Below are 105,225 nucleotides of genomic sequence, written 5' to 3' on the forward strand. Positions count from 1 at the left end.
GGTGAGATCCGCGCCGAAGCCGCGCGGCTGCAACGGATCGAGACCAGGTTCCTCACCGCCTTGCGCGACCCTTCGGTCAAGGCCCGGGTGCGGATCTGGAACCTTGCCGAATTCGTCGAAAGCCCGATGGAGCCGCTGCAGACCATCGTGGACGAGATCAGCCCGCGCGCGCTGCGCCGCCTGACCGAGGTGCCGCGGCTCGCCGATCTGACAGGCTTCGGCCAGTTCCTGCAAAACCTGCGCAATCAGGGCATGAAGCCCGAATTGATGGGCGATTTCCCCGTGGATGGCGATCTGCCGACCCCCGGCGGCCGCCGCCCGCGCCCCTATCTGGTGAAATGACATCTTGGCCCCGACCTTCACCTCTTTCGTGCTGTTTGCCGAGATGCGGACCGGCTCGAATTTCCTCGAAGCCAATCTGAACGCGCTGCCGGGCGTCTCCTGCCTGGGCGAGGTCTTCAATCCCCATTTCATCGGCAAGAAGGACCAGACCGAGATGTTCGGTCTGGATCTCGCGGCGCGAGAGCGTGACCCGCTGGAACTGCTGCGCCGCCTGCGCGCGCAGGTGCCCGGACTGCCGGGCTTTCGCTTCTTCCACGATCACGACCCGCGCGTCCTGCCCGCGCTGCTCGACGATCCGGCCTGCGCCAAGATCATCCTGACCCGCAACCCCGTCGACAGCTATGTCAGCTGGAAGATCGCCCAGGCGACCGGCCAGTGGAAGCTGACCAATATCAAGAATCTCAAGACCGCCCGGGCGCGGTTCGACGCGGCCGAGTTCACGGCGCATCTCGAAGCCTTGCAGGATTTCCAGATCCGGTTGATGCATGGGCTGCAGATCACCGGCCAGACCGCCTTCTACATCGATTACGACGATATCCAGGACCTGGCGGTGCTGAACGGTCTGGCGAGCTTCCTGGGGGTTGAGGCCCGGCTCGACGCCCCAGACGCCACGCTCAAGAAGCAAAACCCCGAGGAGATCGCCGACAAGGTCGAAAACCTCGACGAGATGGCGGCGGCGCTGGCGCGGCTCGACCGTTTCAACCTGTCGCGCAGTCCGAATTTCGAGCCACGCAGGCCACCGGCCATCCCCTCCTTCGTCGCCTCCGGGGCGGGCCTGCTCTACATGCCGGTGCGCTCGGGTCCCGAAAAGCGGGTGCGCGCCTGGCTCGACGCGCTCGGCGCCGCGATCAGCGCGGATTTCACCCAGAAAAGCCTGCGACAATGGAAGCGCGCCCATCCCGGCCATCGCAGCTTCACCGTGATCCGCCATCCGCTGCTGCGCGCCCATGCCGCTTTTCTCGACATGATCGTCTCGGGCCGCCGGGCCGAACATCGCGCGCTTCTGATCCGCGCCCACAAGGCCGATCTGCCGCCGCCGGGCCGGGCGTTTGCCGATGACGACCAGCATCGCGCGGCCTTCCTGACCTTCCTGCGCTACGCCAAGCTTTCCACCGGCGGCCAGACCGGCCAGAAGGTCGATCCGAACTGGGCGAGCCAGGGCGCGGTGCTGCAAGGTTTCGCGGGTTTCCAGGCCCCCGATCTGGTGATCCGCGAGGACAGGCTGGCCGAGGGCCTGGCTTGGCTGGCCGCCGAACGGGGCCTGCCCGCCGTGCCGCCCCCCTCCGACGATGCCGCCGCCCGGGCGCTGGAGGCGATCTGGACCCCGGATCTGGAAGAGGCCGCGCAAGAGGCCTACAGCCGCGACTACATGGCATTTGGCTTCGAAAGCTGGAAGACCTGACCGCCCGTCGCCTCCGGCCGAATCCCCCCCCCCCGACGCCCTCATTTCTTCTTTGCAAAAATATCCCGGGGGTGAGGCCCGCAAGGGCCGAGGGGGCAGCGCCCCCTGACCTAGCCCCCGCCCCGACCGCCCCCCGCGGCCATCAAGCCGCCTGGGTCGCCTTCGATTCGATCAGGATCTCGTAAAGCTTCGCCGGATCGTTGTTGGCCCGCAGCTTCGCCACCATCGCGGCATCGCGCATGGTGCGGCTGACCAGCGCCAGCGCCTTCAGATGGTCCACGCCCGAGTCCTTCGGCGCCAGCAGGCCGAAGACCAGGTCCACCGGCTGGCGGTCGACGCTGTCGTAATCCAGCGGCTTCTCCAGCCGGATGAAGATCCCGGCGATCCGGTCGAGATCTTCAAGCCGGGCATGGGGCAGGGCGATGCCATGCCCCACGCCGGTCGGCCCAAGGGCCTCGCGCTCCTGCAGGCCGTCGAAGGCCAGGGCCGATTCGATGCCATAGGCCTGCTGGGCGATCTCGCCCAACTCCTGGAACAGTCGCTTCTTCGAGGTGAACTGCCCGACGACGCGGACAGCAGAGGGAAGGAGAAGGTTGGAAAGTTCCATGACGGGGGGATCCTGTGGTCGAAGCAGGGCGTGACCGGGCTGATGCCGGTTACCTGCTGTTGCGGGGGTCGATCCAGCCGATGTTGCCGTCTTCGCGACGATACACCACGTTCACGCCCCCATGGCCTTCGTTACGGAAGACGAGCATCCTCTGCCCCGCCAGCTCCATCTGCATCACGGCCTCGCCCACGGTGACGGAGGGGATCTTCGTCTCCATCTCGGCGATGACCACGGGTGCAAGCGTTTCTGGCTCGGCATCCTCGGCCTCCTCGGATGGGGCGAAGATATAGGTCGGCGCGGCGTCGAATTCAACCGGGGCCTTTCGGGTGGTGTTGTGGCTGCGCAGGCGGCGTTTGTAGCGGCGGATCTGCTTGTCGATCCGCTCGCGCGCGCTTTCGAAGGCGGCGTAGATCTCGGTCGCCTGGCCCTTGGCCTGGACGGTCAGCCCGGTCGAGAGGTGAATCGCGGTTTCACAGATGAATTCATGGGCGGATTTCGAGAAGACGACCAGGCATTCGGTCGGGCGTTGCGCGTATTTCTCGACGACTTCGCCGATCTCGGCCTTGACATGGGTGGTCAGGGCATCGCCGATATCGATCTGTTTTCCGCTGATCTGGTAGCGCATGAAACCTCCTCTTTCTGGTCTTGGGTGCCGGAGGCAACGTCACGTCACATCCGACGGGTCGTTACTTCTATCTGGGTGGGACGGGAGAAATCCGCAAGGCGACCGGCCGGGCCGCCACGCCCGCGAGGGGCCGGTTCGACTGTCTGATCCAGGGGGCATTGGATGCGCTCATGCAACCATTTGGTGACAGAGCGGGCGGAGTGTCAACAGAATCGGCGGGGTGTTTCAGATGATGCGGAAATTCTCGCCCAGATAGACCCGGCGCACGGTTTCGTCGCGCACCACCTCGTCCGTGGTCCCCGACATCAGCACCTTGCCGTCGTGCAGGATATAGGCGCGGTCCACGATCTCCAGCGTCTCGCGCACGTTGTGGTCGGTGATCAGCACGCCGATGCCGCGCCCCTTCAGATCATGGACCAGATGGCGGATCTCGCCCACCGCGATCGGGTCCACGCCCGCGAAAGGCTCGTCCAGAAGCAGATATTTCGGATCGGCGGCCAGGCAGCGCGCGATCTCGACCCGCCGCCGCTCGCCCCCCGAAAGCGCAAGCGCGGGGGCCTGGCGCAGATGGGTGATCGAGAATTCGCTGAGCAGCTCCTCCAGCCGCTCGCGCCGCTTGTGGCGGTCGGGGACGGCGATCTCCAGCACGGCGAGGATATTGTCCTCGACCGAGAGGCCGCGAAAGATCGAGACCTCCTGCGGCAGATAGCCGATGCCCAACCGCGCGCGGCGATACATCGGCAGCGCGGTCACGTCGCGCCCGTCGATCAGCACCTGACCGCCCTCGGGCGTGACCAGCCCGGCGATGGAATAGAAACAGGTGGTCTTGCCCGATCCGTTCGGGCCAAGCAGCGCCACCACCTCGCCCCGGTTCAGATCCATCGTCACATCGCGGATCACCGGGCGCTTCTTGTAGCTCTTGCGCAGCCCGCGCACCGAAAGCCCGGTCCGGCCGCCCGCGGTTTGGCCGCCTGCGGTTTCGGGCGCGTCGAGCGGCAGGGAAATCACATCCGCCATCAGTTTCCGCCCGGCACGAAGGTCGTCGAGACCCGCCCCTCCACCACGCCGGTTCCGCTTTTCAGGTCCAGCCGCAGGGTCTGGCCCGCGATGGCGGTGGCGCCCTGGGTCAGCAGGACGTCGCCGGTCATCACCACCTGGCCCGAGGCGATGGTATAGACCGCCTCGCGCGATTGCGCCGCATCCGAGAGGCTGACGATCAGCACCCCGCCCGAGGCATGAAGCCGCTCGATCCCGCTGCGGTCCTCGGCATATTCGACGCGGATCTCCCCGGCGGAAAGCCGCAGGTCGCCCTGCACCACCAGGACATTGCCGGAAAACAGCGCCGTGCCGTCGGCATTGTTCAGGGACAGGCTGTCGGAATCGATGGTGACGGGCTGGCTGGTATCCTGCTCCAGCCCGCCGAACGAGACTTCCGCCTGCTGCGCCGATGCGCCCCATGCGGGGACGAGGGCAAGCAGAAGGCCAAGGCTGAGGGCAGAAAGCGGGGGTCTCATCGAACTATCCGATCTGGGGGCGCGCGTATCAGCTTTCGGGCTGGTATAGCAACTTAACCCGGCCCGAGAAAACCAGAAGATATTCCCCGCCGGTTCCGGCACCCTCCTGTTGCTGCAGCACCATGCCAGTGGCCTCGATCCGTCCGGCGGGGCCGATGGCGATGACATCGCCCGGGGCGGTCAGGCCGGACCGGTCGAGCGTGACGGTCAGCGCGGCGGTCTCGATCCGGTAGCCGGTCGAGGTTTCGACGACCACGCCCTCGGAAAGCTCCAGTTCGCGCGCGGCATTGTCAAGCCGCGCCGCCCCGGCGGCGATCCGGCTTTCGCCGCCGTCCGGCATGGAAAGCAGCGCGGTGACGCCCTCGGCCTCGGCGGTCTCCTCGGCGGTGGCGGGGCGGGCGGCCTCGGCGGTCAGGGTGATCGCCGTGCCGTCCTCGGTGGTGCCCGCATAGGTCGGCGCCGTCATGCGCGGATCGCGGGCCAGGGCCTCGACATCGACCTCGGCATAGGGGATGGCGGCGGAAGGGTCGATCCGGTCGGCCAGCAGGAAAAGCGTGGACAAAAGCGCCAGCGCCGCAAGCGGCAGCACGACCTTCAACCAGCCGACGATACGGGAATGGCGGTCGATCGCGGGCATCGGGTCAGCACCGTCTAATGGTGGAAGATGTCATTCAGGTCGCCCCAGCCCAGCAGGTCCATCTCGGCCCTGACCGGCAGGAAGTCGAACAGCCGGGCGGCAAGCTCCATCCGGCCCTCGCGGATCAGGCGCTCTTCCAGCCCGGCCTTGAGCCGGTGCAGGTAAAGCACGTCCGAGGCGGCATATTCCCTCTGCGCCTCGGTCAGATCGGCCGCACCCCAGTCCGAGGTCTGCTGCTGCTTCGACACGTCGACGCCGACCAGATCGGCCAGAAGATATTTCAGCCCGTGGCGGTCGGTATAGGTGCGCACCAGTTTCGAGGCGATCTTGGTGCACCAGACCGGCGCGCAGGCCACGCCGAAAGCCTGGCGCAGGGCGGCGATGTCGAAGCGCCCGAAGTGGAACAGCTTCACGACGCCGGGATCGGCCAGCAGCGCCTCCAGACGCGGCGCCCGGCTCTGTCCGCGCGCGATCTGCACCAGATGCGCATCGCCGTCCCCGGCCGAAAGCTGGACGAGGCACAGCCGGTCGCGGCGCGGGTCCAGCCCCATGGTCTCGGTGTCGATGGCGACGACGGGGCCAAGGTCCAGCCCCTCGGGCAGGTCGTTGCGATGCAGGTGGATTGCCACGGCGCCTCTCCGAAAATCCGGCCCTCCCGGACCGTCCAGAGGCCGCATTAGCCCCGCCGCCGCCGCCGGTCAACCGCGCGGCCCGCCCGCCCGCTTTGAAATACCCCGGGCCAAGGCCCGAATCGACCCCAGAGCCCAAAAAACCGACTGCCCCCATCGACAACGCCCCCCCCGGCCATGGCCAAAACCCGGCAATCCCCTTTCTTCTTTGCAAAAATATCCCGGGGGAGGCCGAAGGCCCGGGGGCAGCGCCCCCGTCCGCGCTTTCCCCCCCTCGCCCCGCCGCCCTCAGATCGACAGCGCCGCCTGCAGCGCCTCGCGCGACAGCCCGGCCTTGGGATGGCGCAGGTTCACCGCGCCGCGCTTGAGCACATAGAACGCGTCCCCCAGCTCATAGGCGAAGTCGAAATACTGCTCGACCAGGACGATCGCCATATCGCCCTTGGCCTTGAGATACTCGATCACCCGGCCGATCTGCTGGATGATATTGGGCTGGATCCCCTCGGTCGGCTCATCCAGAAGCAGCACCTTGGGCTTCATGATCATCGCCCGCGCGATGGCAAGCTGCTGCTGCTGGCCGCCCGACAGGTCGCCCCCCCGGCGGTGGCCCATATCCTTGAGCACCGGGAACAGCTCGTAGATCTCGTCGGGCACGCGATGTTCGGCCTTCGGCAGCAAGGCATAGCCGGTCTCAAGGTTCTCCTTCACCGTCAGCAGCGGAAAGATCATCCGCCCCTGCGGCACCACCGACAGCCCGCGCCGCGCCATGTCCTGGGCCCGCAGCACCGGCAGTTCCTGCCCGTCCAGCACCACCTTGCCGCCCGAGCGCGGATGCGTCCCCGCCAGCGCCTTGAGAAGCGAGGTCTTGCCCACCCCGTTCGTGCCCATGACGCAGGTCACCATGCCGGGTTTCGCCTCAAGGTCGATGCCGTAAAGGATCTGGCTGCCGCCGTAATGCAGGGTCAGGCTTTCGGTCTTCAGCATCTCAGCGCCCCAGATAGACTTCGATCACTTGCGGATCCCGGGTCACATGGTCGAGGCTGCCCTCGGCCAGGACCGAGCCCTCGTGCAACACCGTCACCCGGCAGTTCAGGCGGCGGATGAATTCCATGTCATGCTCGACCACCACCACGGCGCGGGTCCTGGCCAGGTCCACCAGCAGCGCCGTCGTCTGCTCGCGTTCGGAAAACGACATGCCGGCCGCGGGTTCGTCCACCAGAAGCAGCTTCGGCTCCTGCGCCAGCAGCATGGCGATCTCCAGCCATTGCTTCTGGCCGTGCGACAATTCCCCGGCCTTGCGCGCCAGATGCGCGCCCAGGCCCACCTGCGCCGCCAGTTCGGCGATGCGGTCGTGATCGCCCGGGCTTTCGCGCCAGAACAGCACCCGCCAGGGGCCGCGCGCGGCCTTCAGCGCCAGCATCAGGTTCTCGGTGACGCTCTGGTCCTCGAAGACGGTAGGGCGCTGGAACTTGCGGCCGATCCCGGCGCGGGCGATCTGCGCCTCGCTCATCTTCAGGAGCGAGCGCGACAGCGGCCCGAACAGGACCTTTCCGGTGTCGGGCCGGGTCTTGCCGGTGACGATGTCCATGAAGGTGGTCTTGCCTGCGCCGTTCGGGCCGATGACGGCGCGCAGCTCGGCCGGGCCGATCTCGAAGGAGAGGTTGTTGATGGCGCGGAACCCGTCGAAGGTGACTGAAACGCCCGAGACTTCGAGAAGCGCGCTCATTCCCCGCCCTCCGTCCCGGGTCCGGTCGGTCGGCGGCGCCGGGGGATCTTGTCGAAGAGCCCGCCGATCCCCTTGGGCGCGAAGAGGGTGACAAGGACGAAGGACAGCCCCAGAAGCACCGTCCACCAGTCGACCCAGTTGATGGTGTAGAAGCCGAGCGGGATCGAGGGCGCCATGCCGCCGGTGAACCAGCTTGACAGCAGCGTGACGATGAAGGCACCGATCACCGCGCCGTAAAGCCGCCCGCGCCCGCCGATCGCCACCCAGACCGCCAGGTAGATCGAGGCGATCGGGGCAAGCTCGGCCGGGTTGATGATGCCGGCCTGCGGATAGTAGAGCGCGCCTCCGATGGCGGCGATCACCGCCGTCAGGGTGAAGACGAAAAGCTTGTAGCCCTCGACCGGGTAGCCCATGAAGCGCAGCCGCTGTTCGTCGTCGCGGATGGCGCGCAGGGCGCTGCCGAACTTGCCGCCAGTGATCCAGGCCAGCAGCAGGTAGCCAAGGCCGAGGAGCAGGGCCGAGCCGAGGAAGAACCAGATCGAGATCACCGCCTGCGAGACATGGCCCAGCCCCGGCATGTTCTGAAGCCCGGAAAGCCCGTTGTTGCCGCGCAGCCCGGAATCGTTCTGGAACAGGTAAAGCGCCAGCGCCAGCGTCATCGCCTGGGTCAGGATCGACAGATAGACCCCGTTCACCCGCGCCCGGAAGGCCAGCCAGCCGAAGACCAGCGCCAGGAGCCCCGGCACGACGACGATCATCGGGATCTGCAACCAGGCGGTATGGGCGAAGCTCCAGATCAGCGGCAGATCTGACGTGCCGACCACGCCGAAGATCTGGCTGGTGACGCCCTGGGCGATCTCTTGCGGCGTGGCGGGCAGGGGCGAGCCCGCCAGCGCCTGCACCACGATCTCTTCGGTGCGGGCATACATCAGCCACATGCCGATCATGTAGCCGCCAAGCGCGAAAAAGGCCATGTGGCCGAGCGACAGGATGCCGGTATAGCCCCAGATCAGATCCATCGCGAGCGCGACCAGCGCGAGGCAGAGCGTCTTGCCCAGGACCTTGACGAAGGCGGTGGGGATGACGCCGATGCCCAGCCCCTCGGACAGCAGCGTGATCGCAAGGGTGAAGCCCGACAGGATCAGCAGGAACCACAGGGTGGAGGGGTTTTTCGCGAAGAAACCTCGGGTCATCTGCGGTCTCCGATGGGCTGGATCGGCCGGGCTCCGGGCGGGATGGCGGGCGGGATGGCGAGGGTCGGAGCGGGGGCCAGCCCCCGCACCCCCGGGATATTTCGGCCAAGATGAAGGAGGAAGGTCGTGGTGGGGTGGCGGGGCATGTGGGGCATGGATCAATCCCCCGCCGCGCGGCCCCTGAGGGCGATGATGCCCCGGGGGCGGAACTGGATGAAGAGGATGATGAAGAGGATCATGTAGGTCTGCGCGGCCAGGGTATTGGCGGGGTTCAGCCACTCGATGACCTTCTGCAGCCCGCCGATCAGCGCCGCCCCGGCCAGGGTGCCCCAGATATTGCCCACCCCGCCCACGACCACGGTCATGAAGCTTTGCACGATGTAGTCCGAGCCGAGTTCAGAGGTGACCTTGGCGAAGAGCCCGATGGCCACCCCCGCGATCCCGGCGATGCCGGAGCCCAGGCCGAAGGTCAGCATGTTGATGCGGTCGGGATCGATCCCCATCGACGCCGCCATCGAGGGGTTCTGTGTCACGGCGCGGACCTCCAGCCCCAGGCGGGTGCGCTTCATCAGCCACAGGAAGAAGATCAGGAAGATCATCGCCATGACGAAGATCGCCACCCGGATATAGCTGATCGCCACGATGTCGTTGAAGGCGAGCTGCCCGTCGAGCCAGGCGGGCGCGGTCAGCGGGCGCGCCTGGGTGCCGAAGATGTTCTTCGCGATCTGCTGGAGCGCGATCGAGATCCCGAAGGTGGCGAGCAGGGTTTCGAGCGGGCGCTTGTAGAGATGGCGGATCACCAGCCTTTCCATCGCGACACCGGCCAGGAAGGTCACCGCGAAGGCCAGCGGCAGCGCGATCAGGATCGAGACCGTCCGGTCGGGGATGAACAACTGCACGACATAGCCGGTATAGGCGCCCATCATGATGAATTCGCCATGCGCCATGTTGATCACCCCCATCACGCCGAAGGTGATGGCAAGGCCGATGGCGGCCAGGAAATAGATCGAGGCCAGCGAGACCGCGTCGAGGCCGAGGTCGGCGGCCTGCATCAGCGCGACCTTGGTCTCGATACTGTCGAGCGTGTCGCGCGCGGCGGCGGTGATCTCGGCATTCGGCTGGCGGTATTCGTCGAAGAAGACATGGGCGGAGAGCGCCTCGGCCACCTCGGCATCGGTGGCGGCGGCGGGGACGGAGCCCGCGGCCTCCAGCGCCTCCCAGGCGCGGTCGCGTCCGGCCTGGCTGGCCAGTTCCGCCAGCGGCACGCCGCCGACCGCGCCGTCGACGATATTGGCGGCCAGCGCGGTCTTCTGCTCGGCCGTCGTCATATGGGGCGGGGCGAGTCCGGCGGAAACCAGCAGCGCATAGGCCTCGGCCTCGTCCAGATTCTCGCCCGGGGTCAGGACGGCGGCGATGTTCGTGCCCTCGGGCAGTTCGGTCGCCACCTTGCGGGTGGTCGCCAGAAGCGGGTTCAGCGCCGCGCGCACGTCGAGGGAGATGTCGCCGCGAAAGCCCTCCATCGCTGCGATCCGGTCGGCGATGAGGGGGGCGTGCTGAAGGGTGACAAGGCGTTCCAGCCGCGCGATCCGGGCCTTCAGCACCGGGTCGGTTTCGGTGAGGGCGGCGTCGCGCAGCGGCTCGATATGGGCCTCGGAGGGCGAGCGGGCGATGGAATCGAGCGCCTGCGCGCGGCGCGCGGGATCGGGATCGGTCAGGGTGAATTCGACCAGCGCGGCGGCGATCAACTCGCGCACGCCGGCATTGGGGCGCAGTTCGGTGACGGTGCCGCGCGGCGCAGTCCCGGCGTCGGTGCCGTCGAGCGCGGTCAGCGCCCAGTCGTCGCCCTGGCGCGCGATGATGTAGAACCGCCCGTCCGCCGCGTTCAGGCCAAGGACCCGGTCGCCCCAGGCCTGGAGCATGGCGGCGGCGGCGGGATCGCGGGTCTCGACGATGGCGTCGATCACCGGGCCGATGGTCTGGCGCGAGGGCTTTTCGATCTGGTCGCGGTGTTCGGCCAGCACGGCATCGAGCGGCATTCCGCCCTGGGCCCGCGCAGCCGCGGGCATGACGAGAAGCACCGCCAGGATCAGCGGCAGGAGAAAGCGGAACATGCGGCCCCCGGGAGACGGTCTGGGGACCCCGGGCGACGGAAGCGCGCCCGGGGCCCGAGGTCAGGTCAGTAGTTCGAGGTCAACTGGACGCAGGTCTCGGTCTCGGTGTTGAACATGCCGCATTTGAGGTCTTTCCAATCCGCTTCCAGCACCGCCGATTCCGGCAGGTGGTCGGTCCAGGCGTCGCCCGGAACGGGGTCGGTCTGGCTAATGATGTCGAACTGGCCGTCGGCGCGGATCTCGCCGATCAGGACGGGCTTGGTCAGGTGGTGGTTCGCCAGCATCTCGGCGGTGCCGCCGGTCAGGTTGGGGAAGGTCTGGCCGACCATGGCGTCGATGACGGTATCGACATCGGTGGTCCCGGCCTGGGTCACCGCGTTCACCCACATGTTGAAGCCGATGTAATGGGCCTCCATCGGGTCATTGGTGACGCGGGCGTCGTTCTGGATGAAGCTTTTCCAGGCGGCGATGAAGGTTTCGTTTTCCGGGGTTTCGGCGGATTGGAAGTAGTTCCAGGCCGCGAGATGGCCGACGAGGTTCGAGGTGTCGAGGCCCGAAAGCTCTTCCTCGCCGACCGAGAAGGCGACGACGGGGATGTCGTCGGCCGAGACGCCCGCCGCGGCCAGTTCCTTGTAGAAGCCGATATTGGCGTCGCCGTTGATGGTCGAGATCACGCCGACCTTCTTGCCGTCGGCGCCGAGCGCGACGACATCGGCCACGATCGAGGACCAGTCGCTCTGGCCGAAGGGGGTGTAGTTGACGAAGATGTCCTCGGCGGCGATGCCCTTGGATTTCAGATAGGCCTCGAGGATGTTGTTCGTGGTGCGCGGATAGACGTAATCGGTGCCCAGAAGCGCGAATTTCTCGACGCCCAGTTCCTCAAGGAAATAATCGGTCGCGGGGATGGCTTGCTGATTGGGCGCGGCGCCGGTGTAGAAGACGTTGCGCGAGGATTCCTCGCCCTCGTATTGCACCGGGTAGAACAGAAGGCCGTTCAGCTCCTCGATGACCGGCAGAACCGCTTTGCGCGACACGCTGGTCCAGCAGCCGAACATCACGTCGACGCCCGAGACCGTGATCAGCTCGCGCGCCTTTTCGGTGAAGAGCGGCCAGTCCGAGGCCGGATCGACCACCACCGCCTCAAGCTGGCGGCCCAAGAGGCCGCCCTTGGCGTTCTGCTGTTCGATCAGCATCAGCATCACGTCCTTGAGCGTGGTTTCCGAGATGGCCATGCTGCCGGAAAGCGAATGCAGGATGCCGACCTTGATCGGCCCTTCCTGCGACAATGCGATGCGCGGCGTGACCAGCGGCGCGGCAATGGCGGCGGCGCCCATGGAAAGCAGCGAACGGCGCGAAAATTTCATAGAATATCCCCATGTTAGACCGCCCCGTGCCGCCTGTGCCCTGCAACGAGGGTCGGCGATCTTGCGTCGGGCGGCGTTATCGTTGCGAGTTTGCCGATGGAGCCGGATCCATGTGGCCAGAGGCCTCTTCCTGCATCTGGCCGAGGTTTCGGCTCCGAAGGCAAAATGAGCCCGCGGCGGGGATTGTCACAATTCTTCTGTCATGCAGAGGTCAGAGAATCTGCGGCCCGCGCAGGCTGGTGATGAATAACCGTGCGCGGGCCCGGATTTTGCCCATGAAACCGGCAGATCCTGTCGCGCCGGGGGCTGGCCATTCCCCCGGCGGCAGGCTGCCTTGCCCATGGCGCGGGGCTATTCGTCGCCGAAAAGCGGGCGGATCAGGCGTTTCTCGAGTTCGAGAAGCAGGAAGGACAACGCCCCGACGGCAATGATCAGCACGCCGTCGGCCAGGGTCAGGGGACGCGAGCCGAAGATCGCGTGCATTACCGGCAGATAGGTGAAGGCAAGCTGCGCCAGCACCACCACGGCGATGGCGCCCAGAACCGGCCCGGTGCCCTTGACCCCGGTCAGCGTGAACGAGGTCATGTGCAGATAGCGCACGTTGAAGAGGTAGAATATCTCGGCCACGACCAGCAGGTTCACCACCATGGTCCGCGCGGTGGCAAGGTCGCGGCCCTGGGCCTGCGCCCAGAAGAAGATACCAAGCACCATCGCGGTGAAGAGGGCCGAGACGAAGACGATGCGCCAGACCAGGAACGGCGTCAGCAGCCCCGCGTCGGGCCTGCGCGGGCTGCGTTTCATCACCCCGGGCTCGGATGGCTCGAAGGCCAGCACCAGCCCCAGCGTGGCGGCAAGGATCAGGTTGATCCACAGGATCTGCACCGGCGTCATCGGCATGGCGAAGTTGAACAGGATCGCCAGGATCACCGCCATCGCCTCGCCGCCGTTGGTGGGCAGGGTCCAGCCCACAACCTTGCGGATATTGTCGTGGATGGTGCGGCCCTCGTGGACCGCATTGACGATCGAGGCGAAATTGTCGTCCATCAGCACCATCTGCGCCGCCTCTTTCGAGGCTTCGGTGCCCTTGATCCCCATCGCCACGCCGACATCGGCCTGTTTCAGGGCGGGGGCGTCGTTCACCCCGTCGCCGGTCATGGCGACGACGCGGCCCTCGGCCTGAAGCGCGCGGACAATGCGCAGCTTGTGCTCGGGCGAGGTGCGGGCAAAGACCTCGGTCTCGACGGCGGCGCGCTGGAAGGCGGCATCGTCGAGACGGTCGAGCTCTTGCCCGGTCAGCACCCGGGGCTCGGGCGCAAGGCCAAGCTGGCGGGCGATGGCCTGGGCGGTGGCGGCATGGTCGCCGGTGATCATCTTCACCGCGATCCCCGCCGAATGGCATTCGGCGATGGCGGCGCGGGCCTCGTCGCGGGGCGGGTCGATGAAACCGGCAAGGCCCAGGAACACCAGCCCGCTTTCCACATCGGGAAAGTCTATGGCGGTCCGGCCGGGATCGGTGCGCTTCATGGCGAAGCCCAGGACGCGCTCGCCCTCGGCGGCGGCGGCGGCGATGCGATTGGTCCAGAACGCGTTGTCCAGGGGCGCCGGGCCGTGGCTGGTCTCCTGCCGGTCTGACATTTCCAGGATGCGCTCGGGCGCGCCCTTGATCAGGATCAGCCCGCCGCCGTCCGCCGCGCGGTGCAGCGTGGCCATGAAGCGATGCGCGGCATCGAAGGGGATCAGGTCGAGCCGGGGACGCGCCGCGCGCTCGTCCTCGGGGACGAGCGGCGCCTTGAGCGCGAGCGTGACCAGAGCGCCCTCCATCGGATCGCCCTCTACCTGCCATTCGGCGCCCTTCCGGTGCAGCCTTGCATCGTTGCACAAAAGCCCGGCCCGGATCAGCGCCATGCTGGGTTCGTGATGGCTGCCGGAAGCGAACAGGCGGACCGGGCCGGGATCATAGCCCGCGCCCTCGACCAATTGTGCCTCCTCGGCGGTGATCAGGCGGCGCACGGTCATTTCGTTGCGGGTCAGCGTGCCGGTCTTGTCCGAGCAGATGACCGAGGTCGCGCCCAGGGTCTCGACCGCGGGAAGATGGCGGATGACGGCATTGCGCCCGGCCATGCGCTGGACCCCGATGGCGAGCGTGATGGTGATGACGGCGGGCAGGCCCTCGGGCACCAGCCCCACCGCCAGCGCCACCACCGCCATCAGCGCATCTTCCCAGCCGAAGCCGCGCAGGCCGACGGCAAAGGCGAAGAGCGCCGCCGCCCCTGCGAAGGCGAACCAGGTGAAGCGCCGCCCGAAGGCGTTGATCTGGCGCAGCAGCGGTGTCGTCAGCTCCTCTACCCCGCGGAGCAGAGCCGAGATGCGGCCGATCTCCGTCGCAAGCCCGGTCGCGGTCACAATGCCCGCGCCCTGGCCGGTGGCGACCAGCGTGCCCGAGAACAGCATGGATTTGCGGTCGCCGAGCGCCGCGCCCGCTTCGACCGGATCGGGGTGTTTCGAGGCGGTGACGGATTCGCCGGTCAGGATGGCCTCGTCCACGGTCAGGCTGCGCGCGCGCAGGATCCGCAGATCGGCGGGGATGCGGTCCCCCGCCTCAAGCAGGACGACGTCGCCGGGCACCAGATCCTCCATCGCGACCGAGACCCGCAGCCCGTCGCGCAGCACCGCCGCCCGGGGCGAGATCATGCTTCGGATCGCGTTCAGCGCGTTCTCGGCCTTGCCCTCCTGCAAATAGCCGACCACGGCATTGACCAGCACCACGGTCAGGATCACCCCGGCATCGACCAGATGGCCCAGAAGCCCCGCCGCCAGCGCGCCCGCCAGCATGAAATAGATCAGCGCATTGTTGAACTGCGCCAGAAAGCGCATCAGCGGATGGCGGCCCTTCCCGGCGGGCAGCGCATTGGGCCCGTGTATCGACAGCCGCCGCGCGGCCTCGGCGCCGGTCAGCCCGTCCTCGGCACTTTCCAGGGCCTGAAGCACCTGCGGCGCGGGAAGGGCGTGGAAGGCCGGGCTTTCGGTCGCGGTCCCGTCCTGCGGGCCGGGGCGGTCCTGAAGGGTGGCCATCATGTCTCTCCGGGCTGTCATGTCCGTCGGCGCGGCCTTGCGGCGCGTCCGGCAGTCTCTCGATCTGATGTCTGGGCACGCAAGGGCCCGGCGATTTGCGCGCCAGGGGCACGTATGTCGGCAGAGCCGTCATTTTTCGCGCATACCGGGCCGGGATCAAGGGACAAACATGCCGCATGCCGCCGGATCGGGGGCGGGCGCGCGGGAAGGGCGCGGACGGGGATGGCAATGACGGACATGTCATGAGGATTTCTTGAGAACCGGCCAGAAGATTGCATGATAAGGGCTTGAACTCAGCGGCCCGAGGCTATTTTTTGGGGCCGATGGTTCTCCCGACCTGTCAGCCCGCAAGGTTGTGCCGGACGCATGCGTGTCCCGCAGCCTTGGCTCGTGCTTTCATGCCGCGGGGGCACAGGCCGAAACACCACGGATTGCCCGGGCGGAGGGGGAATGATCGAGCACAACCTGATCCTGATCCTTGTCCTCCTGCCCTTCCTTGCGGCGGTGGTGGCGGCGACGCTGCCGGTCCATGCCCATACGGCGGCGGCCTGGATCTCGGGCCTGTCGCTGGCCGGAGGGCTCCTGATCCTTCTGGGGCTCTACGATCCCGTCTCGCAAGGCGAGGTGCCGCGCGCCGTGGTCGGCTGGATCCCGGCGCTTGGCCTGAACCTGAGTTTCCGCGTCGACGGCTATGCCTGGCTTTTCGTGGCGCTGGTGCTGGCGATCGGCATCCTCGTCGTGGTCTATGCGCGCTACTACCTGTCGAAATCCGATCCGGTGCCGCGGTTCTATTCCTTCCTGATGGCCTTCACCGGGGCGATGGTGGGGATGCTGCTTTCGGGCAATATCCTGATGCTGGTGGTGTTCTGGGAGCTGACCTCGATCATCTCGTTCCTGCTGATCGGCTATTGGTATCACACCCCCGCCGCGCGCGACGGCGCGCGCACGGCGCTGGTGATCACCGGGGGCGGCGGGATCTGCCTTCTGGCCGCGATGCTGCTTTTGGGGCAGATCACCGGCAGCTACGACCTGGACGTGGTGCTGGCCTCGGGCGAGGCGATCAAGGCGCATCCGCTGTATCTGCCGGTGCTGATCCTGTTCCTGCTGGGCGCCTTCACCAAATCGGCGCAATTCCCGTTCCATTTCTGGCTGCCCGGCGCCATGGCTGCGCCGACGCCGGTTTCGGCCTATCTGCATTCGGCGACCATGGTGAAGGCCGGGGTCTTCCTGCTGATCCGGTTCTTCCCGGCGCTTGGCGGCTCGGACGCCTGGTTCTGGCTGGTGACCGGCACCGGCATGACCACGCTGCTGGCCGGATCGGTGATCGCGCTCTTCCGCCATGACCTGAAGGGCCTGCTGGCCTATTCCACGATCTCGAACCTGGGGCTGATCACCGCGCTGGCGGGGATCGGCAGCACCGGCGCCATCGTCGCCGCCGTCTTCCACATCGTGAACCACGGGGTGTTCAAGGCCTCGCTCTTCATGGCGGCGGGGATCGTCGATCACGAGACCGGCAGCCGAGACATGCGCCGCTTGAGCGGGCTGCGCCGGACCATGCCGATCACCGCGACGCTGGTGATCGTGGCCTCGGCGGCGATGGCGGGGGTGCCCTTGCTGAACGGCTTCCTGTCGAAGGAACTGTTCTTCGCCGAGGCGGCGGACTGGCACAACGGCTCCTGGCTGGACGAGGCGCTGCCCTGGCTCGCCACGCTGGCCGCGCTGTTCACCGTGGCCTATTCGCTGCGCCTTGCGCTTGCTGTCTTCTTCGGGCCCGAGGCCACCGACCTGCCCAAGAAGCCGCATGAGCCTCCGGTGCTGATGCGCCTGCCGGTCGAGCTTCTGGTGGTGATCTGCCTGGCCGTGGGCATCCTGCCCGCCCTGACCGTCGAGCCGGTGCTGAACGTCGCCGCCCGCTCGATCCTGGGCGCGGACCTGCCCGAAGTGCATATCGCGATCTGGCACGGCATCAACACTCCCCTTATGATGAGCGTGGCAGCCATCGTCCTGGGCGCTGCGGTCTATTTCCTGTTCGCGGGCCGGATCGCGCAGGGCCCCGAGGGGCCGCCGCTGCTGCACCGGCTGCGCGGGCAGAAGGTCTACGACTGGCTGATGCTGCGGCTGAGCTGGAGCTGGCCGCGCGCGATCCATCGCCTCCTGGGGACCGAGCGGCTTCAGCCGCAGATCCGGCTGCTGTTCCTTCTGGGGATCGGCGCCGCGGTGCTGGTGCTGGGGGGCGCGCTCTGGGCGCTGCCGCCGGTCAAGACCAATGCGCTGAGCCCGGCCTTCGGCATCATGTGGCTGATCGGCGGCGCCTGCGCCATCGGCGCGGCCTGGCAGGCGAAATACCACCGCTTCGCCTCGGTGATCCTTCTGGGCGGCGCGGGTCTGATCACCTGCCTGACCTTCGCCTGGTTCTCGGCCCCCGACCTCGCGGTGACGCAGCTTCTGGTCGAGATCGTGACCACGGTGCTTTTGCTTCTGGGGCTGCGCTGGCTGCCCCGCCGCCGCGAGGAGATCCACGAGGACAACCTGCTGCCCGCCCGCGTCCGGCGCGGCCGCGATCTGGTGATCGCCATCGTGGCCGGGGCGGGGCTGGCGGCGCTTGCCTATGCGGTGATGACGCGCAAGCTGGTCCCCAATATCGGCGACTGGTTCCTGAGGAACGCCTATTACGAGGGCGGCGGCACCAATGTGGTCAACGTGATCCTGGTGGATTTCCGCGCCTTCGACACCTTTGGCGAGATCACGGTCCTCGCCATCGTCGGCCTGACGGTCTATGCGCTGCTGCGCCGCTTCCGTCCGGCGCCCGAGAGCATCCGCGCCCCCGAACAGCAGCAGGGCGAGCGCGACGGCGCGCTGCGCGACTATCTCTATGTGCCCTCGGTCATCATGCGCTGGATGTTCCCCGCGCTGATCGTCATGGCCTCGTATCTGTTCTTCCGCGGCCATGACCTGCCCGGGGGCGGCTTCTCGGCCGGGGTGACGCTGGCGATCGCGCTCTTGCTGCAATACATCGCCTCGAACGTCCGCTGGGTCGAGATGCGGATCACCATCCTGCCGATCCGTTGGATGGGCTTCGGCCTTCTGGTGGCGGGGGCGACCGGGATCGGCGCCTTCCTCTTCGGCTATCCGTTCCTGTCGGCCCATGCCCGCTATGTCGACATGCCGCTGATCGGCAAGGTGCCGATGGCCACCGCCATGGGCTTCGACCTGGGCGTCTTCGCCCTTGTCGTGGGGGCGACCGTGCTGATGGTCATCGCCATCGCCCACCAGTCGCTGCGTTCGGCCCGGCTGCGCGAGCAGGAAGAAGAGAAGACCGAGGAAAGGGAGGCTGGCTGATGGAGATCGTCCTTTCCGCCGCGATCGGGGTGCTGGCCGGGTCCGGGATCTGGCTGATGATGCGGCCGCGCACCTTCCAGGTGATCATCGGGCTGGCGCTGATGTCCTATGCCGTCAACATCTTCATCTTCTCGATGGGGCGGCTGACGGTGGGCGCGCCGCCGATCATGCCCAAGGGCGGTTTCATCAATCCGCAGAACTATGCCGATCCCTTGCCCCAGGCGCTGGTGCTGACGGCCATCGTGATCAGCTTCGCGACCACGGCGCTGTTTCTGGTGGTGATGATCGCCTCGCGCGGGATGACCGGCACCGACCATGTGGACGGGAAGGACCGCTGAGACGATGCTGGCAAGCGAACATCTGATCATCGCGCCGATCCTGATCCCCTTCGTCACCGGGGCCCTGATGCTGCTTTACGACGAGCGGCAGCGGAAGGCGAAGCTGGGGATCAGCCTGGTTTCGGCGGCGGCGCTGCTTTTCGTGGCGGTCGAATTGCTGAACCGTTCCAAGGGCGGGCCCGATTCGGGCGGGAACGAGATTTCCTTCTACCTGCTGGGCAACTGGGCGGTGCCCTTCGGCATCATCCTCGTCCTCGACCGGCTGTCGGCGATGATGCTGGTGCTGACCGCGCTGCTGGCGATACCGGCGCTGCTTTACGCGGGCGGCGGCTGGCACCGCAACGGGCAGCATTTCCATTCCCTGTTCCAGTTCCTGCTGATGGGGGTGAACGGGGCGTTCCTGACCGGGGATCTGTTCAACCTCTTCGTCTTCTTCGAGGTGCTGCTGGCGGCCTCCTACGGGCTGGCGCTGCATGGTTCGGGGCAGTTGCGGGTGCGGGCCGGGCTGCATTACATCGCGGTCAACCTGACGGCCTCGCTGTTCTTCCTGGTGGGTGTCAGCCTGATCTACGGCGTCACCGGCACGCTGAGCATGGCGCATCTGGCGCAGATGGTGGTGACCCTGCCCGAGACCGAGCGGCCGTTCTTCCACGCCGGGATCACCATCATGGGCCTGGCCTTCCTGGTGAAGGCGGGGATGTGGCCGCTGTCGTTCTGGCTGCCGACGACCTATATGGCCGGGGCGGCGCCGGTGGCGGCGATGTTCACCATCATGACCAAGGTCGGGGTCTATGTCGTGCTGCGGATCTCGATGCTGTTCTTCAGCGCCGATGCCGGGGCCTCGGCCGGGTTCGGCGCGGCGGTGCTGACCTGGGGCGGCATGGCGACGGTGGCCTTCGGGCTGGTGGGGGTGCTTGGCTCGCAGGGGATCGGGCGGGTGACCGGGCATCTGGTGCTGATCTCGTCCGGCACGGTGCTGGCCTGCGTCGGGCTTGCGCTTCAAGGCGGCGGCACCGCGCTTTTGTCGGGGGCGCTTTACTACATGCTGGGCTCCACCGTCGCGACCTCGGCGCTGTTCCTGCTGATCGAGCCGATGGGCCGCGAGGAAGGCGGGATCGCCTCGATGCTGGCGCTGACGGCGGATGCCTACGGGCTTGATACCGAAGAGGACGAAGCCGAGGAGGCGGGCCTTGCCATCCCCGGCACCATCACCGTCCTGGGGCTGAGCTTCGGCGCCTGCCTTCTGGTGCTGGCGGGCCTGCCGCCGCTTTCGGGCTTCATCGGCAAGGTTGCGGTGCTTCAGGGCCTGATGGGGGGCGATCTGGGCGGTAGCGTCCTGGGCTGGACCTTCCTTGTCCTGCTGCTGCTGTCGGGCTTCGCCACGCTGATCGGCCTGGTGCGGATCGGGGTCCAGACCTTCTGGGCGAGCGAGGGCGCGGTGCCCAAGGTGCTGGCGCTGGAGATCGCGCCGGTGATCTTGCTGGTCGGCCTGCTGGGGCTTCTGACCCTGCGCGCCCATGACGTGCTGCGCTATACCGACGTGACATCCGAGGCGCTGCACGAGCCCGGGATCTATTCCGACGGTGTCTTCTCGGCGCCAAGGGTGCGCAGCCTGCCCGCTCCGGCCCCGGCTTCGCCCGCACCGGCCACCGAAGGGACCGAGGAGGAAGCGCAATGATGCGGCGCCTGGTGCCCCACCCCCTGCTGACGGTCGGCCTGGTCGGCATGTGGCTGCTTCTGAACGGCTTCTCGCTGGGGCATGCCGTGCTGGGCACGGCGATCGCCCTGGTCGCCGGATGGGCGCTTGGGGCGCTGGAGCCCGACCGGCTGCGGCTGCGCGCGCCGATGGCGATGTTCCATCTGATGCGGATCGTCTCCTACGACATCATCCGCTCGAACATCGCGGTGGCCTGGCTGATCGCGACGCGCGGGCGCCGGGGCACCCGGAAATCGGCCTTCGTGCAGATCCCCTTGCGTATCCAGGATCCGGTGCCGCTGGCGGTTCTGGCCATGATCGTCACCGCGACGCCCGGCTCGGCCTGGCTTGAGCATGACACCGACGACAATATCCTTCTGCTGCATGTCTTCGACCTTGTGGATGAAGCGCATTGGCGCAACCTGATCCGCGACCGCTACGAATCCCTGCTTCTGGAGATTTTCGAATGACCCCCGGCACGCTGGTTCTGATCGCCTTGTCCTATTCGCAGATCGCGCTGGCGCTGGCGGCGGTGCTGGCCGGGGTGCGGGTGTTGCGGGGGCCGCGCGCGCAGGACCGGGTCCTGGGGCTGGATACGCTTTATGTCACGGCGATGCTGCTGTTCATCGCGACCGGGATCCGCACCGGCACGCCCTTTTTCTTCGAGGCGGCGATGGTCATCGGCCTCGTCGGTTTCGTCGCCACCGTCACGGCGGCGAAATTCCTGATTCGCGGCGAGGTGATCGAATGAGCCATCTTGAGACCATTCCCTGGTGGATCGCCGTTCCGGTCGCCTTCTTCCTGATCGTCGGCGCGACGCTGACCTTCCTGGGCGCGCTTGGCTTTCTTCAACTGCGCGATTTCTACGACCGGCTTCATGCGCCGACGCTGGGCACGAGCTGGGGGGCCGCCGGGGTGCTGCTTGCCTCGATGATCGTCGCGAACTGGACCGATCCCGAGCGGATCGTGCTGCATGAGCTGGTGATCGGCATCTTCGTGATGATCACGACCCCGGTCACGCTGATGCTTCTGGGCCGCGCCGCGCTGCACCGCGACAGGGCCGAGGGGCGCAAGGACATCCCCGGCTCGCTCAACCGCAGCGAGGCACCCGAGGTGGAACTGCTGAAGGACTGAGGCCTGCTCCTGCAATCCGGGTGAGCAGGGCCGTTTGGATCCGGTCTGAAAACGAAAAGGCAGTCCCGGGGGACTGCCTTTTCGTTTTGTCCGGACCTCTCCGCGTCTGGCTGCGTGGCGACATGGCAATCAGGCTATGGGATGGGCTTCGAGGCGATGGCTGGACCTGCATCTGGCGGCGCATCATGCGTGGCTGGGGCAGGTTGGTCTGGCTTCGCGCAGATCCAGAGGAGAGCGGGCTTGCACGAGGCTGGCTGGCTTTCTTGAGAATCACATAGCGCATGGATTCGGCTTTGTCAAGAATATTAAATGAAATCAAATAGTTGACTTATTTAGTCGGGAGATTTTGGCCAAGCTAAACACTCGGGAATGGTCGGGGCCCGCCCGGGGCCTCAAAAAAGACCGATCAGTCGCATTCCATCCGAACGGTCACAAGCATAAGATATGCTGATGAAAAACCTGACCCTCAAGCAGATCCGCTACTTCGAGGCGCTCGCCCGCCACCGCCATTTCGGCCGCGCCGCCGAGGATTGCGCGGTGACCCAGCCCGCGCTTTCCATGCAGATCCGCGACCTGGAGGATTCGCTGGGCGCCGCCCTGATCGAGCGTGCCGCGCGCCAGATCCGCCTGACCGGCTTCGGCGAGGTGTTTCTGGCGCGCGGCAAGGAGATCCTGCGCGCGGTGGACGAGTTGGAGGGTCTGGCACGGGCCGAAAGCGGCCAGCTCTCGGGGCGGCTCAGGATCGGGGTGATTCCCACCGTGGCACCCTATCTGCTGCCCGGCATCATCGCGCGGCTGGGGCGGCGGTTTCCCGAGCTTTCGCCGCAACTGCGCGAGACGGTGACGCCGCGCCTGATCGAGGAACTGACCGACGGGCGGCTGGATGCGGCGGTGATCGCCTTGCCGGTCTCGGAGCCCTCGCTGACCGAGATGCCGCTTTTCACCGAGCGTTTCGTGCTGGTCCGCCCGCAGGAGGATGCCGCAAAGCCGGTGCCCCATCCCGAGATGCTCAGCCAGATGCGGCTCCTGCTGCTGGAAGAGGGGCATTGCTTCCGTGACCAGGCGCTGTCCTACTGCGGCGCATCGCCCGGCCGCCCGCGCGAGATGCTGGACGGCTCCACCCTGTCGACGCTGGTGCAGATGGTCGGGGCGGGAATCGGCATCACCCTGATCCCGGAAATGGCGGTCCCGGTCGAGACCCGCGCCGCCCCGGTTTCTGTGGCGCGCTTCCGCGACCCGCAGCCCCATCGCACCATCGGCATGGTCTGGCGCCGCTCCAGCCCGATGGAGGCGCAACTGAGCCAGATCGCCGCCGTGGTGCGCGAGGCCGCCGAGGGGCTGCGCCCGGCGGGCGCCTGATCCGAAAAAGCAAAAGGCCGCCCGAAGGCGGCCATCGCTGGTTCCGGTGGGCCCGCGGCTCAGCCGTTGACCAGATCCTTGAGCGATTTCGCGATCGCGAACTTGACCTGCTTGTCGGCGGCCTTGGTCATGGTCTCGCCGGTGGCGGGGTTGCGGACCTGACGCTCGGGGCGCTCTTTGCAGGCGACCTTGCCAAGGCCCGGAAGGGTCACCGCGCCGCCCGCGGCGACTTCCTTGGCCACGACCGAGGCAATGGCGTCCAGCGCCGCGGTGGCGGTCTTCTTGTCGGCGCCCATGGCCTCGGCGACGGCGGCGACGAGCTGGGTCTTGGTGATCGGTTTGGACATTGATGTCTCCTGTTTATATGTGTGCTCCATCGCCCGTTTCCGAGCGGCCCCACGGGCTTGGATCGCTGCCCAATCACCCGCTTTTTCAGCCGAGTTCAAGCCCCCGACCGGCATCACCGGCGGATTTGCGGCGGATTTCGCCGCTCGGGGCCGCAGATCACAGGAAAGCGGTCTCTTCGAAGCTGCGAAGTTTGCGGCTGTGGATGCGCGAAACCGGCATTTCGCGCAAAAGTTCCATGGCACGGATGCCGATCTTCAGGTGGCGGCTGACTTGTGTCTTGTAGAAGTCCGAGGCCATGCCGGGCAGCTTCAGTTCGCCATGCAGCGGCTTGTCCGAGACGCAGAGCAGCGTGCCATAGGGCACCCGGAAGCGAAAGCCGTTGGCCGCGATCGTGGCCGATTCCATGTCGAGCGCGACGGCCCGCGATTGCGACAGCCGCCGCACCGGGCCGGACTGGTCGCGCAATTCCCAGTTGCGGTTGTCGATGGTGGCGACGGTGCCGGTGCGCATGATGCGCTTCAATTCGTAACCCTCAAGCTGGGTGACCTCTTCCACCGCGTCTTCCAGCGCGATCTGGATCTCGGCCAGTGCCGGGATCGGCACCCAGACCGGCAGGTCGTCGTCCAGCACATGGTCTTCGCGCAGATAGCCATGGGCCAGCACGAAATCGCCAAGCGCCTGGGTGTTGCGCAGGCCCGCGCAATGGCCGACCATCAGCCAGGCATGGGGGCGCAGCACGGCGATATGGTCGGTCGCGGTCTTGGCGTTCGAGGGGCCCACGCCGATATTGACCAGCGTCACGCCTTGGCCATCGGCGCGCTTGAGGTGATAGGTCGGCATCTGCGGCAGTTTCGCGACCGGATGGATGATGCCGTCCGGCGTCGTGATCTGCTGGTTCCCGGTGGCGACGAAGGCGGTATAGTCGGACGCCGGATCGGCCAGTGCCGCGCGGGCATAGGCCTCGAATTCATCGACATAGAACTGATAGTTGGTGAAAAGGATGTGGTTCTGGAAATGGCTCGCATCGGTCGCGGTGTAATGCGACAGCCGCGCCAAGCTATAATCCACGCGCTGCGCGGTGAAGGGCGCCAGCGGCATTGAGCCGTCGTCGAAATGCGAAAGCGTTCCGTTGACGATATCGTCATTGGTGGTCGCAAGGTCGGGCACGTCGAAGACGTCGCGCAGCGGGAAGTCCATCGCGCCTTCCTGCGGGATCGAGATCGCGGGATTGCCCGCGACCGCGAAATGCACCGGCATCGGGGTGGAAGAGGGGCCGACGCTGACCGGAACGTCATGGTTCTGGATCAGAAGCTCGATCTGCTGGGTGAGGTAGTTGCGGAACAGGTCGGGCCGGGTCACCGTGGTCGAATAGAGGCCGGGATGGCTGACATGGCCGAACGACAGCCGCGAGTCGATCTTGCCGAAGGTTTCCACGCTCAGCCGGATCTCGGGGTAGCAGGCGCGGATCCGGCGACCGGGACGCCCGTCGCGCAAGGCGCGGTTGAAGGCCCGGGTCAGATGTTCGACCGCCTGGGCGTAAAGCAGTTCCAGCCGTTCGACGGCGGCCTCGGCGGTGGTGAAGCTTTCATGGGCGGGGTGGTCGGGAAGGCAAAGGTTCGACAAATTGTCCTGCATGATCGGTCCCTGAAGGGTGATCGCCCGATATAAGCCCGAAGCGGCGGGGGGGCGCAAGTGAACTCCTGATGACGCGGGCGCGCGCGGGCGGGCCCTGCGGCTTGCGCCCGGCGGGGGCGGGGGCGATACTGCGCGGCATGAAAACGCTTCTTTCGCTTGGACATGGCTATTCGGCGGCGGCGCTGGCGCGACGGCTGATCCCGCAGGGCTGGCGGGTGATCGGCACCACGCGCGACCCGGCCCGGGCCGGGGGCCTGCGCGCGGCGGGGGTGGAGCCTTTGCTTTGGCCCGCCGATCCTGGGCTCGCCGATCCAGGGACCACCGATCTTGGCGCGGCGCTGGCGCAGGCGACGCATGTCCTGGCCTCGGCCGCGCCGGTGGGCGGGCGCGATCCGTTCCTGGCCGCCCTGCCCGGGATCGCTTCGGCCCGGGCCGAATGGGTGGGCTATCTCTCGACCACCGGGGTCTACGGCAATCGCGACGGCGCCTGGGTCGACGAGACCACCCCGCCCGCGCCCGCCCGGGGCCGTTCCGGCGACCGGGTCGAGGCAGAGGCCGAATGGCTGCAAAGCGGGCTGCCGGTGCATGTCTTCCGGCTTGCGGGGATCTATGGCCCCGGCCGGGGGCCGTTCCAGAAGGTCAAGGACGGCACCGCGCGGCGGATCCTGAAAGAGGGCCAGCTCTTCTCGCGCATCCATGTCGAGGATATCGCCCAGGTGCTGGAGGCGTCGATCCGCCGCCCCGATCCGGGCGCGATCTACAACCTGTGCGACGACGAACCCGCCCCGGCGGATGTGGTGCTGTCCCATGCGGCGGCGCTTCTGGGCCTGCCCGCCCCCCCGTCCGTGCGGTTCGAGGAGGCCGACCTGCCGCCGATGGCGCGCAGTTTCTACGAGGAAAGCCGCCGCGTCAGGAACGACCGCATCAAGCGCGATCTGGGGGTGAGCCTGCTTTATCCCAGCTATCGCGAGGGGCTGGCGGCGATCCTTGCCGCCGAGCGCGCGGCCTGACGCGGCCCCGGGCGGCAGGGGGCTGGCGGTCAGACTGGCGTAGCCCGCAAGGCGGAACCCCGCCATCCCGGCCAGACCCAGGAGCCGTCCGGGTCGCGGGAGGCCCGCGCCCGGAAGGGGCCTAGAAGTCCAGGTTTTCCACGTTCAGCGCGTTCTGCTGGATGAATTCGCGCCGCGGCTCGACCACATCGCCCATCAGCTTGGTGAAGATGTCGTCGGCCTCGGCCAGATCGTCGACCTTCACCTGCAGGAGGGTGCGCGCCTCGGGATCCAGCGTGGTTTCCCAAAGCTGTTCGGGGTTCATCTCGCCCAGGCCCTTGTAGCGTTGCAGGCTGAGGCCCTTTTCGCCCTCGGCCAGCACCGATTTCAACAGATCGACGGGCCCGTGGATCACCTGCTCGCGCTCCTTGCGCAGCAGGCGGGCGGGGTTGCGATAGACATCGCGGTTCTGGCCCGCGACCTGACCGAGCCGCCGTGCCTCGCCCGAGCGCAGCACCGCGCCGTCGAGCGTGCGCAGATCCTCGACCCCCCGCAGGATGCGCGACAGGCGGATGCCGTGGTCCTGGGTGATGCGGCCCTGCCAGCCGCGCTCATATTCCACGGCGACCAGATCGAGCCGCTGCGCCACCTGATCGGCCAGGGATTGCAGATCCGCCTCCAGGCTGCCGGGATCGAAGGCCCCCGCCAGCGCGGCCTGTTCCAGGATCTGGCGCGGATAATGGGTCGGGAACAGGTCCAGCACCCGGCGGAAGGCGCGCGCGCCCTCGACCACCCGCGCAAGATCGGCGCCCGCGAGTTCCTCGCCGCTGGCAAGGCGCAGCACGGCCCCTTCAAGCCCCTGCTCGATCAGGTAATCCTCAAGCGCGGCCTGGTCCTTCAGATAGACCTCGGACTTGCCGCGCTGCACTTTGTAAAGCGGCGGCTGCGCGATGTAGAGATAGCCGCCCTCGATCAGTTGCGGCATCTGCCGGAAGAAGAAGGTCAAGAGCAGCGTGCGGATATGGGCGCCGTCCACATCGGCATCGGTCATGATGACGACCTTGTGGTAGCGCAGTTTCCCGATGTTGAATTCGTCGCGCCCGATCCCGGTGCCAAGCGCCATCACCAGATTGCCGATCTCCTGGCTGGAAAGCATCTTGTCGAACCGCGCGCGTTCCACGTTCAGGATCTTGCCGCGCAGCGGAAGGATCGCCTGGTTCTTGCGGTCGCGCCCGGTCTGGGCCGAGCCGCCGGCGCTGTCGCCCTCGACCAGGAAGACCTCGGATTTCGACGGGTCCTTCTCGGAGCAATCCTTCAGCTTGCCGGCCAGGAAGTTCACATCCATCGCGGTCTTGCGCCGGGTCAGCTCGCGCGCCTTGCGCGCCGCCTCGCGCGCCAGCGCCGCCTCGACGATCTTGCCGACGATGATCCGGGCCGGGCCGGGGTTTTCCTCGAACCATTCCGACAGCTTTTCGTTCACCAGGTTCTCGACCGCGGGCCGCACCTCCGAGGAAACCAGCTTGTCCTTGGTCTGGCTTGAGAATTTCGGGTCCGGCACCTTGACGGACAGCACACAGGTCAGCCCCTCGCGCGCATCGTCGCCGGTGAAATCGACCTTCTCCTTCTTCGCGATGCCCGAGGTCTGGGCATAGGAGGTCACACAGCGCGTCAGCGCGCCGCGGAAGCCCGCCATATGGGTGCCGCCGTCGCGCTGCGGAATGTTGTTGGTGAAGGGCAGGACATTCTCGTGATAGCTGTCGTTCCACCACATCGCCACTTCGACGCTGATGCCGTTGCGCTCGCCGGTCATGTAGATCGGTTCGGGAAGCACGGCCTGTTTCGAACGGTCGAGGAATTTGACGAATTCCTTCACCCCGCCGTCGTAATGCATCTCGACATGCTGCGGCTCGGCACCGCGCAGGTCGGTGAGTTCGATCCTGACGCCCGAATTCAGGAAGGCGAGTTCGCGCAGCCGGTTCTCCAGCGTCTTGAAGCTGTACTCCAGGTTCGAGAACGTCCCGTCCTCGCGGTTGGTCTTGGCGCTGGCCAGGAAGCGCACCTCGGTCCCGCGCCTGCCGGGGGCGGGGCCCACCTCATGGACATGCGTGGTGCATTCACCGAATTCGAACCGCCCGCGATATTCCTTGTCCTCGCGCCAGACGGTCAGGTCCAGCCATTCCGACAGCGCGTTGACGACCGATACGCCCACGCCGTGCAACCCGCCCGAGACCTTGTAGGCATTGCCGCTGTCGTCGGTGTTGTTGAATTTGCCGCCGGCGTGAAGCTGGGTCATGATGACCTCGGCCGCCGAGACGCCCTCTTCGGCGTGGATGCCGACCGGGATCCCGCGCCCGTTGTCGCGAACGGAAACCGAGTCGTCCTCGTGGATCGTGACCACCACTTCGGTCGCATGGCCGGCCAGCGCCTCGTCGATGCCGTTGTCGACCACCTCATAGACCATATGGTGCAGGCCGGAACCATCGTCGGTATCGCCGATATACATGCCGGGGCGTTTGCGAACCGCCTCCAACCCCTTGAGAACCTTGATGGAATCTGCGCCGTATTCGGCGGGCTTGCGGGCGGCTTCGGCCATGCGTCTTTAACCCTTCACATTGTCCGCAGGTTATAGCGGTTCGGCCCGGCGATGTCACGCGCAGGCCACCAGATTTTGTGGTCAAAGGAACGGGATCACAAGGCCGACACCGATCAGCAAAAGCCCCGAGGCGATGTTCAGCCGCCGCATCGCCCCGGGGCTGGACAGCAGCGCCCGCGCCCGGTCCAGAAACAGCGCGAGGCCAAGATTTCCCAGCATCGGCACCAGGGCCGAGACGCAGAGGATCGCGACGATATCGGGCGTGGTCAGCCGCTCCAGCGCGAAGAAGCCGGGCAGCGCCCCCATGTAGAAAAGGATCGCCTTCGGATTGCCGATCACCGTCGCAAGGCCCACGCTCAGCCCGGCCCAAAGGCCCGGGCGCGTCAACCGGCCGTCGCCCTGCGGCCGCTCGGCGGGCTTGCGCAGAAGCAAGATCCCCATGATCAGGAACACCCCGGCGGCCACCCATCTGAGCATGGCAAGGAAATCGCCATAGACGCTTTCGACCCAGGCCAGCCCCATGATCGCGGCCAGGGGCCAGATCATGTCGCCAAGCGCCACGCCGACCGCAAGTGGCCAGGCGGTGGCGAAACCGCCCGACAGCGCCCGCGCGATCAGGGCGACCCAGACCGGGCCGGGCACCGCCCAAAGCGCCGCCATGCCAAGCGCATAGACGATCAACTGCTGAAAGGTGATGCTCATCTCAGAACAGCGGGCCCAGCAGATCGAGTTCGGCGGCCTCGTCCCAGGCGGTCCCCTGCAAGGGCAGCACCATCAGCGCCTCGGCAGGCGCGCGTCGGATCTCGCCGGTGACGGCGCCCGGCATCGCGACCCAGATGATCGGATTGGCGACCGGCCGGAACCCGGCCGCGGCGTATATCCTGGCCGTCCCGAAAAGCAGCACGAATTCCGCCCGCGCCTGCCCCGCCTGCGCGATGGCGTCGCGCAGCAGCTTGGCGGCATGGCCCTTGCCGCGATGGTCGGGATCGGTGGCGACATCGGCGATCCCGGCCACGGTGATCAGCCGCCCGCCAAGCCGCATCGCGCGCAACTGCACCGCGAGATGGGCGATGATCCCGCCCTCTTCGCGGATCACATGGCGCCAGTCGTGGCGGATCAGGTAGTGGCTGCGCCCGCCGAACCCCTCGAAACAGCGCGCCAGCAGGGCCGAGATCCCCGCCTCGTCCGCCTCGGGCAGATCGGCCTCGGCGATCCGCTCCACCCCGCCGGGCAAGGTCAGCCGCCCGTCCGAAGCCAGAGGCCAGAACGGGTTCAGCGCCACCTCCCAGACATGGCCGTCGGGATCGGCCCAATAGCCGGAATAGCCGCCCCAGAACACCGGCTCGGGCGCCTTGAGCGCCGTGCCCCCGGCGGCGACGGCGGCGGCAAAGGCCCGATTCACCGCCTCGCGCGAGGCGAAATTCTGCGCAAGCGTCACGGCGCCGGTGCCAAGCGTGGCCGGATCGCGCTTCTGGTCGGCGGCCAGATCCCGGCGCGAAAACAGCGCCAGCGCCGCGCCCTGCATCTGGAAGAACGCCACGCCCTCCTGGCTTTCGGCATGTTCGACCCAGCCGAGCCGGGCATAGAAGCGGCGCGCCGCCGCCAGATCGGCCACGCCAAGGGTTATCAGGCTCACGCGCTGCGGGGTCATGTCTCGATCCGGCTCAGGCCGCCCGTTTCGGCGACGCGGATGATCTGCGCGCTTTCGCCCAGACTGTCAAACAGCGCGGCCTCGGTCCCGGTCATCAGCGCCTGCGCGCCAAGCGCGACGATCTCGTCATAAAGCGCCGCGCGCCGGTCGGGGTCGAGATGGGCCGCCACCTCGTCCAGCAGCAGCACCGGCGCCCGGCCCAGATCCTGCGTCAGCGCCCGCGCATTGGCAAGGATCAGGCTCAGCAGCAGGGCCTTCTGCTCGCCGGTCGAGCATTGATCGGCGGGGACGTCCTTGGCGGCATAGACGGCGCCCAGGTCGGTGCGATGCGGCCCGCTCAGCGTGCGCCCGGCGGCCATGTCGCGTCGCCGCCCGGCGGCCAGAGCCTCGGCCAGCGCCTCGGCGCCGGGGGCGACAGGTTCGGGATGGATCAGCGAAAGCTCGGCCCGGGGAAAGATGTCGCGCCCGCCCAACTGCGCCAGGGCCAGCCTCTCCAGCGTCGCCGCGCGATTGGCCTCCAGCCGCGCGCCCGCCCCGGCCATCCGGGCCTCCAACGCGCCATACCAGCGCGGATCGCGCACCTCCTCCTTCAGCAGGCGGTTGCGCTCGCGCATGGCCTTTTCGTAATCCAGCGCGGCTTCGGCATGTTCGGGAAAGAAGGAAAGCGCCAGCCGGTCCAGAAACCGCCGCCGCCCCTCGGCCGCCTCGATCCACAGCCGGTCCATCGCAGGCACCAGCCACAGCACCCGCAAGAGCCGCCCCAGAGCCACCTGCCGCGCCGCCTTGCCGTCGATGCGCAATTCCCGCGCCCCGGATCCTGCGGCCCAGGTCTCGATCTCATGCCCGGCCTCGGACCCGCGCAACTCCGCCGCGATCTTCCAGCCGATGGCCTCCGGCCGCCGCGCCATATCCTCCAGCGCCGCGCGCCGCAGCCCGCGCCCGGGCGAAAGCAACGAGACCGCCTCCAGGATATTGGTCTTGCCCGCCCCGTTCGGCCCGACGATCGCCACCGGACGGGAATCGAACGCCAGCCGGGCGCTCTGGTGGCTGCGGAAATGCGACAGGAAAAGCCGGGTGACGGCAAGCCCCCTCATGCCCCCGCGCCCCTTTCTTCTTTGCGCAAATATCCCACGGGGGTCCGGGGGTGTGAAACCCCCGGTCCGGCCCGGATCACACGCGCATCGGCATCACGACATAGACCGCGCTCATGTCATTGCCCTCGCGCATCAATGTCGGATCGCCCGAGGAATTGAACAGGAAGACCGCATTCTCGCGATCGACCTGATTGGCGATCTCCAGCAGGTATTTCGCGTTGAAGCCGATCTCCAGCCGCTCGTCGCCATAGGCGACGGCAAGCTCCTCCTCGGCTGCGCCGGAATCGGGGGCATTCACCGACAGCACGAGCCGGTCCTCGTCCAGGCTCAGCTTCACCGCGCGCGAACGTTCCGACGACACCGTTGCCACCCGGTCCACCGCCTTGGCGAATTCGCTCGCATCCACCTCAAGCCGCCGGTTGTTGCTTTGCGGGATGACGCGGCTGTAATCGGGGAAGGTGCCGTCGATCACCTTCGAGGTCAGGGTGATCTCGGGCGTGGCGAAGCGCACCTTGGTCTCGGAAACCGAAACCGCGATCTGGGTGTCGTCCTCGTCCAGGAGCTTGCGCAACTCGCCCACGGTCTTGCGCGGCACGATCACTCCCGCCATGCCCTCGGCCTTCGCGGGCAGCGGCATGTCGATCCGCGCCAGCCGGTGCCCATCGGTGGCGACGCAGCGCAGCACCGGCCCGTCCTCGTTCTCGGCCACATGCATGTAGACGCCGTTCAGGTAATAGCGGGTCTCTTCGGTCGAGATCGCGAATTTCGCCTTGTCGAACAGGCGGCGCAGATCGGCGGCCTTGGCCGAGAAATTCGTCGAATATTCCGACGAGGCCATGACCGGGAAATCCTCTCTCGGCAGGGTGGAGAGCGAAAAGGTCGACCGCCCCGCCGTGATCGTCAGCCGCCCCGAGGCCGCGTCCTCGGTCAGGCTGACCAGCGCGCCATCGGGCAGCTTGCGCACGATTTCATGCAGCATCACCGCAGAGACCGTGGTGGCGCCGACCCGCTCGACCATGGCGGCGGCGCGGTCCACCACCTCGATGTCCAGATCGGTGGCGCGGAAGCTGACATGGGCGCCCTCGGCCTCGATCAGCACATTGGCAAGGATCGGGATCGTGTTGCGGCGCTCCACCACGGACTGGGCCTGGGCGAGCGCCTTCAGAAGCGTGCCGCGTTCGATCGAGAGTTTCATTCTTCGTCCCCTGACCGCCGTTCCGCGAAAGGCGGCGCAGCGGAATTGCCCGGTCAAGGCCGGTTGAATTGGTTCCGGCGACTTTGTTCAAGGTTGCGCGGCCCGTCAAGACCGCGCTTCACTGTCGCGCGAAGCGATTTCAGCCCTGCAACAGGCGCTTGAGCAACTGGATGTCGTCGGCCAACTGGCTGTCGGTGGCGGCGAGTTCCTCGATCTTGCGCACGCCATGCATGATCGTGGTGTGGTCGCGCCCGCCGAAGCGCCGCCCGATCTCGGGCAGCGAGCGCGAGGTCAGATGCTTGGCCAGATACATCGCCACCTGGCGGGGCCGGGCGATGGTGCGCAGCCGCTTCGGCCCGATCAGGTCGGAAAGGCGGATGTTGTAATGTTCGGCCACCTTGCGCTGGATTTCCTCGATCGTCAGCTTGCGGTCCGAGGCGCGCAGGATGTCGGCCAGGCAGTCCTGGGCCAGATCCAGCGTGATCTCGCGTCCGACAAGGCTCGCGAAGGCGAAAAGCCGGGTCAGCGCGCCCTCCAGTACCCGGACGTTGGTGGTGATCCTATGGGCGAGGAACTCCAGCACCCCGGGCGCGATCACCAGGCCGCGATACTGGCCACGGTAATATTCCGCCTTCTGCTGCAGGATTCCCAGGCGCAATTCGTAATCGGTCGGATGCAGGTCGACGACAAGGCCGCATTGCAGGCGCGACTTGATCCGCTCCTCCAGGTCCTTGATCTCGCCCGGCGCGCGGTCGGCGGAAATCACGATCTGCTTGTTCTGGTCGACCAGTGCATTGAAAGTATGGAAGAATTCCTCCTGCGTCGAATCCTTCCCGGCGATGAACTGCACGTCATCGACCATCAGCACATCGACCGAGCGGAAGAGCGACTTGAAATCCATCACCTGCTTGTCGCGCAGGGCCTGGATGAAGCGATACATGAACTGTTCGGCCGAAAGGTAAAGCACGCGCAGCTCGGGCCGCTGGATGCGCAGCTCATGTGCGATCGCATGCATGAGGTGGGTCTTCCCCAGCCCGACGCCGCCGTAAAGGAACAGCGGGTTGAAGGTGACCGGCCCGCCTTCGGCCACACGGCGCGCGGCGGCATGGGCAAGCTCGTTGGGCTTGCCGACGATGAAACTGTCGAAGGTGAACCGCGCGTCCAGGGGGGCGCCGGCCAGATCCTCCTCGGCCTTGGCGCGCTCGGCCCGCGCACGCGGGGCGCGGGCGGCGGCGGGCTCGCGCGCGGCGGGCCGGGCCGCGCCCTCGTCGGCGCCGACCTGGAATTCCAGCCGCTCCACGGATTCGCCCAGGGTGGCCAGATGGCTGCGGATATGGTCGGCGTAATTGCGCTGGACCCAGTCGCCGAAGAAGCTGGTTGGCACCTCGAAACGGGCGACGCCATTCCTTAGCTGCGACAGCCGCAAGGGTTCGATCCAGGTCGTGTAGTTGTTCTTGCCGACACGATTGATCAGACCTTCGCGAATCTGGCCCCACGTTTCGTTTGTCATTCTTTTCAGACCTGTATCCCAATCACCGGGCCGCGACGGCGGAAGCCGCGAAACCCAACACGCTCGATCCGTCATATCGCCCGCGCGGGTCGGCGGAAGCCGATCCTGCCCGGGCCAAACCTCGGCTCAGGGGGGAAGTGCTGCAGACACGCCCGGAAGACCGGACCCGTGCCGCATCACAAGCAGACCGCGGCGCATTCTGCACCGATCAGCAAGTATATGATCACAAACCGTTTTTATTCATTTTTCCGGCTGGCAGGCCGGTGTCGTCTTCTGTCCATCACGGTTTGCGACCCCACCTGTCCCCCAAGACGAAGTGAATCGCAGGGGCAAGCTACCAAGGCCGCGCGAGGCTCTGCAACCGAACAACGCGCTTGACAGGGGCTGTGCGAAATCGAATCCGCGCCCATCGGCAAAACCGCAACGGCGGGGGTGCGATCCGCCGCGAAGGCCCTTCGTTTGCATCCGGGAGAGGGGGGGCACGGAACGACCGACGGGCGCGGCCCCTGGAAGGACCGCGCCCGTTGGAAATCGACTGGTTTTTCCGCCGCATCGCCCCGGTCATGGTCTTTCCGACCATGCGGGCCCCGCGGGCTTAGCCCTGTGACCTCAGCCCCGTGGCATCAACCCTGGGGGGCGAGCGCCTTCACCCGCGACGACAGGCGGGAGATCTTGCGCGAGACGGTGTTCTTGTGCAGCACGCCCTTGGTCACGCCACGGGCCAGTTCCGGCTGGGCGGCTTTCAGCGCATCGGCGGCGGCGGCCTGGTCGCCCGAGGCGAGCGCCTCTTCGACCTTGCGCAGGAAGGTGCGGATGCGCGAGCGGCGCGCCTTGTTGACGGCGTAGCGGGCTTCCGACTGGCGGGCGCGTTTCTTGGATTGTGCGGTATTGGCCATTGGTCTGGTATCCTTGCGGTCTTCGTTTCGATTGCACGACAGACCGCACCACCCGCCCATAGAGCCAAAGCGGCCCCGAGGACGGGAATCGTCAATGCCTAAAGCGGGCCCACGCGCATGTGGGAGCCGACCTACAGCATTCGCGGCGCGAAGGAAAGGGTGGAATCGGTGCCGCCGGGGCGGACTATCTGTCCTGGAACTTCGGGCGGCGCTTTTCCATGAAGGCGTTCATGCCCTCTTTCTGATCCGCGGTCGCGAAGGCGGCGTGGAACATCCGGCGCTCGAACAAAAGACCCTCGGCCAGGCTGGTCTCCTCGGCCCGCGCCACCGATTCCTTCACGATCATCGCGGTGACCATGGATTTCGCGGCGATGGTCTCGGCGATCTTCAGCGTCTCGGCGATCAGCGCCTCGGCGGGGAAGACGCGCGAGACGAGGCCCGCGCGCTCGGCCTCGGCGGCATCCATGAAGCGGCCGGTCAGATGCATGTCCATCGACTTGGACTTGCCGACCCGTCGGCTCAGCCTCTGGGTTCCGCCCATGCCCGCGACGATGCCGAGGTTGATCTCGGGCTGGCCGAATTTCGCCGTCTCGGAGGCGAGGATGAAATCCGCCAGCATCGCCAGCTCGCACCCGCCGCCAAGGCAATAGCCCGATACGGCGGCGATGATCGGCTTGCGGATCGCGGCGATGGCCTGGGCCTCGGCGCCGAAAAGGTTGTCGAAAAACACATCGGCAAAGCCCTTGGCCGCCATCTCCTTGATGTCGGCGCCCGCGGCGAAGGCCTTTTCGCTGCCGGTCAGCACGATCACCCGCACCGCCGAATCGGCATCCGCCGCCTGCAGGACCTCGACCAGCTCGCGCATCAGGGTCGCATTCAGCGCATTCAGCGCCTCGGGGCGGTTGAGCCGGATCAGAAGGGTCGCGCCCTCGGTCTGGGTGATCAGCGTCTCATGGGCCATGGGCGCCTCCTGTCATGTCGGGTGCCAGCTAATCCCGCGCGGCGGCGGATGGCAAGTCAGTGCTGGCAGAGCGGGCAATGGAAGCTCGACCGCCCCGATTGCGCCATCCGCGCGATGGTGGCGGTGCAGCCGGGGGTGGGGCAGGGCTGGCCCTCGCGGCCATAGACCCGGAAATTGTGCTGGAAATAGCCCAGTTCGCCATCGGCCTGGCGGTAATCCTTCAGGGATGAGCCCCCGGCCTCGATTGCCTCGGACAGGACCTCGCGGATCAGGGGCACAAGGCCCGCGACCTGCGCGGCATCAAGCGATCCGGCCAGCCGGTCGGGGGCGATGCGGGCGCGGTAGAGCACCTCGCAGACATATATGTTGCCAAGCCCCGCCACGAGATGCTGGTCCAGAAGCGCCGCCTTGATCGGCGTCCTGCGTCCGGCCAGCCGCGCGACCAGCCAGGCTTCGTCGAACAGATTGCCCAGGGGCTCGGGGCCAAGGGCGGCAAGCAGGGGATGGCGTTCCTCCTCTCCCGCCGCGATCAGGTCCATCGCGCCGAAGCGCCGGGCGTCGTTGAAGGTGACCCGCGCGCCGCCCGCCATGTCCAGCACAACATGGTCATGTTTCTGCGGCAGCGGGTGGTCGTGGTGAAAACCCCCGATGGTCGCGCCCGAGACCAGCATCCGCCCCGACATGCCCAGATGGATCAGCAGGGTCTCGCCACCCGAGAGATCGCACAGGATGTATTTCGACCGCCGCCGCAGCGCCTGCACCCGCTGGCCGGTCAGCCGCGCCGCCATGTCGGGCGGAAAGGGCCAGCGCAGGTCGGGGCGGTTGACGGTCGCCTTCTCGATCAGGCGGCCCTCCATCGCGGGCAGAAGGCCGCGGCGGACGGTTTCGACCTCGGGCAACTCTGGCATCATGCGTCTCATCTGTGGCTGGGGCGGCAGATTGGCGCAGAAGGCCGGGGGGCACAACCGGCCTTCCCCGGCGCGCCCCGTTCCCGCGCTGGCGCCCCGCCCCGTGACAGATTGCGGTTTCCCTTGGCGCCGCCGCCCGGCTATACCGCGAGCCAGGCGGGCGAATGCCCGGCGCGAGACGGGGCAGGACCGGGCCCGAACCGGGGGATGAGGCGCTGACCATGGCCGATGCCGAAGACAAGACCACCCATTTCGGGTTTCGCGACGTGCCAGAGGCCGAAAAGGCCGGGATGGTGCATGGCGTCTTTTCCTCGGTCGCCTCGAAATACGATGTGATGAACGACCTGATGTCGGCGGGCATCCACCGCATCTGGAAGGATGCGATGATGGACTGGCTGGCGCCGCGCCCCGGCCAGCGGCTGCTCGATGTCGCGGGCGGCACCGGCGACGTGGCCTTCCGCTTTCTGGCGCGCGCGCCGGATGCCCGCGCCGTGGTCTGCGACATGACCGAGAACATGCTGGTCGAGGGCCGCAAGCGCGCCGAGGCGGCCTCGCTTGCCGACAGGCTCGACTGGGTGGTCGGCGATGCGATGGCCCTGCCCTTCGAATCGAACAGTTTCGACAGCTATACGATCAGTTTCGGCATCCGGAACGTGACCCGCATCCCCGATGCCCTGCGCGAGGCCTACCGCGTGCTGCGCCCCGGCGGGCGGCTGATGGTGCTGGAATTCAGCCAGATCCCCAACGATCTGATGCAGAAGGCCTATGACCTCTATTCCTTCAACGTCATCCCGGCCATGGGCCAGATGGTGACGGGCGACCGCGAATCCTATCAATATCTGGTGGAATCCATCCGCAAATTCCCCGAGCAGGAGCGGTTCGCCGCGATGATCCGCGAAGCCGGTTTCGAGCAGGTGAAATACCGCAACCTCTCGATGGGGATCGCGGCGCTGCATTCCGGCTGGAAGATCTGAGCCGTGAAGGGCCCGCACAACATCTGGCGGCTGATCCGCACCGGCGCCACCTTCGAGCGCACAGGCGCCATGACCGTCGCGCTTGAGGCGATGGAGGTCTCGCCCCGGCTGCGTTTCGCGGCGCGGATGCTTGGGTTGCCGTTCCGCTGGCTGGGCCTGAAGGGCGATCCGGCCTTGCCGCCGGTGACGCGGGCGATCACCGCGCTCGGCCCCGCCTATATCAAGTTCGGTCAGATCCTTTCGACCCGGCCCGATATCGTCGGGGCCGAACTGGCCGATCAGTTGAAATACCTGCAGGATCAACTGCCGCCCTTTCCGCAGGCCGAGGCCCATGCCGCCGTCCGGGCCGAGCTGGGCCAGCCGGTCGAGGTGCTGTTTTCGTCGTTTTCCGAGCCCGTGGCGGCGGCCTCGATCGCCCAGGTCCACCGGGCGCGGCTTGCCGACAGCGGCGAGGAGGTCGCGGTCAAGGTGCTGCGCCCGGGGATCGAGCGCGCCTTTCGCCGCGACATCGACGCCTTCTACCTGGCCGCGCGCTGGATCGAGATCCTCGCCCCCTTCTCGCGCCGCCTGCGCCCGGTCGATGTGATCGCGCATTTCGAGGGCGTGGTGACGGGCGAGCTGGACCTGAGGCTCGAATGCGCCTCGGCTGCCGAATTCGCCGCCAATACCGAAAAGGACGGCGGGCTCGTGGTGCCGCGTCCGCATTGGGGGCTTTCGGGCCGCACGGTCCTGACCATCGACTGGGCCGAGGGGATCGGGCTGAACGACCTTGCCGCCATCGACGCCGCGGGGATCGACCGCGTCGAACTCAGCCGCCGGGTGCTGACGCTGTTTCTCAGCCATGCGCTGCGCGACGGCTATTTCCACGGCGACATGCACCAGGGCAATATCAAGGTCATGCCCGACGGGCGGCTGGTGGTCTATGATTTCGGCATCATGGGGCGGCTGGACGAATATACCCGCCGGGTCTATGCCGAGATCCTGATGGGCTTCATCCGCAAGGATTACCGCCGCGTGGCCGAGGTTCATTTCGAGGCGGGCTATGTCCCCGCCGACCGCGACATCGACGAATTCGCCCGCGCCCTGCGCTCGGTCGGCGAGCCGATCTTCGGGATGGAGGCCAACCGCATCTCGATGGCGAGGCTGCTGTCCTATCTGTTCGAGGTCACCGAACGCTTCGGGATGGAGACGCGGACCGAACTGATTCTGCTGCAACGCACCATGGTAGTGGTCGAGGGCGTGTCGCGCAGCCTCGACCCGCATCTCAACATCTGGGAGGTCAGCCGCCCGGTGGTCGAGGATTACATCCGCGCCAGCGTGGGGCCGAAGGCCATCCTGCGCGATCTGGCCCGCACCGCGCGGGTGCTTGCCCGCTTCGGCCCGAAACTGCCCGCGCTGACCGAGGCGGCGTTGGTGCGGCTGGGCAATCCCGATGTGGCGCCCCGTCCGGCGGGCGGCCGCGCGCGACTGGTGCGGGGCGTGATCGGCGCGGTGGCGTTCCTGGCGCTTGGCGTCGCCATCGGCGCCGCGCTTTAGCAGGCTGCTGAGGGGCTGTCTTGAAGCGAAAATCTTCCCGACACGGTAGAAAATTGGACCGAAAACGGCCTGTTTGGGCGTGCTATCGGTCGAATGTCCTGTTTTTTGACGCAAGCTGCGGTTGCACATGACTTTTTCAGCAGCCTGTTAGCGCGCCAGCCGCAGCGCGGTGACGGCGCTGGCGGCGACCTCTATCCCGCCCTCCAGCACGAGGACCGTGCCCGAGGCGCCGCCGCGCGCCTCGGTCACCGTGCCGTAGTATTCCACGGCATCCTCGCGCAGCAGTTCGCCGCCGCGCCAGCTCTCGACGCTCAGGCTGTAGAGGCCCTCGGCCAGGCGCTCGCCCGTGGCATCCGCGCCGAACCAGTCATAGGCCCCTGCGGCGACCGGGATCTCCTCGCGCGAGAGGGTGTTGCCCGCGCCGTCGCGCACCACCAGCACCACGCGATCCGCCGTGGCCACGGGATTGGGCGAAAGCGTGACCGGGCTGCCGGAATACCAGACATCGGCGGCGGCGCGCGCCTCCTGCCCGACCCAGCCCGCCATCTGCGACATGCCGATCATCGAGAATTGCGCGCTCATCGCGCTGAGGATCTGGTTCGACAGCACCTGCTGCTCGACCCCCGAAAAGGTGGCGAGCTGCACGGCGTAATCGGTCGATTCGATCGGGTTCAGCGGGTCCTGGTTCTGCATCTGGACGGTGAGCATCCGCAGGAAGGTCTGGAAATCCGAACTCAGCACCGCGCCGGAGGGGGTGCTGGAGCCGGTCGAGGCGGCGGCGAAGGCATTGGTGGCGGTGACGGTCATGGGGCAGGCCTCAGATGCGAAGGTAAAGCGTGGAAAGGGGTGGGCTCCCTGCGGGGGCGGCGGGGGAGGGGGCGGCGGGCCTTTGCTCCGGCGCGGCTGCGGGTCCGGCTTCATGGGTTTCATGGGCTTCATGGCTGCGGGCCGGATGTTCCCCGCCCCAGTCGCCAAAGCCCAGGTCGACCCGGGCATAGCCCGCCGCGCGCAATTCCTCGGCCAGCCGCTCGGCATGGCGGCGCATCAGGTCGAGCGTTTCGGGCCGTTCGGCCAGCAGGGTCAGGGCGACCATATCGGCCTCGGCCCTGAGCGAGATCCGCACCGTCCCAAGCTCTTCGGGCGAGAGGGTCAGTTCGGTGATTCCCTCAGGCGATGCCAGCGCCGCCTGGACGATCTGCACTGCCGGAGCGGGTGCGGGCATGGAAGCGCGCGTGGCCTGGGGAGGCGGGAGAGGCTGGGGCTGGAGGGAACGCGCGGCTTCGGGACCGGTGGCGGGCGCAGGGTCCCCGATCTCGGCCGGGGCAGGTGTCGGGCCGGGCGTCGGGATCGGATCGGGCGGCGCGGTTTTCGCCATCCGGTCGGCGGGTTGCGCGGGCGTCGTCGCCTCCTCTCCGGGCGGGGAGACCGCCATCAGTCGCAACCGCGACTCGGCCCCCGAGGGTCCTCCAGAAGGGCCGGAATTCGGCAGGGAGCCGCGCAGGGCGCGTGCCGACGGCTCGGGTCCTGCCCGCAAGTCAGATCGGGGTTCGGCGTCCTTGCGTGACCTTGCGACCGCATCCGGGGCATCGGGAGCACTGTCCTCCGGCGCGCCCTTGGCCCCAGGCGCGGCCAGGGGGGCGTCCTCGGCGGCTGGCCCGGTCGACCTCAGCTCCGGTGACGGCGTTTCATCCGTCTCGCCGCTCCCGGTCATCGCGGTCGGTGATGCGGGCAGGGGCGATGCCGCATGCGGCGGCGGGGAGGGCGGCGATGGCGGGGCGGCGGCGAGCGGCGGAGGCTCGGTCGTCTCCACGTTCTGTGCCGGCGGGGCTGCAGGCGTCGTGGGGACCGCGCCGGGTAAAGGCTCGGCCCCCGCCTCCGCCGATTCGGCTTCCACCTCGGGGCCGAGGGAAAAGGCCGGATCATCCGTGAATCGCGCTTCGATGGCGGCACGACCCACCCCCATTCCGTTCGGGAGGGCCGGGGCGAACCCTGGCGCACCCGCTTTCGCGACCGGGTTTGCGAAGGCATTCGCAATGGGGGGAGGGGAGTGGATCGGAATCATCTGCATCGGATTCGACTTCTGCCGCGTTCGGGATGATCAGACCCGATAGGAGTTACCACTTTCTTTACCGCTTTGGCGGATCGTCAGGAAAATCCGAACCATTCAAGGAGAATCGCGATGGATCCGGTTTCGATTGTCACCCCGCCCCCGCCCGGGCCGACGGAGGGCGCCTTGATGCGCAAGGCGCGTGAGCTGGAGACGGTTTTCCTGACCGAGATGCTTGGCCATGCCGGGCTTGGCGAAGGCCGCGGCAGTTTCGGCGGTGGCATCGGCGAGGCGCAGTTCGCCAGCTTCCTGCGCGCGGAACAGGCGCGGATGATCGTCGATCGCGGCGGGATCGGGCTGGCCGAATCGCTGTTTCGCGCCATGGGGGGTGAAAATGTCCCAAGCCGCTGAATTGATCGGCCGCCTCGATGCGATCCGCGCGCATCTCCTCGCCGGGGATCTGTCGGCTCTGGCCGCGCCGGATGCCGTGCTCGACGCGGCGGGGCTGCCTGCGGACCGGAGCGGGGCCCAGGCCGCTCAGGCCGCGGCCCGACGCAATCTCGCGCTGATCGAGGCGGCCTTGTGCGGGGTCAGGGCCGCGCGCCGCCATGTCGAGGAAATCGCCGGAAGGGCGCGGCTCTCGACCTATGATGCCAGCGGGAGGATCGACCGGACGGTGGTCCGTCCCGGCCCGCCCTTACGCCGCTCCTAGCGGGCGTTTGCCTTGCCCTTCGCCGAGAGGGGCGGACGGATCCGGCGAGACGCGCTTTCAGATGCGCGCGTTTGGGAAGGGTTCGGATTGGCCGCTCTCAAGGCCCCCTGCCGTTCCGCCTCGGCGAACGGGAGCCAATGGCTTGGCGGAGTCAGCCGAAGGTCTGACGATGCCATATGCGAAGCCGGGCAGCGTCGGATCCGATCCGCCGGGGCAGGCGCATTGCGCATCATGGAAGCGACCGAGCCACCTGGGGGATGAGCGACCGGCGCCGCCACTGGCTCTGCCGCCATGCCCCCGTCCCGACCGCGCCCCGGTTCACCGGACGTCTGTCGCCCGTCCGCCGAACCGACGCCGAAGGCTTGGCCCGAAGAGCACAACTGAAGCCCAAAGGCGATCGCAGGCCACCTGTCCCAAATTTTTGATCAAATGTTGCGACATGGCTTGAAGCGTAACCCGCGCCATGCTCTCTCTCGCGCGCGGCCAATGGCGCGGGAGACGGGTGATGCGCGTGTTCATCAATGGATTCGGACGGATCGGGCGCTCGGTCCTGCGTGCCTGGGCGCAGGACAAGTCCAGATGGCCGGGCGTCGAGATCCTGGGGATCAATGATATCGCCGAGCCCGGGATCTGCGCCCATCTCTTCGAATATGATTCGGTCTTCGGACCCTGGCGGGGCGAGGTGGCGCTCGAACCCGGTGCGCTGCGGGTCGACGGGCACCGGATCGCCTTCCATCGAGCGGCCGATATCTCGACGCTCGACCTCTCCGGCATCGACCTCGTGATGGAATGCACCGGCCGGGCGGGCGATCACGCAGTCGCCGAGCGTGGCCTTGCGGCGGGCGCCGCGCGGGTGCTGATCTCGGGCCCCTCCGAGACGGCGGACCTGACCCTGGTCCTGGGCGCGAACGAGGCGGCACTGGCGGATCAGCGCGTGATCTCGAACGCGTCCTGCACCACCAATGCCCTGGCGCCGCTGGCCCGTCTGATCGACGAGGGCTGGGGCATCGTCACCGGCTCGATGACCACGGTGCATTGCTACACCGGCAGCCAGCCGACGGTGGACAGCCCGGCGGCCGATTTCGCCCGCTCCCGCGCCGCCGCGCTGTCAATGGTGCCGACGACCACAAGCGCCTCGCGCCTGCTGGACAGGGTGCTGCCGGGGCTCGCGGGGCGGTTGCAGGGCTCGGCGGTGCGGGTGCCGGTGGCGAGCGTCTCCTGCATCGACCTTTCGGTGATGACCCGGCGCCCCGCCACCCCGGACGAGGTCAATGCCGCCTTCCACGCCGCGGGCGGCGTGATCGGTGCCACCGACCGGGCGCTGGTCTCGACCGACCTGCGCGCGCGGCCCGAATCCATCGTCATGGCCACGCCGGAAACCCGGGTGACGCCCCAGGGCCTGCTTCGGGTCTTCGGCTGGTATGACAACGAATGGGGCTTTTCCAACCGGATGCTGGATGTGGCCCGCCGCATGGTGCGATGAACCAAACCTTCCCCCTTCATCTTGGCAAAAATATCCCCGCCGGAGGCATCCGCCGCCGCGTCAGTCTTCGCGTCAGTCGCCCGACAGACCCTCTTCCTCCAGCAGGCTGCGGCCCTGCCGATCCTCGATCTCGATCAGCCACAGGTCGGGGTCGCGGGCGCGGGCGCGGGCCAGCGCGGCATCGACCAGCGCCTCTTCCCCTTCGGCAAGGGTGATCCAGCGACGCCCGCCGCTGGCCGGGTCATAGGCGCGCTCCCAGGCCATGGCGCGCCCGTCCAGCGTGGCAAGCTTGACCATCACCGCGCCCGCCTGCGCGTCGCCCCGGCGGATCAGGTAATGGGCGATATCGGCAAGCCGCAGGCGGCGCAGATAGGCCTCGACCCAGAATTCGGTGGTCAGCCTTGGCATGGGCCTTCTCCCTCGGGGTGACAGGGCGTCGGGGCGCTGCGATAGGGCCGCAGTCCGCTCAACCGGCCTCGCCATCCTTGAAATCCAGCCCCATTTCGGAATAGCGCTCGGCCTCTTCCAGCCAGTTCGGCCGCACCTTGACGGTCAGGAACAGATGCACCTCATGGCCCAGGAATTCGGCGATCTCGGCGCGGGCGGCCTGGCCGATGGCCTTGATCGTCTCGCCCCGATTGCCCAGCACGATGCCCTTGTGGCCATCGCGGGCGACATAGACGATCTGGTCGATCCGGGTCGATCCGTCGGCGCGGTCTTCCCATTTCTCGGTCTCGACGGTCAGTTGATAGGGCAGTTCCTCATGCAGCCGCAGGGTCAGCTTCTCGCGCGTCATCTCGGCCGCGATCATGCGCAGCGGCAGGTCCGCCAACTGGTCCTCGGGGTAGAACCAGGCGCCCTCCGGCAACTCGCCCGCCAGCCATTCGCGCAGCCCGGCCACGCCATGGCCGCGCTCGGCCGAGATCAGGAAGGTGCGGGAGAAGGCGAAAGCCTCGTTCATCTTCTGCGTCAGCGCGAGCAGGCTTTCCGCCTTCACCCGGTCGATCTTGTTGATCGCCAGCGCCACGGGACGGTCGCGCGGCAACTCGTCGCGGATGCGCGACAGGATCGCCTCGACCCCTTCGGTCAGCCCGCGATGCGCCTCGATCAGCAGGACCACGATATCGGCATCCGCCGCCCCGCCCCAGGCGGCCTTGACCATGGCGCGGTCCAGCCGCCGCCGGGGCCGGAACAGGCCGGGGGTGTCGACGAAGACGATCTGGGCCGCGCCCTCCATGCAGACGCCGCGGATCCGGGCGCGGGTGGTCTGGACCTTATGCGTCACGATCGAGACCTTGGCCCCGACCATGCGGTTCAGAAGGGTGGATTTCCCGGCGTTCGGCTCGCCGATCAAGGCGACGAATCCCGCTCGGGTCGGCCCGGCGGCGGTGGCTGTTTCGGTCATTGGGTCTGCTCCTGAAGCCGTTTCAGCAGGATCTGCGCGGCGGCGGATTCGGCGGCCTTCTTGCCCGAGGCCTCGGCCCGGGCGCTGGCGCCGCTTTCAAGCCGCGCCTCGATGGTGAAGAGCGGCGCGTGATCGGGGCCCGAGCGTCCGACCTCGGCATAGACCGGCAGGCCCAGCCCATGGGCCTGCGCCCATTCCTGAAGCGCGGATTTCGGGTTGTGGACAAGGCCTTCGGCCAAGGCGATGCGGCTGCCCCAAAGGCGCAGGACCATGGCGCGGGCGGTCTCGAATCCGGCATCCAGATGCACGGCGGCCAGCACCGCCTCCATCGCATCGGCCAGCACCGCATCCTTGCGCCGCCCGCCCGAAAGCATCTCGGAGCGCCCGAGCTTCAGCACCGCGCCCAGGTCGATCTCGCGCGCGACCTCGGCGCAGGCCTCCTGGCAGACCAGCGCGTTGAACCGGGGCGAGATCCGCCCCTCGGTCGCGGAACGGTCGCTGGCCAGCAGCGCCTCGGCGATGGAAAGCCCCAGCACGCGGTCGCCCAGGAACTCCAGCCGCTGGTTGTCGGGCCGGGTCGCCGAGCCGATCGAGGAATGCGTCACCGCGCGCAGCAGCAGGTCCGGCCTGCGGAACACATGTCCGATCCGGGTCTGGAACGCCTGAAGATCGGTGGAAAGCCTCACCTTGCCGTCACCTCATCTTACCTTTGCCAACAGGCGCTCGCCGCGCCAGTCCCAGAGATACCACAGCCGCGCCCCCCCGGACGAGATCAGGACGCGCCCGACCCGGCCGTGGATCGCCCCGGCCGACACCATGCCCGTGCCGCCGACGCCGGTGGCGAAGCGGCTGTCCATGGAATTGTCGCGATTGTCGCCAAGAAAGAAGTAATGCCCGTCGGGGACGATGAATTCCACCGTATTATCGGCAAAACCACCGTCTTCGATGTTCAGGACGTCATGGCTGCGCCCGTCGGGCAGGGTCTCGGTCAGGCGCGAGCGGCGGCAGATGCCGCGCAGCCCGACCGGACCGCCCTCGCAGCGCGGCATGGTCCGCAGCGGGCCCTGCGGTGCCATTTCCTCCTCGAAGCGCCCGGCGGGAAGCTGCGGCAGTTCGACCCCGTTCAGCCAGACCCTGCCATCGCGCATCTGCACCCGGTCGCCGGGCAGGCCGATCAGCCGGCGGATGTGATCGCTGTTTTCCACCGGATGGCGGAAGACCAGCACATCGCCGCGCGCTACATCCCCGGCCTCGACATGGCGGGCGATCACATAATCCCCGATCAGCAGCGTGGGCTTCATCGCGCCGGAGGTCAGCCAGACCGGCTGCCAGAAAAGGCGCAGCAGGGCGAGAAGGCACAGCGCGCTCAGCACCGCGCCCCCGATCACGATGCCGATGGCGGACCTGTCATAGCGCCGCGACCGGCGCGGCAGCACCAGCAATGCCAGCACCAGCAGGGCCGAGACCCCGGGCACCGCCGCCAGCACCGCCCATCCCCCGGGCCGCCCGATGTCATGCAGGCGCCGGACCAGCGTCGCCAGCAGGGCGGCAAGGCCGACGAAGGAGAGTGCGGCGGCATAATGTGACCAGGGCCAGAGCGTGGCGCTTTCCCCAAGCCCGCGCGCCAGAAGCATGAGCGCGATCCAGGCCGAAAGCGTCACCAGAAGCTCGCCCCGACCGGCGCCGCCGTTCAGCCGGAAGGGGTTCATCCGTTCCGCCCGCCGCCTTCGGTCTTTCGGGCCCGGTTGCCGGAAACCGCCGCCATGCCCATGGCCAGGGTCACTCGATCGCCTTGAAGAAGCGGTCCGAGCGCCAGGTCCAGAACTGCCACATCCGCGATCCGGCCGAAGAGAATATGACCCGGTCGGCCCGGCCGATCAGATATTCGGCGGGCACATAGCCGACGCCCCGGTTGATCTGGGGAAGGCGGCTGTCTGCGCTGTTGTCGCGGTTGTCGCCCATGAAGAAGTAATTGCCCTCGGGGACGGTGAAGACGGGCGTGTTGTCGGTGATGTAGCTGTCGGTGATGTTCAGCACCGAATGCGACCGCCCGCCGGGCAGCGTTTCGATCGCGCGCGACTTCTGGCAGGTGGCGCCCATCGGCACCGGCGCATTGGCGCAACCGGGAATGCTGCGCTGCGGGCCCTGCGGCTCCATCACTTCCTCGAAGATCCCGGCGGGTTCCTGCGGGGCGACCTCGCCGTTGATGTAGAGCAGGCCGTCCTGCATCTGCACGGTGTCGCCGGGCAGGCCGATCAGGCGCTTGATGTAATCCTCGCCGGTGCCGGGATGGCGGAAGACCACGACATCGCCGCGCTCGGGCTCCGAGGCGAGGATGCGGCCCGAGAAGGGGCACAGGCCGAAGGGGCAGGAATATTGCGAATAGCCGTAGGCCATCTTGTTCACGAAGAGGAAATCGCCGACCAGCAGCGTGTCCTTCATCGATTCCGAGGGGATCCAGAACGGCTGGAAGAACAGGGTGCGGAACACACCCGCGATGATCAGGGCCCAGAACACGGTCTTGATCGTCTCGACGATACCGCCGTCGGCCTTTTGCTTCGCCATATTCCGTTCTGCCTTCATCACTGTATCGGGCCGCTTCTTGCGCCGCGGGGAAGGGGCCTGTCAAGCCGCGCGCCGATTCCGCCCCGGCCGGTGGCGGTTTGCGCCGCCAGCCCCTGGCCGAGCTGACCTCCGGCAGGGGAATCAGGGGGCGCATCCGAAAGGCCCAAACCGGGGCCGTCCGGTCAGGGCAGGGAGCGGGCCTCGATCACCACGAAAGCCTGCGCCCAGGGGTGGTCGTCGGTCAGGGTGACATGGATCACCGCCTCATGGCCTTCGGGGGTCAGCCGGGCCAGCCGCTCGGCGGCCCAGCCGGTGACCTGCATCACCGGCTGGCCTGTGGCCAGGTTCGAGACCGCCATGTCCTTCCAGGCGATCCCCATGCGCAACCCGGTGCCGAGCGCCTTGGAGCAGGCCTCTTTCGCGGCCCAGCGTTTGGCATAGGTGGCGGCGGTCTCGTGCCGGGCCTCGGCCTTGCGCTGTTCGGCCTCGGTGAAGACGCGGTGGCGGAAACGGTCGCCGAAGCGGGCGAGCACCGCCTCGATCCGCTCGATATTGGCCAGGTCGGTGCCGATGCCCAGGATCATGGCAGGGGCAGCGCGGCGCGGGCGGCATCCATGCGGCGGCGCATCTCCTCGATGGCGGGGCCGAGCCCGCGATAGACCGCCTCGCCGATCAGGAAATGGCCGATGTTCAGCTCGACCAGTTCGGGGATGGCGGCGACGGGCTCGACATTGTCGAAGGTCAGCCCGTGGCCGCCATGGACCTCAAGCCCCAGGCCCTGGGCCCGGGCCGCGCCCTCGCGCAGGGCGGCGAGTTCGGCTTCCGTCTCGGCGGTGCGGCCCTCGGCGTGAAGCTCGGAATAAAGGCCGGTGTGCAGTTCCACCACCGCCGCGCCGATCCGGGCCGAGGCCTCGATCTGGCGCGCCTCATGGCCGATGAACATGGAGACGCGGATCCCGGCCTCGCGCAGGGGGGCGATGAACCGCGCCAGCCGCGCCTCGTCCCCGGCGACGTCGAGCCCGCCCTCGGTCGTGCGTTCCTCGCGCTTTTCGGGGACGAGGCAGGCGGCATGGGGCCGCAGTCGAAGCAGGATCGCCTGCATCTCGTCGGTGGCGGCGCATTCGAAGTTCAGCGGGATGCCGATCCCGGCGCGCAGGGCCTCCATGTCGGCGTCGCGGATATGGCGACGATCCTCGCGCAGATGGGCGGTGATGCCGTCCGCCCCGGCGGCCTCGGCCAGGATGGCGGCGCGCAGGGGATCGGGCCAGGCGGCGCCGCGCGCGTTGCGCAGGGTTGCGACATGGTCGATGTTCACGCCCAGCCTGAGCTTTTTCACGAACGGCATATGGCCTCCTTCACGGTCGGTTGCGGCGGTGGGCCCCGTTCCGGGTGCCGCCCGCCGCATGTCTTGCGGCGCTACACTAGGGCGAAGCCTGGTGATCGTCACGCCCTGCTTTGTCGCCGTCCCCGGCTTTCGGACCTTCTCTGGCCAGCGCCGCGGGGGCGGCCGCCGCGCTTTCCCTTTCGTCCGGGGGCGGAAGGCGCTGCGCGGCCGCCGCCACCATGTCGCGCAGGTGCAGGCGGCGGGCGCTGCGTTCCTCGGCCTTGGCGGCGCGCGCCTTCTGATAGGCGTTGACCAGCGGGATCGTCAGGTAATAGCCGACCAGCGACAGCACCAGCCCGGGGCCGAGCGCGCCGATGAAATAGGGCACATAGATCTCATGCCAGAACTGTGCGAGTCCGTCCCAGCTTGCCGTCGCGGGGGTGAAGATCGACTTGATGTTGTGCCACAGGTCGACGCTCGCCTCGGCGAAGGCATCGCCGATATATTCCGGGGTCAGTTCCTTTTCGATCCCCATGATGCGATGGCCCAGCGTCATGGCCAGCACCGCGAAGAAGGGCGTGGTCACCGGATTGGTGTTGAACGTGGCCAGCAGCGCGGCCAGCAGGTTGCCGTTCACCAGCCGCGCCGCCGCCCAGGCCGCGACGAATTGCAGCCCCGGCAGCGGCAGGAAGCCGATCAGCGAGCCCGCGAAGACCCCGCGCGCCACGCGCTGCGGGCTGTCGGGCAGGCGCTTCATGCGGTGCAGCACATAGCGGGTGGCGCGTTTGAATCCTCCGGCGGGATAGACCATCTCGCGCAGCCATCCGCCCCAACCCTGGGGATCCCGGCGCTTGAAGACCACGACTCGTCACCTCTTGCTGCAACTGGGCCATCCGGCACCGTCAGGGCTGGCGGGACGGATCCCTGTGTCTGCTGATCTGCGCCACATCGGTATCGGCTTCAAGGGCCGTCATCACCATGTGCAGATGTTCGACGTCGCGCAGTTCCACATCCACCACAAGCCGGAAGAAATCCGGCTTGCGGTCGGTGAAGCGCAGGTCCGAGATATTGGCCCGCTGCTCGCCGATCAGGGTGCAGACCCGGCCCAGGACGCCCGCGTCGTTCGAGATCGTCAGGTCCAGCGAGACGGTGTTCACCGCGGCATGCAGCCCGGCCTTCCATTTCAGGTCGACCCAACGATCGGTCTGGTCGGCGAGGGCGGCCAGGGCGGGGCAGTCGATGGCATGGGCGACGACGCCCTTGCCGCGATAGGTGATGCCGACGATCCGCTCGCCCGGCAGGGGCTGGCAGCAGGGTGCGCGGCGGAAGAGCTGGCCCTCGTCGATGCCGATGACGGGGCGGCGCTCGTCCACCACCTCGGGGCGGCCCATGGACAGTTCGGGGTAAAGCACCTCGACCACGCGGCGGGCGGTGATCTCGGCCGATCCGATACGGGCCAGCAGGTCGGTCTCGTCCGGGCAGCCCAGCATCTTGGCGGCGGTGCGCAGCGCCTTGTCCGAGGCGCGCTTGCCGACATGGTCGAAGGCGGCGCGGGCAAGCTCCTGCCCCAGTTTGACGAAACGCCCCCGGTCCTCTTCGCGCAGCGAGCGCCGTATCGCGGCCTTGGCGCGCCCGGTGGTCACGATGTCGATCCACGAGGATTGCGGCCGCTGCCCCTCGGCGGTGATGATCTCGACCGACTGGCCGTTCTTCAGCCGGGTCCAGAGCGGCACGCGGATGCCGTCGACCTTGGCCGAAACCGTGGAATTGCCGATGCGGGTGTGGATGGCATAGGCGAAATCCAGGGGCGTCGCGCCGCGCGGCAACTGCACCACGTCGCCCTTGGGCGTGAAGCAGAAGACCTGGTCCGAATACATCTCAAGCTTGACGTTTTCGAGGAATTCGTCGTGGTCACCCTCGTCCAGACGCTCGGTCAGCGAGGAAATCCATTTCGCCGGATCGACCGCGAAGGGATTGTGGCCGCGCACGCCCTCGCGATAGCTCCAATGCGCGGCGACGCCGGATTCGGCCACCTCATGCATTTCGCGGGTGCGGATCTGCACCTCGACCTGCTTGCCGTCGCGGCCCGAGACCGTGGTGTGGATCGAGCGGTAGCCGTTGGATTTCGGCTGGCTGATATAGTCCTTGAACCGCGTCGGCACCGCGCGCCAGCGTTGATGGATCGCGCCCAGGATACGGTAGCAATCCGGGACCGAGCCGCAGATCACCCGGAAGCCGTAGATGTCCGAGAGCCGCGAGAAGGCGAGGTCCTTCTCCTGCATCTTGCGCCAGATCGAATAGGGCTTCTTGGCCCGGCCGTAGACCGAGGCCTCGATCCCCTCGCGGTCCAGCTCGGCCCGGATGTCGCCGCTGATCTTGTGGATCACGTCGCCGGTTTCGCGCTGAAGCATCAGGAAGCGGCGGATGATCGAATTGCGCGCGTCGGGGTTGAGGACGCGGAAGGCCAGGTCCTCAAGCTCCTCGCGCATCCATTGCATGCCCATCCGCCCGGCGAGCGGGGCGAAGATCTCCATCGTCTCGCGCGATTTCTGGACCTGCTTTTCCGGCTTCATCGACTTGATCGTCCGCATGTTGTGCAGACGGTCGGCCAGTTTCACCAGGATCACCCGCAGGTCCTTGGACATCGCCATGAACAGCTTGCGGAAATTCTCTGCCTGTTTGGAATGGGTCGAGGACAGTTCCAGATTGGTCAGCTTGGTGACGCCATCGACCAGCTCCGCCACTTCGGGGCTGAACTCCCCGGCGATTTCGTCCCAGGTGGAGCGGGTGTCCTCGATCGTGTCGTGGAGAAGCGCGGTGACGATGGTTGCATCGTCAAGCTGCATCTCGGTCAGGATCGCCGCCACCGCCACCGGATGGGTGAAATAGGGCTCGCCCGATTTGCGGATCTGGCCCTCATGCATGCGCCAGCCATAGGCATAGGCCCGGCGGATCAGATCGGCATTGCTACGCGGATTGTAGTTCCTGACAAGGGCGATGAGATCCTCGACATCAATCATCGCCGGTTCGCCGGGCGGGCCAGTGGCCCGCTCAGTGCTCCCCCTGCGCTTCCATCAGCGCGCGCAGAAGCTTTTCTTCCGACATGTCGTCCTGCACCGGGCGGTCGGCCTCACCGGCCATCAGAAGCGCCATCTGGTCTTCCTCGGGCTCGTCGACCTCGATCTGGGTCTGGTGCGATTCGATCATGCGCTCGCGCAGGACTTCGGCCGACTGGGTCTCCTCGGCGATCTCGCGCAGGCTGACGACGGGGTTCTTGTCGTTGTCGCGATCCACGCTAAGGGGCGCACCGGCGGCGATTTCGCGCGCGCGATGGGCGGCGAGCATCACCAGCTCGAACCGGTTGGGGACCTTGTCAACGCAATCTTCGACCGTCACGCGGGCCATGGGACACTCCACTTGGGGAAGGCTCGGAAGCCGACTATCTAAGGCCGATGCCCCGCTTTGGCAAGCCGGGATCGGATGCAGGGCCGCAACGGGCGCATCCGGCGCCCATTCCCCGTCTAGTTCCCGTCGGCCAGCGGCCGGATCGCGGCACGGTCTTCGGGCGGCAGGGCGGCCAGCATCTGGCCCACGTCCAGCCCCAGCCGGGGGTGGCGCCAATGCGGCAGGATGTCGAGCATCGGCACCAGCACGAAGGCGCGGTCCTGCAGGCGCGGATGCGGCAGGATCGGCTGGTCCGGCGCGTTGCGGCCCTGCTCTTCCTGCGGAAGCGCGCGCCACCCGTCCTGGGTCCGCGCATCGGGAAGGACCGATTCGCCAAGCGCGACCAGATCGAGGTCGAGCGTGCGCATCCCCCAGCGTTCCAGCCTTTCGCGCCCGAACTCCGCCTCGATTCCATGCAGCAGTCCAAGGATTGACGCGGGGTCATCCGGTAAACCTGCCGTGATCAGGGCCGCCGCGTTCACATAATCGGGACCTGCCCCGGGCGGAAAGCAGGGGGTCGAATAGAATCGGCTGACGGCGCCCAAACCCAAGCCGCGGGCCGAGAATTCCGCCAGAGCGCGCCGCAGCGTCCGTGCCGGGCCATGGCCCTGGAACGGCAGGTTCGCGCCAAGCGCGATCACGGCCGGTCTTGAAGCTGTATCTTCGAGTGATTTCATACGATAGAGTTCACTTGTCGTCCCTGTCCGCCGAAGTTATCCACGTCTGGTTCTGTCGTCCGGCATTGCCGGGCCGGACTTATCGCAGGCGGCTCCTGCACGGAAGCTTGATTGGCAGAACGACACTTCTGAGGGGACCAGGCAATGTTTTACAAGGACGAACGGCTTGCGCTGTTCATCGACGGGTCGAATCTATATGCCGCCGCCAAGGCGCTTGGCTTCGACATCGACTACAAGTTGTTGCGTATGGAATTCATGCGCCGGGGCAAGATGCTTCGCGCCTTCTACTACACCGCCCTGCTTGAGAACGAGGAGTATTCCCCGATCCGCCCGCTGGTCGACTGGCTGCATTACAACGGCTTCACCATGCGCACGAAGCCCGCCAAGGAATATACCGACAGCCAGGGCCGCCGGAAGGTCAAGGGCAACATGGACATCGAATTGACGGTGGATGCCATGGAGCTGGCCTCGCGGGTCGATCATGTCGTGCTGTTCTCGGGCGACGGCGATTTCCGCCCGCTGGTCGAAAGCCTGCAGCGGCAAGGGGTCCGGGTCTCGGTCGTCTCCACCATCCGCAGCCAGCCGCCGATGATCGCCGACGAGTTGCGCCGCCAGGCCGACAATTTCATCGAGCTGGACGAATTGCGCGAGGTGATCGGCCGCCCGCCGCGCGAGCCGCGCCCGGGGGTGAGCGACGAGCACAGCTCGGTCGCGGCGAAGTGACCGGCCCGGGCTGAGGGCGCGCGCATCCGGGTCCGTCCCGGCCGCGGTCCTCGCCCGGCAGGCTGCGGCCCCGGCAATCCGGGACTCTGGCCGCTTGCAGACGGGAGAGCGACGGGCCCTCGATCCCTTTTTCCCCCGGATTTCGTCTGAGCCATGCATTTCCCAGATCTTGGCCTTCCGGGCATGTTCCTGGCCGCGCTGGTTTCGGCCAGCCCGGTTCCGATGCAGTCGGAAATCGTCTTCATCGCCCTGCAGGCGGCGGGCTATCCGGTGGTTCCGCTGGTGGTCCTGGCCTCGATCGGGAATGTGCTGGGGTCTTGCGTGACCTATGCCGTCGGTCGCTGGGCGGGGCATCTGCATGGCAGCCGCTGGTTTCCCTTTTCCGCCGAACGGCTTGCGCGGGCGCGGGCCTGGTTCGCGCGGTGGGGGCTGTGGTCCTTGCTGCTGTCCTGGGCGCCGGGGGGCGATCTGCTGGTGGCGCTGGCCGGGGTGATGCGGGTGCCCTGGCCGCTGTTCCTGATCCTGACCGCGCTTGCCAAGACCGGGCGCTATCTGGTGCTGGCGCTGATCGGTGCGGGGCTTTTCGGCACGGGTTGAGCCGCGCTTTCACGCGCCCGCCACTGGACCCGGGCGCGGTTTGGCCTTACCTCTGGCACCAGCCCGATGCAGGACGACCATGACCGCCAAGCCCCCCCTTCACCTCTATCTCGCCGCGCCGCGCGGGTTCTGCGCCGGGGTGGACCGCGCCATCCGCATCGTCGAGATGGCGCTGGAGAAATGGGGCGCCCCGGTCTATGTCCGCCATGAGATCGTCCACAACCGCTATGTGGTCGACGGGCTGCGCGCCAAGGGTGCGGTATTCGTCGAAGAGCTTGAGGAATGCCCCGGCGACCGCCCGGTGGTGTTTTCCGCCCATGGCGTGCCGAAATCGGTGCCGGCGGCGGCGGCCGCGCGCGAGATGATCGCGGTGGATGCCACCTGCCCCCTGGTGACCAAGGTCCATAACGAGGCCGCGCGCCATCACAACAACGGGCTTCAGGTGATTTTCATCGGCCATGAGGGCCATCCCGAGACGGTCGGCACCATGGGCCAACTGCCGCCCGGCGAGGTGCTGCTGGTCGAGACCCCCGCCGATGTCGCGGGCCTTGTGGTGCGCGACGAATCCCGGCTGGCCTTCGCCACCCAGACCACGCTTTCCGTCGACGATACCGCCGCCATCGTCGAGGCGTTGAAGCTGCGTTTCCCTCAGATCACCGGGCCCGGCCATAAGGACATCTGCTACGCCACCACCAACCGGCAAGAGGCGGTGAAGGCCATCGCGCCCCGGATCGACGCGCTTCTGGTGGTGGGCGCGCCGAATTCCTCGAATTCGAAGCGCCTGGTCGAGGTCGGGCGCGCGGCGGGCTGCGGCTATTCGCAACTGGTGCAGCGCGCGGGCGACATCGACTGGCGGGCGCTTGCGGGGATCCGCAGCCTTGGCGTGACGGCGGGGGCCTCGGCCCCCGAGGTGCTGATCAACGAGGTGATCGACGCGTTCCGCGCTCGCCACGAGGTCACGGTCGAACTGGTCGAGACCGCGATCGAGGATATCGAATTCAAGGTGCCGCGCATCCTGCGCGAACCCGCCTGACCCGCCGCCCTTTCCATTCCCTTCCGAACCCGGTGCTGTCATGGCCGAACTTTTCGCCTATACCGATGGAGCGTGCTCCGGCAATCCCGGCCCCGGCGGCTGGGGCGCCTTGCTGATCGCGCGCGAGGGCGACAAGGTTCTGAAAGAGCGCGAGCTTTGCGGCGGCGAGCCCGACACCACCAACAACCGGATGGAGCTTCTGGGCGCCATCCATGCGCTGGAAAGCCTGACCCGCGCCTCGGAGATCACCGTGGTCACCGACAGCGCCTATGTGAAGAACGGCGTCACCGGCTGGATCCATGGCTGGAAGAGGAACGGCTGGAAGACCGCCGACCGCAAGCCGGTGAAGAATGTCGAGCTCTGGCAGCGGCTCGATGCCGCGCAGGCCCGGCATCGGGTGGTCTGGAAATGGATCAAGGGCCATGCGGGCCATGCCGAGAACGAGCGCGCCGATGCCCTTGCCCGCGCCGGGATGGCGCCGTTCAAGGCCGAGAAGGCTGGCTGATCCGGCTGCGCCGCCCGGGTGATTCCGGCTGCGTCGGCGGGGCTTGATTGCGAACGGGTGTTTGCATAAACATGCCGCCATGTCGCGCAGAAAGATCCTTCCCGACAGCGATGTCCTGGCCGAAGCCCGCCGCCTTTTCCTGGCCGACGGGGAAAAGGCGTTGAGCTTCGGCAACCTTTCGCGGGCGACCGGGCTCGCGGCCTCGACGCTGGCGCAAAGGTTCGCCACGGTCGAGGGGCTTCAGGCCGCCGCCGCCCGAGCGGGCTGGCAGGCGATGATCGCCGAGACCGATGCGGCCGATCTCTCGGCGGCGGGCAAGGGGCCGCAGGGCTATCTCAAGGCGCTGGATGCGCGCGCGGCGCAGGCGCTGCTGACGCTGGGCGCCCGCGATCCCGAGGCCGGGCGCATGGCGCAGGAATGGCGCGGGCGGGTCGAGACCGCGCTGGCGTTGCGGCTGGGGCAGGCCGATGGCGCGCGCGCCGCCGCCCGGGTGCTGTTCGCGGCCTGGCAGGGGCAGGGGCTGTGGGATCCGGCGGGGGCCGAACCGCTCCGGCTCAAGGATCTGGCGAAGCGGCTAGCCTGAGCCGTCACTTCCTGAGATAGGTCTTCCAGACCCAGATCAGCGCCAGCGCGCCCAGGAAGGCGCCGACGAATCCCGCCACCGTGCCAAGCGCCCAGACCAGAAGCCGCAACACCCCGCCGCCGATCAGCGCCCCGAAGACCCCGATCGCGACAGTGGTCGGCACATCGGTTTCAAGCCGCATCACGCGGGTTGCCAGAAAGCCCGCCGCCGCGCCGATGATCATCAGGTAGAAGAAGGCCATTCGTTCCTCCGCAGGTTTGCCCCCCTGATATGGGGCGATCGGGCGGGATGCGCCAGAGCCGCGGTCGGTCGGGGCGCATCGGCTCCCCCCCGGGTGGGCCCCCTTGCCCCTGCGGGCCGCGCGCCTGATAGTCGCGGCATGACCGAGTGGCGTGACGAAGGCGTGATCCTGACGGTGCGGCCGCATGGCGAGTCCGCGGCCATCGTCGATCTGTTCACCCTTGGGCATGGCCGCCATGCCGGGGTGGTGCGCGGCGGCACCGGGCGCAGGCTCGCGCCCGTGCTGCAACCGGGGGCGCAGCTTCGGGTGGCGTGGCGCGCGCGGCTGGAGACCCATATCGGCACCTATGCCGTCGATCCGGTGAAGAGCCGGGCGCATCTGCTGGACGACCGGCTGGGGCTTGCCGGTCTGGGCGCGATCTGCGCGCTGCTTCACGTCGCGCTGCCCGAGCGCGCGCCGCATCCCGCGCTGTGGTCCGCGACGCAGGACCTGCTCGACCGGCTGGGCGCGCCGGGCTGGACCGAGGTCTATCTGCGGTGGGAGATGCAGCTTCTGGCCGAGCTTGGCTACGGGCTCGACCTTTCGGCCTGCGCGGCGACTGGCGCGCGCGAGGGGCTGGCCTTCGTCAGCCCGAAGACCGGCCGCGCGGTCAGCCGCGCCGGGGCGGGGGACTGGGCCGACCGCCTGCTGCCGCTGCCCGAAGGCATGGCCGCGCCGGGCTTTGTCGAGGGAAACTTTGCCGATTCCGACTTCGCCGGGGGGCGTGATGGCACGCGGATCTCTCCGGCCGGGATCTTGCAAGGACTTGCCATCACGGGCCATTTCCTGAACCGCGAGTTGGCCGAGGGCGCCTGGCGCAGGCCCCTGCCCGAAGCGCGCGGGCGGCTTCTGGACCTTCTGGCGCGCGACGTCTGAGGGCCACCGTCGGCCTGCGCCGGGTGGCGGTGCGGCCCGAGACCCATCGCCCAAGACCCATCGCCCGGGCCAGGGTGCGGAGCGCGAGGCGGGCGTTTCCCCGAACCTGCGGCACAAGCGCCCCGGCCCGCCCGCCGGATCCCTCTCTCCGCTTTCGCCCGTCGGGCGATGAGATGGGGCCGCGCGACATCGGATGTCGCTTTCAGGCAAGCCGCGCCCGCCCGCGCGGGTGTTAGTGCCAGCATGGCCACCCGCTACATCCCCCTTGCGCTCAAGCACAGCGCCACCTCCCGGATCGAGCATTTCGCCCTGCTTGCCGGGATCGAGGCGGCGGTGCGGGGGCTGCTGATCTTGGCGGGCGCTGCTGTCGGTCCTGCCCTGGGCCGCGGTGGCGCTGGTCTTCGGGGCCTCGTTCTTCTTCGTCGTGCTCGACGTGGTGGGCGGGCTTCCCTTCCTGATGTCGGTGAAGCCCAGCGAGAGGACAGAGATGTCGGCGGTCTATTCCAGCTTCCGCGACGTCTCGGGGATCATGACGCCGGGGGCGGCCTGGCTCGTGCTGTTCGTGGCGCCGCTGCCGGGGTCTTCGCCTTCGCGGGTGCGGCGTTCCTGATCTGCATGGGCCTTGCGGGCAAGCTGCACCCGCGCCTTGGTGCGGCGCGACCGTCGCGCGGAGGGGCGGGCTAGGCCCCGGGGCGCAGGTTTTGCTCGTTCCTTGCGTGGCGGCGCAGCATCCCGCGCGCCCGCGCGGCCGAAAGCATCGGATGCGCGGCCGCGGGCGGGGGGCCTTCCCAGGGGCGGTCGGGAAAGATCAGCGCCAGTTCCGCATGCGCCTCTTCGTTCAGCGCGCTCAGGGCCTGCGGGCCGAGATAGAGGCTTTCGGCAGGCAGATCCTCGGCCAGAAGGATGGCATGGCGGGGCAAGAGCAGGTGGTGATACTCCAGATCCCCTTCTGGCCGCGCCAGATGCACGCCGGGCAGGCCCACGAGCACATGGGCCGGGACCAGCACGAAAGGATCGCCCCCCATCCGCCGGGCGACCTTGCCGCCGAAGCGCAGCCGGTGCTGGCGCGACACCCGCAGGTCGTGTGCGGGCAGGCCCGGGCCGAAGGTCCCGGCGCGGATGGTGACGGGCCAGAGCCTGGGCTCGCGCCAGAGCCGGGCGGCGTCGAACCGGCTGCGCCCGGCCCAGATCACCGGCAGCGCCGCCTCGGTCGAGGTCAGGACCAGGTCGCCCGCCCGCAGATCCTCGACCGCGCGCGGGCCGTGCGGGGTCGCGATCCGGGTGCCCCGGGCGAAACAGACATTGTCGCTGGCTGGGTTTGGGGTCCGTCCGTTCACGATCGTATCGCCGCCGTCGGGCATCCGCTGCAGCGAATAGCCGGGAACGAAGGCGCCGAAATCCTCGCCCGCGCCGATGCGGCTTGCCCCGGCGGGAAGGGCCGCGAAGACGCCCGGCATGCCGGGGGGCTGGATCGTCGCGCCGCCATAGGCGACCTGGATGAACTGATTGGTCAGGGGATCGTAGAGGATGGCATTCTCGGGCCCGTTGTTCAGAACCGCCGAGCCGCGCCCGGCGTAGAAGGCCAGGTCTCCGGCGGCCAGCAGCGGCCCCGGCCCGCCCGCCGCCCCGGCCATCACCATGGCATGGGCGCCGGGCGCCAGCACCGAACCGGGCGGAAAGGTGAACCAGTTGCCCAGGGTCTGGTCCCACAATTGCAGGCCGGAGAGGTCGATCGGCGCATCCGAGCTGTTGTAGACCTCGATGAATTCGTCGACCGGGGTGACGGCGCCGCTGAGATCGGTGTCGAAACGCGGCCCCGAGGATCCGGCCGCGCTGTTCGGATCGGGCAGGATTTCATTGATGACAATTCCGCCCCGGATCGCATCGGCCATCGTTACGCACCATTCCATTCGCATTCTTGCGATTGTCGCCAAACTGGCAACAAAATGCGGCGGGAAGATGACGTGGCGGGGTCAGTCCAGCAGACGGCGGGCGATGACCTGGGCCTGGATCTCGGCCGCGCCCTCGAAGATGTTGAGGATGCGGGCATCGCAGAGAATGCGCGAGACCCGGTATTCCAGCGCAAAGCCGTTGCCGCCGTGGATCTGAAGCGCATTGTCGGCCGCCGCCCAGGCGACGCGCGCGCCCAGAAGCTTGGCCATCCCGGCCTCAAGATCGCAGCGCCGGTCGTGGTCCTTCTGCCAGGCGCTGTGATAGGTCAGTTGCCGGGCGATCATCACCTCGACCGCCATCATGGCAAGCTTGCCCGAGACGCGGGGAAATTCGACCAGGGGCTTGCCGAACTGCCTGCGCTCCTCGGCATATTGCAGCCCGCATTCCAGCGCGGCCTGGGCCACGCCGATGGCGCGGGCGCCGGTCTGGATGCGGGCGGATTCGAAAGTCTGCATCAACTGCTTGAAGCCCTGGCCGGGCTGGCCGCCCAGCAGGTTCCCGGGCGCAATCTTGAAGCCGTCGAAGCCGAGTTCGTATTCCTTCATGCCGCGATAGCCCAGGACGCCGATCTCGCCCCCGGTCATGCCGGCGGTGGGGAAGGGGTCGGCCTCGGTTCCCGGGGTCTTTTCGGCCAGGAACATCGACAGCCCCCGCCAGTCGGTGCTGTCGGGATCGGTGCGCGCCAGAAGAGTCATCACATGGCTGCGCGCGGCATGGGTGATCCAGGTCTTGTTGCCGGTGATCTCCCAGCCGTCATCGGTGCGGGTGGCGCGGGTGCGCAGGCTTCCCAGGTCCGAGCCGGTGTTCGGCTCGGTGAAGACGGCGGTGGGCAGGATTTCGCCGCTGGCGAGCTTCGGCAGCCATTGCGCCTTCTGCTCGGGCGTGCCGCCGCACAGGATCAGCTCGGCCGCGATTTCCGAGCGGGTGCCAAGGCTGCCCACGCCGATATAGCCGCGCGAAAGCTCTTCCGACACCACCACCATCGAGGCTTTCGACAGGCCGAAGCCGCCGAATTCCTCGGGGATGGTCAGGCCGAACACGCCCATTTCGGCCAGTTCGGTGATCACCTGCATCGGGATCAACTCGTCCTTCAGGTGCCATTCATGCGCGAAGGGCACGACCTTTTCCTCGGCATAGCGGCGGAACTGGTCGCGGATCATCTCAAGCTCTTCGTCCAGCCCGGTGGCGCCGAAGGTGGCGCGGCCATGGTTCTCGCGCATCAGGGCGACAAGGCGGCTGCGCGCGGCGGGCGTGTTGCCCCGGGCGATCAGGGTGGCGGCGGGCGCCTCGGGCGCCCAGGTCAGGCCCAGGTCGGCAAGCCGGGCGATCTCGCCCTGGCTCATCGGGATGCCGCCTTGCACCTGGGCCAGATATTCGCCGAAGCCGATCTGAAGGATCAGCGCCTCGATCTCGCCGAAGCGGTCCGCCGCTTCCAGCCGACCCGCCCAGGCGTCAAGCTGGCGCAGCCCTTCTGCATAGGTGGCAAGCCACGAAAGGGCATGGGCGGCGAACTGGTGTTCCTCCAGCGCCGGGGCCGAGACCTTGCCCGAGACGGTGACCCTGGCGCGCAGGGCCTCGCGCGCTTCCGAGAGGACGTGGCCCAGATCGTCCAGCGCGGCGGCGGCCAGCCCGCGCAGATCGGGCAGAAGCGGTGCGGTGGAAACAGGCTGGCCATCATGCGGCATGAGAGGACTCCGGCGGATTGTGCATCTGCGGATGGACTAGGACTTTTGCGGCCGCAGCGCAATATAATTTCTATTTGGTGGAGATTTTTGACCTGAAATGTCGCGGAGAATTTCAGGAGGTCGCGCCGCAGGCCTGGGCGATCCCCGGCACGGCCTCGGCCGACACGACCTCGAATTCGGCGCGATAGAGCCGCCGGTCGCCGTCCCAGCCCTCGAACACCCAGGTTCCGGTCTGCAATTCGTCCGGCGTGTCGAAGCGGAAGAAGGCCATGGTCGGGCCGAAGGAATAGATGTCCGAGGGCCAGGTCTCGGGCGCCTGCGCCCCGGGGCGCCAGACCCGGGCCTCGCCCGCCGCGCTGTCCCAGCCGGGCCGGGCGGTGATCCTGACCCCGAAGCCGAGGCCGAGCGCGGCGGGCACCACCTGCCGGTCGGGCCAGTGAAAGCCGATCTCGTCCTTCGGCACATGGATCCAGCCCGAGGCCGTGCCGGGGGCGGGCGCGCGGTCCATCTCTTGCAGGGCACAGAAGATCCCCCATTCGAGGCTGGCGACCGTTGCGGCGAAGACCGGGGGTTCGGGCTTCGCCCCGGGCTCTGCGGCGACCGGGGGGACCGGCACGAGCATCGCGAACAAGGCAGGGAACAGCCGCATGGCCGCAGAAGACGGGATCATTGCTGCGGCTTCATGACATCGGATTGCAATGATCGGCGGTGTTTCCGGGGGCTTCACCGGCGGGCACCACGTCGAATTCCACCCGGTAGACCAGGCGCTCTTCCTCCCAGGCCTCCAGCCTCCAGCGGCCGAGGCGCAATTCCTCTTCGAATTCGAAGGTGAAGCCTCGGCTGCTAGAGGATCCGGCGAAGAGGTTGGAATACCAGATGTCGGGGGTTTCGGCGCCAGGGCGGTGGGTTTCCATCCGCGCGTCGAGAATCGTCTCGTCCGAGACGAAAATCAGCCCGAACGAGACGCCGAGCGTCGCGGGCACCTGCTGCTGGCTGTATAGGATCTCGGGCGCGCCGACGGTCAGATTGACATAGCCCAGCGTCGTGCCGGGGGCTTCCTCTGTCCGTTCGACCGGGGGGCGGCAATAAAGCCCGACATCGAGGATCTCAAGGAATTCGGCGCTTTGCGGGGCGGGCGGTTTGGCCAAGGCGGGCGGCGCAAGGCCGAGGATCAACCCGAATGCCACCGAAAGACGCAACGCCGCCATCACCGATCCCCGTCATGGTTTCCCATGTCCAAGGCAAGCCAGAAGCCGGACCGTCTGTCAATCCGCGAGGCGGCCGCAGGTATGGAAAAGCCCCGGTCCGCAGGGCAGCGGGCCGGGGCCTCGATCGGGAAATCGGGGGGATGACCGGGAAACGGGCAGGGCCCGTGGCTGGCCCCCCCCCCGCAACCTTGCCCGCGGGCTCAGCCGATGGCGGCGGCCTTCACGTCGTCGTCGATATGGTCGACATATTGCGCGAAGTTCTTCGAGAACATCTCGACCAGCGTCGCGGCCTGGGCGTCATAGGCGGCCTTGTCGGCCCAGGTGTCGCGCGGGTTCAGCAGCGCGCCGTCCACCCCGGGGACCGAGACCGGGACCTCGAAGCCGAAGTTCGGATCCTTGCGGAATTCGGCATTGTTGAGCGACCCGTCCAGCGCCGCCGTCAGCAGGGCGCGGGTGGCGCGGATCGGCATCCTTTTGCCGGTGCCGAACTTGCCGCCGGTCCAGCCGGTGTTGACCAGCCAGCACGAGGCGCCGGTCGAGGCGATCTTGGCTTGCAAGAGCTTGCCGTAGACCTCGGGGCGGCGCGGCATGAAGGGGGCGCCGAAACAGGTCGAGAAGGTCGGCAGCGGCTCGGTCACCCCGCGCTCGGTGCCCGGCGTCTTCGAGGTGAAGCCCGACAGGAAGTGATACATCGCCTGGGCGGGGGTCAGCCGCGCGATCGGCGGCAGCACGCCGTAAGCGTCGCAGGTCAGCAGGATCACGTTCTTCGGCAACCCGCCCAGGCCCGTGGCCGAGGCGTTCGAGATCGCCTCCAGCGGATAGGCGCAGCGCATGTTGTCGGTCAGGCTGTTGTCCTCGAAATCCAGATCGAAGGTCTCGGGGTTCCAGACCATGTTTTCGATCACCGTGCCGAAGCGGGTGGTGGTGCCGTAGATCTCGGGCTCGGCCTCGGCCGAGAGGTTGATGGTCTTGGCGTAGCAGCCGCCTTCGAAGTTGAAGGTGCCCTTGTCGGACCAGCCATGTTCGTCGTCGCCGATCAGGATGCGCGAGGGATCGGCCGAAAGCGTGGTCTTGCCGGTGCCGGAAAGGCCGAAGAAGACGGCGGTGTCCTCGGTATTGCCGATGGCGTGGTTGGCCGAGCAATGCATCGCCATCACGCCCTTGGCGGGCAGAAGGTAGTTCAGGATGGTGAAGACGGATTTCTTGTTCTCGCCCGCATAGGCGGTATTGGCGATCAGGACGGTCTTCTCGTCGAAGTTCAGCGCGATCACGGTATCGCTGCGGCAGCCGTGGCGCGCGGGATCGGCCTTGAAGGACGGCAGGTTGATGATCGTCCATTCGGGGTCGAAGCCGTCAAGCTCGGCCCGCCCGGGGCGGCGCAGCAGATGGCGGATGAACAGGTTGTGCCAGGCCAGTTCGGTCACCATGCGCACATCGACGCGGTGTTCGGGATCGGCGCCTGCGTAAAGATCCTGCACGAAAAGCTCGCGCCCGGCGACATGGGCAAGCATGTCGGCCTTGAGAACGGCCCAGGATTCCGGGCTCATGGGCGCGTTGTTCTCCCACCAGATCGTGTCTTCGGTCAGCGCGGTGCGGACGACGAACTTGTCCTTGGGCGAGCGGCCGGTGAACTTGCCGGTCGTGCACAGGAAGGCGCCGCCCTTGCCCAGATGGCCCTCGCCGCGCGCGACGGCGGCTTCGACAAGTGCGGGTTCGACATAGTTGTAATGGACGGCGGCGGCGCCGGTGATGCCCTGGTGTTCAAGGGTGCGTTTCGGGTTCACGCGTCCGTTCGTCGTCATGTCGTGCCAAGCTCCGTTTGCCGCGCCTCCCGCGCGGCGAGGGTTTCGGAAAGGTCGCCCCGGGCCATGGGGTGCCGGGAACGGCCCCGCAACAATGTTTCGAAGCCGTCCTCGCGCCGCCTATAACATGTCGCAAACCGAAGCGAACAGGGCGCTTTGGCGCAGTTAGCGCAACCAAGGCCAAGTTAGCGCAACCAATGTCGCCCGCCCTGCCGGAGTGAGGCAAATTAGTCATTGGTTGGGAGTTTTCTGCTGTGCTGGGGTGGCGAAGGGCCGGGGTGATTCGCTTTTGTGTTGATTCCGGGCGGCACATTGCGGAGAATGTTGGAAAAATACAAAATCAGAGCAGGACCAGTAACGATATGTCGAGAATCGCCCTTGTCGACGATGACAGGAATATCCTGACGTCGGTTTCCATGACGCTTGAGGCCGAGGGCTTTGAGGTCGAGACCTATAACGACGGCCAGTCGGCGCTGGACGCCTTCAATCGTCGGCTGCCGGACATGGCGGTCCTCGACATCAAGATGCCGCGCATGGACGGGATGGACCTGCTTCAGCGCCTGCGGCTCAAGACCTCGATGCCGGTGATCTTCCTCACCTCGAAGGACGACGAGATCGACGAGGTGCTCGGCCTGCGCATGGGCGCCGACGATTATGTCAAGAAGCCGTTCAGTCAGCGCCTTCTCGTCGAGCGGATCCGCGCGCTCCTGCGCCGCCAGGATGCCATCACCACGGGCGAGGCCCCGGCGACCGAAGAGAACAAGATCATCGAGCGCGGCCAGCTGCGCATGGACCCGCTGCGCCATTCGGTGACCTGGAAGGGCCGCGACGTCTCGCTGACGGTGACCGAATTCCTGCTCCTGCAGGCGCTGGCGCAGCGCCCGGGCTTCGTCAAGTCACGCGACCAGTTGATGGACGTGGCCTATGACGATCAGGTCTATGTCGACGACCGCACCATCGACAGCCATATCAAGCGGCTGCGCAAGAAGATGCGTTCGGTGGACGATGATTTCTCGGCCATCGAGACGCTTTATGGGATCGGATACCGCTATAACGAGGAATGACGGCCAAGAATGACCGCGCTTCCCCGAATGGCCCCCAGGATGGCTTCGCGTATCGCCATGGATGATCCTCGCCCCCGCAAGGCCGGAGACGTGCTTCTGGGTGAAGACTGGGTCTCGCCCGATGCGGCGGCGATCGACTGTCGCGAGGCGCGGCCCCGCGGCGGGCTGGTGTCGCTCAACCGCAGCCCGCTGGCGCGCAAGATCATCATTTTCAACCTGCTGGCGCTGGTGCTGCTGGTGGGGGGGGTGCTGTTCCTGAACCCGTTCCGCGACGGCCTCGTCTTTCAGCGCGAGGCGGCGCTGGGACGCGAGGTCGAGCTGATCGCCGACGTGCTTGAGGCGCGGATGCAGGCCGAAGGCGCGACGGCCGATCCGGCCGCGACCCTGGCGGGGATCCGGCTTGAGGGCGCGGTCGATGCCTTCGTCTTCGACGTGGGGGGGCAGGTGATCGCCCGCGCGCAGGGCGCCCCGCTGCAACCCGACGCCACGCCCCCGGGCGCGACCGTCATCACCGATTTCCTGAACGCGGTCTGGAGCGGGGTCTCGGGCCTGCTGACGCTGGGCGGCGTGGATGAGGTCGCGGTGGATGCCGAGGCGCTGGCGCGCGGCGTCTTTCCCCGGGCGCTGGAGGGGCAGACGGCCTCGCATACTGGCCATGACCGCGCGGGCAGCACGCTGTTTTCCGTCGCCGCCCCGGTCGTGGTGGGGGGCGAGGTGGTGGCGGTGGTCGCCCTGACCTCGGCCACCGGAGAGATCGACCGGCTGGTCAGGAACGAGCGCGAGCAGATCCTTCAGGTCTTCATCGTGGCGCTGCTGGTCTCGGTCGGGCTGTCGCTGGTTCTGGCCTCGACCATCGCCAATCCGCTGTCGGACCTGGCGGCGGCGGCCGAGATCGGCCGCGACGGCGATCACAAGGTCGCGCCCGGCCGGGTGCGGATCCCCGATCTGGCGGCGCGGCCCGACGAGATCGGCCGACTCTCGGTGGCGATGCGCGGCATGGTCGCGGCGCTTTACGACCGGATCGACGCCAACGAACAATTCGCCGCCGATGTCGCGCATGAGATCAAGAACCCGCTGGCCAGCCTGCGCTCGGCGGTGGGATCCCTGCGCATGGTCAGGAAGGAAGAGCATCGCGAGAAGCTGCTCGACGTGATCGACCATGACGTGCGGCGGCTCGACCGGCTGGTCTCGGACATCTCCAACGCCTCGCGGCTCGACAGCGAGCTGGTGAAGGAAGAGGAGGAAGAGTTCAACCTGATCCGCACGCTTTCCAACCTGACCACCTATCTGGGCGACCAGGCGCGCGAGCAGGGTGTCGACTTCATCACCGACCTGCCCGACGAGCCGATCGTGATCCGCGGGCTTGAGGCGCGGCTGGCGCAGGTCTTCGTCAACCTGATCACCAATGCGGTTTCCTTCTGCGAAGAGGGCGATGCGGTGCGGGTCTGGGCCAGGCGGCGCGACAACCGGGTGCTGGTCGTGGTCGAGGATACCGGGCCGGGCATCCCGGAACAGGCGTTGTCCAAGGTGTTCAAGCGCTTTTATTCCGACCGGCCCGCGACCCATTTCGGCAATAACTCCGGCCTTGGCCTGTCGATCTCGAAACAGATCGTCGAGGCCCATGGCGGGGTGATCTGGGCCGAGAACATCCGCCCCACCGCCGCCGATGCCACCTCCGAGCCGCTTGGCGCGCGTTTCGTCGTCGGCCTGCCGGTGTGAGCCGGAGTGCGCCAGGCCTGATCCTGCACGCAACCACCGTCGCCCATGCCGGGCGGGGGCTTTTGATCCTCGGGCCCTCGGGGGCGGGGAAGTCGGCGCTGGCGATCCGCATGATCGCGCTTGGCGCCCGCCTCGTCTCGGACGACCGCAGCCGGATCGGGGCGGAGGCGACCGGGCTTGTCGCCCGCTGCCCCTCGGATGCGATCCGCGGGCGGATCGAGGCGCGGGGGATCGGCCTTTTGCGGCTGGCGCCGCTGGAGAGGGTGCTGCTGTCGCTTGCGGTCGATCTGGGGCAGGCCGAGACCGAACGCCTGCCGCCGCCCCGGAGGATGGAGCTTCTCGGCCATCAGCTTCCGCTTGTGCTGCGACCGCAAAATAACCATCTTGCAGAAGCGTTGATGCTCTGTCTGGCCGGGGCCTGGCCCGAACGCGGCTGAAAGGCCGGGCGGGGCCAGATCGGCGGGCAGGGCCGGTGGCGGGAGCGGAAGCTGGATGGAGCAGACCGATGAACATCGCGTGATCCTGGTGACCGGCCCTTCGGGGGCCGGGCGGACCACGGCGATCCGGGTGCTTGAGGACCTGGGCTACGAGGGGATCGACAATATCCCGCTTTCCATGGTGCCGCGCCTGCTCGACGGCCCGCCGCATGGCCGCCCGGTCGTCCTGGGGCTGGACGTGCGCAACCGCGATTTCAACGCCACCGCGCTGATCGAGCTGATCGACCTGATGACCCGCAACCCGCGCGTGGCGCTTGAGGTGCTCTACATCGATTGCAGCCCGGCCGCGCTGATCCGGCGCTTTTCCGAGACCCGGCGGCGCCATCCGCTCGCCCAGGCCGAAAGCCCCGCCGAGGGGGTGGAGCGCGAGATCGACCTGCTGGCTCCGATCCGCGTCCGCGCCGATCATCTGATCGACACCACCGATCTGTCGCCCCATGACCTGAAGGCCGAGATCGCCCGCTGGTTTGACAAGGGCGAGACCGGGCGGCTGGCGGTCTCGGTCCAGTCCTTCAGCTACAAGCGCGGCGTGCCGCGTGGGGTGGACATGATCTTCGACTGCCGATTCCTGGCCAATCCCTACTGGAACCCGGCGTTGCGCCCGCTGGACGGGCGCGACGGCGAGGTGGTGGATTACATCCGCACCGACCCCCGATTCCCTGAATTCTTCCAGAGGTTGAGCGACCTGCTGCTTTTTCTGCTTCCGCAGCACCTGCAAGAGGGCAAGGCCCATCTGTCGATCGGCTTTGGCTGCACCGGAGGGCAACACAGATCGGTCGCAGTTGCCGAATTGATGGGCAGCGCCCTTGCGCAAGCGGGCTGGCCGGTGTCAAAACGGCACAGGGAACTGGAACGCAAGGGCGCGGGGTCGACCGCCGCTCCAGCTGACAAGGTGTCTGGCGCTTGATCGGGATCGTCATCGTTGCCCATGGGGGTCTGGCGCGGGAATATCTTTCCGCCGTCGAACATGTCGTGGGCAAGCAGAACGGTATGCGCGCAATAGCCATCGAGGACGATCACGACCGGGGCGAGAAACAGGCCGAGATCATCGCGGCGGCGGATGCGGTGGATGCCGGGCAGGGCGTGGTGGTGGTGACCGACATGTTCGGCGGCAGCCCCTCGAACCTTTCACTGCCGGCCTGCACAGCGAACGGGCGGCGCATCCTTTACGGCGCCAACCTGCCGATGCTGATCAAGCTTGCCAAATCGCGCGAGCTTCCGGTGCCCGAGGCCGTCGCCGCCGCGCTGGATGCGGGGCGGAAATACATCAACAGCCTCGACCTCGGCGGCGGGGCCTGAGGCGCGATCCGGGCCCTGTGACCCGGAGGGACGGGAATCTTGATCAGCCGGATCTTTCGCATCGTGAACGAAAAGGGCCTGCATGCGCGGGCCAGCGCGAAATTCGTCGAAGTGGTCGAGGCGCATGACGCCCAGGCCACGGTCTCCAAGGACGGGATGGAGGTTTCGGGCGATTCCATCATGGGCCTTCTGATGCTGGCCGCCTCGCGCGGGAGCGAGATCTCGGTGGTGACCGAGGGGGGGGAGGCCGCGAAACTCGCCGATGCGCTTGAGGCACTGGTTGCCGGGCGGTTCGGAGAGGATTATTGAGAACCGGACCCGGCACGCGGGTCGTGCCCGGGTCGGGATGGCGGGGTCTTCAAGGATCGTGGTTTTCGTGAACGAACACAGTCAGAACGCGCCGCCGCCTGTCGACAGCCCCGCCGGGATGACGGCGGGGGCACCCGCGGACAAACCTTATGATATGCGGCGCCTGTCCTATGCGGGCACGTTCAGGAATCCGTTCAAGGCGGGCACGATCCGCGCCATCGAATGGCTGACCGCCAAGATCCAGCTCCTGCGCCTGATCCGCAGTTTCGAGAAATCCGGCGCCCCGTTCGGCGCGCCGTTCTGGCCCAAGGCGATCCGCCACATGGGGATCCGCATCGACACCCCGCCCGAAGAGATCGCCCGCATCCCGGCCACCGGCCCGGTGGTGGTGGTGGCGAACCATCCCTCGGGCCTGGTCGATGGCATGGTCATGGCCGAGATGGTCAATCGCGTGCGCTCGGATTTCAAGATCCTGACCCGCTCCTTGCTGACCGGCATCCCCGAGGTCGAGGAATTCATGATCCCCGTCCCCTTCCCGCATGAGGAAAACGCCCGCGCCCTCGGGCTTCAGATGCGCGACGACACGATGCGCCATCTCAAGGCCGGGGGGGTGATCATCCTGTTCCCGGCGGGCAAGGTCGCGATGTCCGAGACCTGGTGGGGCCCGGCCGTCGAGGCGGAATGGAACGTCTTCACCCACAAGATCGTGCGCTCTTCCGGCGCGACGATCGTGCCGATCTTCTTTCCCGGCCAGAACAGCCGCGCTTTCCTGATCGCGAACCGGATCTCGGACACGTTGCGCCAGGGCCTGTTGCTTTATGAGATCAAGCGGGCGCTTTTCAAGCCGCAGCGCCCGGTGATCGGCGAGCCGATCCCGGCCTCGGAATTGAAGAAATGGGAAAGCAATCCCAGGGGCTTCCTGGCCTGGCTGCGCGAACACACGCTGTCATTGGGGCGCTGATCCGGGGGCTGCCCGGCGGGCCGAACTTGGCCCGCCTTGCGCCGGGCGGAGGGGAGGCGGGGCAAAGGTTGCAGTCCGAAACCAAGGCCTGGCGCCGCTTCCAAGCGGATGCGCCGCAGACCGGCAGGGCCGCGTGGCGCGAATGGCGCCGCGCATGGCAAAGGCGGCGCAAAGGCGGCCATGCCCGAACCTGAACCAATCCCGGCGAACCTGCCGGGCGGAGCATCGCGGGCGAACCTGCGCCCCGCCGTTCCGATACCCCCGGGCAAGGACCCGGACGCGCGGACGCGGCCGACGCTCAATGCGCCAGGAAGACCGGCACCTGGGTCGCTTCCAGCGAATTGCGGGTCGCGCCGCCCAGGATCGCCTCGCGGAAGCGCGAATGGCCATAGGCGCCCATCACCAGAAGCTCGGCGTCCAGGTCCTGGCACTGGCGCGCCAGAACGTCCGAGACGCGGGGCAGGGTCTTGGCCAGGACCGAGACCTCGGCCTTGACGCCATGGCGCACCAGAAGCTGGCACAGCATGCCGCCGGGGTCCGACCGCTCCGGGCCATGCACCGGCGGATCGACCACGGTGATGACCACCTGCTCGGCGGTTTTCAAGAGCGGCAGCGCACGCCGCGCGGCCACCAGCGCCTCGCGGCTCTGGTTCCAGGCCAGCACCACGCGGCGCGGCGTGGCCGAGGCGAGCCCGGTTTCCGGCACGATCAGCACCGGCGCGCCGCCTTCGAACATCGCGGCCTCGACCACGGCCTCGGCTTCGGGGCCGGCCGCGGGGCCATAGGGTTTCGACAGCACCACCAGATCGCTGTAGCGCGCCCGCGCCGCGACCAGATCGCCCACGGCCCCAAGCTGGGCCACCACGGAATCGAGCGAAGAGCGCAGGTCGGGCCCCTGGGCCTCAAGCGCCTCTTTCAGCGCCTTTTCATTGGCGCGGGCCTCTTCCTCGGCGCGCTCCATCGCGACCTGGATCATCACCGCCCCGGCCCCGATATAGGAATAGCCAAGCTGGGTGCGGTCCACCCCGATCGACAGCGCCTCAAGATGGGCATCGCCCTTGAGCGCGAGCTTCGCGCCCGCGTCGACGGCGATCCCCGCGCCCTCGGGCGCGGCGGCGACGGTGAGAATCGATTTGTAGGCCATGTCTGCCTCCCTGCGTGTTTCCAAGGCTGGAACTATCAGGGCATGTTCCCGCCCGCCTTGATTGAAGTCAAATCCGGGCGGGCGCGGTGTTGACGCAGATCAAGGCGGTGAATACCCCTCGCTCCATATACGCACTTAGTCACAACTCCGCTCAGGGGGCGAGTCGCTTTGCCTCCAGCCCGGTAGAAAGCAAGGACAAGGGACGCAAAATGTGGGATTACGCCAAGCTGATCGTGCTTGGCGCGATAGCGGCATTCGCCGCTATCGCCGCCAATTACGCGCACGATCTGGCCTATATGGTCAATGCGATCATCGTCATGCTGGCGGCGGCCATCACGTTCATCGTGGTGCTGCGCGGCGTGGGGGAACCCAAAGTAGCAACTGAAAACGAATATCTTGACGGCGTGGTCCGCTGGGGCGTGATCGCGACGGCTTTCTGGGGCATCGTCGGCTTTCTCGTCGGTGTCGTCATCGCATTGCAGCTGGCCTTTCCCTGGCTGAATTTCGAGGCGCTTCAGGGCATCGGCAATTTCGGGCGGCTGCGGCCCCTGCACACCAGCGCGGTGATCTTCGCCTTTGGCGGCAATGCGCTGATCTGCACCGCCTTCTACGTCGTGCAGCGCACCAGCGCCGTGCGGCTGTGGGGCGGGAACCTGGGCTGGTTCGTGTTCTGGGGCTGGAACCTGATGATCGTGCTGGCGGCCTCGTCCTATGTCCTGGGCGGAACCCAGGGCAAGGAATACGCCGAGCCGGTCTGGTATATCGACTGGTGGATCGTCGTCGTCTGGGTCTCGTTCCTTGCGGTCTATGCGGGCACGCTCTTCAAGCGCAAGGAGCCCCATATCTATGTCGCCAACTGGTTCTACCTGTCGATGATCATCACCATCGCCATGCTGCATCTTGTGAACAACATGGCGATCCCGGTCTCGATCTTCAGCTCGCAATCGGTGCAGGTCACCTCGGGCGTGCAGGATGCGATGATCCAGTGGTGGTATGGCCATAACGCGGTTGGCTTCTTCCTGACCGCGGGCTTCCTTGGCATGATGTATTACTTCGTGCCCAAACAGGCCGAGCGGCCGGTCTTCAGCTACAAGCTTTCGATCATCCACTTCTGGGCGCTGATCTTCCTGTATATCTGGGCCGGTCCGCACCACCTGCATTACACCGCGCTGCCCGACTGGGCCTCGACCCTTGGCATGGTGTTCTCGATCATCCTGTGGATGCCAAGCTGGGGCGGCATGATCAACGGCCTGATGACCCTTTCGGGCGCCTGGGACAAGCTGCGCACCGATCCGGTGATCCGCATGATGGTGATCGCCATCGGCTTTTACGGCATGTCCACCTTCGAAGGCCCGATGATGTCGATCAAGACGGTGAACTCGCTGTCGCATTACACCGACTGGACCATCGGCCACGTCCATTCCGGCGCGCTTGGCTGGAACGGCATGATCACCTTCGGCGCGCTTTACTTCCTGACGCCGCGTCTTTGGAACCGCGACGGGCTTTACAGCCTCAAGCTGGTCTCCTGGCACTTCTGGCTCGCGACCATCGGCATCGTTCTCTACGCCAGCGCGATGTGGGTCTCGGGGATCATGGAGGGCCTGATGTGGCGTGAAGTCGACGCGAACGGTTTCCTCGTGAACGCCTTCGCCGATACGGTCGCGGCCAAATTCCCGATGAACCTCGTGCGGGCGCTTGGCGGCGGGATGTATCTGGTCGGCGCGCTGATCATGGCCTGGAATCTCTACATGACGGTGCGTGCCCAGTCGGCCAAGGCCCCGGTCAACGCCAACAACTTCGTGCCGGCGGAATAAGGGGTCCCATCATGGCTTTGCTTGACAAACACAAGAAGATCGAGACCCACGCCACGCTTCTGATGGTGCTGGCCTTCCTTGTGGTGACCATCGGCGGGATCGTCCAGATCGTGCCGCTGTTCTACCTGGAAAACACCATCGAGAAGGTGGACGGCATGCGCCCCTACACGCCTCTGGAGCTGGCGGGGCGCGACATCTACATCCGCGAGGGCTGCTACAACTGCCACAGCCAGATGATCCGACCCATGCGCGACGAGGTGACCCGCTACGGCCATTACAGCCTTGCCGCGGAATCGATGTATGACCATCCGTTCCAATGGGGCTCGAAGCGCACCGGGCCGGATCTGGCCCGCGTCGGCGGGCGCTATTCGGACGAATGGCATGTCGATCACTTCATGGATGCGAAATCCGTGGTGCCGGAATCGGTGATGCCGCCCTATGGCTTTCTTGCCAACCGGCGGCTGGATGGCAGGCTGATCGAGCAGGTGGTCAAGACCCATGCGCTGGTCGGCGTGCCCTATACCGAGGACATGATCGCCAATGCCCGGGCCGATTTCCTGGCCCAGGCCGATCCCGATGCCGACCCCTCGGGGCTGGAAGAGCGCTACGGCGAGGCGGCCTTCGGCACTGCGATCAACGTGCGCAACTTCGACGGCCAGCCCGCGCTGACCGAGATGGATGCGCTGATCGCCTATATCCAGGTTCTGGGCACGATGGTCGATTTCTCGACCTTCACGCCGGATCCGAACCGCTGAGGGGGCCGAAATGGAGCAATATTCCTTCCTGCGCCAATTGGCGGACAGTTGGGGGCTGCTGGCGCTGTTCCTGGTCTTTCTGGGCGTGATCCTGTGGGCCTTCCGGCCCGGCAGCCGCAAGGTCCACGACGAGATCGCCCATTCGATCTTCCGCAACGACAGCAAGCCAGTTCCCGCAGACGGAACCCGCGACGAGGAGGTCCGGTGATGGCCGAGAACGACAAGCACGACAGCCCGCACAATCCCGACAACCGGATCGAGCTGGACCGTCTGGCCGCGGATCAGGGCCACAAGGCCGATATCCTGCAAAACCCGGGCGGTGAGGCCCAGGGCAAGGCGCTTCACGCGCCGCTGCCCCCGGCGGCGGCCCGCAAGGCGGCGGCACGCGGGAAGCTGCCGCTTCAGGTCGCCACCACCGGCCACCAGTGGGACGGGATCGAGGAATTCGACAACCCGATGCCGCGCTGGTGGGTCTGGGTGTTCTATGCGACCATCGTCTGGGGAATCGGCTATACGATCCTCTATCCGGCCTGGCCGCTGGTAAGCCAGGCCACCCGGGGCCTTCTGGGCCACTCGACCCGCGAGGATGTCGCGGTCGAGATGGCGAGCTGGGACTCGCAGAATGCCGCGATCAAGCAGCAACTGGTCGAGACCGATCTGAACGAGATCCAGAACGACCCGCAACTGGCGAGCTTCGCCGAGAATGCGGGCGCCGCCGTCTTCCGCACCTATTGCGCGCAATGCCACGGCGCGGGGGCCAGCGGCATCGCCGAGCTTGGCTATCCCAACCTTCTGGACGACGACTGGCTCTGGGGCGGCACGATGGAGGATATCCACCTGACCGTGACCCACGGGATCCGCAATACCACCGATGCGGATGCGCGCTATTCCGAGATGCCGCGCTATGGTGTCGACGAGTTGCTGGAGCGCGAGGAGATCACCGCCGTCGTGGAATATGTCCTCCAGATCTCGGGCCAGGACCACGATTCGGCGCTCGCGGCGGGGGGCGAGGTGGTCTTCGCCGACAATTGCGCGGCCTGCCATGGCGAAACCGGCACGGGCGACATCTTCCAGGGGGCGCCCAACCTGACCGACCGGATCTGGCTTTACGGCGGCTCGCGCGAGGCGATCACCGAATCGGTCAACTACGCCCGTTTCGGCGTGATGCCGAACTGGAACGCGCGGCTGAGCGAGGACGAGATCCGCGCGGTCAGCTATTACGTCCACAGCCTGGGCGGTGGGCAGTAAGCGCGCCTGCGCAACGGAAGGCACGGCGGACGGCGGCCCCTCGGGGTCGCCGTCTTCGCTTTTCTAGGCGCTGTTCCGCGCCCGCCGTTTGATGCAGGTCAAGGCGGCGCGGGCGGCGGGCTGGCAAAGCTGTCGCCATACCCGGCAAAGTCCGGGATGCGGCCCCGGTCTCCCTTCCTGTTCGCGCGTTTCCTTGGGGTGGCCGGGGCTTTGCCACGCATTGCGCGCTGCACGCCGCGCCTTGCCTCCAGATTTCATCCCGCGCACGCGCCCTCCGACCGCGACAATCCGCCCTGCGGCCCGCTGTCCGATCACCCTCGCCGGAAGGAGCGGCTATTGATGCAGGTCAAGGCCGGGCACCGGCCTTCCTGCGATAGCAGGTTCAAAGTCGCATCCCAGCCCGGAGATTTCCGTGTCCTCCTCCGAAGCCAGCCCGCCGAGCCTTTATGCGGCGCGTGAGCCGATCTTCCCGCGCCGTGTGAAAGGTGCCTTCCGCACCGCCAAATGGTGGATCATGGCGATCACCCTGGGGATCTATTACATCACCCCCTGGCTCCGCTGGGACCGGGGGCCGAACCTGCCCGACCAGGCCGTGCTGATCGACATGGCGCATCGGCGCTTCTTCTTCTTCATGATCGAGATCTGGCCGCATGAATTCTATTTCGTGGCGGGCCTTCTGATCATGGCGGGGCTGGGGCTGTTCCTGTTCACCAGCGCCGCCGGGCGGGTCTGGTGCGGCTATGCCTGCCCCCAGACGGTCTGGACCGACCTTTTCATCCTGGTCGAGCGCTGGATCGAGGGCGACCGCAACGCCCGGATCCGCCTGCATCGCCAGGGCTGGAATGGTGAAAAGATCCGCAAGCGCGCGGTGAAATGGGTGGCCTGGTTCCTGATCGCGCTGGCCACCGGCGGGGCCTGGATCTTCTACTTCACCGATGCGCCGACGCTTGCGCGCGACCTGCTGACCTTCAGCGCCCATCCGGTCGCCTGGATCACCATGCTGATCCTGACCGCCACCACCTTCACCTTCGGGGGATTCGCGCGCGAGCAGATCTGCATCTACGCCTGCCCCTGGCCGCGCATCCAGGCCGCGATGATGGACGAGGACACGATCACCGTTGCCTATCGCGACTGGCGTGGCGAGCCGCGCGGCAAGAAGGGCGACACGGGCAATGGCGATTGCATCGACTGCATGGCCTGCGTCAACGTCTGCCCGATGGGGATCGACATCAGGAACGGCCAGCAACTGGCCTGCATCACCTGCGGCCTTTGCATCGACGCCTGCAACGACATGATGGACAAGATCGGCAAGCCTCGCGGCCTGATCGACTACATCGCCCTGACCGACGAGGCGCATGAGCGCGCGGGCAAGCCGAAGATCAGCATCTGGAAGCATGTTTTCCGGCTCCGCACGATCCTCTACACCGTGCTGTGGAGCGGGGTCGGCGCGGCGCTGGTGGTGGCCTTGTTCCTGCGCTCGGACATCGACCTGAACGTGACGCCGGTGCGCAATCCGACCTATGTGATGCTGTCGGACGGCACCATCCGCAACACCTATGACCTGCGGGTCAGGAACAAGCATGGCGAGGCCCGCTGGTTCACCCTCTCGGTGGTCTCGGAGGTGCCCCTGGGCCTGGCGGTCGAGGGGGCGGAGGAGGCCTGGGGCCTGAACCGGGTCGAGGTGGCCGCGAACGAGACCGCGCAGGTGCGGCTTTACCTGAGCGCGGCGCCCGACAGCGCCGCCGCCCTGGCCGACCGCAGCGAGGTGCAGATCTGGGTCGAGGGTCAGGGCACGTCTGACGCGCCCACCCGCGACAGGGTCTTCCGCAACACCGTGTTCAACGGCGCGGGCGAGTGACCGGGGGGCGGCTCGGGGTCGGCAAGTCGGCGCCGGGGGCGGCAATGGAACGAATGGAAAGGGACGGCATGAAAAGCGAACTCAAGGGCCACCACGTTCTGGCCATCACCGTCGGCGCCTTCGCGATCATCATTGCGGTGAATTTCACCATGGCCTGGAAGGCTGTCTCGACCTTCCCGGGGCTTGAGGTCCGCAACTCTTACGTCGCCAGCCAGGAGTTCAACGCCCGCCGCGACGCGCAAGAGGCGCTTGGCTGGACCGTGAGCCCGACCTACGACCGGGGCCGGATGGTGGTCGCCTTCGCCGATGGCGCCGGAACGCCGGTCGAGGTTTCCTCGCTTGAGGTGCTGATCGGCCGCACCACCCGCGCGGAAGACGACGTGCGGCCCGATTTCACCTGGCTGAATGGCCATTACGAGGCCGAGGTGCCGCTTGCCAACGGCGCCTGGATGATCAAGGTCTGGGCCCGGGCCAAGGATGGCACGCTGTTCGAAAAGCGCGTCGATTTCATGGTGAGGGACTAGCCATGGCCATCGCGGGAGAGCGTTTCGACACCGAATCCCCCGGCGGGCTGTCGGCCTGCCCGGCCTGCGTCGCGGCGCCCTCGGCGGCGGATATGGCGTCGGCGCCCGCCCCGGACGCGCGGATCATCCTGTCCCTGCCCGCCGCGCATTGCGCGGCCTGCATCTCGACGGTCGAGACCGCGCTCGGCCGTCTGCCCGGGGTGCGTTCGGCGCGCCTGAACCTGACCCTGCGCCGCGTCTCGGTCGATGCCGAGCCGCAGGTGACGGTGCCCGACCTGGTCGCGGCGCTGGCGCGCGAGGGCTATGAGGCGCATGAACTCGACCCCGGCCTTCTGTCCGCGACCGAGACCGACCGCCAGGGCCGCGACCTGCTGATGCGGCTTGGCGTGGCGTTTTTCTCGATGATGAACGTCATGCTGCTGTCGGTCGCGGTCTGGTCGGGCGCCGATGGCGTCACCCGCGATCTGTTCCACTGGATCTCGGCCGCCATCGCGCTGCCGACCGTGGCCTTTTCCGGCCAGCCCTTCTTCCGCTCGGCCTGGGCCGGGCTGAAGGCGGGGCGGCTGGGGATGGATTTCCCGATCAGCCTCGCGCTGGTGCTGGCCTCGTCGATCTCGGTCTTCGAGACCATCCATTCCGGCCACCACGCCTATTTCGACGCGGCGGTGATGCTGTGTTTCTTCCTGCTGCTCGGCCGCTATCTCGACCATCGCACCCGCGCCGTGGCGCGCTCGGCCGCGCAGGAGCTGGCCGCGCTGGAAGTGCCGCGCGCCACCGTGATCGAGGCGGATGGCACCGAGGTCGTCAGACCCATCGCCGATGTCCTGGCGGGGGATCTGGTGCTGGTGCGTCCGGGCGGGCGGATGCCGGTCGACGGCGTGGTGGAATGCGGCGCGTCCGAACTGGACCGCAGCCTTCTGACCGGCGAGACCCTGCCGGTTCCTGTCGCCCCCGGCGCGCGTGTGTCGGCGGGCGAGGTCAACCTGACCGGGCCGCTCACGCTGCGGGTGACGGCGGCGGGGCGCGATTCCTCGCTGCACCGGATGGCGGATCTGGTCGCGGTCGCGGAATCGGCGCGCACGCGCTATACCTCTCTCGCCGACAGGGCGTCGAAACTCTATTCGCCGCTGGTCCATATCCTGTCCTTCTCGGCCTTCGGCTACTGGATGTGGGCGACCGGGGGCGACATCCGCTATGCCGTCAACATCTCGGCGGCGGTGCTGATCATCACCTGCCCCTGCGCGCTTGGCCTTGCGGTGCCTGCGGTGATCACCGCGGCCTCGGGCAAGCTGTTCCGCAAGGGCCTTCTGATCAAGCAGGGCACCGCGCTGGAGCGTCTGGCCGAGGTCGATACCGTGGTCTTCGACAAGACCGGCACCCTGACCATGGGCACGCCCGAGGCGCTGAACCTCGACAGCCATCCCGCCCCGGCGGTCGAGGTGGCGCTGGCGTTGGCCGGGGCCTCGTCGCATCCCTTGGCGCTGGCGCTGGCCGAGGCGGCGCGCGCCAAAGGCTATCGTCCCGCCCGCGTCGAGGAGATCCGCGAGGCGCCGGGCTATGGGATCGAGGGGCTGTGGAAGGGGCGCCGTGTCCGCCTTGGCCGCGCCGAATGGTGCGGCGCCGAGGGCGTGGCCGAGACCGCGACCTATCTGTCCACCGGCGAGGGCGCGGCGCGTGCCTTCACCTTCGCCGACCGGCTGCGCCCCGGCGCGGTCGAGGTGATGGCGGCGCTTTCGGCGGCGGGGCACAAGGTCGTGCTGCTTTCGGGCGACAATCCGGCGGCGGTCGGCGCGCTGGCCGAACGGCTGGGCATCGCCGACTGGCAAGCGGGTGTGCTGCCCGCCGAGAAATCCGCCCATGTCGCGCGGCTGAAATCCGAAGGCGCCAAGGTGCTGATGGTGGGCGACGGGCTGAACGACACGGCGGCGCTGGCCGAGGCGCATGTCTCGATCTCGCCCGCGACCGCGCTGGATGCGGCGCGGGCGGCCTCGGACATCGTGCTCTTGGGCAGGGACATGGCGCCGATCGCCGATGCCCTGCGCATCAGCCGCCAGACCACAAAGCGGATTGTCGAGAACTTCCAGATCTCGGCGGGTTACAATGTGATCGCGGTGCCGCTGGCGCTGGTGGGGCTTTGCACCCCGCTTGCGGCGGCGCTGGCGATGTCGCTATCCTCGATCACGGTTTCGCTGAACGCGCTGCGCCTGAAATGACCGAAGCCTGGAATGATCGGAGCCAGAAATGATCGGAGAATGACGCGATGGAAATTCTGGGCATCCTGATTCCGGTTTCGCTTTTCCTGGGCTTTCTGGGGCTTCTGGCCTTCGTCTGGTCGATGCGCTCGCGCCAGTTCGACGACCCCGAGGGCGATGCGAACCGCATCCTGACCAAGGACTGGGACGACAAGCCCCGGCCCTGATCCGGCCTTCATCGGGGCAGAGGCCCCTGGGCGCGCGCTACGCGCCAGACTGCGTCAAGCCGCCGGAAAGGCCGCGCCGCGCCCGGGCCCGAGGCAAAGGATCTTGCCAGTCCGAATGGGGGCGGCCTCAGCCTTCGCCAGCCACAACCGGCGCGGCTGCGGCGGGGCGGGCCCTGCGCGCCCGCTCGGTCGCGGATTTCAGCTGGCCGCAGGCGGCCATGATATCCTCACCCCGGGGCGTGCGGATCGGCGAGGCATAGCCCGCCTTGTAGATGATGTCGGCGAAGGCCTCGATCCGCTCCCAGTCCGAGCGTTGATAGGGGCTGCCGGGCCATTCGTTGAACGGGATCAGGTTGATCTTCGCCGGGATCCCCGCGATCAGCCGGACCAGCCGCCGCGCATCGGCATCGGAATCGTTCACGTCCTTCAGCATCACATATTCGAAGGTGATCCGCTCGGAATTGGACAGTTTCGGATAGTCGCGCAGCGCCGTCAGCAATTCGGCGATGTTCCACTTCTTGTTGATCGGCACCAGCCGGTCGCGCACCTCGTCGGTGGTGGCATGGAAGGAGACCGCGAGCTGGCAGCCGATCTCCTGCGCGGTGCGGGCGATCTCGGGGACGACGCCGCTGGTCGAAAGCGTGATCCGGCGGCGGCCGAGGGCGATCCCCTCGCCATCCATCACCACTTTCATCGCGTCGCGCACGGCGTCGAAATTGTAAAGCGGCTCGCCCATGCCCATCAGCACGATGTTCGAGACAAGCCGCTCCGAGATCGAGCCCTCGCCCGGCTCGGGCCATTCGCCCAGATCGTCGCGCGCCAGCATGACCTGGCCGACGATCTCGCCCGCGGTCAGGTTGCGCACCAGCCGCTGCGTGCCGGTATGGCAGAAGGAACAGGTCAGGGTGCAGCCGACCTGGCTGCTGACGCAAAGCGTGCCGCGGCCCTCCTCGGGGATATAGACCACCTCGACCTCATGGCCGCCCGCGATCCGCACCAGATATTTGCGGGTGCCGTCGGCCGAGACCTGGCGCGAGACCACCTCGGGCAGGGCGATCTCGAACCTGTCGGCCAGCAGGGCGCGATAATCCTTCGACAGGTTGGTCATCCGCGCGAAATCCCGCACGCCCCAGTGATAGACCCATTGCCAGATCTGGCCCAGGCGCATCTTAGCCTGTTTCTCGGGCGTGCCCGCGGCGATCAGCGCCTCGCGCAGGGCGGGACGGGTCAGGCCGAGGATGTTGATCCGCCCGCTTTCGGGAAGCTTGCGCGGAATCGTCAGCACATCCTGGGTGATCGGGGCCGAGGCCTTGGCCGCATCGCGGCTGGACGGAAGGACGGGGATATTCATGGCTTGGGCCTTTCGACAGGCGGTCTTGCGACACTTGGGGCTATGGAAACGAGGCTACGGGAATCGGGTGCGCGCCTTGGGCGGGCCCGATCCGGGGGTATTGCGTGCGGATATAGGGGATTTCCCGGAAAAAGAAAGCGCGCCCTGCATCACAGGGCGCGAAATCCGCAGGGATCGGTGGTGGCCGGGCCGGGGCGCGGGCTATTGGCAGCGCGCGGCCGCGTCGTTCATCGCGGCGGTGAAGCCGCGCAGCGAAAAGGTATCGTCGGTCTGGGTGCCCCGGCCCGAACGCGCCGTCAGCTTGGCATTGGTGCCCGCCCGCATCGCCGCGACCAGGGCCGCGTCATCCGCCGCCGATCCCGACCAGGCCCATTCGCCATCCGTGAACAACTGGAACTGCCGCCCGTCGACATCGACGCTGACGGTCGAGCCGCTGGCGAAAGGATAGCCGCCGGTGAAGGAGATCTCGCCCGGGCGGCCCGGACGGAAGGTGACGAACAGCAAGATCTCGCCCCGCCGGACCGAGGCGGGCTGGCCGTCGCGGGTGTTCAGGGTTTCCTTGGGCTTCGACACGCCCCAGCATTCCTTCGAGGGGCTCTCCTCGACGAAGACGTTCCAGTCGGTCATGGTGCCGACGCGATTGGTCGATTCCTGCGCATGTGCTGCCATCGGCGCGACCAGAGTGATTGCGGCGGCGCCGAGCGCGCGGCGAAGGGCGGAAGTCATGTTTCTCGCAGCCTCCAAGCTGTCTTTTGCCTCTGTCCGCGTTCCGCGCGCTGCGTGACCCATGCCCGGAGGGGTTGCGCCCCGGGGGATCATTCTCGGCTGGCGGGCGCGACCTGAACCCGATAATCGAGAAATACGCAAAAAGGCCGTTGGGCGAAAGCCCCATGGGCGGAAAATCGCAGATCTGTGAGGGCGGGTGATGGATCAAGTCAATCAGGGCGCGGCGCCCATGGCCGAGCTGTGGCGCGGGGGCGTGCTGGAAAGCACCCATCTGGGCCATGCCGTGATCTGCGACGCGGGCGGGATCGTCGCGCAATGGGGCAATCCCGATGCGGTGATCTTCCCGCGATCCTCCTGCAAGATGATCCAGGCGCTGCCATTGGTCGAGACCGGGGCGGCCGATGCCGCGGGGTTGGGCGAGGCGCATCTTGCGCTTGCCTGCGCCAGCCATCAGGGCGCGCATCTTCATGTGGAAATGGCCGGGCGCTGGATCGCCGATCTGGGCCTTGCCGAGTCCGACCTGCGCTGCGGTGCGCATGAACCCGCCGACCGGGAAGAGCGCGACCGCCTGATCCGCGCCGGGTCGGCGCCGTGCCAGTTGCACAACAACTGCTCGGGCAAGCATTCTGGCTTTCTGACCGTGGTCCGGCATCAGGGCTGGGGCGCCGAATATCACGAGATCGACCATCCCCTGCAACGCGCGATCCGCGCCGCTTCCGAAGAGGTCACGGGCGAGACCGTCTCGGGCTGGGGGGTCGACGGCTGTTCGGCGCCGAATTTCGCCTTTTCGGTCGCGGGTCTGGCGGGGGCCATGGCGGCTTTCGCCAGGGCCCGCGAAGGCGCGGGCGCGCGTGAAAGCGCGATGGCGCGGCTGGTTGCGGCCATGGCCCGCCACCCCGAGCTTGTCGCGGGCGAGGGGCGCGCATGCACCGAATTGATGCGCGCCATGGGCGGCAAGGTCGCGGTCAAGACCGGCGCCGAGGGCGTTTTTGTCGCCATCCTGCCCGAGCGCGGCATCGGTATCGCGCTGAAGGCGCTCGACGGCAATGCGCGCGCCTCCGAGGCGGCGGTGGCGGCGCTGCTGGTCCGGCTGGGCGCGCTGGATCCCGCCCATCCGGCGGCGGTCCGGCGGCTGAACCCGGTGCAGAAGAACTGGCGCGGGATCGAGACCGGCGAGATCCGCACCGCCCCCGGTTTCGGCTGAGGGCGCCCGGGGGGCAAGGCGCGGTAACGGCAAGATGACATCCCGCGCTTGATTTGCCGCCGCCGGGACGGCAGACTTCCCCCATGAACATGGAAGCACCCGTGCCATTCACCCCGCCCGGGCGGGTCACCGATCCGGTAGCCTTCGACCGGCGCGAGCTTTCGGTGATCCTGCGGCTTTACGGCCAGATGGTCGCGGCGGGCGAATGGCGCGATTACGGCATCTCGCCGGGGCGCGAGGTCGCGGTCTTCGCCGTCTTCCGCCGCACCGCCGAACATCCGCTCTACCGGATCGAGAAACGCCCGAAGCTGCGGGCGAAACAGGGGATCTATGCCGTGATCGGCGAGGGCGGGCAGGTCCTGCGCCGCGGTCATGACCTTGAGGCGGTGCTGCGGGTGCTGGAGCGCAAGCTGATCCGCCCCATCGACTGACCTGTCCCGGCAGGGGCGGTCAGGAGCAGGGCGGGCACGGACAGGGGATCCGCCTCAGACCCGCTTGCGCGCCAGGATCGGGCCGCCCCCGGCGCCTTCGATCCGCGCAGAGGCCGCCGACAGGGTCTCATGGGCCACGTTCATGCTGTGGCCATTGGCATGGATGATCCGGTCCGGGCCGGTCACCAGCGCGACATGGCCCTTCCAGAACACCAGATCGCCCCGCTGCTCATCGCCTTGCGCCACATCGGCGCCAAGCGCCTGCTGCAGGTCGCTGTCGGCGGGCATCCCGCGCCCGGCGGCATGGAAGGCCAGTTGCACGAGGCCCGAGCAATCGACCCCCGCCGCCGAATTGCCGCCCCACAGATAGGGCGCGCACAGAAGGCTTTCCGCGACGGTCACTGGATCCACGGCAAAGACCCCGAGCGGGGCGAGATGGCGGGCTGGGACGAAGCCCTCGGGCGTGCGCGCCCATGCGCCGGTGCCGCCCGAAGGCGCGCCACCCGCGGCCTCGGTGCTGTCGACCACGGTCAGAAGCGCGTTCAGCCACAAGGGATGCAGGGGCTCGGCCTGCACCCTCGGCTCGGGGTAGAGATGGCTCGCGGGGGTGATCAGCCGATGCGTGGGGGCGCGGGCGGGGGCCAGATCCGCCTCGGCCAGCCAGCCGCAATAGCCGTCCTTCTTCGCCATGGCGAAGGCGTGGCCGTCGCGGCGGTCGATCACGCTCACCGCCTCGCCATAAAGGAGTTGCCTGTCGATCGCCCCGCCGGGTGCTGCGCGCAGCGCGGCCAGCGGGCGCAGGATCCGTGCGGGCTCCCCCTCGGTCAGCGCTGCATCGGCGATGCGCCCGGCCAGCGAGACATGGCCGACCCGGCCCGAGAACGGCGTCAGGCGGCGGTCGGTCACAGGCCGAGCATCCGGGGCAAAGCCTCAAGCACCGCCCGCGCGCCCTGGCCCGCGCCGCCCTTGGGGCGGGCGGGGGCGGCATTGGGGATATGGCCGTAGATGTCGAAATGCAGATAGCGCGGATGGTCGGCGAAGCGGCGCAGGAACAGTGCCGCCGTGATCGCGCCTGCGAAACCGAAGGAAGGCGCATTGTCCAGATCGGCGATCCCGGGCTCGATCACCGATTCGTAGGGTTGATGGAAGGGCATGCGCCAGACCGGATCCAGCCCCGCCTTCGCCCCCGTCTCAAGCGCGGCGGCGAGGTGATCGTCGTCGGTCCAGTAGGGCGCCAGATCCGGGCCGACGGCCACCCGCGCCGCCCCGGTCAGCGTCGCCATCGAGATCACCAGGTCCACCGGCCGCTCGACCGCAAGCGCCAGCGCATCGGCCAGCACCAGGCGGCCTTCGGCATCGGTGTTGTTCACCTCGACCGTCAGGCCCTTGCGGCTGGTCAGGATGTCCTTCGGCTTCTGCGCATTGCCCGCGATCACATTCTCGACCGCCGGGATCAGCACGCGCAGCCGCAGCGGCAGCTTCAACGCCATGATCATATGGGCCAGCCCCAGCACCGTGGCCGCGCCGCCCATGTCCTTCTTCATCAGCAGCATGCCCGAGGAGGGTTTCAGATCCAGCCCGCCGGTGTCGAAACAGACCCCCTTTCCGACCAGCGTCAGCGCGGGCCCCTCGCTGCCCCATTCGATCTCGATCAGGCGCGGCGCGCGCGGAGAGGCGCGGCCGACAGCATGGATCATCGGGAAATTCCGGGCCAGCAGGTCCTCGCCCCGGATCGCACCGGCCCGCGCGCCGAAGCGTTCGGCCAGGGCGAAGGCGGCGGCCTCCAGTTCCTCGGGGCCCATGTCCTGCGCGGGTGTGTTGATCAGGTCGCGGGTGAGGAACTCGCCCTCGGCCATGGCCAGAAGCCGCGCGGTGTCGCAACCCTCGGGCGGCAGAAGTCGGGCGGGCGCGGGCGCCGGTTTGCCGGGGCGGTAGCGGTCGAACCCATAGCCCGACAAGAGCCAGGCCAGCAGCGTCTCGGTGGTGTCGTCGGGGGGAAGGGGCGCGGCAAGATGCCAGGCCCCGCCCGGCAGAGCGGCGACCGCCTTGGCGATGCCGAACCGGCTGCGCGTGCGCTCGGCCCGGGTGCCGAGGCCCGCGACCGCGCCCGCAAGCCCGCCCTCCGGCCCTGGCAGCAGCACCAACTGCCCCAGGGCGCCGGTGAATCCGCTGGCCTTCAGCCAGGCGGCATGATGGGTTCCGCCGCTGGCCGACAGGCCGCCGAGGAAGGCGTCGAGCGCGTCGGAGGCGACGGCATGGAAGGGCAGGGTCGGCGTGCCCGGCGCCGCGAAGGCGGGCGCGGCGGATGCGGCGGACGGGGGAAGGGGCGAGGGCATGAAGATGATCCGGGAAATGGAAGCCGGTCGAAGACTAACGCCGCCCGCGCCCGCCGCAAGCCCGACCGTGCGGGAGGACGGGCCCGGCTTCCGGCTGGTGCCGCTGGCCCGCATGTTCCGGCCTCAGCCCCGTTGTTCTCAGAGACAGCTCTCGCACCTGGGCGCGGCCCCGCGAAGCACGTCGAGTAGTTGGAGGGGAAAGCGCCCAAGGGCGGCCGACCGGCCGAACCAATGGGCCGTATCGGCATCGGGCTTCACGCTTCCGCCGTTTCGCAGGGCCGCCTGGTCCGCATGTCGGCCAGACCCACGATGGCAGCGAGCCCGGGCCCGGCCAGAGGCCGAAGGGTCGGGGCCTGCGGCGATCAGAGATGCGAAGGGAAGGAAGATATGTCTCCCGGGCGCGGGTGCCGCAAAGTCGCCGGAAACAACCGCCGACGCCGGAGGCGGATCGAGCCCTTGGCCGACAGTCCCAAGGATGCGCCTCCAGATACCGGCCTGAGACTGAGGGCCTTGCCCCGTGGCCAGTCTCAACGCGCCCGGCCGCCCAGCCGGGCCGCCACCAGCGCGATGGCCCGGGCGATGGCCTCATCGGCGGAAAGCGCCCCTGTGTCGAGCGTTACCGCATCCGCCGCCGGGCGCAGGGGGGCATCGGCGCGGTTCCGGTCGCGTGCGTCACGCTCCTCGACCTCCGCCAGCACATCGGCAAGCGGCCGCACCCCGGCCGCGCCGCCAAGCTCAAGCCAGCGGCGGCGGGCGCGCACCTCGGCGCTGGCGGTGACGAAGATCTTCGCCTCGGCCTCGGGGCAGATCACCGTGCCGATGTCGCGGCCATCGAGCACCGCGCCGCCCGCGCGCCGGGCGAAGCGACGCTGGAAATCCAGCAGCGCCGCGCGCACCCCAGGCAGCGCCGCCACGCGCGAGGCGGCCTGCCCGGCTTCGAGCGAACGCAGGTCGTCGCGCTCCAGATCGCCGGGCGACAGGTTCCGCGCCGCCTCGACCGGATCGCCGCCCTTGACCCCCACGGCCCGGTAAAGCGCGCCGGTATCGAGATGGGCAAAGCCGAAATGCGCGGCGACCGCCCGGCTGATCGTGCCCTTGCCCGCGGCGGCGGGCCCGTCGATCGCGACCGTGAAGACCATCGCCATCCCCGCCTCAGCCGCGCCGGATCGCGGCGCCAAGGCCGTTCATCAGCCCCTCGAACAGCGGGAAGGAGGTCATGATCGGCGCGCCGTCGTCCACCGTGATCTCGCGCTGCGCCGCCATGCCCGCGACCAGGAAGCTCATTGCGATCCGGTGGTCGAGATGGGTGGCGCAGGTCGCCCCCCCCGGCATGCCGCCCGCCCCCATGCCATGGACGATCAGCGTGTCCTCATCCTCTTCGGTCCGCACGCCGCAGGCTTCAAGCCCGCGCGCCATGGCGTCGATCCGGTCGGATTCCTTGACCCGCAATTCCTTGACGCCGCGCATCACCGTGCGGCCGTCGGCAAAGGCCGCGACCACCGACAGCACCGGATATTCGTCGATCATCGAGGGCGCGCGGCCGGGCGGCACCTCGACGCCCCTCAGGTCGGGCGAGAAGCGCACATGCAGGTCCGCCACCGGCTCGCCCCCCTCTTCGCGCGGGTTTTCGAAAGAAATGTCGGCGCCCATCTCGACCAGGGTCAGATAGAGGCCGTTGCGGGTGGGGTTCTGGCTGACGCCCGGCACCCGGATCTCCGAGCCCTCGGTGATCAGCGCGGCGCAGGTCGGGAAGGCGGCCGAGGACGGATCGCGCGGCACCGCGACGCCCTGCGGCCGCAACTCGGGGCGCCCGACCAGGGTGATCACCTGGCCCTCCGGCCCGGCCTCGACCGCGACCTCGGCGCCGAAGCCGCGCAGCATGCGCTCGGAATGGTCGCGCGTGGGCTCGCGCTCGATCACCACGGTCTCGCCCGGCGCGTTCAGCCCGGCCAGCAGTACCGCCGATTTCACCTGGGCCGAGGCCATCGGCAGGACATAACGCACCGGCACCGGATCCGCCGCGCCGACAAGCGTCATCGGCAGCCGCCCGCCCTTGCGCCCGAAGGCCCGCGCCCCGAACAGCGACAGCGGATCGGTCACCCGCCCCATCGGGCGCTTGCGCAAGCTCGCGTCGCCGGTGAAGGTGACCGAGATCGGGGTCGTCGCCACCGCCCCCATCAAGAGCCGGACCCCGGTGCCGGAATTGCCGCAGTCGATCAGGTCCGAAGGCTCCGAAAACCCGCCGGTGCCGACACCATGCACACTCCAGGCGCCCTCGCCCAGCCGGGTTACCTCGGCGCCCAGGGCCCGCATCGCCTTGGCGGTGTCCAGCACGTCCTGGCCCTCCAGAAGGCCGCTGATCCGGGTCTCGCCCACCGCCATCGCCCCGAAGATCAGCGCCCGATGCGAGATCGACTTGTCCCCCGGCACGGCGGCCACGCCGGAAAGCGGGCCGGAGCGGGCCGAGATCATCGGTTGGGCCTCAGCATGGCCTGACATGGGCTTCTCCATCGGATGGTTGGCAGCTTGGATAGCGCAACTGCGGCGGACGGTCCAGCCGCGCCCGGGGGCGCGCGCGCGGGCACACCACCCTGCCAGCGTGGGCGCCGACCCCACGAAGAAGCCGCGCCCCCCCACCCCGAACAGCCTTTGCCCCTTCATCTTGGCAAAAATATCCCCGCCGGAGGCAGCCCGGCGTCACACCCGCCGGAAGGTCAGGTAATGGGGCGCCCGGCCCTCGCGCAGGGCCTTCTGCTCGTATCGGGTCGAGATCCAGTCCGGCCAGGCCCCGCCCTCACCGGCCCGATGCCCCAGCCGGAAGCCCGCGGGCGGCACTTCCTCAAGCGTCTGGCGCACGTAGTCGGGGATATCGGTGGCGACCCGGAACTCGGCCCCGGGCACCATGACGCGGTGCAGCGGGCGCAGGTAATCCCGCGTCACGAAGCGGCGGCGATGGTGGCGCGCCTTCGGCCAGGGATCGGGGTAGTTCAGGAAGACCTTGTGCAGCACGCCATCGGGCAGCACGTCGAAAAGATCCCGCACATCGCCGGGATGGATCGAGAGATTGCCGACCCCCGCCTGCCGGATCTTGCCCAGGAGCATCGCGATCCCGTTCACGAAGGGCTCGGCCCCGATCAGATGGACCCCCGGATTGGCGGCGGCCATATGGACCATATGCTCGCCGCCGCCGAAACCGACCTCAAGCCACAGCGGGCGGCCCCCGAACCGGGTCGGGTCGAGCGGGCTGCGGGCCGGGTTCTCTTCGGCGCTCACCCCCTTCAGCCGCAGGGCCTCGAGATCGTGCGACAGATAGTCCTTCTGCGAATTGCGCAGGGTCTTGCCGTGGATCCTGCCGTAGAAATTACGGCGCGCGGCGGCGGCAGGTTCCGGGGGTTCGACGGGATCGGGCATCGCAAGGCTTTCAGGCAGGCAAGGCTTTCGGGCAGGACGGGCGCAAGATCCCGGCAGGACGCGGCGCGGGGGCGACCCTGCCCGGATCCGGGCGGCATCTAAGGCCGGGCGCGGGCCCGGTCAAGGTGATCGGTTGAGGCATCCGGCGGAAGCGGGCCCGTCGAGTGCCCCGTCGGAGGCGCCACGGTCCAGGCGCCCCCGGTCAAGGCTCCCCCGGTCAAGGCGCCTTCGTCAGAGCGCCCCGGCCGAGGCACTTCCGCCAAAGCGCCCCGATCAGGCGGTCGGGCCGCCCCGTGATCAGACCGCCTTTTTCAGCGCCTCGACCAGATCGGTGCGTTCCCACGAGAAACCGCCATCGGCTTCCGGCGCGCGGCCGAAATGACCATAGGCCGAGGTGCGGGCGAAGATCGGCCGGTTCAGCCCCAGATGGTTGCGGATCCCCGAGGGCGTCAGGTCGAGCGAGGCGGTCACCGCGCGCTCGATCACCTCGTCGGGGACGGTGCCGGTGCCATGGGTGTCGATATAGATCGACTGCGGCTCGGCCACGCCGATGGCATAGGAAACCTGAAGCGTGCAGCGCTCGGCCAGGCCCGCGGCCACGACATTCTTGGCCAGATAGCGCGCGGCATAGGCGGCCGAGCGGTCGACCTTGGTCGGATCCTTGCCCGAGAACGCCCCCCCGCCATGGGGCGCGGCCCCGCCATAGGTGTCGACGATGATCTTGCGCCCGGTCAGCCCGGCGTCGCCGTCCGGCCCGCCGATCACGAAGATCCCGGTCGGGTTCACATGCCAGGCGGTGTTCTTGGTGATCCAGCCCTCGGGCAGGATCTCGCGGATATAGGGCTCCACGATCTCGCGGATATGTTTCGACTTCTGTTTGCGGTCGGAATGCTGGTGCGACAGCACGATCGAGGTCACCTCGACCGGCTTGCCGTTTTCGTAGCGCAGCGAAAGCTGGGATTTGGCGTCGGGAAGCAGCGTGGGCTCGGCGCCGGATTTGCGCGCCTCGGCCAGGCGGCGCAGGATCGCATGGGCGTATTGGATCGGCGCGGGCATCAGCTCTTCCGTCTCGCGGCAGGCATAGCCGAACATGATGCCCTGGTCGCCCGCGCCCTCGGCCTTGCCCTTCTTCGCATCGGCATCGACGCCCTGGGCGATATGGGCGGACTGGCGATGCAGGTGGTTCTGCACCTTGACGGTTTCCCAGTGGAACTTTTTCTGCTCGTAGCCGATGTCGCGGATGCAGGCGCGCACGATGTCGGGCACCGATTTCAGCATCCGTTTCAGCACATCGGGGTCCGAGAGCCCGACCTCGCCCCCCACGACGACGCGTCCGGTGGTGGCGAAGGTCTCGCAGGCCACGCGGGCATGGGGTTCCTCGGTCAGGAAGGCATCCAGCACCGCATCCGAAATGCGGTCGCAGACCTTGTCGGGATGCCCTTCGGAAACGGATTCCGAGGTGAAGACGTAGTTCTGGCGGCTCATGGGAATTGCTCCAATCGGGTGATCCCCGCCACGCCAGGAAGCCGTTGTGGCGGTTCGATGGCCCCGCTTACGCGCCCCCGCCCGAAGTTTCAACCCGCCGCAATGCGGCGTCCGCGCAAGGCCGACAGCCCGAGTCCCGCCAGCAACAGCGCCAGAAGCGGCGCCTCGCCGAACCGCGCGATCATCCGCGCATAGGGCGGCGCGGGCAGCGCGCCGGGGATGGCGGCCTCGATCACGCCGCGCATGCCCAGATCCAGCCGCGCCGCCGCGCCGCCGGGCAGGCGGGCCACCCGCCCGCGCGCGTCGATCACCGCCGAGATCCCGGTATTGGCCGCCCGCAGCACCGGCAGCCCCTGTTCGATCGCCCGCAGCCGGACCTGGGCGAAATGCTGGTAGGGCCCGGTCAGGGTGCCGAACCAGGCGTCGTTGGTCACCTGAAGGATCCAGTCGCCGCGCGCGGTTCCGGCAAGGTGCTGCGGAAAGATCGCCTCGTAGCAGATCAGGGGTAGCGCCCGGCCAAGTTCACCGAAATCCAGCAGGTTGCGCCCCTCGCCCGCCGTATAGCCCGCGCCGACCTGGCTGGCGAAGGCGCGCAGCCCGGTCAGCCGGTAGACCAGGTCGCCGCCCGGGATATATTCTCCGAAGGGCACCAGATGGACCTTGTCGAAATGCTGCCCGACCCGCCCGCCGGGGCCGAAGACCGCCAGCGTGTTCCAGGCCCTGCCCGATCCCTCGCCCACCCCCGCGCCCTCGTCGCGCTGGATGCCGGTCGCCACCGGCGCCCCCCCGGCCGAGGCCGAGATCGCCTGCGCCACCGGGCCTTCGGGCTCGACCAGATAGGGCACGGCGGTTTCGGGCCAGATCACCAGATCGACCGGATCGCCGGTGCTGAGCGCGCGCAGCAGGTCGAAATTCGCCCGCGCCAGATCGGGGTCCCATTTCAGGCTTTGTTCGATGTCGGGCTGGACGATGCGGACAAGGCCCGGGCGCGCGGGGGGCTCGGGCAGCGAAAGCCGGTGGAGGGACCAGCCCCCGGCCAGGCCCGCGATTGCCAGCGTCAGAGCGCCGCCGCGCCAGGGCCCGAGGGAAAGCGGCGCGGCCACGGCCAGAAGCGTCAGCAGCGTCATGCCATAGGCGCCGGTCAGCGCGGCCATCTGGGCAAGCCAGGTCCCGGCCCAGATATGGCCGGGCAGGGCCCAGGGAAAGCCGGTCAGCACATGGCCGCGCGCAAGTTCGGCCAGCGAAAGCGCAAGGGCAAGCGTCACCGCCCCCCCGCCCATCCGCCGCGAGAGCCAGCCCGCCGCGCCCCAGAACAGCCCAAGGCCGAAGGCCACGCCAAGCACCGCGAAGGGCGCCATCCAGCCGTGCCGCAGCGGATCGACGAAAAAAGGCTGCACGATCCAGGAGAGCGAGATCCCGAAATAGCCCGCGCCCACCCCGACCCCGCGCGCGAAGGCCGCCCCGGGGCCCGTCGCCGCCCCGATCCGCAGCAGTGCCAGCGCGAAACCTGCAAGCGCCAGCGGCCAGAGCCCGAACGGCGCCTGGCCAAGCGACGCCAGCGCGCCGATGGCGAAATTCCTGCCGAAGCCCGGGGCCCCGGCGCGAAGGCGCCTTGCAAATCCACTGGCGCGAAGGCGCCTTGCCAATCCGCTGGCGCGAAGGCGTCGTGCGAATCCACTTGCGCGGAATTGCCCGAAAAGCCCCTCGGGGCGCAGGAGCTCACCGGGGCCGTCGGTGCGAAGGTGCGCCGCCAGACCCCATGCGCCAGTCCCCTCGCCGGGCAGGCGCGCAAGGCCTGCGCCTGCCGACAGGTGCTCCCGTCCCGGTCGGGCAGAGAATCCAGTGGGACGGGTCACCCTGTCAGCCTGCCCCGGTCCTGGAACTGCGGGCCTTGGAGTTGTGGGTCCCGGGGGTGCCGATCCCGGATCCATCGGCCCCGGATCCGCCGACCCCAGATCCGCCGGCCCCGGTTTCGCCGTTTCCGGCCAGCCCGGCCCCGGCCAGCGCGGCGGTCGTTTCCGCCGCCCGCTCCGCGCCGGGCAGGCGCAGCCGAAGCCGCTTGATCCGCCGCGAATCGGCGTCGAGGATCTCGATCTCGATGCCGTTTTCCAGCACCACCACCTCGCCCGTGGCGGGCACGCGGCCGGTGCGCAGGAAGACGAGGCCGCCGATGGTGTCCATCTCGTCATCCTCGTCCGCGCCGCGCAGCCGGATGCCGAGCCCCTCTTCCAGCTCATCCAGCGGCGCGATGGACTGGGCGGCGATGACGCCGGGCGCTTCCTCTTTCCAGAGCGCGCCCTCTTCCTCGTCATGCTCGTCCTCAATGGCGCCGATCACCGTCTCGATCAGGTCCTCGATGGTGACAAGCCCGTCCACGCCGCCGTATTCGTCGATCACCAGCGCCATGTGGATGCGCTCTTTCTGCATCCTCTGCAGAAGAACGCCCGAGGCCATGGAGGGCGGCGCGTAAAGGATCGGGCGCAGGATCCCCTTGAGATCGAAGGCAGGTGCCGCGCCGAACCCGTAGTTCAGCGCCAGATCCTTCAGAAGCACCAGCCCCACCGGATGATCCAGCGTTCCGTCATAGACCGGCAGGCGCGACAGGCCCTCGGTGCGGAAGACCCCGACCAGTTCCTCCTTGCCGATATCGGCGGGGACGGCCACGATCTCGGCCTTGGGAATGGCGACGTCGTCCACCCTCAGATCGCGCAGGACGGCCAGTCCCGTAGCTTCGGCCCCGGACCGCGCGGCGGCCTCCTGATCGCCGGAGGGGTTGAAGGCGGAAAGGATCCGCCCGAACAATCCGCGCCCGGAAGCTTCCTGCGGCGGTTCTTCGATCTGCCCCGGCAACGCGTCCTGCGCGGCGGGTGATCCATCGGTGCTACTGCCCATCGGTCCTTTGTCCAGAAGACACCCGTCCTGCGGGTGCGCGTTCAATATGGGTCGGAAACACCCAGTCGCGCAAGTATCCGCACCTCCAGCCCCTCCATCAGCGCGGCATCTTCGTCCTCGACATGGTCGTAGCCCAGAAGATGCAGCACGCCATGGACCAGAAGATGGGTGACGTGATCCTCGGCGGGCTTTTGCTGGGCCAGGGCCTCGGCCATGCAGGTCTCCCATGCGATGGCGATATCGCCCAGCGATTCGGGATCGTCCGGCGTGCCCGGCTCGGGGGGGGCGGGCGCCTCGCCCACGAATTCCGCGCCGCGTTCCTCGGAGGGCCAGGACAGGACGTTGGTCGGCTTGTCCTTCTGGCGGAAATCGCCGTTCAGCGCGGCGATCCGCGCATCGTCGCAGCCCAGCACCGCCAGCGTGAACCCCACTCGCGGCAGGTCGAGCGCGGCCAGCACCCCGGCCGCCGCGCGGTCCGCCAACCCGGCCAGGCCGAATGCGGCCCAGCGGTCATCCTCGGTCACGGTTTCGACAAGCGGCTCCATCCCGCCCGCCTAGCGCGGCGGGCCGGGCCGGGCAAGCCCTCAGGTCTCGGGGACCAGGATTTCGCGCTTGCCGACATGGTTCGCGGGCGTGACGACGCCTTGCTCCTCCATCTGCTCGACCAGGCGGGCGGCCTTGTTGTAGCCAATGCCCAGCTTGCGCTGGATGTAGGAGGTCGAGCATTTGCGGTCCTTGGCGACGATCGCCACCGCCTGGTCGTAAAGCGCATCCTCGCCGTCGGTATTGCCGCCAAGCCCCAGCACCGCGTCGATGTCCGAGGCGGTCTCGTCATCCGGCCCGTCGACCACGCCCGACATGTAGGAGGGCGGGCCGAAGCTTTTCAGATGGTTGACGATTTCCTCGACCTCTTCGTCCGACACGAAGGGGCCGTGGATCCGGGTGATCCGCGCGCCATTGCCCATATAAAGCATGTCGCCCTGGCCCAGAAGCTGCTCGGCGCCCTGTTCGTTCAGGATGGTGCGGCTGTCGATCTTCGATGTCACCTGGAACGAGATCCGGGTGGGGAAGTTCGATTTGATCGTGCCGGTGATGACATCGACCGAAGGGCGCTGCGTCGCCATGATCAGGTGGATTCCGCTTGCCCGCGCCATCTGGGCAAGGCGCTGGATGCAGGCTTCGATCTCTTTCCCGGCGACCATCATCAGATCGGCCATTTCATCGACGATGACGACGATGAAGGGGAAGGGCTCGGGCGCGAATTCCTCGGTCTCGAACACCGGATCGCCGGTTTCGTCGTCGAATCCGGTCTGGATGGTGCGCTTGAACAATTCGCCCTTGGCGATGGCCTCGCGCACGCGGCCGTTGTAGCCCTCGATGTTGCGCACGCCCATCTTGGACATGCGGCGGTAGCGCTCCTCCATCTCGCCCACCACCCATTTCAGGGCGACGACCGCCTTCTTGGGGTCGGTCACGACGGGCGAGAGCAGATGCGGGATGCCGTCATAGACGGAAAGCTCCAGCATCTTGGGGTCGATCATGATCAGGCGGCATTCCTCGGGCGTCAGCTTATACAGCAAGGACAGGATCATGGTGTTGATCGCCACCGATTTGCCCGAGCCGGTGGTCCCCGCGATCAGCAGGTGGGGCATCTTGGTCAGGTTCGCCACCACCGCCTCGCCGCCGATATCCTTGCCAAGCGCCAGGGGAAGCCGCATCTGGCTGTCGCCGAATTCGCGGGCCGAGAGGATCTCGCGCAGGAAGACCTTCTCGCGATGCGCATTGGGCAGTTCGATCCCGATCACCGAACGGCCCGGCACGGTCGAGACCCGCGCCGACAGCGCCGACATCGAGCGGGCGATGTCGTCGGCCAGCCCGATCACGCGCGAGGCCTTCAGGCCGGGCGCGGGTTCCAGCTCATACATCGTGACCACCGGGCCGGGGCGGACCGAGACGATCTCGCCCTTCACGCCGTAGTCGTCGAGCACGTTTTCCAGCATCCGGGCGTTTTCCTCCAGCGCCTCGTCGGAAAGCTGGTGGCCGGTCGAGCCGGAGGGCGCCGACAGAAGCCCAAGCGGCGGAAGCTCGTATTCCGAGACGGCGGGCTCTTCGAAACGCAGCGAGGGCTGGGCCTCGGCCCGGGCGCGGGTGGATTGCGGCGCGGGCTTTTTCGTCGGTGCCTGCACGATGGGGCGGCGGTCCAGCGCGACCGGCGTGACACGGGGCAGGGCGGGCGCGGGATCGTAATCGGGCTCGAATCCGTCATCGGCCTGCTGGTCCGGCGTCCAATCGGCCCCGGCCTCGTTCCAGTCGGGCGCCTGCGGCTCGGGCGCGGCGCGGAAGGCGGCGGGCTGCCAATCGCCGACCTGCGGCTCGGGCGCGTCCTGCCAATCCCCGGCGCCCTCCTCGGCGAACATGTTTTCCGGCAGGTCCTGATCTTCCGGCAGATATTGCGCGGATGCGGTCCCGGGCGCCGGTTCGGGCAGGACGCCCGAGGCCGGACGGGCCGAAGCGGGCGCGCGCGAGCCCGGGCGGGTATCCGCCATCAAGGGCACCGGGCCGCGCGGCCGCATCAGGGGCGGCTCGTTGCGCTGGAACTCCGTGCGGCCGGGATCGAAGCGGCGCGCCAGCGCGGCCTGAAGCGGGGTCAGCACCGAATCCGCGGCGGCGGTTGCGGCGGGGCCGCCCCTTGCCCGGATCGCATCGGAAACCCTTGCGCGGATGCGGTCTTCCTGCGGCAGGCCGGCGTCGAGGGCATGGGCGGGCGGCTCGGGCTCCACCAGTTCGGGCTCGGGCTCGACCACGCGGCGCATCCGGGCCAGAAAACCCAGCTTTTCCTTTGGCAGATCGTCTACGGGCGGCTCGAAGCGGCGCGGCTCGGCGCGCAGCGTCGAGGGTGCGTTCCAGCCCTGCGCGGCGCCAAGCGGCTCGGGCGCAAGATCGCCCGCATCGACGAAACCCGCGGCGGGACGGCGCACCACGCCGCGTGCGCCCGGCGCCCCTGTCGCCGAAAGCGGCGCGGCGGCACCGTGGAGGACGGGATCGGAGGACTGCAGATCCTCACGCGCGAGGCGGCGGCGCGCCGCCATGGCGCGCGAGGCCGACACCGCCCCGCTCGCGCCCTTGCCCATCCATTGCATCAACTGGTTCCAGCTCAGGACCGAGCCGAGGACCAGCGCCGCGCGGATCACCCGCAATTCGGCCCGGTCGAAGCCGGTGACGTAAAGCAAAAGCGCGATCAGCGCGAAGAAGGACAGGACCGCGACCAGCTTCAGCCCGACCGCCATCGACACCGGCAAAAGCCCCAGCAGCGCGCCGACCGCCGTCATCCCGAACATCCCGCCCAGCCCGTAGTCATGCGGCCAGCCCGCGGGCGGCGTCAGCGTCTCGGCATGGACCGAGGCCAGCACCACCGCGATCACGGCGAAAACCATCCGGCCCAGCACCCGCTCGGCCCCGCGATGCAGGACGAAGCGCAACCCCCAGGCCAGCAGGATCAGGGGAATCGCCCAGGCGCCGCGCCCGATCAGGATCATCAGCGTGGCCGAGACGGCGGCGCCGAACCGGCCCAGCATGTTGCGGGCGGGCTCCTGGGTCGAGACCATCCAGCCCGGATCCTCGGGCGAATGGCTGCCCAGCATCAGCGCGAACAGCACCGCGACCAGAACCAGGGCCACGCCGATCAACTCACGCCCGCGACGCTCAAGCATCATCTGCGTGCCTTGATCGAGAAGCGGATCGCGCTGTCTTGCCTGCCAGGATGCCATGCCTTGCCCTCGTCAAACATAGAGGCAGTCGCGGAGCCTGGTCAGCCCGCGCTGCGTTTCTTCTTGGGGAGCGACCAGCGCCACCCGGATATATTCCTTGCCCGGATTTCCGGTTTCGGTGTCGCGCGACAGATAGGCGCCGGGCAGGACCCGGACCCCGGTTTCGCGCCAAAGCCGCAACGCGGCCGCTTCGCCGTCGTCCACCGCAAGCCACAGGAACATGCCGCCATCGGGCAGGCGGAAATCCTGATGGCCCGCGAAGACCTCGGCGGCGATGCGGTATTTCTGCTGGTAGAGCGCCAGCGAGGCCGCGACATGTTCCTCATCCGACCAGCAGGCCTCGGCCACCTTTTGCAGCGGCAGCGGCACCGGCGCGCCGGCAAAGGCGCGCAACTGGCGGATGCGGCGGATGGCCTCGGCCCCGCCCGCGACGAAGCCCGAGCGCAGCCCCGGCATGTTCGAGCGTTTGGAGAGCGAGTTGAAGACCACCACCCGCTCGGGATCGGCGCCGGTCGCGGCGGCGACCTCGATCAGGCCGGGCGGCGGTGCGTCGCGCCAGATCTCGGAATAGCATTCGTCGGAAAAGACCGCGAAATCATGGGTTTCGGCCAGCGCCAGCAGATCCGCCAGCCAGTCGCGCGAGGCGACGGCGCCCTGCGGATTGGCGGGCGAACAGACATAGGCCAGCGCCGCGCGGTCCAGCACCTCGGCGGGCAGGGCGGCGAAATCGGGCAGAAAGCCGGTGGCGGCGGTCGCGGGGACATAGACCGGCTCGGCCCCCATGGCGAGGGCGGCCACGGCATAGACCTGATAGAACGGGTTCGGCATCAGGACGGTCGGGCGGCGGCCCTTCTTCGCCTCGGGACACAGCGCGACGCAGGCGTTGAACAGCCCCTCGCGCGTGCCGTTCAGCACCATCAGGCGGTCTTCGGACAGGGACACGCCGTAGCGCCGCGCGATCCAGCCCGATATGGCGGCCAGCAGCGCGGGCGTGCCGTCATTGGGCGGATAGGCGCCGAAACCGGCAAGGTTTTCGGCCAGGATCGGGCCGACGAAACCGGGCATGGGGTGTTTCGGCTCGCCGATGGTCATGGCAATGGGATCGCCGCCGGGGGCGTGCGCATCCAGAAGTTTCCGCAGGCGCGGAAACGCATAATCCGGCAGGTTCGAGAACCGCTCAGGAAAGATCATTGCTGCCTCATCGCCGGGGTCGTATCGCCCCGTTTGCGGCCAAGATAGCGCCGGATCCTGCGGTGGTCCAGATTTTCTCAACCATCCCTAGGGGTTGGTGGGGCGAATTGTGGCTTTTATGTCCCCTTGGCGCGCGGCCCTGCCTCAGCCCAGGGCCCGGTCCGCCGCCGCGCCAAGCCGCAAGAGCCGCTCTTCGCCCATCGGCGGCGCCATCAGCGAAATCCCGCAGGAGGGTTCCGAGGTCGGCAGCGTCAGCGCGCAGCCCCCCGTCAGATTGCCGATCCGGGTGTTGCGCAGGGCCAGTAGATTTTCGGTCACGTAATAGTCGCCGTCGCGCATCAGCCGCGCCGCATCGGGCGGCAGGATGGGCGAGGTGGGCAGCAGCACCGCGTCGAAACCCGCGACCCGCGCCGCCCAGACCCCGCGCAGATCGCGCAGCCGCCGCCAGGCCGCGACGTAATCGGCGGCCAGGAACGTGCCCCCGGCGCGGAAGCGTTCCAGGATGGGGGGGAACATCTTTTCGGGCGCGGCCTCGATGGTCTCGCGCCAGATGCCATAGGCCTCGGCGGTGTAGAGGATCCCGGTCAGCGCCATCGCCTCGGCGATCTCGGGGGCCGAGATCCGCTCGATCCGGGCGCCCGCGCGGGCGAGGCGGGTGCAGGCATCCTCGAACCCGCGCGCGGGCCTCGCCCGCAGGTCGTCGAGCGCCACGGTCTCAAGCACCGCAAGGCGGGTGCCCGACAGATCGGCCCCGGTCAGGTCCACCGGCCTGCCACCCTCCAGCGCGGCCAGAAGCAGTGCGCAATCCTCGACCGAATGGGCCAGCGGGCCCAGGGTGTCGAATTCACCGCAAAGCGGCACGGTTCCCCGCAGCGAAAGTCGCCCATGGCTGGTCTTGAGCCCGATCAGATCGTTCCAGGCCGCCGGGATCCGCACCGAGCCGCCGGTGTCCGAGCCGATCGCCGCGGGCGCCAGCCCGAAGGCGACCGAGGCGGCCGCGCCGGAAGATGATCCGCCCGAGACCGCCGCTTCGTCGTTCAGGCAGGGCGGGGTCGCGGTCACCGGATTGAGGCCCAGCCCCGAAAAGGCCAGTTCCGACATATGGGTCTTGCCAAGGCAGACCAGGCCGGAAAGCGTCGCCGTCTCAAGCACTTCGGCATCGGCTTCGGGCACCCGGCCCGCCAGCAGCGCCGAGCCCGCCTCGGTCGCGGTTCCAGCGGTGTCGAAGAGGTCCTTCCAACTGACCGGCACCCCGTCGAGCGGCCCCTTGCGAAAGCCCGAGGCCGCGCGGGCTGCCGCCGCGACCGCCTCGCCCCTGGCCCGGGTCTCGGTCAGCCGGGCATAGATGCGCGGCGACAGGCTATGTTCGGCGATCCGTTCGAAGAACGCCTCGGCCAGTTCGACCGGGTTGATGCGGCCCTTGCCGATCTCGCGCCCCAGTTCCGCCGCCGTCATGTGGAACCACGTTCCGCTCATGCTTGCCTCGCCTGCTTGCCCGCCTCGCGCAAGGCTAGCGGCAAGGCGGCACATGGACAATGGCCCGGCGGCGCAATAGGCAAGGGGCATGGAGGCAAGCGGCATGGAAAGTGATGTTCTGATCGCGGGCGGCGGGCTGAACGGACCGGCGCTGGCGCTGGCGCTAGCGCAGGGCGGGCTTCGGGTCACCATCGTCGATGCCCGTCCCGCCCCCGCGCGGGCCGAACCCGGTTTCGACGGCCGCGCCTATGCGCTTGCGCTGGCGTCGAAGCGCCTGCTCTCGGCCATCGGGGTCTGGTCCGCCGTGGCCGGGAAGGCCCAGCCGATCCTGCGCATCAAGGCCAGCGACGGCCGCGCCGGAGAGGGCCCCGCGCCGTTCTTCCTCAGCTTCGATTCGAACGAGATCGAAGAGGGTCCGATGGGCTTCATGCTGGAGGACCGCTTCCTTTACGCCGCATTTCTTGAGGCGATGCGGGCCGAACCCGCGATCACGCTGGTCCCGGGCGAGACGGTGACGGGGCAGGACGTCACGCCGAGGAGCATCACTGTCGATCTCGCCTCCGGTCGGCGCCTTGGGGCGCGGCTGCTGGTCGGTTGTGACGGGCGCGGATCTGGGGTGGCCGCGCGCGCCGGGATCCGCCGCCTTGGCCATGGCTACGGCCAGACCGCGCTTGTGACCGCGATCCGACACGAGAAGGATCACGAGGGCGTGGCGCAGCAGTTCTTCATGCCGGCGGGCCCGCTCGCGATCCTGCCCTTGCCGGGGGGCTTCCATTCTTCGATCGTCTGGAGCGAGGAGAGCGCGCGCGCCGAGGCGATCCAGGCCCTGCCCGACGACGAATATCTCGCCGCCCTGCGCCCGCGCTTTGGCGATTTCCTGGGCGAGATCGCGCTGGCAGGCGCGCGGTTCACTTATCCGCTGACCCTGTCGCTGGCCGAGAAATTCGTCGCCGAACGGGTGGCTTTGGTGGGCGATGCCGCCCATGGCGTGCATCCGGTGGCCGGGCAGGGGCTCAATCTGGGCCTGCGCGACGTGGCCGCGCTGGCCGAGGTGCTGATCCTGGCCCATCGGCGGGGCGAGGATTTCGGCGCGGGGGTGGCGCTGGAAAGCTACCAGACCTGGCGGCGCTTCGACGCGACCGCGCTGGCGCTTGGCATGGATGCGGTGGCGCGGCTGTTCTCGAACGACAATCCCTTGCTGCGCGCCGGGCGCGGCCTGGGGCTGGGGCTGGTCAACGCCCTGCCGGGCCTGCGGCGGCGCTTCATCCGCCAGGCGGCGGGGGTAGAGGGCGAATTGCCCCGTCTGCTGGCCGGTAAGGCGATCTGAGCCACTATCGGCAGGTTCCACGCGGGCGCATCGGGGCCTCAGATCGTGACGAAAGCCTCGCTCCGCGGATCGTATTGCTGCAACTCGCCCTCGCCGGTGTTGTTCCAGAGCCCGTGCAGGGTCAGCAGGTCGTTCTCGACCGCCTTGCGCACGAAGGGGAAGGTCATCAGGTTTTCCAGGCTGGTGAGCACCGCCTGCCGTTCCAGCGCGGGCAGGATCTCGTCCTGCGGCAGGTGCGAGACCTTTTCGAACCCCGGGCGCAGGATATCCATCCAGCGTCCGACGAAGCTGGTTTCCTCTTCCAGTTGCGGCGCGATCCCGGTGCACATGTCGTGGCAGCCCTTGACGCCGCCGCAATTGGAATGGCCCACCACGATCAGATGCGCCACGCCAAGCGCGGCCACCGCATATTCCACCGCCGCCGAGGTGCCGTGGTTCTTGCCGTCGGGTGTATAGGGCGGCACCAGGCCCGCGATATTGCGGTGGATGAAGAACTCGCCCTCGTCGGCGCCGAAGATCGAGGTGACATGCACCCGCGAATCGCAGCACGAGATGACCATGGCGCGCGGGTGCTGGCCGGATTCGGCCAGGCGGCGATACCAGACGCGATTCTGCTGATAGGCCGTGGCGCGCCAGCCGTGGAACCGCTGGACCAGATAGTTGGGGAGGGGGCGAACATTCTGCATTGGCTTGCTCCTTCTTCAGCGGAAGTATGCCGCATTTGCGAAAAATGCGAGTGGCAAAATCCGAGATTCCACGCCTGTTTCCCGCTGTCTTTAGCAAAGTCTAAAGCCTGAGGGGGCCATGATCCCCCGGGGTCAGTGGGGCACGTCGGGGTGACGGCATGACGAATATGACGATTTTGCATCCGCGAGAGCGGATCTTGCAGGATGGCGAGGCGATCGCCGCAATCTATCGCAATCTGGGCACGGCCACGGCCGAGCGCATGGTGACCCGCGCGCTGGGAGAGCTGGCGCTCACCATGGCCGGAATCGCCGCCCAGGTGCGCGCGCGGCGGATGGAGGACCTGTCGCGGCAGTTGAAGAAGCTTCAGTCCATGGCCGAGAACCTGGGCATGATCAGCCTTGGCCTTGTCGCCAAGGATGCGCAGATGTGCCTTGCGCGCGGCGATGGCACCGGCTTTGCGGCGGTATGGGCGCGGCTGATGCGGGTCGCCGAACGCTCGCTGGCCAGCGATCAGGGGTTTGCCGATCTCTCGCTCTGAGGCCCGGGCGCTGGGGGGCAGCGCGGTGGAGGGCCCGGCCGCGCGGTGCGCCGGGGCGGCCGCGCGCCCGTCTGCCTATGCCGAGAATATCGCGATGATGATCGTGTTCACGATATCGATGAAGAAGCTGTAGGCTCTGGACTCATGAGTCCTGTGTGAACAACGTTGAACGCGTTGATTTTGCGTGATGATCCGTCGGTTTTGTTGGCGTTGTATCGCAAGGTTTCGTAATCTGGGCGCAGAAACCCTTCAATTTCGGATCGCCGATGACCGTAAGGGGCGGCTGGACCGCACCTTCCAGGCTTTGAGCTGATCGTCGCATTGGATGTTCGTGATGATCAGGAGGGAGTTTCTCCATGGAGACTGCATTGGAGGTTCTCCCGGTTGGCGGCCGAGGCCGTTGGAACCGGAAGTGGCCAGATGAGGTGAAGGCGCGGGTCGTGGCGGAAACGCTGGAGCCTGGCGCAACGGTGAACGAGGTGGCGCGACGGCACGGCTTGCCTGCAAACCATGTATCATCTTGGCGAACGCTGGCACGGAAGGGGCGGCTGGTTCTGCCCGCGCCGGAAGACCCCGTAGAGTTCGCGACGTTGATGCTGGGCCCGGGCGACGAGCCGCCCCCTGCCGTCGTGCGGCCTGTGGCGGAGAGGGCCGAGTTCGTCGTCGGCGCTGTGGCCATCCGCCTGGAAGCCGGGGCCTCGGCAGATCGGATAGCATCGGTGGCCCGCGCGCTGACGGTCGGCGCATGATCTTCCCGTCGAACCGGGTTCGGATCATGGTCGCGACGAAAGCGATCCCTCGCCATCAGGCTTGAACCAATGGCGCCCATGGCTCGATCCGGAAAGGTCATGACGGGCTGGCCGCGCTGGTGTCGTTGGTGCTGGGCAAGGATCCGTTCAACCGTGACCGGCTCTGGGGTCAGGATCGCTTCCCGGAGATCGGCTAGGGCCTTCCGGTAGACCGGTTCGTTGAGGGCGCGCATGGAAACCCGATTCACGCCCTCATCCACTGTGGCTGCGGTGCGCCCGCCCGGCATGGCGCCGATCTGCCCCATGCTGGCGGTGGTGAGCTGCCGAAGGAGCCACATCAGCTCCTGACGGCGGCGGCTGATCTCGCGGGTCTGGTCGCGGCCGGTCAGATCGGGCAACGGGGCCCGCGTGCGGCGCAGAAAGCGATCAAGAACCACATCGGTGGGCAGGAAAGCGAGGGACGGCAAGGTCACGAAACCGCCTCCTTCTTCGCGCGCGGGCAGGACCGGCAGGTCCGATACATGCGGACCCGCTCGCTGTTTTCGTTGGAAAATGACCGGGCCTTGAGCATCCAGTCGCGGCAGGCCGCGGTGGAAATTTCGCCGAGGGCCGGGCACAAAACCGTGCAGTCCATGAACACGCCCCGAACCACTTCCTCGACCGCCTCCATGTCGCGCGGGTATTTCGCCCGAAGCACATAGGAGACGAGTGAGGCCGAGCGGTTCAGGCGCTTCGCAACCCGGCTCTGGCTGGTGCGAGCGATATAAAGGGGGGTGGCAGCACTCACAGCCCTGCCTCCGCCGGATAGATAGCGCCGGTGTTCGGGTCATAGACCTGACGGACCCTCTGCATCCGCGGTGCCTTCGGACCCGAGGGACGGATCAGGCGGTAGCGCGCGATGCGGCCCCGGGCAGGATCGGCCTTCGTCCGCACCCGAAGATAACCTGCGGCCAGCAGCCGCTTGCAGTAATCCTTCGCCGTGGACTCGGGGATCTCGATCGAGGCGTTCTGTATCAGGTCGCGGAAGTCGAAATCATTGAGACCGCACATCGCAAGCCAGAGCTGGCCGACGACCTCGCCCAGCGTGACCTTGCTTCCATCGGCCCGGACGCGCGGGGCGTGATGACCCATGTCGCTGATCAGCTTCCAGGCGCCGGGGCGGCCCGGCGGCGGTTCGAGGTATTCCAGATGGCCCGCCTCGGTCAGCGCCTTCAGATAGCGCAGGACGGTCGAGCGGTTGAACCGGGTCTGTTTCGCGATCGCTGCGACCGTGATCCGATTCGGCACCTTTTTCAGGGAGAGCCACATCGCCTGGCGGCCGTCACCGGCATCGGCTGGGCGGCGTCCCATGCTTTTCACGGGCGCGGTTATCCGAGGATCCTCCGCGGTGCGGGAGCCTGCCCCGTCAGCCAGGCGATATGGGGAATATCCGTCGCGCCGATCCCACTCGCCATCGACCCGGGCGTAGTCCTTCGCCTTGTTGAGGTTCGACACCACGAGCCGGGCCACCGCGCGCGAAACCTCCAGGATATGCTGAAGAACCTCTTCGGCGATGGTCAGCCCCGGGCATTTCAGGCCGACAAGGACGCCGGCCTCGCGCAGATCCGCCGACTGCGCCGCCACCGACTACCAGCAGGTTTTAATAGCCCCATGTTTTTTGGCCGCCTTTTTTGCTAATTTTGAGGCAAGGAGGCCATGATGGGCACAGGCTTTTTCAGCGACGACTTCAAGCGTGACGCGGTCGCTCAGATCACCGAGCGGGG

Annotated in this window: 102 protein-coding genes, 1 pseudogene and 1 riboswitch (1 of these 104 running past the window's edge); of the genes and pseudogenes, 41 read left to right on the plus strand and 62 right to left on the minus strand. The window is 67.8% G+C overall.

Annotation, left to right across the window (positions count from 1 at the left end; all coding sequences use genetic code 11):
- Together ABNX41_RS05855 and ABNX41_RS05860 are read left to right on the plus strand one after the other, a co-directional pair.
- Positions 1-342 carry the 3' end of a DUF5927 domain-containing protein gene (locus ABNX41_RS05855; RefSeq protein ID WP_438668788.1) on the plus strand. The gene continues 1,356 nt to the left of window position 1, outside the view, so the window shows 342 of its 1,698 coding nt (coding positions 1,357-1,698); its start codon lies off the left edge, out of view; the stop codon is at positions 340-342.
- A 4-nt stretch (positions 343-346) separates the two neighbouring features.
- A complete protein-coding gene (locus tag ABNX41_RS05860) occupies positions 347-1,744 on the plus strand; it encodes a nodulation protein NodH (RefSeq protein ID WP_438668789.1) in 1,398 nt (465 codons plus the stop codon).
- 142 nt (positions 1,745-1,886) lie between these two features.
- Here the strand turns inward: ABNX41_RS05860 and ABNX41_RS05865 are convergent, their stop codons facing one another.
- From ABNX41_RS05865 to ABNX41_RS05920, 12 genes are all read right to left on the minus strand, one after another.
- Positions 1,887-2,351 (minus strand): PTS sugar transporter subunit IIA, encoded by a 465-nt coding sequence (locus ABNX41_RS05865; protein ID WP_438668790.1) that lies wholly within the window; start codon positions 2,349-2,351, stop codon positions 1,887-1,889.
- A gap of 49 nt (positions 2,352-2,400) precedes the next feature.
- On the minus strand, positions 2,401-2,976 hold the full coding sequence (gene hpf / locus ABNX41_RS05870) for a ribosome hibernation-promoting factor, HPF/YfiA family (RefSeq protein ID WP_438668791.1): 576 nt from the start codon (positions 2,974-2,976) through the stop codon (positions 2,401-2,403).
- Between the two features lie 225 nt (positions 2,977-3,201).
- Positions 3,202-3,993: an LPS export ABC transporter ATP-binding protein gene (gene lptB / locus ABNX41_RS05875; RefSeq protein WP_438668792.1), complete on the minus strand. Its 792-nt coding sequence runs from the start codon at positions 3,991-3,993 to the stop codon at positions 3,202-3,204.
- Entirely contained in the window at positions 3,993-4,490 is a 498-nt protein-coding gene (locus ABNX41_RS05880) for an LptA/OstA family protein (RefSeq protein WP_438668793.1), read from the minus strand. Before ABNX41_RS05880 ends, lptB begins: the two co-directional genes overlap by 1 nt.
- 28 nt (positions 4,491-4,518) lie before the next feature.
- Complete coding sequence (lptC, locus tag ABNX41_RS05885) at positions 4,519-5,127, minus strand: LPS export ABC transporter periplasmic protein LptC (protein WP_438668794.1); 609 nt, start codon at positions 5,125-5,127, stop codon at positions 4,519-4,521.
- A 14-nt stretch (positions 5,128-5,141) separates the two neighbouring features.
- Positions 5,142-5,756, minus strand: coding sequence for a ribonuclease D (locus tag ABNX41_RS05890; RefSeq protein ID WP_438668795.1), 615 nt, complete (start codon positions 5,754-5,756; stop codon positions 5,142-5,144).
- A gap of 288 nt (positions 5,757-6,044) precedes the next feature.
- The gene (gene urtE, locus ABNX41_RS05895; RefSeq protein ID WP_438668796.1) at positions 6,045-6,740 is read right to left on the minus strand and encodes an urea ABC transporter ATP-binding subunit UrtE; all 696 of its coding nucleotides are present in this window, start codon (positions 6,738-6,740) and stop codon (positions 6,045-6,047) included.
- A gap of 1 nt (position 6,741) precedes the next feature.
- On the minus strand, positions 6,742-7,482 hold the full coding sequence (gene urtD, locus ABNX41_RS05900; RefSeq protein ID WP_438668797.1) for an urea ABC transporter ATP-binding protein UrtD: 741 nt from the start codon (positions 7,480-7,482) through the stop codon (positions 6,742-6,744).
- Positions 7,479-8,675 carry an urea ABC transporter permease subunit UrtC gene (gene urtC / locus ABNX41_RS05905; RefSeq protein WP_438668798.1) on the minus strand — a complete coding sequence of 399 codons (1,197 nt, stop codon included), beginning with the start codon at positions 8,673-8,675 and terminating at the stop codon, positions 7,479-7,481. Before urtC ends, urtD begins: the two co-directional genes overlap by 4 nt.
- Positions 8,676-8,833: 158 nt before the next feature.
- A complete protein-coding gene (gene urtB, locus ABNX41_RS05910; RefSeq protein WP_438668799.1) occupies positions 8,834-10,786 on the minus strand; it encodes an urea ABC transporter permease subunit UrtB in 1,953 nt (650 codons plus the stop codon).
- 65 nt (positions 10,787-10,851) lie between these two features.
- The gene (urtA, locus tag ABNX41_RS05915) at positions 10,852-12,120 is read right to left on the minus strand and encodes an urea ABC transporter substrate-binding protein (RefSeq protein ID WP_438668885.1); all 1,269 of its coding nucleotides are present in this window, start codon (positions 12,118-12,120) and stop codon (positions 10,852-10,854) included.
- Positions 12,121-12,501: 381 nt separating this feature from the next.
- Positions 12,502-15,225 carry a cation-transporting P-type ATPase gene (locus ABNX41_RS05920; RefSeq protein ID WP_438668800.1) on the minus strand — a complete coding sequence of 908 codons (2,724 nt, stop codon included), beginning with the start codon at positions 15,223-15,225 and terminating at the stop codon, positions 12,502-12,504.
- Positions 15,226-15,672: 447 nt separating this feature from the next.
- On the opposite strand from ABNX41_RS05920, the gene ABNX41_RS05925 reads away from it, so the two are divergent.
- From ABNX41_RS05925 to ABNX41_RS05955, 7 genes are all read left to right on the plus strand, one after another.
- Complete coding sequence (locus ABNX41_RS05925) at positions 15,673-18,561, plus strand: monovalent cation/H+ antiporter subunit A (RefSeq protein WP_438668801.1); 2,889 nt, start codon at positions 15,673-15,675, stop codon at positions 18,559-18,561.
- Complete coding sequence (locus ABNX41_RS05930) at positions 18,561-18,899, plus strand: Na+/H+ antiporter subunit C (RefSeq protein ID WP_438668802.1); 339 nt, start codon at positions 18,561-18,563, stop codon at positions 18,897-18,899. The genes ABNX41_RS05925 and ABNX41_RS05930 overlap by 1 nt, the downstream gene beginning before the upstream one ends.
- Before the next feature lie 7 nt (positions 18,900-18,906).
- Positions 18,907-20,577, plus strand: coding sequence for a monovalent cation/H+ antiporter subunit D (locus ABNX41_RS05935; RefSeq protein ID WP_438668886.1), 1,671 nt, complete (start codon positions 18,907-18,909; stop codon positions 20,575-20,577).
- Entirely contained in the window at positions 20,574-21,065 is a 492-nt protein-coding gene (locus ABNX41_RS05940; RefSeq protein WP_438668803.1) for a Na+/H+ antiporter subunit E, read from the plus strand. Before ABNX41_RS05935 ends, ABNX41_RS05940 begins: the two co-directional genes overlap by 4 nt.
- Complete coding sequence (locus tag ABNX41_RS05945) at positions 21,062-21,346, plus strand: K+/H+ antiporter subunit F (RefSeq protein WP_438668804.1); 285 nt, start codon at positions 21,062-21,064, stop codon at positions 21,344-21,346. Before ABNX41_RS05940 ends, ABNX41_RS05945 begins: the two co-directional genes overlap by 4 nt.
- Positions 21,343-21,729 (plus strand): monovalent cation/H(+) antiporter subunit G, encoded by a 387-nt coding sequence (gene mnhG / locus ABNX41_RS05950; RefSeq protein WP_438668805.1) that lies wholly within the window; start codon positions 21,343-21,345, stop codon positions 21,727-21,729. The genes ABNX41_RS05945 and mnhG overlap by 4 nt, the downstream gene beginning before the upstream one ends.
- 450 nt (positions 21,730-22,179) lie before the next feature.
- Positions 22,180-23,088: a hydrogen peroxide-inducible genes activator gene (locus ABNX41_RS05955; RefSeq protein ID WP_438668806.1), complete on the plus strand. Its 909-nt coding sequence runs from the start codon at positions 22,180-22,182 to the stop codon at positions 23,086-23,088.
- 59 nt (positions 23,089-23,147) lie between these two features.
- Here the strand turns inward: ABNX41_RS05955 and ABNX41_RS05960 are convergent, their stop codons facing one another.
- Both ABNX41_RS05960 and ABNX41_RS05965 read right to left on the minus strand, forming a co-directional pair.
- Positions 23,148-23,435 (minus strand): HU family DNA-binding protein, encoded by a 288-nt coding sequence (locus ABNX41_RS05960; protein WP_438668807.1) that lies wholly within the window; start codon positions 23,433-23,435, stop codon positions 23,148-23,150.
- 157 nt (positions 23,436-23,592) lie between these two features.
- On the minus strand, positions 23,593-25,071 hold the full coding sequence (locus tag ABNX41_RS05965) for an AMP nucleosidase (RefSeq protein WP_438668808.1): 1,479 nt from the start codon (positions 25,069-25,071) through the stop codon (positions 23,593-23,595).
- Positions 25,072-25,208: 137 nt separating this feature from the next.
- Between ABNX41_RS05965 and ABNX41_RS05970 the strand changes: the two genes are divergently transcribed.
- Positions 25,209-26,081 (plus strand): SDR family oxidoreductase, encoded by an 873-nt coding sequence (locus tag ABNX41_RS05970; RefSeq protein WP_438668809.1) that lies wholly within the window; start codon positions 25,209-25,211, stop codon positions 26,079-26,081.
- A gap of 121 nt (positions 26,082-26,202) precedes the next feature.
- Here ABNX41_RS05970 and gyrB read toward each other — a convergent pair whose 3' ends face one another.
- The 10 genes and pseudogenes from gyrB to mutM all read right to left on the minus strand — a co-directional run bounded on the left by gyrB (position 26,203) and on the right by mutM (position 36,868).
- A complete protein-coding gene (gene gyrB, locus ABNX41_RS05975) occupies positions 26,203-28,653 on the minus strand; it encodes a DNA topoisomerase (ATP-hydrolyzing) subunit B (protein WP_438668810.1) in 2,451 nt (816 codons plus the stop codon).
- A gap of 81 nt (positions 28,654-28,734) precedes the next feature.
- Positions 28,735-29,355: a LysE family translocator gene (locus ABNX41_RS05980; RefSeq protein ID WP_438668811.1), complete on the minus strand. Its 621-nt coding sequence runs from the start codon at positions 29,353-29,355 to the stop codon at positions 28,735-28,737.
- Between the two features lies 1 nt (position 29,356).
- Positions 29,357-29,875, minus strand: coding sequence for a GNAT family N-acetyltransferase (locus tag ABNX41_RS05985; RefSeq protein WP_438668887.1), 519 nt, complete (start codon positions 29,873-29,875; stop codon positions 29,357-29,359).
- A gap of 6 nt (positions 29,876-29,881) precedes the next feature.
- Positions 29,882-30,304 (minus strand): annotated as a pseudogene (locus tag ABNX41_RS05990) (VOC family protein); the annotation flags it as partial.
- Positions 30,301-31,398, minus strand: a complete 1,098-nt coding sequence (gene recF, locus ABNX41_RS05995) for a DNA replication/repair protein RecF (protein WP_438668812.1) — start codon at positions 31,396-31,398, stop codon at positions 30,301-30,303. The pseudogene ABNX41_RS05990 and the gene recF, both read right to left, overlap by 4 nt.
- 76 nt (positions 31,399-31,474) lie before the next feature.
- Positions 31,475-32,593: a DNA polymerase III subunit beta gene (dnaN, locus tag ABNX41_RS06000; RefSeq protein WP_438668813.1), complete on the minus strand. Its 1,119-nt coding sequence runs from the start codon at positions 32,591-32,593 to the stop codon at positions 31,475-31,477.
- A 139-nt stretch (positions 32,594-32,732) separates the two neighbouring features.
- Positions 32,733-34,103: a chromosomal replication initiator protein DnaA gene (dnaA, locus tag ABNX41_RS06005; RefSeq protein ID WP_438668814.1), complete on the minus strand. Its 1,371-nt coding sequence runs from the start codon at positions 34,101-34,103 to the stop codon at positions 32,733-32,735.
- 623 nt (positions 34,104-34,726) lie between these two features.
- Positions 34,727-34,999 carry a 30S ribosomal protein S20 gene (gene rpsT / locus ABNX41_RS06010; RefSeq protein WP_438668815.1) on the minus strand — a complete coding sequence of 91 codons (273 nt, stop codon included), beginning with the start codon at positions 34,997-34,999 and terminating at the stop codon, positions 34,727-34,729.
- A gap of 184 nt (positions 35,000-35,183) precedes the next feature.
- Positions 35,184-35,960, minus strand: a complete 777-nt coding sequence (locus ABNX41_RS06015; RefSeq protein WP_438668816.1) for an enoyl-CoA hydratase-related protein — start codon at positions 35,958-35,960, stop codon at positions 35,184-35,186.
- 56 nt (positions 35,961-36,016) lie between these two features.
- Positions 36,017-36,868 (minus strand): bifunctional DNA-formamidopyrimidine glycosylase/DNA-(apurinic or apyrimidinic site) lyase, encoded by an 852-nt coding sequence (mutM, locus tag ABNX41_RS06020; RefSeq protein WP_438668888.1) that lies wholly within the window; start codon positions 36,866-36,868, stop codon positions 36,017-36,019.
- A 221-nt stretch (positions 36,869-37,089) separates the two neighbouring features.
- On the opposite strand from mutM, the gene ubiE reads away from it, so the two are divergent.
- Together ubiE and ubiB are read left to right on the plus strand one after the other, a co-directional pair.
- Positions 37,090-37,842: a bifunctional demethylmenaquinone methyltransferase/2-methoxy-6-polyprenyl-1,4-benzoquinol methylase UbiE gene (ubiE, locus tag ABNX41_RS06025; protein ID WP_438668889.1), complete on the plus strand. Its 753-nt coding sequence runs from the start codon at positions 37,090-37,092 to the stop codon at positions 37,840-37,842.
- Between the two features lie 3 nt (positions 37,843-37,845).
- A complete protein-coding gene (gene ubiB / locus ABNX41_RS06030) occupies positions 37,846-39,378 on the plus strand; it encodes a 2-polyprenylphenol 6-hydroxylase (protein WP_438668817.1) in 1,533 nt (510 codons plus the stop codon).
- A 147-nt stretch (positions 39,379-39,525) separates the two neighbouring features.
- On the opposite strand, the gene ABNX41_RS06035 is transcribed toward ubiB, so the two are convergent.
- Positions 39,526-40,185 carry a flagellar hook capping FlgD N-terminal domain-containing protein gene (locus ABNX41_RS06035; RefSeq protein WP_438668818.1) on the minus strand — a complete coding sequence of 220 codons (660 nt, stop codon included), beginning with the start codon at positions 40,183-40,185 and terminating at the stop codon, positions 39,526-39,528.
- Between the two features lie 10 nt (positions 40,186-40,195).
- Entirely contained in the window at positions 40,196-40,600 is a 405-nt protein-coding gene (gene fliK, locus ABNX41_RS06040) for a flagellar hook-length control protein FliK (protein ID WP_438668819.1), read from the minus strand.
- Between the two features lie 957 nt (positions 40,601-41,557).
- Between fliK and ABNX41_RS06045 the strand changes: the two genes are divergently transcribed.
- From ABNX41_RS06045 to ABNX41_RS06055, 3 genes are all read left to right on the plus strand, one after another.
- Positions 41,558-41,836, plus strand: coding sequence for a rod-binding protein (locus ABNX41_RS06045; protein WP_438668820.1), 279 nt, complete (start codon positions 41,558-41,560; stop codon positions 41,834-41,836).
- Positions 41,820-42,137: a hypothetical protein gene (locus tag ABNX41_RS06050; protein WP_438668821.1), complete on the plus strand. Its 318-nt coding sequence runs from the start codon at positions 41,820-41,822 to the stop codon at positions 42,135-42,137. Before ABNX41_RS06045 ends, ABNX41_RS06050 begins: the two co-directional genes overlap by 17 nt.
- A 505-nt stretch (positions 42,138-42,642) precedes the next feature.
- Positions 42,643-43,620, plus strand: coding sequence for a type I glyceraldehyde-3-phosphate dehydrogenase (locus tag ABNX41_RS06055; protein WP_438668822.1), 978 nt, complete (start codon positions 42,643-42,645; stop codon positions 43,618-43,620).
- A 72-nt stretch (positions 43,621-43,692) separates the two neighbouring features.
- Here ABNX41_RS06055 and ABNX41_RS06060 read toward each other — a convergent pair whose 3' ends face one another.
- From ABNX41_RS06060 to folK, 11 genes are all read right to left on the minus strand, one after another.
- Positions 43,693-44,028, minus strand: a complete 336-nt coding sequence (locus ABNX41_RS06060; protein WP_438668823.1) for a DUF1491 family protein — start codon at positions 44,026-44,028, stop codon at positions 43,693-43,695.
- 58 nt (positions 44,029-44,086) lie between these two features.
- The gene (era, locus tag ABNX41_RS06065; protein WP_438668824.1) at positions 44,087-45,025 is read right to left on the minus strand and encodes a GTPase Era; all 939 of its coding nucleotides are present in this window, start codon (positions 45,023-45,025) and stop codon (positions 44,087-44,089) included.
- Entirely contained in the window at positions 45,022-45,711 is a 690-nt protein-coding gene (gene rnc, locus ABNX41_RS06070) for a ribonuclease III (RefSeq protein WP_438668825.1), read from the minus strand. Before rnc ends, era begins: the two co-directional genes overlap by 4 nt.
- A gap of 12 nt (positions 45,712-45,723) precedes the next feature.
- A complete protein-coding gene (gene lepB, locus ABNX41_RS06075) occupies positions 45,724-46,734 on the minus strand; it encodes a signal peptidase I (protein ID WP_438668826.1) in 1,011 nt (336 codons plus the stop codon).
- A gap of 70 nt (positions 46,735-46,804) precedes the next feature.
- Positions 46,805-47,590 (minus strand): signal peptidase I, encoded by a 786-nt coding sequence (gene lepB / locus ABNX41_RS06080; RefSeq protein WP_438668827.1) that lies wholly within the window; start codon positions 47,588-47,590, stop codon positions 46,805-46,807.
- 182 nt (positions 47,591-47,772) lie between these two features.
- Positions 47,773-48,174, minus strand: coding sequence for a holo-ACP synthase (acpS, locus tag ABNX41_RS06085; RefSeq protein ID WP_438668828.1), 402 nt, complete (start codon positions 48,172-48,174; stop codon positions 47,773-47,775).
- Positions 48,171-48,935 (minus strand): pyridoxine 5'-phosphate synthase, encoded by a 765-nt coding sequence (locus tag ABNX41_RS06090; RefSeq protein WP_438668829.1) that lies wholly within the window; start codon positions 48,933-48,935, stop codon positions 48,171-48,173. The genes acpS and ABNX41_RS06090 overlap by 4 nt, the downstream gene beginning before the upstream one ends.
- Positions 48,936-49,011: 76 nt before the next feature.
- The gene (locus tag ABNX41_RS06095; RefSeq protein ID WP_438668830.1) at positions 49,012-49,776 is read right to left on the minus strand and encodes a DUF2062 domain-containing protein; all 765 of its coding nucleotides are present in this window, start codon (positions 49,774-49,776) and stop codon (positions 49,012-49,014) included.
- 40 nt (positions 49,777-49,816) lie between these two features.
- Entirely contained in the window at positions 49,817-51,934 is a 2,118-nt protein-coding gene (locus tag ABNX41_RS06100) for a RelA/SpoT family protein (protein ID WP_438668831.1), read from the minus strand.
- 31 nt (positions 51,935-51,965) lie between these two features.
- Positions 51,966-52,319, minus strand: a complete 354-nt coding sequence (rpoZ, locus tag ABNX41_RS06105) for a DNA-directed RNA polymerase subunit omega (protein ID WP_438668832.1) — start codon at positions 52,317-52,319, stop codon at positions 51,966-51,968.
- A 116-nt stretch (positions 52,320-52,435) separates the two neighbouring features.
- Positions 52,436-53,035, minus strand: a complete 600-nt coding sequence (folK, locus tag ABNX41_RS06110) for a 2-amino-4-hydroxy-6-hydroxymethyldihydropteridine diphosphokinase (protein ID WP_438668833.1) — start codon at positions 53,033-53,035, stop codon at positions 52,436-52,438.
- A 144-nt stretch (positions 53,036-53,179) separates the two neighbouring features.
- On the opposite strand from folK, the gene ABNX41_RS06115 reads away from it, so the two are divergent.
- The 5 genes from ABNX41_RS06115 (at position 53,180) to ABNX41_RS06135 (ending at position 56,476) form a co-directional block, all read left to right on the plus strand.
- The gene (locus ABNX41_RS06115) at positions 53,180-53,758 is read left to right on the plus strand and encodes a LabA-like NYN domain-containing protein (protein ID WP_438668834.1); all 579 of its coding nucleotides are present in this window, start codon (positions 53,180-53,182) and stop codon (positions 53,756-53,758) included.
- 153 nt (positions 53,759-53,911) lie between these two features.
- On the plus strand, positions 53,912-54,355 hold the full coding sequence (locus ABNX41_RS06120) for a YqaA family protein (RefSeq protein WP_438668835.1): 444 nt from the start codon (positions 53,912-53,914) through the stop codon (positions 54,353-54,355).
- Positions 54,356-54,434: 79 nt separating this feature from the next.
- Positions 54,435-55,388: a 4-hydroxy-3-methylbut-2-enyl diphosphate reductase gene (gene ispH / locus ABNX41_RS06125; protein ID WP_438668836.1), complete on the plus strand. Its 954-nt coding sequence runs from the start codon at positions 54,435-54,437 to the stop codon at positions 55,386-55,388.
- Positions 55,389-55,428: 40 nt separating this feature from the next.
- Entirely contained in the window at positions 55,429-55,893 is a 465-nt protein-coding gene (gene rnhA, locus ABNX41_RS06130; protein WP_438668837.1) for a ribonuclease HI, read from the plus strand.
- 79 nt (positions 55,894-55,972) lie between these two features.
- The gene (locus ABNX41_RS06135; protein WP_438668838.1) at positions 55,973-56,476 is read left to right on the plus strand and encodes a transcriptional regulator; all 504 of its coding nucleotides are present in this window, start codon (positions 55,973-55,975) and stop codon (positions 56,474-56,476) included.
- Positions 56,477-56,480: 4 nt separating this feature from the next.
- On the opposite strand, the gene ABNX41_RS06140 is transcribed toward ABNX41_RS06135, so the two are convergent.
- The gene (locus tag ABNX41_RS06140) at positions 56,481-56,717 is read right to left on the minus strand and encodes a GlsB/YeaQ/YmgE family stress response membrane protein (protein ID WP_438668839.1); all 237 of its coding nucleotides are present in this window, start codon (positions 56,715-56,717) and stop codon (positions 56,481-56,483) included.
- Between the two features lie 138 nt (positions 56,718-56,855).
- Here ABNX41_RS06140 and recO point away from each other — a divergent pair, with 138 nt between their 5' ends.
- Entirely contained in the window at positions 56,856-57,632 is a 777-nt protein-coding gene (recO, locus tag ABNX41_RS06145; RefSeq protein ID WP_438668840.1) for a DNA repair protein RecO, read from the plus strand.
- 388 nt (positions 57,633-58,020) lie between these two features.
- On the plus strand, positions 58,021-58,242 hold the full coding sequence (locus ABNX41_RS06150; protein WP_438668841.1) for a hypothetical protein: 222 nt from the start codon (positions 58,021-58,023) through the stop codon (positions 58,240-58,242).
- Between the two features lie 70 nt (positions 58,243-58,312).
- Here the strand turns inward: ABNX41_RS06150 and ABNX41_RS06155 are convergent, their stop codons facing one another.
- The 5 genes from ABNX41_RS06155 to ABNX41_RS06175 form a co-directional block, all read right to left on the minus strand.
- Entirely contained in the window at positions 58,313-59,542 is a 1,230-nt protein-coding gene (locus tag ABNX41_RS06155; protein ID WP_438668842.1) for a Hint domain-containing protein, read from the minus strand.
- A 63-nt stretch (positions 59,543-59,605) separates the two neighbouring features.
- Positions 59,606-61,270 (minus strand): acyl-CoA dehydrogenase family protein, encoded by a 1,665-nt coding sequence (locus ABNX41_RS06160; protein ID WP_438668843.1) that lies wholly within the window; start codon positions 61,268-61,270, stop codon positions 59,606-59,608.
- Positions 61,271-61,382: 112 nt separating this feature from the next.
- Positions 61,383-61,940, minus strand: a complete 558-nt coding sequence (locus ABNX41_RS06165; RefSeq protein ID WP_438668844.1) for a hypothetical protein — start codon at positions 61,938-61,940, stop codon at positions 61,383-61,385.
- Positions 61,941-61,950: 10 nt separating this feature from the next.
- Positions 61,951-62,478 carry a DUF3859 domain-containing protein gene (locus ABNX41_RS06170; protein ID WP_438668845.1) on the minus strand — a complete coding sequence of 176 codons (528 nt, stop codon included), beginning with the start codon at positions 62,476-62,478 and terminating at the stop codon, positions 61,951-61,953.
- 200 nt (positions 62,479-62,678) lie between these two features.
- Positions 62,679-64,280: a phosphoenolpyruvate carboxykinase gene (locus tag ABNX41_RS06175; RefSeq protein ID WP_438668846.1), complete on the minus strand. Its 1,602-nt coding sequence runs from the start codon at positions 64,278-64,280 to the stop codon at positions 62,679-62,681.
- A gap of 362 nt (positions 64,281-64,642) precedes the next feature.
- On the opposite strand from ABNX41_RS06175, the gene ABNX41_RS06180 reads away from it, so the two are divergent.
- The 7 genes from ABNX41_RS06180 (at position 64,643) to ABNX41_RS06210 (ending at position 70,129) form a co-directional block, all read left to right on the plus strand.
- Positions 64,643-65,344: a response regulator transcription factor gene (locus ABNX41_RS06180; protein ID WP_438668847.1), complete on the plus strand. Its 702-nt coding sequence runs from the start codon at positions 64,643-64,645 to the stop codon at positions 65,342-65,344.
- 9 nt (positions 65,345-65,353) lie between these two features.
- Complete coding sequence (locus ABNX41_RS06185; protein WP_438668848.1) at positions 65,354-67,063, plus strand: sensor N-terminal transmembrane domain-containing protein; 1,710 nt, start codon at positions 65,354-65,356, stop codon at positions 67,061-67,063.
- Positions 67,060-67,500 carry an HPr kinase/phosphorylase gene (locus ABNX41_RS06190; RefSeq protein WP_438668849.1) on the plus strand — a complete coding sequence of 147 codons (441 nt, stop codon included), beginning with the start codon at positions 67,060-67,062 and terminating at the stop codon, positions 67,498-67,500. Before ABNX41_RS06185 ends, ABNX41_RS06190 begins: the two co-directional genes overlap by 4 nt.
- A 55-nt stretch (positions 67,501-67,555) precedes the next feature.
- Positions 67,556-68,467, plus strand: coding sequence for an RNase adapter RapZ (rapZ, locus tag ABNX41_RS06195; protein ID WP_438668850.1), 912 nt, complete (start codon positions 67,556-67,558; stop codon positions 68,465-68,467).
- Complete coding sequence (locus ABNX41_RS06200) at positions 68,464-68,859, plus strand: PTS sugar transporter subunit IIA (protein WP_438668851.1); 396 nt, start codon at positions 68,464-68,466, stop codon at positions 68,857-68,859. The genes rapZ and ABNX41_RS06200 overlap by 4 nt, the downstream gene beginning before the upstream one ends.
- Before the next feature lie 39 nt (positions 68,860-68,898).
- Positions 68,899-69,168 (plus strand): HPr family phosphocarrier protein, encoded by a 270-nt coding sequence (locus tag ABNX41_RS06205; protein ID WP_438668852.1) that lies wholly within the window; start codon positions 68,899-68,901, stop codon positions 69,166-69,168.
- A 118-nt stretch (positions 69,169-69,286) separates the two neighbouring features.
- Complete coding sequence (locus tag ABNX41_RS06210) at positions 69,287-70,129, plus strand: lysophospholipid acyltransferase family protein (RefSeq protein WP_438668890.1); 843 nt, start codon at positions 69,287-69,289, stop codon at positions 70,127-70,129.
- Positions 70,130-70,427: 298 nt separating this feature from the next.
- Here the strand turns inward: ABNX41_RS06210 and ABNX41_RS06215 are convergent, their stop codons facing one another.
- Entirely contained in the window at positions 70,428-71,273 is an 846-nt protein-coding gene (locus tag ABNX41_RS06215) for a universal stress protein (RefSeq protein ID WP_438668853.1), read from the minus strand.
- Between the two features lie 209 nt (positions 71,274-71,482).
- On the opposite strand from ABNX41_RS06215, the gene ccoN reads away from it, so the two are divergent.
- The 8 genes from ccoN (at position 71,483) to ccoS (ending at position 79,891) form a co-directional block, all read left to right on the plus strand.
- On the plus strand, positions 71,483-73,087 hold the full coding sequence (gene ccoN / locus ABNX41_RS06220; RefSeq protein ID WP_438668854.1) for a cytochrome-c oxidase, cbb3-type subunit I: 1,605 nt from the start codon (positions 71,483-71,485) through the stop codon (positions 73,085-73,087).
- 11 nt (positions 73,088-73,098) lie between these two features.
- Complete coding sequence (gene ccoO / locus ABNX41_RS06225; protein ID WP_438668855.1) at positions 73,099-73,842, plus strand: cytochrome-c oxidase, cbb3-type subunit II; 744 nt, start codon at positions 73,099-73,101, stop codon at positions 73,840-73,842.
- A gap of 10 nt (positions 73,843-73,852) precedes the next feature.
- Positions 73,853-74,050, plus strand: coding sequence for a cbb3-type cytochrome c oxidase subunit 3 (locus ABNX41_RS06230; RefSeq protein WP_438668856.1), 198 nt, complete (start codon positions 73,853-73,855; stop codon positions 74,048-74,050).
- Positions 74,050-75,090 carry a cytochrome-c oxidase, cbb3-type subunit III gene (ccoP, locus tag ABNX41_RS06235; RefSeq protein ID WP_438668857.1) on the plus strand — a complete coding sequence of 347 codons (1,041 nt, stop codon included), beginning with the start codon at positions 74,050-74,052 and terminating at the stop codon, positions 75,088-75,090. The genes ABNX41_RS06230 and ccoP overlap by 1 nt, the downstream gene beginning before the upstream one ends.
- Before the next feature lie 412 nt (positions 75,091-75,502).
- Positions 75,503-76,948 carry a cytochrome c oxidase accessory protein CcoG gene (ccoG, locus tag ABNX41_RS06240; protein ID WP_438668858.1) on the plus strand — a complete coding sequence of 482 codons (1,446 nt, stop codon included), beginning with the start codon at positions 75,503-75,505 and terminating at the stop codon, positions 76,946-76,948.
- A gap of 68 nt (positions 76,949-77,016) precedes the next feature.
- The gene (locus ABNX41_RS06245; RefSeq protein WP_438668859.1) at positions 77,017-77,472 is read left to right on the plus strand and encodes a FixH family protein; all 456 of its coding nucleotides are present in this window, start codon (positions 77,017-77,019) and stop codon (positions 77,470-77,472) included.
- 2 nt (positions 77,473-77,474) lie between these two features.
- Positions 77,475-79,685: a heavy metal translocating P-type ATPase gene (locus ABNX41_RS06250; protein ID WP_438668860.1), complete on the plus strand. Its 2,211-nt coding sequence runs from the start codon at positions 77,475-77,477 to the stop codon at positions 79,683-79,685.
- 47 nt (positions 79,686-79,732) lie between these two features.
- Positions 79,733-79,891 (plus strand): cbb3-type cytochrome oxidase assembly protein CcoS, encoded by a 159-nt coding sequence (ccoS, locus tag ABNX41_RS06255; protein ID WP_438668861.1) that lies wholly within the window; start codon positions 79,733-79,735, stop codon positions 79,889-79,891.
- Positions 79,892-80,018: 127 nt separating this feature from the next.
- Here ccoS and rlmN read toward each other — a convergent pair whose 3' ends face one another.
- Positions 80,019-81,242 carry a dual-specificity RNA methyltransferase RlmN gene (gene rlmN, locus ABNX41_RS06260; protein WP_438668862.1) on the minus strand — a complete coding sequence of 408 codons (1,224 nt, stop codon included), beginning with the start codon at positions 81,240-81,242 and terminating at the stop codon, positions 80,019-80,021.
- 201 nt (positions 81,243-81,443) lie between these two features.
- Positions 81,444-81,968, minus strand: a complete 525-nt coding sequence (locus tag ABNX41_RS06265) for an invasion associated locus B family protein (protein ID WP_438668863.1) — start codon at positions 81,966-81,968, stop codon at positions 81,444-81,446.
- Positions 81,969-82,167: 199 nt separating this feature from the next.
- Here ABNX41_RS06265 and ABNX41_RS06270 point away from each other — a divergent pair, with 199 nt between their 5' ends.
- Together ABNX41_RS06270 and ABNX41_RS06275 are read left to right on the plus strand one after the other, a co-directional pair.
- A complete protein-coding gene (locus ABNX41_RS06270; RefSeq protein ID WP_438668864.1) occupies positions 82,168-83,172 on the plus strand; it encodes an asparaginase in 1,005 nt (334 codons plus the stop codon).
- 83 nt (positions 83,173-83,255) lie between these two features.
- Entirely contained in the window at positions 83,256-83,603 is a 348-nt protein-coding gene (locus ABNX41_RS06275; protein ID WP_438668865.1) for a DUF2794 domain-containing protein, read from the plus strand.
- A gap of 54 nt (positions 83,604-83,657) precedes the next feature.
- Here the strand turns inward: ABNX41_RS06275 and ABNX41_RS06280 are convergent, their stop codons facing one another.
- The 12 genes from ABNX41_RS06280 to ABNX41_RS06335 all read right to left on the minus strand — a co-directional run bounded on the left by ABNX41_RS06280 (position 83,658) and on the right by ABNX41_RS06335 (position 100,161).
- Positions 83,658-84,509 carry a C40 family peptidase gene (locus ABNX41_RS06280; RefSeq protein ID WP_438668866.1) on the minus strand — a complete coding sequence of 284 codons (852 nt, stop codon included), beginning with the start codon at positions 84,507-84,509 and terminating at the stop codon, positions 83,658-83,660.
- On the minus strand, positions 84,506-85,939 hold the full coding sequence (locus ABNX41_RS06285) for a leucyl aminopeptidase family protein (protein WP_438668867.1): 1,434 nt from the start codon (positions 85,937-85,939) through the stop codon (positions 84,506-84,508). Before ABNX41_RS06285 ends, ABNX41_RS06280 begins: the two co-directional genes overlap by 4 nt.
- Before the next feature lie 527 nt (positions 85,940-86,466).
- Positions 86,467-87,078, minus strand: coding sequence for a (d)CMP kinase (locus ABNX41_RS06290; protein WP_438668891.1), 612 nt, complete (start codon positions 87,076-87,078; stop codon positions 86,467-86,469).
- Positions 87,079-87,091: 13 nt separating this feature from the next.
- Complete coding sequence (gene aroA / locus ABNX41_RS06295) at positions 87,092-88,438, minus strand: 3-phosphoshikimate 1-carboxyvinyltransferase (protein ID WP_438668868.1); 1,347 nt, start codon at positions 88,436-88,438, stop codon at positions 87,092-87,094.
- Positions 88,439-88,636: 198 nt separating this feature from the next.
- Positions 88,637-89,350 (minus strand): tRNA (guanine(46)-N(7))-methyltransferase TrmB, encoded by a 714-nt coding sequence (trmB, locus tag ABNX41_RS06300; RefSeq protein WP_438668869.1) that lies wholly within the window; start codon positions 89,348-89,350, stop codon positions 88,637-88,639.
- A 297-nt stretch (positions 89,351-89,647) separates the two neighbouring features.
- Complete coding sequence (metK, locus tag ABNX41_RS06305) at positions 89,648-90,835, minus strand: methionine adenosyltransferase (protein WP_438668870.1); 1,188 nt, start codon at positions 90,833-90,835, stop codon at positions 89,648-89,650.
- Between the two features lie 6 nt (positions 90,836-90,841).
- A riboswitch (SAM-SAH riboswitch) is annotated at positions 90,842-90,891 on the minus strand.
- Between the two features lie 33 nt (positions 90,892-90,924).
- Positions 90,925-92,481: an apolipoprotein N-acyltransferase gene (lnt, locus tag ABNX41_RS06310; RefSeq protein ID WP_438668871.1), complete on the minus strand. Its 1,557-nt coding sequence runs from the start codon at positions 92,479-92,481 to the stop codon at positions 90,925-90,927.
- A gap of 214 nt (positions 92,482-92,695) precedes the next feature.
- Positions 92,696-93,727 (minus strand): transporter associated domain-containing protein, encoded by a 1,032-nt coding sequence (locus tag ABNX41_RS06315; RefSeq protein WP_438668872.1) that lies wholly within the window; start codon positions 93,725-93,727, stop codon positions 92,696-92,698.
- A 41-nt stretch (positions 93,728-93,768) separates the two neighbouring features.
- Positions 93,769-94,272, minus strand: a complete 504-nt coding sequence (gene ybeY, locus ABNX41_RS06320) for an rRNA maturation RNase YbeY (protein WP_438668873.1) — start codon at positions 94,270-94,272, stop codon at positions 93,769-93,771.
- 39 nt (positions 94,273-94,311) lie between these two features.
- On the minus strand, positions 94,312-97,494 hold the full coding sequence (locus tag ABNX41_RS06325; protein WP_438668874.1) for a DNA translocase FtsK: 3,183 nt from the start codon (positions 97,492-97,494) through the stop codon (positions 94,312-94,314).
- A gap of 12 nt (positions 97,495-97,506) precedes the next feature.
- Positions 97,507-98,685: an aminotransferase class I/II-fold pyridoxal phosphate-dependent enzyme gene (locus ABNX41_RS06330; RefSeq protein WP_438668875.1), complete on the minus strand. Its 1,179-nt coding sequence runs from the start codon at positions 98,683-98,685 to the stop codon at positions 97,507-97,509.
- 144 nt (positions 98,686-98,829) lie between these two features.
- The gene (locus ABNX41_RS06335; RefSeq protein ID WP_438668876.1) at positions 98,830-100,161 is read right to left on the minus strand and encodes an amidase; all 1,332 of its coding nucleotides are present in this window, start codon (positions 100,159-100,161) and stop codon (positions 98,830-98,832) included.
- 103 nt (positions 100,162-100,264) lie between these two features.
- On the opposite strand from ABNX41_RS06335, the gene ABNX41_RS06340 reads away from it, so the two are divergent.
- Positions 100,265-101,488 carry a UbiH/UbiF/VisC/COQ6 family ubiquinone biosynthesis hydroxylase gene (locus ABNX41_RS06340; RefSeq protein WP_438668877.1) on the plus strand — a complete coding sequence of 408 codons (1,224 nt, stop codon included), beginning with the start codon at positions 100,265-100,267 and terminating at the stop codon, positions 101,486-101,488.
- A gap of 38 nt (positions 101,489-101,526) precedes the next feature.
- On the opposite strand, the gene ABNX41_RS06345 is transcribed toward ABNX41_RS06340, so the two are convergent.
- Positions 101,527-102,174 (minus strand): carbonic anhydrase, encoded by a 648-nt coding sequence (locus ABNX41_RS06345; protein WP_438668878.1) that lies wholly within the window; start codon positions 102,172-102,174, stop codon positions 101,527-101,529.
- A 158-nt stretch (positions 102,175-102,332) separates the two neighbouring features.
- Here ABNX41_RS06345 and ABNX41_RS06350 point away from each other — a divergent pair, with 158 nt between their 5' ends.
- On the plus strand, positions 102,333-102,713 hold the full coding sequence (locus ABNX41_RS06350; RefSeq protein ID WP_438668879.1) for a hypothetical protein: 381 nt from the start codon (positions 102,333-102,335) through the stop codon (positions 102,711-102,713).
- Positions 102,714-102,855: 142 nt separating this feature from the next.
- Here the strand turns inward: ABNX41_RS06350 and ABNX41_RS06355 are convergent, their stop codons facing one another.
- From ABNX41_RS06355 to ABNX41_RS06365, 3 genes are read right to left on the minus strand one after another with little or no spacing between them, the layout of a single operon-like run.
- Positions 102,856-103,935 carry a helix-turn-helix domain-containing protein gene (locus ABNX41_RS06355; protein ID WP_438668880.1) on the minus strand — a complete coding sequence of 360 codons (1,080 nt, stop codon included), beginning with the start codon at positions 103,933-103,935 and terminating at the stop codon, positions 102,856-102,858.
- Positions 103,932-104,249, minus strand: a complete 318-nt coding sequence (locus ABNX41_RS06360) for a hypothetical protein (RefSeq protein ID WP_438668881.1) — start codon at positions 104,247-104,249, stop codon at positions 103,932-103,934. Before ABNX41_RS06360 ends, ABNX41_RS06355 begins: the two co-directional genes overlap by 4 nt.
- A complete protein-coding gene (locus tag ABNX41_RS06365; RefSeq protein ID WP_438668882.1) occupies positions 104,246-105,085 on the minus strand; it encodes a helix-turn-helix domain-containing protein in 840 nt (279 codons plus the stop codon). Before ABNX41_RS06365 ends, ABNX41_RS06360 begins: the two co-directional genes overlap by 4 nt.
- Between the last annotated feature and the right edge of the window lie 140 nt (positions 105,086-105,225).

Origin of the sequence: Pseudogemmobacter sonorensis (genome assembly GCF_042762395.1) — a bacterium.
Taxonomy (GTDB): domain Bacteria; phylum Pseudomonadota; class Alphaproteobacteria; order Rhodobacterales; family Rhodobacteraceae; genus Pseudogemmobacter; species Pseudogemmobacter sonorensis.

Coding starts and splice junctions, on each gene's coding strand:
- ABNX41_RS05865 (WP_438668790.1), bottom strand. CDS start 2,351: ATGGAACTTTCCAACCTTCTCCTTCCCTCTGCTGTCCGCGTCGTCGGG.
- hpf (WP_438668791.1), bottom strand. CDS start 2,976: ATGCGCTACCAGATCAGCGGAAAACAGATCGATATCGGCGATGCCCTG.
- lptB (WP_438668792.1), bottom strand. CDS start 3,993: ATGGCGGATGTGATTTCCCTGCCGCTCGACGCGCCCGAAACCGCAGGC.
- ABNX41_RS05880 (WP_438668793.1), bottom strand. CDS start 4,490: ATGAGACCCCCGCTTTCTGCCCTCAGCCTTGGCCTTCTGCTTGCCCTC.
- lptC (WP_438668794.1), bottom strand. CDS start 5,127: ATGCCCGCGATCGACCGCCATTCCCGTATCGTCGGCTGGTTGAAGGTC.
- urtE (WP_438668796.1), bottom strand. CDS start 6,740: ATGCTGAAGACCGAAAGCCTGACCCTGCATTACGGCGGCAGCCAGATC.
- urtD (WP_438668797.1), bottom strand. CDS start 7,482: ATGAGCGCGCTTCTCGAAGTCTCGGGCGTTTCAGTCACCTTCGACGGG.
- urtC (WP_438668798.1), bottom strand. CDS start 8,675: ATGACCCGAGGTTTCTTCGCGAAAAACCCCTCCACCCTGTGGTTCCTG.
- urtB (WP_438668799.1), bottom strand. CDS start 10,786: ATGTTCCGCTTTCTCCTGCCGCTGATCCTGGCGGTGCTTCTCGTCATG.
- urtA (WP_438668885.1), bottom strand. CDS start 12,120: ATGGGCGCCGCCGCCATTGCCGCGCCGCTGGTCACGCCGCGCATCGCA.
- ABNX41_RS05920 (WP_438668800.1), bottom strand. CDS start 15,225: ATGATGGCCACCCTTCAGGACCGCCCCGGCCCGCAGGACGGGACCGCG.
- ABNX41_RS05925 (WP_438668801.1), top strand. CDS start 15,673: ATGATCGAGCACAACCTGATCCTGATCCTTGTCCTCCTGCCCTTCCTT.
- ABNX41_RS05930 (WP_438668802.1), top strand. CDS start 18,561: ATGGAGATCGTCCTTTCCGCCGCGATCGGGGTGCTGGCCGGGTCCGGG.
- ABNX41_RS05940 (WP_438668803.1), top strand. CDS start 20,574: ATGATGCGGCGCCTGGTGCCCCACCCCCTGCTGACGGTCGGCCTGGTC.
- ABNX41_RS05945 (WP_438668804.1), top strand. CDS start 21,062: ATGACCCCCGGCACGCTGGTTCTGATCGCCTTGTCCTATTCGCAGATC.
- mnhG (WP_438668805.1), top strand. CDS start 21,343: ATGAGCCATCTTGAGACCATTCCCTGGTGGATCGCCGTTCCGGTCGCC.
- ABNX41_RS05955 (WP_438668806.1), top strand. CDS start 22,180: ATGAAAAACCTGACCCTCAAGCAGATCCGCTACTTCGAGGCGCTCGCC.
- ABNX41_RS05960 (WP_438668807.1), bottom strand. CDS start 23,435: ATGTCCAAACCGATCACCAAGACCCAGCTCGTCGCCGCCGTCGCCGAG.
- ABNX41_RS05965 (WP_438668808.1), bottom strand. CDS start 25,071: ATGCAGGACAATTTGTCGAACCTTTGCCTTCCCGACCACCCCGCCCAT.
- ABNX41_RS05970 (WP_438668809.1), top strand. CDS start 25,209: ATGAAAACGCTTCTTTCGCTTGGACATGGCTATTCGGCGGCGGCGCTG.
- gyrB (WP_438668810.1), bottom strand. CDS start 28,653: ATGGCCGAAGCCGCCCGCAAGCCCGCCGAATACGGCGCAGATTCCATC.
- ABNX41_RS05980 (WP_438668811.1), bottom strand. CDS start 29,355: ATGAGCATCACCTTTCAGCAGTTGATCGTCTATGCGCTTGGCATGGCG.
- recF (WP_438668812.1), bottom strand. CDS start 31,398: ATGAGGGGGCTTGCCGTCACCCGGCTTTTCCTGTCGCATTTCCGCAGC.
- dnaN (WP_438668813.1), bottom strand. CDS start 32,593: ATGAAACTCTCGATCGAACGCGGCACGCTTCTGAAGGCGCTCGCCCAG.
- dnaA (WP_438668814.1), bottom strand. CDS start 34,103: ATGACAAACGAAACGTGGGGCCAGATTCGCGAAGGTCTGATCAATCGT.
- rpsT (WP_438668815.1), bottom strand. CDS start 34,999: ATGGCCAATACCGCACAATCCAAGAAACGCGCCCGCCAGTCGGAAGCC.
- ABNX41_RS06015 (WP_438668816.1), bottom strand. CDS start 35,960: ATGGCCCATGAGACGCTGATCACCCAGACCGAGGGCGCGACCCTTCTG.
- mutM (WP_438668888.1), bottom strand. CDS start 36,868: ATGCCAGAGTTGCCCGAGGTCGAAACCGTCCGCCGCGGCCTTCTGCCC.
- ubiE (WP_438668889.1), top strand. CDS start 37,090: ATGGCCGATGCCGAAGACAAGACCACCCATTTCGGGTTTCGCGACGTG.
- ABNX41_RS06035 (WP_438668818.1), bottom strand. CDS start 40,185: ATGACCGTCACCGCCACCAATGCCTTCGCCGCCGCCTCGACCGGCTCC.
- fliK (WP_438668819.1), bottom strand. CDS start 40,600: ATGCCCGCACCCGCTCCGGCAGTGCAGATCGTCCAGGCGGCGCTGGCA.
- ABNX41_RS06045 (WP_438668820.1), top strand. CDS start 41,558: ATGGATCCGGTTTCGATTGTCACCCCGCCCCCGCCCGGGCCGACGGAG.
- ABNX41_RS06050 (WP_438668821.1), top strand. CDS start 41,820: ATGTCCCAAGCCGCTGAATTGATCGGCCGCCTCGATGCGATCCGCGCG.
- ABNX41_RS06055 (WP_438668822.1), top strand. CDS start 42,643: ATGCGCGTGTTCATCAATGGATTCGGACGGATCGGGCGCTCGGTCCTG.
- ABNX41_RS06060 (WP_438668823.1), bottom strand. CDS start 44,028: ATGCCAAGGCTGACCACCGAATTCTGGGTCGAGGCCTATCTGCGCCGC.
- era (WP_438668824.1), bottom strand. CDS start 45,025: ATGACCGAAACAGCCACCGCCGCCGGGCCGACCCGAGCGGGATTCGTC.
- lepB (WP_438668826.1), bottom strand. CDS start 46,734: ATGAACCCCTTCCGGCTGAACGGCGGCGCCGGTCGGGGCGAGCTTCTG.
- lepB (WP_438668827.1), bottom strand. CDS start 47,590: ATGGCGAAGCAAAAGGCCGACGGCGGTATCGTCGAGACGATCAAGACC.
- acpS (WP_438668828.1), bottom strand. CDS start 48,174: ATGATCCTGGGCATCGGCACCGACCTGGCCAATATCGAGCGGATCGAG.
- ABNX41_RS06090 (WP_438668829.1), bottom strand. CDS start 48,935: ATGCCGTTCGTGAAAAAGCTCAGGCTGGGCGTGAACATCGACCATGTC.
- ABNX41_RS06100 (WP_438668831.1), bottom strand. CDS start 51,934: ATGATTGATGTCGAGGATCTCATCGCCCTTGTCAGGAACTACAATCCG.
- rpoZ (WP_438668832.1), bottom strand. CDS start 52,319: ATGGCCCGCGTGACGGTCGAAGATTGCGTTGACAAGGTCCCCAACCGG.
- folK (WP_438668833.1), bottom strand. CDS start 53,035: ATGAAATCACTCGAAGATACAGCTTCAAGACCGGCCGTGATCGCGCTT.
- ABNX41_RS06115 (WP_438668834.1), top strand. CDS start 53,180: ATGTTTTACAAGGACGAACGGCTTGCGCTGTTCATCGACGGGTCGAAT.
- ABNX41_RS06120 (WP_438668835.1), top strand. CDS start 53,912: ATGCATTTCCCAGATCTTGGCCTTCCGGGCATGTTCCTGGCCGCGCTG.
- ispH (WP_438668836.1), top strand. CDS start 54,435: ATGACCGCCAAGCCCCCCCTTCACCTCTATCTCGCCGCGCCGCGCGGG.
- rnhA (WP_438668837.1), top strand. CDS start 55,429: ATGGCCGAACTTTTCGCCTATACCGATGGAGCGTGCTCCGGCAATCCC.
- ABNX41_RS06135 (WP_438668838.1), top strand. CDS start 55,973: ATGTCGCGCAGAAAGATCCTTCCCGACAGCGATGTCCTGGCCGAAGCC.
- ABNX41_RS06140 (WP_438668839.1), bottom strand. CDS start 56,717: ATGGCCTTCTTCTACCTGATGATCATCGGCGCGGCGGCGGGCTTTCTG.
- recO (WP_438668840.1), top strand. CDS start 56,856: ATGACCGAGTGGCGTGACGAAGGCGTGATCCTGACGGTGCGGCCGCAT.
- ABNX41_RS06155 (WP_438668842.1), bottom strand. CDS start 59,542: ATGGAATGGTGCGTAACGATGGCCGATGCGATCCGGGGCGGAATTGTC.
- ABNX41_RS06160 (WP_438668843.1), bottom strand. CDS start 61,270: ATGCCGCATGATGGCCAGCCTGTTTCCACCGCACCGCTTCTGCCCGAT.
- ABNX41_RS06165 (WP_438668844.1), bottom strand. CDS start 61,940: ATGATCCCGTCTTCTGCGGCCATGCGGCTGTTCCCTGCCTTGTTCGCG.
- ABNX41_RS06170 (WP_438668845.1), bottom strand. CDS start 62,478: ATGGCGGCGTTGCGTCTTTCGGTGGCATTCGGGTTGATCCTCGGCCTT.
- ABNX41_RS06175 (WP_438668846.1), bottom strand. CDS start 64,280: ATGACGACGAACGGACGCGTGAACCCGAAACGCACCCTTGAACACCAG.
- ABNX41_RS06180 (WP_438668847.1), top strand. CDS start 64,643: ATGTCGAGAATCGCCCTTGTCGACGATGACAGGAATATCCTGACGTCG.
- ABNX41_RS06185 (WP_438668848.1), top strand. CDS start 65,354: ATGACCGCGCTTCCCCGAATGGCCCCCAGGATGGCTTCGCGTATCGCC.
- rapZ (WP_438668850.1), top strand. CDS start 67,556: ATGGAGCAGACCGATGAACATCGCGTGATCCTGGTGACCGGCCCTTCG.
- ABNX41_RS06210 (WP_438668890.1), top strand. CDS start 69,287: ATGACGGCGGGGGCACCCGCGGACAAACCTTATGATATGCGGCGCCTG.
- ABNX41_RS06215 (WP_438668853.1), bottom strand. CDS start 71,273: ATGGCCTACAAATCGATTCTCACCGTCGCCGCCGCGCCCGAGGGCGCG.
- ccoN (WP_438668854.1), top strand. CDS start 71,483: ATGTGGGATTACGCCAAGCTGATCGTGCTTGGCGCGATAGCGGCATTC.
- ccoO (WP_438668855.1), top strand. CDS start 73,099: ATGGCTTTGCTTGACAAACACAAGAAGATCGAGACCCACGCCACGCTT.
- ABNX41_RS06230 (WP_438668856.1), top strand. CDS start 73,853: ATGGAGCAATATTCCTTCCTGCGCCAATTGGCGGACAGTTGGGGGCTG.
- ccoP (WP_438668857.1), top strand. CDS start 74,050: ATGGCCGAGAACGACAAGCACGACAGCCCGCACAATCCCGACAACCGG.
- ABNX41_RS06245 (WP_438668859.1), top strand. CDS start 77,017: ATGAAAAGCGAACTCAAGGGCCACCACGTTCTGGCCATCACCGTCGGC.
- ABNX41_RS06250 (WP_438668860.1), top strand. CDS start 77,475: ATGGCCATCGCGGGAGAGCGTTTCGACACCGAATCCCCCGGCGGGCTG.
- ccoS (WP_438668861.1), top strand. CDS start 79,733: ATGGAAATTCTGGGCATCCTGATTCCGGTTTCGCTTTTCCTGGGCTTT.
- rlmN (WP_438668862.1), bottom strand. CDS start 81,242: ATGAATATCCCCGTCCTTCCGTCCAGCCGCGATGCGGCCAAGGCCTCG.
- ABNX41_RS06265 (WP_438668863.1), bottom strand. CDS start 81,968: ATGACTTCCGCCCTTCGCCGCGCGCTCGGCGCCGCCGCAATCACTCTG.
- ABNX41_RS06270 (WP_438668864.1), top strand. CDS start 82,168: ATGGATCAAGTCAATCAGGGCGCGGCGCCCATGGCCGAGCTGTGGCGC.
- ABNX41_RS06275 (WP_438668865.1), top strand. CDS start 83,256: ATGAACATGGAAGCACCCGTGCCATTCACCCCGCCCGGGCGGGTCACC.
- ABNX41_RS06285 (WP_438668867.1), bottom strand. CDS start 85,939: ATGCCCTCGCCCCTTCCCCCGTCCGCCGCATCCGCCGCGCCCGCCTTC.
- ABNX41_RS06290 (WP_438668891.1), bottom strand. CDS start 87,078: ATGGTCTTCACGGTCGCGATCGACGGGCCCGCCGCCGCGGGCAAGGGC.
- aroA (WP_438668868.1), bottom strand. CDS start 88,438: ATGTCAGGCCATGCTGAGGCCCAACCGATGATCTCGGCCCGCTCCGGC.
- trmB (WP_438668869.1), bottom strand. CDS start 89,350: ATGCCCGATCCCGTCGAACCCCCGGAACCTGCCGCCGCCGCGCGCCGT.
- metK (WP_438668870.1), bottom strand. CDS start 90,835: ATGAGCCGCCAGAACTACGTCTTCACCTCGGAATCCGTTTCCGAAGGG.
- ABNX41_RS06315 (WP_438668872.1), bottom strand. CDS start 93,727: ATGGGCAGTAGCACCGATGGATCACCCGCCGCGCAGGACGCGTTGCCG.
- ybeY (WP_438668873.1), bottom strand. CDS start 94,272: ATGGAGCCGCTTGTCGAAACCGTGACCGAGGATGACCGCTGGGCCGCA.
- ABNX41_RS06325 (WP_438668874.1), bottom strand. CDS start 97,494: ATGGCATCCTGGCAGGCAAGACAGCGCGATCCGCTTCTCGATCAAGGC.
- ABNX41_RS06330 (WP_438668875.1), bottom strand. CDS start 98,685: ATGATCTTTCCTGAGCGGTTCTCGAACCTGCCGGATTATGCGTTTCCG.
- ABNX41_RS06335 (WP_438668876.1), bottom strand. CDS start 100,161: ATGAGCGGAACGTGGTTCCACATGACGGCGGCGGAACTGGGGCGCGAG.
- ABNX41_RS06340 (WP_438668877.1), top strand. CDS start 100,265: ATGGAAAGTGATGTTCTGATCGCGGGCGGCGGGCTGAACGGACCGGCG.
- ABNX41_RS06345 (WP_438668878.1), bottom strand. CDS start 102,174: ATGCAGAATGTTCGCCCCCTCCCCAACTATCTGGTCCAGCGGTTCCAC.
- ABNX41_RS06350 (WP_438668879.1), top strand. CDS start 102,333: ATGACGAATATGACGATTTTGCATCCGCGAGAGCGGATCTTGCAGGAT.